This is a genomic window from Mesorhizobium sp. B3-1-7 (assembly GCF_006439385.1).
Lineage (GTDB): Bacteria > Pseudomonadota > Alphaproteobacteria > Rhizobiales > Rhizobiaceae > Mesorhizobium.
This window is the reverse complement of record NZ_VFTL01000004.1, coordinates 1-115,343: the sequence shown is the minus strand read 5'-3', so window position 1 is coordinate 115,343 and position 115,343 is coordinate 1. Positions and strand designations below refer to the sequence as shown.

Annotated in this window: 96 protein-coding genes and 3 pseudogenes (1 of these 99 running past the window's edge); 48 read left to right on the top strand and 51 right to left on the bottom strand. The window is 63.4% G+C overall.

Features of this window, described 5'->3' with window-relative positions:
• The 6 genes from FJ417_RS04880 to FJ417_RS04855 form a co-directional block, all read right to left on the bottom strand.
• Nucleotides 1–1,277, bottom strand: the 5' portion of a protein-coding gene (locus FJ417_RS04880; protein WP_140782677.1) for an aldehyde dehydrogenase family protein. It extends 220 nt beyond the left edge of the window; the window shows 1,277 of its 1,497 coding nt (coding positions 1–1,277); the start codon lies at nt 1,275–1,277; its stop codon lies off the left edge, out of view.
• Nucleotides 1,278–1,343: 66 nt separating this feature from the next.
• Nucleotides 1,344–2,375 carry an alcohol dehydrogenase catalytic domain-containing protein gene (locus FJ417_RS04875; RefSeq protein ID WP_140643806.1) on the bottom strand — a complete coding sequence of 344 codons (1,032 nt, stop codon included), beginning with the start codon at nt 2,373–2,375 and terminating at the stop codon, nt 1,344–1,346.
• A gap of 8 nt (nt 2,376–2,383) precedes the next feature.
• Complete coding sequence (locus tag FJ417_RS04870) at nt 2,384–3,325, bottom strand: ABC transporter permease (RefSeq protein ID WP_140643808.1); 942 nt, start codon at nt 3,323–3,325, stop codon at nt 2,384–2,386.
• Between the two features lie 8 nt (nt 3,326–3,333).
• Nucleotides 3,334–4,839, bottom strand: coding sequence for a sugar ABC transporter ATP-binding protein (locus tag FJ417_RS04865; protein ID WP_140782676.1), 1,506 nt, complete (start codon nt 4,837–4,839; stop codon nt 3,334–3,336).
• Between the two features lie 7 nt (nt 4,840–4,846).
• Nucleotides 4,847–5,812, bottom strand: a complete 966-nt coding sequence (locus FJ417_RS04860; RefSeq protein WP_140653956.1) for an ABC transporter permease — start codon at nt 5,810–5,812, stop codon at nt 4,847–4,849.
• A gap of 73 nt (nt 5,813–5,885) precedes the next feature.
• Nucleotides 5,886–6,998 carry a sugar ABC transporter substrate-binding protein gene (locus FJ417_RS04855; RefSeq protein ID WP_140782675.1) on the bottom strand — a complete coding sequence of 371 codons (1,113 nt, stop codon included), beginning with the start codon at nt 6,996–6,998 and terminating at the stop codon, nt 5,886–5,888.
• A gap of 189 nt (nt 6,999–7,187) precedes the next feature.
• Between FJ417_RS04855 and FJ417_RS04850 the strand changes: the two genes are divergently transcribed.
• Entirely contained in the window at nt 7,188–7,898 is a 711-nt protein-coding gene (locus FJ417_RS04850) for a TetR/AcrR family transcriptional regulator (protein WP_140653959.1), read from the top strand.
• Between the two features lie 115 nt (nt 7,899–8,013).
• Here the strand turns inward: FJ417_RS04850 and otnC are convergent, their stop codons facing one another.
• Genes otnC through nanR form a run of 3 tightly spaced genes read right to left on the bottom strand, consistent with a single transcriptional unit; the run spans nt 8,014 to nt 10,621 of the window.
• Nucleotides 8,014–8,652 (bottom strand): 3-oxo-tetronate 4-phosphate decarboxylase, encoded by a 639-nt coding sequence (gene otnC / locus FJ417_RS04845; RefSeq protein ID WP_140782674.1) that lies wholly within the window; start codon nt 8,650–8,652, stop codon nt 8,014–8,016.
• The gene (gene otnK, locus FJ417_RS04840) at nt 8,649–9,902 is read right to left on the bottom strand and encodes a 3-oxo-tetronate kinase (protein ID WP_140782673.1); all 1,254 of its coding nucleotides are present in this window, start codon (nt 9,900–9,902) and stop codon (nt 8,649–8,651) included. Before otnK ends, otnC begins: the two co-directional genes overlap by 4 nt.
• A 5-nt stretch (nt 9,903–9,907) precedes the next feature.
• Complete coding sequence (gene nanR / locus FJ417_RS04835; protein ID WP_140653964.1) at nt 9,908–10,621, bottom strand: transcriptional regulator NanR; 714 nt, start codon at nt 10,619–10,621, stop codon at nt 9,908–9,910.
• A 185-nt stretch (nt 10,622–10,806) separates the two neighbouring features.
• Between nanR and FJ417_RS04830 the strand changes: the two genes are divergently transcribed.
• The 12 genes from FJ417_RS04830 to FJ417_RS04775 all read left to right on the top strand — a co-directional run bounded on the left by FJ417_RS04830 (nt 10,807) and on the right by FJ417_RS04775 (nt 23,089).
• Nucleotides 10,807–11,742, top strand: a complete 936-nt coding sequence (locus FJ417_RS04830) for a 2-dehydropantoate 2-reductase (RefSeq protein ID WP_140782672.1) — start codon at nt 10,807–10,809, stop codon at nt 11,740–11,742.
• 37 nt (nt 11,743–11,779) lie between these two features.
• Nucleotides 11,780–13,306, top strand: coding sequence for a sugar ABC transporter ATP-binding protein (locus tag FJ417_RS04825; RefSeq protein ID WP_140782671.1), 1,527 nt, complete (start codon nt 11,780–11,782; stop codon nt 13,304–13,306).
• Complete coding sequence (locus FJ417_RS04820) at nt 13,303–14,322, top strand: ABC transporter permease (RefSeq protein ID WP_140782670.1); 1,020 nt, start codon at nt 13,303–13,305, stop codon at nt 14,320–14,322. The genes FJ417_RS04825 and FJ417_RS04820 overlap by 4 nt, the downstream gene beginning before the upstream one ends.
• Nucleotides 14,323–14,405: 83 nt before the next feature.
• Entirely contained in the window at nt 14,406–15,425 is a 1,020-nt protein-coding gene (locus tag FJ417_RS04815; protein WP_140709047.1) for a substrate-binding domain-containing protein, read from the top strand.
• A gap of 96 nt (nt 15,426–15,521) precedes the next feature.
• Entirely contained in the window at nt 15,522–16,730 is a 1,209-nt protein-coding gene (locus FJ417_RS04810) for a cytochrome P450 (RefSeq protein WP_140782669.1), read from the top strand.
• 4 nt (nt 16,731–16,734) lie between these two features.
• Entirely contained in the window at nt 16,735–17,550 is an 816-nt protein-coding gene (locus tag FJ417_RS04805; RefSeq protein WP_140782668.1) for an MBL fold metallo-hydrolase, read from the top strand.
• Nucleotides 17,547–18,569 (top strand): zinc-binding alcohol dehydrogenase family protein, encoded by a 1,023-nt coding sequence (locus tag FJ417_RS04800; RefSeq protein ID WP_246687395.1) that lies wholly within the window; start codon nt 17,547–17,549, stop codon nt 18,567–18,569. The genes FJ417_RS04805 and FJ417_RS04800 overlap by 4 nt, the downstream gene beginning before the upstream one ends.
• Complete coding sequence (locus FJ417_RS04795; RefSeq protein ID WP_140782666.1) at nt 18,566–19,420, top strand: fumarylacetoacetate hydrolase family protein; 855 nt, start codon at nt 18,566–18,568, stop codon at nt 19,418–19,420. The genes FJ417_RS04800 and FJ417_RS04795 overlap by 4 nt, the downstream gene beginning before the upstream one ends.
• Nucleotides 19,421–19,424: 4 nt before the next feature.
• Nucleotides 19,425–20,486, top strand: coding sequence for a Gfo/Idh/MocA family oxidoreductase (locus FJ417_RS04790; protein ID WP_140782665.1), 1,062 nt, complete (start codon nt 19,425–19,427; stop codon nt 20,484–20,486).
• The gene (locus FJ417_RS04785; protein WP_246687394.1) at nt 20,483–20,818 is read left to right on the top strand and encodes an antibiotic biosynthesis monooxygenase; all 336 of its coding nucleotides are present in this window, start codon (nt 20,483–20,485) and stop codon (nt 20,816–20,818) included. Before FJ417_RS04790 ends, FJ417_RS04785 begins: the two co-directional genes overlap by 4 nt.
• Nucleotides 20,815–22,695, top strand: a complete 1,881-nt coding sequence (locus FJ417_RS04780) for a hypothetical protein (RefSeq protein ID WP_140782663.1) — start codon at nt 20,815–20,817, stop codon at nt 22,693–22,695. Before FJ417_RS04785 ends, FJ417_RS04780 begins: the two co-directional genes overlap by 4 nt.
• Entirely contained in the window at nt 22,661–23,089 is a 429-nt protein-coding gene (locus FJ417_RS04775; RefSeq protein WP_140782662.1) for a hypothetical protein, read from the top strand. Before FJ417_RS04780 ends, FJ417_RS04775 begins: the two co-directional genes overlap by 35 nt.
• A 14-nt stretch (nt 23,090–23,103) precedes the next feature.
• Here FJ417_RS04775 and FJ417_RS04770 read toward each other — a convergent pair whose 3' ends face one another.
• The 11 genes from FJ417_RS04770 to FJ417_RS04715 form a co-directional block, all read right to left on the bottom strand.
• Nucleotides 23,104–24,639 carry an SRPBCC family protein gene (locus FJ417_RS04770; RefSeq protein ID WP_140782661.1) on the bottom strand — a complete coding sequence of 512 codons (1,536 nt, stop codon included), beginning with the start codon at nt 24,637–24,639 and terminating at the stop codon, nt 23,104–23,106.
• A gap of 10 nt (nt 24,640–24,649) precedes the next feature.
• Nucleotides 24,650–25,087, bottom strand: a complete 438-nt coding sequence (locus tag FJ417_RS04765; RefSeq protein WP_140782660.1) for an SRPBCC family protein — start codon at nt 25,085–25,087, stop codon at nt 24,650–24,652.
• Nucleotides 25,088–25,324: 237 nt separating this feature from the next.
• Nucleotides 25,325–27,511 (bottom strand): flotillin family protein, encoded by a 2,187-nt coding sequence (locus FJ417_RS04755; RefSeq protein WP_140782658.1) that lies wholly within the window; start codon nt 27,509–27,511, stop codon nt 25,325–25,327.
• Nucleotides 27,512–27,600: 89 nt separating this feature from the next.
• Nucleotides 27,601–29,820, bottom strand: coding sequence for an ABC transporter permease (locus FJ417_RS04750; RefSeq protein ID WP_140782657.1), 2,220 nt, complete (start codon nt 29,818–29,820; stop codon nt 27,601–27,603).
• Nucleotides 29,813–30,598, bottom strand: coding sequence for an ABC transporter ATP-binding protein (locus tag FJ417_RS04745; protein ID WP_140782656.1), 786 nt, complete (start codon nt 30,596–30,598; stop codon nt 29,813–29,815). Before FJ417_RS04745 ends, FJ417_RS04750 begins: the two co-directional genes overlap by 8 nt.
• A gap of 24 nt (nt 30,599–30,622) precedes the next feature.
• The gene (locus tag FJ417_RS04740) at nt 30,623–31,864 is read right to left on the bottom strand and encodes an ABC transporter substrate-binding protein (RefSeq protein WP_140653990.1); all 1,242 of its coding nucleotides are present in this window, start codon (nt 31,862–31,864) and stop codon (nt 30,623–30,625) included.
• A 51-nt stretch (nt 31,865–31,915) separates the two neighbouring features.
• On the bottom strand, nt 31,916–32,944 hold the full coding sequence (locus tag FJ417_RS04735; protein WP_140782655.1) for a branched-chain amino acid ABC transporter permease: 1,029 nt from the start codon (nt 32,942–32,944) through the stop codon (nt 31,916–31,918).
• A complete protein-coding gene (locus FJ417_RS04730; RefSeq protein ID WP_181182041.1) occupies nt 32,941–33,942 on the bottom strand; it encodes a branched-chain amino acid ABC transporter permease in 1,002 nt (333 codons plus the stop codon). The genes FJ417_RS04735 and FJ417_RS04730 overlap by 4 nt, the downstream gene beginning before the upstream one ends.
• 44 nt (nt 33,943–33,986) lie before the next feature.
• Nucleotides 33,987–35,327: an amidohydrolase family protein gene (locus tag FJ417_RS04725; RefSeq protein ID WP_140643868.1), complete on the bottom strand. Its 1,341-nt coding sequence runs from the start codon at nt 35,325–35,327 to the stop codon at nt 33,987–33,989.
• Nucleotides 35,328–35,379: 52 nt separating this feature from the next.
• Entirely contained in the window at nt 35,380–36,159 is a 780-nt protein-coding gene (locus tag FJ417_RS04720; RefSeq protein WP_140782653.1) for an alpha/beta fold hydrolase, read from the bottom strand.
• Nucleotides 36,156–37,034, bottom strand: a complete 879-nt coding sequence (locus FJ417_RS04715; protein ID WP_140653997.1) for a fumarylacetoacetate hydrolase family protein — start codon at nt 37,032–37,034, stop codon at nt 36,156–36,158. The genes FJ417_RS04720 and FJ417_RS04715 overlap by 4 nt, the downstream gene beginning before the upstream one ends.
• 224 nt (nt 37,035–37,258) lie before the next feature.
• Between FJ417_RS04715 and FJ417_RS04710 the strand changes: the two genes are divergently transcribed.
• Nucleotides 37,259–37,930 carry an FCD domain-containing protein gene (locus FJ417_RS04710; RefSeq protein ID WP_140643873.1) on the top strand — a complete coding sequence of 224 codons (672 nt, stop codon included), beginning with the start codon at nt 37,259–37,261 and terminating at the stop codon, nt 37,928–37,930.
• Nucleotides 37,931–38,292: 362 nt separating this feature from the next.
• A complete protein-coding gene (locus FJ417_RS04705) occupies nt 38,293–38,544 on the top strand; it encodes a DUF768 domain-containing protein (protein ID WP_140643874.1) in 252 nt (83 codons plus the stop codon).
• Between the two features lie 112 nt (nt 38,545–38,656).
• Here the strand turns inward: FJ417_RS04705 and FJ417_RS04700 are convergent.
• Both FJ417_RS04700 and xseA read right to left on the bottom strand, forming a co-directional pair.
• Nucleotides 38,657–38,851: pseudogene (locus tag FJ417_RS04700) on the bottom strand (P1 family peptidase); the annotation flags it as partial.
• Between the two features lie 90 nt (nt 38,852–38,941).
• Nucleotides 38,942–40,507, bottom strand: a complete 1,566-nt coding sequence (xseA, locus tag FJ417_RS04695) for an exodeoxyribonuclease VII large subunit (protein WP_140782652.1) — start codon at nt 40,505–40,507, stop codon at nt 38,942–38,944.
• A gap of 119 nt (nt 40,508–40,626) precedes the next feature.
• Between xseA and FJ417_RS04690 the strand changes: the two genes are divergently transcribed.
• Nucleotides 40,627–42,837, top strand: a complete 2,211-nt coding sequence (locus tag FJ417_RS04690) for an EAL domain-containing protein (protein ID WP_140782651.1) — start codon at nt 40,627–40,629, stop codon at nt 42,835–42,837.
• A 2-nt stretch (nt 42,838–42,839) separates the two neighbouring features.
• Here FJ417_RS04690 and FJ417_RS04685 read toward each other — a convergent pair whose 3' ends face one another.
• The gene (locus tag FJ417_RS04685) at nt 42,840–43,796 is read right to left on the bottom strand and encodes a LysR substrate-binding domain-containing protein (RefSeq protein WP_140643877.1); all 957 of its coding nucleotides are present in this window, start codon (nt 43,794–43,796) and stop codon (nt 42,840–42,842) included.
• A 238-nt stretch (nt 43,797–44,034) separates the two neighbouring features.
• On the opposite strand from FJ417_RS04685, the gene FJ417_RS04680 reads away from it, so the two are divergent.
• On the top strand, nt 44,035–44,325 hold the full coding sequence (locus FJ417_RS04680; protein ID WP_140643878.1) for a DUF1127 domain-containing protein: 291 nt from the start codon (nt 44,035–44,037) through the stop codon (nt 44,323–44,325).
• 348 nt (nt 44,326–44,673) lie between these two features.
• On the opposite strand, the gene FJ417_RS04675 is transcribed toward FJ417_RS04680, so the two are convergent.
• The 3 genes from FJ417_RS04675 to FJ417_RS04665 form a co-directional block, all read right to left on the bottom strand.
• The gene (locus tag FJ417_RS04675; protein ID WP_140782650.1) at nt 44,674–45,693 is read right to left on the bottom strand and encodes a DUF937 domain-containing protein; all 1,020 of its coding nucleotides are present in this window, start codon (nt 45,691–45,693) and stop codon (nt 44,674–44,676) included.
• Nucleotides 45,694–45,795: 102 nt separating this feature from the next.
• On the bottom strand, nt 45,796–47,169 hold the full coding sequence (locus FJ417_RS04670; protein WP_140782649.1) for a glutamate--cysteine ligase: 1,374 nt from the start codon (nt 47,167–47,169) through the stop codon (nt 45,796–45,798).
• A 206-nt stretch (nt 47,170–47,375) separates the two neighbouring features.
• Nucleotides 47,376–48,110: a 16S rRNA (uracil(1498)-N(3))-methyltransferase gene (locus tag FJ417_RS04665; RefSeq protein WP_140782648.1), complete on the bottom strand. Its 735-nt coding sequence runs from the start codon at nt 48,108–48,110 to the stop codon at nt 47,376–47,378.
• Nucleotides 48,111–48,247: 137 nt separating this feature from the next.
• Between FJ417_RS04665 and FJ417_RS04660 the strand changes: the two genes are divergently transcribed.
• Nucleotides 48,248–48,643, top strand: a complete 396-nt coding sequence (locus FJ417_RS04660) for a GFA family protein (RefSeq protein ID WP_140782647.1) — start codon at nt 48,248–48,250, stop codon at nt 48,641–48,643.
• A 6-nt stretch (nt 48,644–48,649) separates the two neighbouring features.
• On the opposite strand, the gene FJ417_RS04655 is transcribed toward FJ417_RS04660, so the two are convergent.
• Nucleotides 48,650–49,285, bottom strand: coding sequence for a hypothetical protein (locus FJ417_RS04655; protein ID WP_140654011.1), 636 nt, complete (start codon nt 49,283–49,285; stop codon nt 48,650–48,652).
• Between the two features lie 85 nt (nt 49,286–49,370).
• On the opposite strand from FJ417_RS04655, the gene FJ417_RS04650 reads away from it, so the two are divergent.
• Together FJ417_RS04650 and FJ417_RS33775 are read left to right on the top strand one after the other, a co-directional pair.
• On the top strand, nt 49,371–50,069 hold the full coding sequence (locus tag FJ417_RS04650) for a type 1 glutamine amidotransferase (RefSeq protein ID WP_140654012.1): 699 nt from the start codon (nt 49,371–49,373) through the stop codon (nt 50,067–50,069).
• A 292-nt stretch (nt 50,070–50,361) separates the two neighbouring features.
• Nucleotides 50,362–50,493 carry a hypothetical protein gene (locus tag FJ417_RS33775; RefSeq protein WP_263481599.1) on the top strand — a complete coding sequence of 44 codons (132 nt, stop codon included), beginning with the start codon at nt 50,362–50,364 and terminating at the stop codon, nt 50,491–50,493.
• A 43-nt stretch (nt 50,494–50,536) separates the two neighbouring features.
• Here the strand turns inward: FJ417_RS33775 and FJ417_RS04640 are convergent, their stop codons facing one another.
• From FJ417_RS04640 to FJ417_RS04630, 3 genes are all read right to left on the bottom strand, one after another.
• The gene (locus FJ417_RS04640) at nt 50,537–51,304 is read right to left on the bottom strand and encodes a metallophosphoesterase (protein ID WP_140782646.1); all 768 of its coding nucleotides are present in this window, start codon (nt 51,302–51,304) and stop codon (nt 50,537–50,539) included.
• A gap of 113 nt (nt 51,305–51,417) precedes the next feature.
• On the bottom strand, nt 51,418–52,554 hold the full coding sequence (locus FJ417_RS04635; protein WP_140782645.1) for an alpha-hydroxy acid oxidase: 1,137 nt from the start codon (nt 52,552–52,554) through the stop codon (nt 51,418–51,420).
• 21 nt (nt 52,555–52,575) lie between these two features.
• Entirely contained in the window at nt 52,576–53,379 is an 804-nt protein-coding gene (locus FJ417_RS04630) for an FCD domain-containing protein (RefSeq protein WP_140782644.1), read from the bottom strand.
• A 207-nt stretch (nt 53,380–53,586) separates the two neighbouring features.
• On the opposite strand from FJ417_RS04630, the gene FJ417_RS04625 reads away from it, so the two are divergent.
• The 4 genes from FJ417_RS04625 (at nt 53,587) to glcF (ending at nt 59,395) form a co-directional block, all read left to right on the top strand.
• Complete coding sequence (locus FJ417_RS04625; protein WP_140782643.1) at nt 53,587–54,909, top strand: DUF3422 family protein; 1,323 nt, start codon at nt 53,587–53,589, stop codon at nt 54,907–54,909.
• A gap of 162 nt (nt 54,910–55,071) precedes the next feature.
• Nucleotides 55,072–56,568, top strand: coding sequence for an FAD-linked oxidase C-terminal domain-containing protein (locus FJ417_RS04620; RefSeq protein WP_140782642.1), 1,497 nt, complete (start codon nt 55,072–55,074; stop codon nt 56,566–56,568).
• A 274-nt stretch (nt 56,569–56,842) separates the two neighbouring features.
• The gene (locus FJ417_RS04610) at nt 56,843–58,060 is read left to right on the top strand and encodes an FAD-binding protein (protein ID WP_140782641.1); all 1,218 of its coding nucleotides are present in this window, start codon (nt 56,843–56,845) and stop codon (nt 58,058–58,060) included.
• Nucleotides 58,061–58,069: 9 nt separating this feature from the next.
• Nucleotides 58,070–59,395: a glycolate oxidase subunit GlcF gene (glcF, locus tag FJ417_RS04605; protein WP_140782640.1), complete on the top strand. Its 1,326-nt coding sequence runs from the start codon at nt 58,070–58,072 to the stop codon at nt 59,393–59,395.
• Here the strand turns inward: glcF and FJ417_RS04600 are convergent, their stop codons facing one another.
• Nucleotides 59,396–60,316 (bottom strand): bifunctional 5,10-methylenetetrahydrofolate dehydrogenase/5,10-methenyltetrahydrofolate cyclohydrolase, encoded by a 921-nt coding sequence (locus FJ417_RS04600; RefSeq protein WP_140782639.1) that lies wholly within the window; start codon nt 60,314–60,316, stop codon nt 59,396–59,398. It lies immediately after the preceding gene.
• 373 nt (nt 60,317–60,689) lie between these two features.
• On the bottom strand, nt 60,690–61,430 hold the full coding sequence (locus tag FJ417_RS04595; RefSeq protein ID WP_140782638.1) for a L,D-transpeptidase: 741 nt from the start codon (nt 61,428–61,430) through the stop codon (nt 60,690–60,692).
• A 211-nt stretch (nt 61,431–61,641) separates the two neighbouring features.
• Between FJ417_RS04595 and FJ417_RS04590 the strand changes: the two genes are divergently transcribed.
• Nucleotides 61,642–62,280, top strand: coding sequence for a DNA-3-methyladenine glycosylase I (locus FJ417_RS04590; protein WP_140782637.1), 639 nt, complete (start codon nt 61,642–61,644; stop codon nt 62,278–62,280).
• Between the two features lie 40 nt (nt 62,281–62,320).
• On the opposite strand, the gene FJ417_RS04585 is transcribed toward FJ417_RS04590, so the two are convergent.
• A complete protein-coding gene (locus tag FJ417_RS04585; protein WP_140709118.1) occupies nt 62,321–62,704 on the bottom strand; it encodes a hypothetical protein in 384 nt (127 codons plus the stop codon).
• Nucleotides 62,705–62,731: 27 nt separating this feature from the next.
• Nucleotides 62,732–62,959, bottom strand: coding sequence for a hypothetical protein (locus FJ417_RS04580; protein WP_140654032.1), 228 nt, complete (start codon nt 62,957–62,959; stop codon nt 62,732–62,734).
• Between the two features lie 215 nt (nt 62,960–63,174).
• Between FJ417_RS04580 and hisS the strand changes: the two genes are divergently transcribed.
• The 6 genes from hisS to FJ417_RS04545 all read left to right on the top strand — a co-directional run bounded on the left by hisS (nt 63,175) and on the right by FJ417_RS04545 (nt 70,404).
• Nucleotides 63,175–64,680: a histidine--tRNA ligase gene (gene hisS / locus FJ417_RS04575; RefSeq protein ID WP_140782636.1), complete on the top strand. Its 1,506-nt coding sequence runs from the start codon at nt 63,175–63,177 to the stop codon at nt 64,678–64,680.
• A 178-nt stretch (nt 64,681–64,858) separates the two neighbouring features.
• Nucleotides 64,859–65,977, top strand: a complete 1,119-nt coding sequence (locus FJ417_RS04565) for an ATP phosphoribosyltransferase regulatory subunit (RefSeq protein ID WP_140782634.1) — start codon at nt 64,859–64,861, stop codon at nt 65,975–65,977.
• Nucleotides 65,974–66,672, top strand: coding sequence for an ATP phosphoribosyltransferase (hisG, locus tag FJ417_RS04560; protein WP_140782633.1), 699 nt, complete (start codon nt 65,974–65,976; stop codon nt 66,670–66,672). Before FJ417_RS04565 ends, hisG begins: the two co-directional genes overlap by 4 nt.
• Before the next feature lie 133 nt (nt 66,673–66,805).
• On the top strand, nt 66,806–68,572 hold the full coding sequence (locus FJ417_RS04555; RefSeq protein ID WP_140782632.1) for an AMP-binding protein: 1,767 nt from the start codon (nt 66,806–66,808) through the stop codon (nt 68,570–68,572).
• A gap of 10 nt (nt 68,573–68,582) precedes the next feature.
• On the top strand, nt 68,583–69,206 hold the full coding sequence (locus FJ417_RS04550) for a poly-gamma-glutamate hydrolase family protein (protein ID WP_140782631.1): 624 nt from the start codon (nt 68,583–68,585) through the stop codon (nt 69,204–69,206).
• Nucleotides 69,207–69,336: 130 nt separating this feature from the next.
• Nucleotides 69,337–70,404, top strand: coding sequence for a calcium:proton antiporter (locus FJ417_RS04545; RefSeq protein WP_246687398.1), 1,068 nt, complete (start codon nt 69,337–69,339; stop codon nt 70,402–70,404).
• A gap of 54 nt (nt 70,405–70,458) precedes the next feature.
• On the opposite strand, the gene FJ417_RS04540 is transcribed toward FJ417_RS04545, so the two are convergent.
• A complete protein-coding gene (locus FJ417_RS04540) occupies nt 70,459–71,367 on the bottom strand; it encodes a hydrogen peroxide-inducible genes activator (RefSeq protein WP_140782629.1) in 909 nt (302 codons plus the stop codon).
• Nucleotides 71,368–71,541: 174 nt separating this feature from the next.
• Between FJ417_RS04540 and katG the strand changes: the two genes are divergently transcribed.
• Nucleotides 71,542–73,755, top strand: coding sequence for a catalase/peroxidase HPI (gene katG / locus FJ417_RS04535; RefSeq protein ID WP_140782628.1), 2,214 nt, complete (start codon nt 71,542–71,544; stop codon nt 73,753–73,755).
• Between the two features lie 67 nt (nt 73,756–73,822).
• On the opposite strand, the gene FJ417_RS04530 is transcribed toward katG, so the two are convergent.
• The gene (locus tag FJ417_RS04530; RefSeq protein WP_140643940.1) at nt 73,823–74,500 is read right to left on the bottom strand and encodes an MIP family channel protein; all 678 of its coding nucleotides are present in this window, start codon (nt 74,498–74,500) and stop codon (nt 73,823–73,825) included.
• A gap of 331 nt (nt 74,501–74,831) precedes the next feature.
• On the opposite strand from FJ417_RS04530, the gene FJ417_RS04525 reads away from it, so the two are divergent.
• The 4 genes from FJ417_RS04525 (at nt 74,832) to guaA (ending at nt 78,953) form a co-directional block, all read left to right on the top strand.
• Nucleotides 74,832–76,121 (top strand): RsmB/NOP family class I SAM-dependent RNA methyltransferase, encoded by a 1,290-nt coding sequence (locus FJ417_RS04525; RefSeq protein ID WP_140782627.1) that lies wholly within the window; start codon nt 74,832–74,834, stop codon nt 76,119–76,121.
• Between the two features lie 92 nt (nt 76,122–76,213).
• Nucleotides 76,214–76,675 (top strand): PaaI family thioesterase, encoded by a 462-nt coding sequence (locus FJ417_RS04520; RefSeq protein WP_140643944.1) that lies wholly within the window; start codon nt 76,214–76,216, stop codon nt 76,673–76,675.
• Nucleotides 76,676–76,678: 3 nt separating this feature from the next.
• Complete coding sequence (locus FJ417_RS04515; RefSeq protein ID WP_140782626.1) at nt 76,679–77,317, top strand: 5'-methylthioadenosine/S-adenosylhomocysteine nucleosidase; 639 nt, start codon at nt 76,679–76,681, stop codon at nt 77,315–77,317.
• 70 nt (nt 77,318–77,387) lie between these two features.
• Nucleotides 77,388–78,953, top strand: coding sequence for a glutamine-hydrolyzing GMP synthase (gene guaA / locus FJ417_RS04510; RefSeq protein WP_140782625.1), 1,566 nt, complete (start codon nt 77,388–77,390; stop codon nt 78,951–78,953).
• Between the two features lie 282 nt (nt 78,954–79,235).
• Here guaA and FJ417_RS04505 read toward each other — a convergent pair.
• Nucleotides 79,236–79,622: pseudogene (locus FJ417_RS04505) on the bottom strand (amino acid synthesis family protein); the annotation flags it as partial.
• Between the two features lie 4 nt (nt 79,623–79,626).
• Between FJ417_RS04505 and glnQ the strand changes: the two are divergent.
• Nucleotides 79,627–79,854, top strand: a pseudogene (gene glnQ / locus FJ417_RS04500) (glutamine ABC transporter ATP-binding protein GlnQ); the annotation flags it as partial.
• Nucleotides 79,855–80,023: 169 nt separating this feature from the next.
• On the opposite strand, the gene FJ417_RS04495 reads toward glnQ, so the two are convergent.
• The 6 genes from FJ417_RS04495 to FJ417_RS04470 all read right to left on the bottom strand — a co-directional run bounded on the left by FJ417_RS04495 (nt 80,024) and on the right by FJ417_RS04470 (nt 90,289).
• The gene (locus tag FJ417_RS04495) at nt 80,024–81,544 is read right to left on the bottom strand and encodes an ABC transporter permease subunit (protein WP_210240637.1); all 1,521 of its coding nucleotides are present in this window, start codon (nt 81,542–81,544) and stop codon (nt 80,024–80,026) included.
• Entirely contained in the window at nt 81,541–82,575 is a 1,035-nt protein-coding gene (locus FJ417_RS04490) for a betaine/proline/choline family ABC transporter ATP-binding protein (protein WP_140782742.1), read from the bottom strand. The genes FJ417_RS04495 and FJ417_RS04490 overlap by 4 nt, the downstream gene beginning before the upstream one ends.
• A 106-nt stretch (nt 82,576–82,681) precedes the next feature.
• The gene (locus tag FJ417_RS04485; protein ID WP_181183152.1) at nt 82,682–83,647 is read right to left on the bottom strand and encodes a glycine betaine ABC transporter substrate-binding protein; all 966 of its coding nucleotides are present in this window, start codon (nt 83,645–83,647) and stop codon (nt 82,682–82,684) included.
• A 155-nt stretch (nt 83,648–83,802) separates the two neighbouring features.
• The gene (locus FJ417_RS04480; protein WP_140782623.1) at nt 83,803–85,365 is read right to left on the bottom strand and encodes a trimethylamine methyltransferase family protein; all 1,563 of its coding nucleotides are present in this window, start codon (nt 85,363–85,365) and stop codon (nt 83,803–83,805) included.
• 14 nt (nt 85,366–85,379) lie between these two features.
• Entirely contained in the window at nt 85,380–87,845 is a 2,466-nt protein-coding gene (locus FJ417_RS04475; protein WP_140782622.1) for an FAD-dependent oxidoreductase, read from the bottom strand.
• A complete protein-coding gene (locus tag FJ417_RS04470; protein ID WP_140782621.1) occupies nt 87,842–90,289 on the bottom strand; it encodes an FAD-dependent oxidoreductase in 2,448 nt (815 codons plus the stop codon). The genes FJ417_RS04475 and FJ417_RS04470 overlap by 4 nt, the downstream gene beginning before the upstream one ends.
• 116 nt (nt 90,290–90,405) lie before the next feature.
• Here FJ417_RS04470 and FJ417_RS04465 point away from each other — a divergent pair, with 116 nt between their 5' ends.
• Together FJ417_RS04465 and FJ417_RS04460 are read left to right on the top strand one after the other, a co-directional pair.
• Nucleotides 90,406–91,383: a LysR family transcriptional regulator gene (locus tag FJ417_RS04465; protein WP_181182602.1), complete on the top strand. Its 978-nt coding sequence runs from the start codon at nt 90,406–90,408 to the stop codon at nt 91,381–91,383.
• Nucleotides 91,384–91,481: 98 nt separating this feature from the next.
• On the top strand, nt 91,482–92,813 hold the full coding sequence (locus tag FJ417_RS04460) for an aspartate aminotransferase family protein (RefSeq protein ID WP_140782619.1): 1,332 nt from the start codon (nt 91,482–91,484) through the stop codon (nt 92,811–92,813).
• Between the two features lie 175 nt (nt 92,814–92,988).
• Here the strand turns inward: FJ417_RS04460 and FJ417_RS04455 are convergent, their stop codons facing one another.
• From FJ417_RS04455 to FJ417_RS04435, 5 genes are all read right to left on the bottom strand, one after another.
• Nucleotides 92,989–93,909 carry an ABC transporter permease gene (locus tag FJ417_RS04455; RefSeq protein ID WP_140654072.1) on the bottom strand — a complete coding sequence of 307 codons (921 nt, stop codon included), beginning with the start codon at nt 93,907–93,909 and terminating at the stop codon, nt 92,989–92,991.
• A gap of 13 nt (nt 93,910–93,922) precedes the next feature.
• Complete coding sequence (locus FJ417_RS04450; RefSeq protein WP_140782618.1) at nt 93,923–95,017, bottom strand: ABC transporter permease; 1,095 nt, start codon at nt 95,015–95,017, stop codon at nt 93,923–93,925.
• Nucleotides 95,001–96,542 carry an ABC transporter ATP-binding protein gene (locus FJ417_RS04445; protein ID WP_140782617.1) on the bottom strand — a complete coding sequence of 514 codons (1,542 nt, stop codon included), beginning with the start codon at nt 96,540–96,542 and terminating at the stop codon, nt 95,001–95,003. Before FJ417_RS04445 ends, FJ417_RS04450 begins: the two co-directional genes overlap by 17 nt.
• 95 nt (nt 96,543–96,637) lie before the next feature.
• Nucleotides 96,638–97,732: a BMP family ABC transporter substrate-binding protein gene (locus FJ417_RS04440; protein WP_140782616.1), complete on the bottom strand. Its 1,095-nt coding sequence runs from the start codon at nt 97,730–97,732 to the stop codon at nt 96,638–96,640.
• A complete protein-coding gene (locus FJ417_RS04435; RefSeq protein WP_140782615.1) occupies nt 97,729–98,565 on the bottom strand; it encodes a GntR family transcriptional regulator in 837 nt (278 codons plus the stop codon). Before FJ417_RS04435 ends, FJ417_RS04440 begins: the two co-directional genes overlap by 4 nt.
• A 251-nt stretch (nt 98,566–98,816) precedes the next feature.
• Here FJ417_RS04435 and FJ417_RS04430 point away from each other — a divergent pair, with 251 nt between their 5' ends.
• The 5 genes from FJ417_RS04430 to FJ417_RS04410 are packed head-to-tail and all read left to right on the top strand — an operon-like array spanning nt 98,817 to nt 104,231.
• The gene (locus FJ417_RS04430; RefSeq protein ID WP_140782614.1) at nt 98,817–99,674 is read left to right on the top strand and encodes an aromatic ring-hydroxylating dioxygenase subunit alpha; all 858 of its coding nucleotides are present in this window, start codon (nt 98,817–98,819) and stop codon (nt 99,672–99,674) included.
• Nucleotides 99,675–99,708: 34 nt separating this feature from the next.
• Nucleotides 99,709–100,599, top strand: coding sequence for an aromatic ring-hydroxylating dioxygenase subunit alpha (locus tag FJ417_RS04425; RefSeq protein ID WP_246687393.1), 891 nt, complete (start codon nt 99,709–99,711; stop codon nt 100,597–100,599).
• Nucleotides 100,600–100,623: 24 nt separating this feature from the next.
• A complete protein-coding gene (locus tag FJ417_RS04420; RefSeq protein WP_140782612.1) occupies nt 100,624–102,390 on the top strand; it encodes a Rieske 2Fe-2S domain-containing protein in 1,767 nt (588 codons plus the stop codon).
• Between the two features lie 9 nt (nt 102,391–102,399).
• Nucleotides 102,400–103,050: a glutathione S-transferase gene (locus FJ417_RS04415; protein WP_140709168.1), complete on the top strand. Its 651-nt coding sequence runs from the start codon at nt 102,400–102,402 to the stop codon at nt 103,048–103,050.
• A 53-nt stretch (nt 103,051–103,103) separates the two neighbouring features.
• The gene (locus tag FJ417_RS04410; RefSeq protein WP_140782611.1) at nt 103,104–104,231 is read left to right on the top strand and encodes an S-(hydroxymethyl)glutathione dehydrogenase/class III alcohol dehydrogenase; all 1,128 of its coding nucleotides are present in this window, start codon (nt 103,104–103,106) and stop codon (nt 104,229–104,231) included.
• Nucleotides 104,232–104,602: 371 nt separating this feature from the next.
• Here FJ417_RS04410 and FJ417_RS04405 read toward each other — a convergent pair whose 3' ends face one another.
• Nucleotides 104,603–105,424: a hypothetical protein gene (locus FJ417_RS04405; protein ID WP_226891952.1), complete on the bottom strand. Its 822-nt coding sequence runs from the start codon at nt 105,422–105,424 to the stop codon at nt 104,603–104,605.
• Between the two features lie 177 nt (nt 105,425–105,601).
• Nucleotides 105,602–106,792 (bottom strand): FkbM family methyltransferase, encoded by a 1,191-nt coding sequence (locus FJ417_RS04400; RefSeq protein WP_140782610.1) that lies wholly within the window; start codon nt 106,790–106,792, stop codon nt 105,602–105,604.
• Nucleotides 106,793–107,209: 417 nt separating this feature from the next.
• Between FJ417_RS04400 and FJ417_RS04395 the strand changes: the two genes are divergently transcribed.
• Both FJ417_RS04395 and FJ417_RS04390 read left to right on the top strand, forming a co-directional pair.
• Complete coding sequence (locus FJ417_RS04395) at nt 107,210–107,998, top strand: TylF/MycF family methyltransferase (protein ID WP_246672545.1); 789 nt, start codon at nt 107,210–107,212, stop codon at nt 107,996–107,998.
• A 73-nt stretch (nt 107,999–108,071) separates the two neighbouring features.
• Nucleotides 108,072–109,538 (top strand): hypothetical protein, encoded by a 1,467-nt coding sequence (locus FJ417_RS04390; RefSeq protein ID WP_140782609.1) that lies wholly within the window; start codon nt 108,072–108,074, stop codon nt 109,536–109,538.
• Nucleotides 109,539–109,575: 37 nt separating this feature from the next.
• Here FJ417_RS04390 and FJ417_RS04385 read toward each other — a convergent pair whose 3' ends face one another.
• The gene (locus FJ417_RS04385; RefSeq protein ID WP_140782608.1) at nt 109,576–112,365 is read right to left on the bottom strand and encodes a glycosyltransferase family 25 protein; all 2,790 of its coding nucleotides are present in this window, start codon (nt 112,363–112,365) and stop codon (nt 109,576–109,578) included.
• A gap of 844 nt (nt 112,366–113,209) precedes the next feature.
• On the opposite strand from FJ417_RS04385, the gene FJ417_RS04380 reads away from it, so the two are divergent.
• Nucleotides 113,210–113,524, top strand: coding sequence for a hypothetical protein (locus tag FJ417_RS04380; protein WP_140782607.1), 315 nt, complete (start codon nt 113,210–113,212; stop codon nt 113,522–113,524).
• A gap of 92 nt (nt 113,525–113,616) precedes the next feature.
• The coding region (locus FJ417_RS04375; RefSeq protein ID WP_140782606.1) for a DUF4347 domain-containing protein at nt 113,617–115,343 on the top strand (1,727 nt) is incomplete at its 3' end.

The following is a 115,343-nucleotide window of genomic DNA, read 5'->3' as shown; positions in this document are numbered from 1 at the left end:
ACGCTGGCAGCCAGGCCATACACCGTATCGTTCGCGAGACTGATGGCCTCCTCGACCGTGTCGAAATGGAAGGACGACAGGACGGGCCCGAAGATTTCATCGCGAGCAATCGACATCCCGGGTGTGACCCCCGAAAACAACGTTGGCGCGATATACTGGCCGCCGCCAAGATCCAGGGCCTGCCCGCCGGCGACAAGCGTCGCCCCTTCGGCCTTGCCCTTGTCGATATAGCTCAGGATGGTTGAATTCTGCGCATCGGTGGTGATGGCTCCGACCTGCGTCTTCGTCTGCAGCGGATCGCCAACGACTATCTTGGCCATCTTGGCGGCAAGGATTTCCTCAAACTCGCGGGCGACCGAGCGCTCCACGATGACGCGGCTCGACGACACGCAGCACTGGCCCGTGTTGAAGCTTATGCCGAAAGCCGCGCCGTCCGCCGCATCCTCGAGGTCGCTGTCCGCAAAGACGATGATCGGATTCTTGCCGCCCAGCTCCAGGCCGAGCTTCTTGAAGTTCGAGTCGGCAGCCGCATGGACGCATGAGCGTCCGACGGATGTCGATCCGGTAAAAGACAGCATGTCGACATCGGGATGCTCGCTCAAAGCCTGACCAATCGTCCGGCCCGATCCGGTGACGACGTTATAGACGCCGTCCGGCGCGCCGGCTTCGGAAAGGATTTCGCCAAGCAAAAGCGTCGTCGCGGACGTGACCTCGGAAGGCTTGACCACCACGGTGCAGCCGCTGGCGAGGATGAACGGAACGCGTTCGCAAAGGATCAGGAACGGGAAGTTCCATGGTGTGATGAGCCCGACCACGCCGACTGGCTCGCGCAGCACCATGCCGAAAAGGCCGTCGCCGAGACTGTTGAAGCTGTCGCCGTGCAACAGCCTCGCGGCGCCCGCGCCGACCTCGAAACAGGCGATGCAGTGATCGATCTCGCCGCGCGCCTGGGAGATCGGCTTGCCGTTCTCGAGGACTTCCCAATAGGCGATTTCATCACGGCGGCGGCGCAGAATGTCGGCCGTCCTTAGCAGCACGCCGGCCCGGTCGGCCCCCGGCAGTCCGGCCCACCGGCGATCCTCGAATGCGCGGCGCGCCGCGGCGACGGCGGCATTGAGGTCGTCCACCGTGCATCTGGGCGTAAGCGTCACCGGCACGCCGTGGCCCGGCGACCGGCGCTCGAACATGGCGCCGCCTTTGCGCCAGCATCCGTCCGACCAGAAACCAAATTCGCGCGGTGCATCCGGGAGGGCTGCGCGGTCAGTGAAATCGAGCATGGAATGCCTCCGTTCTGGCTGTGCGCCGGCCGTCCGCGATCCGTTGCGGGCGGAACGCGCCGGCGCCTAGTTCAATACGATTTGCGTCTTGAGATCCTGGGGCCGCTCGGCCAGGGTCTCGAAGGCGCGCTGGATGTCATCGAGCGGGAAAGTCGCGCGTGTGAACGCCTCGGTCCGAAAGCGGCCGTGCGACAAAAGTGTCAGCGCGTCGTGCATGTCTTCTCCCATGCCGGCCACCGAGCCCTTCAGACTGTTCTCCTCGAGGATGGTGCGCAGGATATCGACCGGCACCGTGTCGTGCGGCCCGGTAAGGCCAAAGAAAGCGACATGGCCGCCCTTGCGGATGAGCTCGAAGGCGAGCGCGTAGAGCCGTGCGGAGCCGACGCTCTCGATCACCAGGTCCGCCCCCCGTCCACCGGTCCTTTTCAAGACCTCTGCCTTAAGCAGGGCAGGATTGGCAACGGCTGCATCCGCACCGGCTTCAAGGGCAAGGCGGCAACGGTCTTCCGACAGGTCCGCGACAATGATTGGGGCGGCGCCGCACAAGCGCATCATCTGGACATGCAGATTGCCGATCGGTCCTGCTCCGAGGATCACGACTGACTGGCCGAAACTCGCGCGCGCCTTGCGCGCGGCGCGCACCACGCAGGACACCGGCTCGGTCAGGGCAAGCACCTGAACCGGCACATCGTCCGGCGCCTCTATGACGAGCCGCGCCGGCACGCAGACATATTCGGCGAACGCGCCGTCGCGCCCGATGCCCACCTGCGTCATCGAGGGGCAGTTGAGGACCTCGTTGCGGCGGCACCAATAGCACTCGCCACAGCCGATATTGACGTCCGCGACGCAGGTCGTGCCTGGCTTGATATGCTTCACACGCTCGCCCGTCGCGGCGACGGTCCCGGCAAACTCGTGGCCAGGCACGAGCGGCAGCCGGTCGGCGGCATAGTGACCGTTGAACATATGGATGTCGGTGCCGCATATGCCGGTCCGCGAGACGCGGATCAAGGCGTCGTCGGGGCCAACCTCCGGTACGGCGACCTCAAGCAGATCGAAACGGTGCGGAGCTGTCAGAACGGCCGCGCGCATTGTTGCCATGGCGTGTCTCACTTCACGGTGCGAAGTTTGGAGCGGTCGATGGTCAAAGCGATCGCGACGATCAGCACTAGACCAAAGACCATTTGCTGCTGCGTCGCGGCGATGCCGAAGTAGAGCATCGAGGCGCGGATGACCGCCACGATCAGCGTGCCGATCGCGGTGTTGAGCACACCGCCGACGCCGCCCGTCAGCGGCGTCCCGCCGACAAGCACCGCGACGATGGCCGGCAGAAGGAAGCCGTTGGCAATCGTCGGCGCGCCGCCCGACAGCTTGACGGAAAAGAGTAGCCCGGCCACTGCGGCCAGCGCTCCCGATATGGCAAAGGCGAGGATCTTGTAGCGGGCGACGTTGAGGCCGGACGCGGCCGCGGCCAGTTCGCCGGCGCCCACGGCCTTCAGCGCCCTGCCGAGGATGGTGCGCCGTTCTATGATCAGGCAGATTGCCAGCAGGCCGAGCGCGATGAAGAGCTCGTGCGGCACGATGCCGGTTCGACCGATCATCCAGCCGAAGGTTTCGTTGCGCTGTGTTGCGTCCATGTTCAGGGCTCGATTGCCAGACAGCCATTGCGCCACCGAGAAGCACACGCCGCCGACGGCCAGCGTCGAGATGAAGGAGGGAACGTACATGCGGGTGGTCAGGTAGCCGGAGAGGGTGCCCAGCGCGAAGCCTGCAAGGATGCACAGCGCGGCAACCCATATGCCCAGCGACGCCAGATAGACCGAGGCAACCACGGTGATCATGTTCGCCATCGACTGAGCCGACAGGTCGATGCCGCCGATGTAGATCGCGAAGGTCAGTCCCAGCGCCATGATGAACAGCGGCACGATGTCGCCTGCAAGGCTCAGCAGATTGGCCGGCTTCAGGAAGCTCGGATCGGCGATGCCGACGATCGTGACCAGGACCAAAAGGGTGATCCAGGGGAAGTGTGGCTTGAGGCGTTGGATGTCCATGTGGCCTCTCAGATCATGTAGTGCAGAAGGTCGTAGAGCGTCGGCTTGGAGCCGGGAACGCAGTCGAAGCGCTTCTGGATCTCACCGTCCTTTATGACGACGATGGTGTGGGAAAGGCCGATCGCCTCCTCGAGCGTGTCGGCGACGAGGATGACGCCGACCCCATCGTCGCACATCTCCCTGATCATATCGTACACATCCTCTTTGGCGCCGATATCCAGGCCTCGGGTCGGATGGTCGAGAAGCATGATATCGGAGCCGCCCGACCGCCATTTGGCGAGCACGACCTTCTGCTGGTTGCCTCCGGAGAGGTTGCCGCAATCGGCGTATTCTGAACTTGCCTTGATGGAGAGCTTTCTGATCCACGTCCTGGCAAGGGCACGCTCGTCAGCCACGTCGAGCCAACCCATCCGAGCGTAGCGCGGCATTTGCGAGAGCGTCATATTCTCGTAGACATTCATGCCGGCCACGATCCCTTCGACCTTGCGCTCGCGCGGTACATAGCCGACGCCCCGTTCCACCGCGCCGCGAGCCGTCAGCCCGGGGATGATCTCGCCTTTGACCTTCAGAGTGCCCTTGATGGGCGCGCGCATGCCGTAAATGGTTCGAAGGATCGCTTCGCGGCCGGAGCCCTCGGTGCCGACCAGGCACAGCACCTCGCCGGCATGCAGCGTCAGCGAGATGTCGCGGACCCGTCCGGGCAGGCTGACATCCGACAGCTCGACCAGAGGCTTCGTTGCGTCGTAGGGCTTTTGCCGCTGCTCACGATAATATTCCTTGTCGACGTGGCGGCCGACCATCTTGTGCTGAATCGCCTCCGGCGTCGCCGCGCCGCGCGAGACGACATCGACCACCTGACCGTCCTTCATCACGTAGATGCGGTCCGAGAGCTCCATCACCTCGTCCATGCGATGGGACACGAAGATGAATGAAGCGCGCGCCGTCAGCTCCCGCACGAGCTTGAACAACAGCTTTACCTCTTCCTCCGCCAGCACCGAGGTCGGCTCGTCGAGCAGGACGACCAGATGACCCTGCACCCGTTCCTCCAGGGTCAGCACCTTGGCCAGTTCCACAAGCTGGCGCTGCGCGAAGGAAAGACTTGAGGTGACCGCGCGCGGGTCGATATCGAGCTTGACCTTGGCGAGCTGCTTCCTGGCGGCTTTGGCCATTGCCTTCCAGTTGACCACGCCCAAGCGCGAAAACTGGTCCTCATAGCCCAGGAAGATGTTCTCCATCACCGACAGATTGGTGACCAGCGATTGCTCCTGGAACACCATGCCGATGCCCCTTTCCATCGCATCGCGGGGGCCGCTGAACCGCACAGGCTTGCCATCGATGAGGATTTCGCCGCCATCGGGCTGATAGGCGCCGTAAATCACCTTCATGAGCGTGGATTTGCCGGCGCCATTTTCGCCAACCAGCCCGACGATCTCACCGCGACTGATGGAGAAGTCGACGGATTTCAGCGCCCTGACGCCGGGAAACTTCTTTTCGACGGCTCTCAATTCGTACATGGCGCCCTCACTTGACGAACGCGACCGAGCGCCGGTCCGTCGACAGGATGACCGCGATGATGACGAGCAGTCCGAGAACGGCGGCCTGCAGGAAGTCGGGCAGGCCGATGACCACCATGCCGTTGTTGATCACCGCGACAATAAGGACGCCGACAAGCGTGTTCCACACTCCACCTACGCCGCCCCACAGCGCCACGCCGCCAACCACGACCGAAGTGATGGACATGAACATGAAATTGGATCCGGTGACCGACTCGGCCTGGCCGAGCTTCGCCACCTGCAGGATCGCGGCTATCGCATAGAAGAAGCCGGCAAGCGAAAACCCCGCCATCCTCACCTGCCGCACCCGCACGCCCGAGGCGTGAGCGAGTTCCTCGCCGCCGCCGACCGCGTAGAAATAGCGTCCAAGGCGGGTATGGGCCTGGATGAACCAGGCAAGAACGAGGCACAGGCCCGCGACATAAACCATCAGCGGGAAACCGAGAATGCGCCAGGTCAGCAGGGCGCGGAACGTCGGATCGTTGAATTTGACGATGTCGCCGCCAGTCAGCAGGATCGCGGCGCCCGTGCCGACGAATCCAAGCGCGAGGCTCGCCATGAAGGATGGTATTTTCAGCTTGACGTGAATGAGGCCGTTGACCAGGCCGACCGCGGCCCCGACGGCAAGAATGACCGGGATTGCGATCCAGCCGCCCGACGCGAGCGTTCCGCCGAGCGCCAGCATCAGGAAGCAGAACAGGACCGCTGTCAGGGAAACGACACCCTCCATGGAGAGGTCGATGGAACCCATCACGATGATGAAGGTCACGCCGACCGCCACCATGAGCGCGGGCGTAGCCGCGATCGCGATGCGCGCGAAGTTGCGCTGCGACAGGAACGACGGGTTTATCGCCGTGAACAGCACTATGAGCGCGAGAAGCACTAGCAAAGGTGCCCAGCGGATCGCGTTCTCCCGCGTAAGGATGCGTGGCAACTTCGGCCTCCCGTCCAGACGTGCCGTTGTGGAGGGGGCGGCCCTGAAAAAGGCCGCCCGATCGAGCTTCGTATTACTTGTACTTGATCTGCCCGTTGCCCGGACCCCAGAAGTCCTTCCAGTTGTAGGACGGAACGGTATCGAGATATTTGGCCTTGAAGTCCGCGGCATCCTTGTTGGAGATCAGGATCGTCGGGCCGTAGAATTCGCGGTGCTCCTTCGGCTCTTCGGAGGGTTTGAAGGCGCCGGTCGCTGCATAGTAAGCGAGCGCCGCCGTGATGCCGCCGCCCCAGTGCGGATTGGTGAAGACGGTTGCCAGGAGCTTGCCGTCCATGACGAGCTTCACCGCCTCCGGATTTCCGTCATAGGCCACTATCGGCATACCCTCGATGCCTTCGGCGCGTAGGGCCTCGATCACGCCATACGCGATATTGTCATTTGCGCAGTGAACGCCGGTGATCTTGTCGCCGAAACGGGTCAGGAAAGACGCCATCAGTTCCGTACCCTTGGTCGTGTCCCAATCGGCCGGCTGGGCGTCGAGAAGCTCGATGTTGGGAAAATCTTTCAACGCGTTCTTCAAGCCATTGAGGCGTTCGATGGCCGGATTGTTGGCGGCAATGCCGCCCAGATGCACGACGCCACCCTTGCCTCCCATGGCCTCGAACAGGATACGCGCTGTCTGCTCGGCCGGCTTCTCGTCCGACCAAGTCATATGCGAGACGTAATTGTCGCCGATGTCCCAGGGATGCAGGTCGTCGGTCTTGTTCCAGATAGTGGAAATGTAGGCGCCGGCATCCCGCACCGCCTCGACCACGGGACGTGCGTTCGGGCTGTCGTTGGCGTCGCAGGCGATTGCGCATTTGCCGTTGGTTTTGGCAAGAAACGCCTTGATGTCGGCCAGCGATTTTTCGGAGGAGCCCTCGTTGATCAGCGAGACGAGGGAATCCTTCGGTTTGCCGAGCGATTCCACGAAAGCCTCTCCACCCGACACGATCGAGTTCCAGTAAGCCGAGGCGCGGTCGCGGTAGGACCAGGCGATCGCCGGGTCAGTGAGAGCCGCCTGAGCGCCGCCGCCGCCCAAGCCGAATGGCACGGCCATGGCTCCCATGCCGGCAGCCGTGGCGAGCAGGAAATTGCGCCGGTTGATGGTCTCGCGCTCGATGAAATCCTTGATGAAAGTCGACATGCTACCTCCCATTTGGCAACGACCCGCAGGCGCGGGCACCTATTGAGCAACGTCGAGAGTCTGGCCGTCCAAACCGCTCCCCTGGTCGCTTAATGCACCATCTAGTTACTTCCTTAACGAGCGAGAGTCAAGCGCCGGCGCAATGCGCGGCCTGTTGACTTCTCGAACAATTGAAATGACTTTCAGCGTATGATCGATCGTCGCCTACACGCTGGAACTGGAATCAAGGGAGCGACCAAAGTGGACGCAACGTCCGACAAATCAGGCAATGTCGCCAAGAAGAAGCGGCTTCGGGATGCCGAGGCGACCAAGCTTCGCATCCTGGAAGCGGCAAAGAGCGATTTCGCCAAGAACGGGCTCGGCGGCGCCCGCGTCGATGTCATTGCGGCAAAGGCCAATGCCAACAAGCGCATGATCTATCATTATTTCGGCAGCAAGGACGGTCTCTTTCAGACGGTTGTGGAAAACGCCTATATGGACATCCGCACAGCCGAGCAGAAACTTCATCTCGACGACCTCGAACCGAGGGATGCCCTTGAACGCCTCGTGCGGTTTACATGGCAATATTATCTGAAGAATCCTGAGTTTATCACCTTGGTCAACAGCGAGAACCTTCACCGCGCAAAGCATGTGAAGAAGTCCGAGCTGATCAAGACCGCCAGCCGCAAGTTCGTCGCCATGGTGTCAAGCATCCTCGAGAGGGGCGTGAGCAGCGGGGATTTTCGTGCGGGGATCGATCCCGTGCAGCTGAATATTACGATCGCCGCCATCGGATATTATTATCTGACGAACCGCTTCACGGGCTCAATTATTTTCGAGCGCGACCTGATGGACAAGGGCGCCCTAGATCAGCGCTTGGAGTTTAATATCGATACCATTATGCGGCTTGTGCGCGCGTGACACTGCCTGTGGACGCTGACGGCGTCGAGATGTTCCGCCCTCCAGCTTGACGATGAAAGAGGCGGCATGAGGCTGATCGGGCCAGTGCGTGCGACGGCTAAGCGCAGTCGGGCATTCACGATTTTCGGCGTTGATTGAGTTCGGCAACCAGATCGTCGGATAAGCGACGCACGGACATGTTTCTTGTCAGCAGAACCAGCTTTGCGGTCTCCTCAAGCTCTTCGGCCGCGAAAACCGCATCGCGAAAACTGCGGCCCGAGACAACCGGGCCGTGATTGGCCAAAAGAACTGCGGCATGGCCGGGCGCGCGTGCTCGTATCAAGGCACCGGTGTCTGCCGATCCAGGATGTGTGTAGGGTATGAGAGGCACACGCCCCACCCGCATCACGACATAGGGGGTTATGGGCGGGATCGTATCCTCGGGATCGGTGTCCTCGAGGCAAGATAGCGCTGTGGCATAGGTCGAGTGCAGGTGCACGACGCCGGCGGCCTGTGATCGCGACTCATAGAATGCCATATGCAGCGGAATTTCCTTGGTCGGCGCGTCCCCCGAAACGGCGACGCCATTCCAATCGAGTTTTGTGAGCTTGGAAGCTTCAAGATATCCCAGGCAGGAATTGGTCGGCGTCACAAGAAAACCGTCGGAGAGCCTCGCCGACAGATTGCCTGAGGAACCGGCGGTATAGCCGCGCTTGAAGAGCGACCGGCCCCAGCGGCAGATTTCGTCGCGAAGCTGCTGTTCTTCCAGTGTCATCGGCTGCTGCCTTTCAGCATGTTCAGGGCGCGTTGAAAGAAATCATCGGCGCCGAAATTGCCCGACTTCAACGCCAGCGCGAGACGCGGCGGCCCGTCGAGAACCAGCACGGGCACGCCGATGTCGATCTCGGAGCCGATGCGCATCGGTCCTTGCCCCAGCGCTGAGGCAACCGCGCCGGACGTCTCCCCGCCAGCCACGATCATGCGGCGAAAGCCGGCTGCCGCCGCTTGCGTGGCCAGCGAGGCGAAAAAATACTCGAACCGGCCAGCAAGCTCCGAGCCGCCATATCGAGCCTGCGCCGCCGACACAACCGCCGGATCCGCGGAGGAGAAGACCAGCGGGGCAACGTCCTTGTGCTTTTCGATGAAAGCAAACGCCTGCTTTGCGACCGCGTCGCCGTCGTTGCTCAAAGCCTCGGCACCCAGTTCCATGGAAGGGTGCGTTTGCCGGTAGAGCGAAACCTGGCGTCGTGTCGCCGCCGAGCAACTGCCGGACAGAACCAGCGCCGGACCATGCGCGCCCTGGAAGCCCTTGGAGGCGCGGCTGGCGCGAATGCCGAAATTTCCCGGTAGCGCGAGAGCGATGCCTGATCCACCAGTGACCAGCTTGTGACCGGCGGCGGCGCGGCCGAGCTTGACAAGGTCGTCGTTGAGGATCGTGTCGGCGACAACCAGCCGCTCGCCGGCGGCTTCGGCGTCGGTAAGCGCCTTGCCCAGCATCTGTGATCGGACGGCGTGCAACGGAAGATGTCCAACCTTCAGGTTTGTCTGGCGCGCCAGCCAGCGCCGGATATCGGCGTCCGTCATCGGCGTCAGCGGATGGCTTTCCATGCCGGATTCACTAAGCAGCTTGTCCCAGACGAAGAGATGGCCCTGATAGACCGTGCGCCCATTCGCCGGAAAGGCGGGGCAGACGAGTGCCAGCGGCGCCTCCAGTTCATCGAGCAGCGCCGCAGCGACCGGCCCGATATTGCCTTGCGGAGTCGAATCGAATGTCGAGCAATATTTGAAAACGATCTGCTCGGCGCCATTTGCAACGAGCCAACGGCAAGCGGCGATGGATTGCGCGACCGCCTCGTCGGCAGCGATCGAGCGAGTCTTCAGCGAGATGACGGCCGCATCGATGTCCGGTTGTGCCGGATGTGCGGGCGTGCCGATATACTGCAGCGTCCGTGCCCCGGCCTTGGCCAGCGTATTCGCGATATCGCCCGAGCCGGTGAAGTCATCACCGATGACGCCGATCCGCATGGCCGTCAGTCGTGCGTGCGCTGCTGCCAGAAGGTCACGGCAAGCTGCTCCAGATGCGTGCGCATGGCTTGCTCGGCGCGGTCGGGATCGCGCGCGGCGATGCCTTCATAGATCGCCTTGTGCGCCTCGAAAGCCGTCTTTTCCTGCCCCTTGGCGGCAAGCGTGACGGTGCGCTGTTCCTTCAGCCATTCCGAAATCTGGTCGTGCAGCGCGATGAAGACCGGATTGCGCGCCATCTTCGCCAGTTCGAAATGGAAGGCGATGTCGGTCGAGGTAAACCGCTCGCGGTTGCCTATCGCTTTGCGATTGGCTTCGAGCGCAGCCGCCAGCGCCTCAAGGTCCGTGGCCGTCGCGTGGCGGGCTGCCTCGCGCGCCAACCCGACTTCGAAGAACAGGCGAGCGCCCTGGAAGTAGCGATGCCCCTCCTCGGTCGAGAGCATCTGGCGCACCGCCGGGGCCATGCCGGTGAAGATATGCGAGGCCGTCGGCATCAGTACCTTGGCGCGCGCGCCGTTGGTGAGTTCGACGAGCCCGGCTTTCTGCAGCGAGATCAGAGCCTCGCGGATTGCCGGCCGGCCGACGCCGAAGCGCATCTGCAGGTCGCGCTCGGGCGGCAGTTGATCGCCGGGCTTCAGTTTGCCGGACAGGATTTGCGCCTCGAGATGCGAGGCTACGTGCTCGAAGAGCTTCTTGCGTTCTATGACGAGAGGGTCGACCATAGACCTTTCATACCATCATACTTGACAACCATGCAACTGCTTGCAAGGATGACGGCAAGATAAACCAAAACAAGGCCGGATCGGCGAACGGCTTCGTTCGCCGAGAGCGCGTTTCCGACAGCGATCGGAAGCGAAGGCACGGCCTTGCCAAAAACACCCCTCGGCGGGTCAGGGAGCGAGAAGACATGCGGATCGCCATTTTGGGCGGCGGCGGCGCGATGGGCGGCATTTTTGGCGGATACCTAGCCCGCGCCGGCAATGACGTCACGCTGATCGATGTGTCGAAGCCTGCCGTGGCGGCAATCAACGACAACGGCCTGACGATCGAGGAGAAGGACGGCACTCAGCCGATCATCCGCGTTCCCGCAAGCACGGAGCCTTCCAAGGTCGGGCCCGTCGACCTCATCATCAATTTCGTCAAATGCTACCACACCGATGCCGCGGTCCGCGCCGCGGCGCCGATGATCTCGGGCGATACCGCGGTGCTCAGCCTGCAAAATGGCTGGGGAAACGCGCCGCGCATCGCCGGCATTGTCGGCGAAGACAAGGTGCTTGTCGGCCTGACCTATCACGGCGGCACGCTGCTTGGTCCCGGCAGGGTGAAGCATCCTGGTGTGGGGATGACCTATATCGGCGAGCTGAGCGGCAAGACGACGCCGCGTCTGGACAAGGTGATCGAAACCTTCCGCGCCGCGCAGATCGAAACCACGAAATCGGAACGCATCCTGGACGAGGTCTGGAAGAAACTTGCCTTGAACGCCTGCACGCTGCCGGTCGCCGGCCTGCTGCATTTCATGTCGCACGAACTGGTCGCTTTTGACGCGACCAAGTCGCTGATGGCCGCGATCCTCCAGGAGGTCGTGGCCGTTGCCGATGCGCAAGGCATTTCGCTCGATTACGACGAACGTTGGGCGGCCATCACCGGATTGCTCGAGAAGGCGGTTGGCGGCAAGGCCTCGATGCTGCAGGACGTCGAGGCCAGGCGCCAGACGGAGATCGAGGTGATCAACGGCGCCATCGTCGATGCCGGCAAGCGCATCGGTGTGGCGACGCCGGTCAACGACGCGATGGTCTGGATGATCCAGGCCAAACAAGCCCACTATCTTCAGGCAAAGGCATAACGATGCCGGCCTTGTCGTTCAGCGTTTGAGGCTTGAGATGGCGGCGCGCCTCGAAGTCTCGCAGCTCTCGAAATCGTTCCCCGGCGTGAGGGCGCTCGACGACGTATCGATGACGGTTGAGCCCGGCGAAATCCGGGCTCTGCTGGGCGAGAATGGCGCCGGAAAGTCGACGCTCGGCAGGATCGTCGCCGGTGTCTATGCCCGCACCAGCGGCGAGGTGCGCCTCGATGGCGTCGCTCTCGGCGAACTCGATGAGAAAGCGGCCGGCGAACTCGGCATCGGCATCGTCCATCAGGAAGGCTCGCTGGTGCCGCAGCTCTCGGTCGCGGAGAACATCTTTGCCGGCCGGCAGCCGACGAAATGGCTCGGCCAGGTCGATGTGAGACTGATGCGTGAACGAGCCCATGCTCTCATCGCCCAACTCGGCGTTGCCATCGATCCAGCGATGAAGGTGGCGTTCTTGTCGCCGGCCCAGGCGCAGATCGTCGAGATCGCCAAGGCGCTGTCGCGCGAGTTGAAGCTTTTGATCCTTGACGAGCCGACGGCGGCCCTGACCCTGACCGAAACCGAAAAGCTGTTCGAGATCGTGCGTCAGCTGGCCAGGGACGGCGTTTCGGTCATCTATGTATCCCACCGCCTCGCCGAAATCTTCTCGCTCTGCAATTCGGTCACTGTGCTGAAGGATGGGCGGCTGGCGGGCACCCGAAAGGTCGCCGAGACCACGACGGACGAATTGATCCGGCTCATGGTCGGGCGCGAGGTCCATCTCGCGCGCTCGGCTTCGCCACGGCAAGTGGGGCCGATCGTTCTTGAGGCCAATGAGATCTCCGCGCCGCCGCTTGTGCGATCGGCTTCGATCACCGTGCGTGCGGGCGAGGTCGTCTGCCTGGCCGGATTGATCGGCTCAGGGCGGAGCGAATTCTGCGAGGCCATCTTCGGTGCCAGGGCCCGCAGGGCCGGTGAAATCCGCATCGCAGGCGCGCCGATCAACCCGCAGGGACCATGGGACGCCAAGCACGCCGGCATCGGCATGGTGCCGGAAGATCGCAAGACCTCGGGCCTCTTCCTGGGAATGGATCTCGTCAACAACATCGCCGCAACGGTCCTGTCGAAGGTCTCGTCGGGCGCCAATTTCTCCAACAGGAAGGCCGAGGCGCTGGCCGGCAACTTCATCGGCGAGCTGCGCATCTCGACGCCGAGCGTGCACAAGATCGTCGGCGAGCTCTCCGGGGGCAACCAGCAGAAGGTGCTGCTGGCAAAATGGCTAGCCATGGAGCCCCGCCTGCTCATCGTCGACGAGCCGACGCGCGGCGTCGATGTTGGCGCCCGCTCCGAAATCTATCGTCTCCTGCGCGGCCTCGCTGAGCGGGGCGTGGCGCTATTGGTCGTCTCTTCGGATCTGCCCGAAGTGCTCGCGCTCGCGGACCGCATCGTCGTGATGGCCGAAGGCCGAACAGTCGGAGAACTCGCCGGCGAAGGCGCGACCGAAGAGCAGGTTCTGCGGCTGGCGACCCGGTTCACATCGTCCGTGGCGGACGTACGCAAGGAAGCGGTTGGAGCATGAGCTTGGCACAGATTTCCCGCAACGAAGCGCAGGCGCCGGTGGAGCAGCGCGAGGCCTTGCCGCTGCGCATCGTGCGCCGGCTGGCCAATTCGCGCGAGCTGACATTGTTCGTTCTGGTCGCGCTGCTGGCGCTGGCGATGACCATCGTCTATCCGCACAATTTCCCGACCGGACCGAATATGCGGGCCGTGCTTTTGAACCTCGCGCCCGTCGGCATCCTCGTCTGCGGCATGATGCTGCTGATGATTGCGGGCACGTTCGATCTTTCGGTCGGCTCGACGCTGGCGCTGGCCGGCGTATGGGCCGGCGTTGTCGCGGGCTGGTGGGGCTGGCCCGCCGAGGCGGCTCTCCTCATCGGTGTCGTGGTTGGGGCTGTGGCGGGGCTGATAAACGGGCTGATCGTCACCCGCATCGGCATCAACGCGCTGATCGCGACGCTCGGCACGCTGACCATCTACCGCAGCCTCACCTATGTGACGGCCGGAACGGGCGTCACCCCGATCTCGGACAGCTTCGCCGAGTATGGCCGCGCCGCCGATCCTATCTTGCGCATCCAGTCGCCGTTCTGGGCAATGCTGGTTCTTGTCCTGATCGGCGGCTGGCTGATCGCCCGCACCCGCTTCTTCCGCCAGTTCTATTTCGTCGGCGGTAATCCTCGTGCGGCGCAATTGTCGGGCATCCGCGTCGACAGGCTGATTCTCATCGGCTTCGTGATCATGGGTGCGCTGGCGGGTATTGCCGGCGTGCTTGGGGCGGCGCGGCTGAACAGCGCGGTCGTCAATGCCGGCGTCGGCATCGAACTCAAGGTCATTACGGCGACGGTGCTCGGCGGTGCCAGCCTCAAGGGCGGCGAGGGCACGGTTCTGGGCGGCATTCTTGGTGTGCTTTTCATCGCCCTGATCGAGAACGCCATGATCATCAATGCGGTCGGCGTGTTCTGGCAGGGACTGGTCGTCGGTCTCGTCCTGCTGTTCGCCGTCTCGCTCGACCGCTTCAAGACCGCGGGCCGCGCCTGATCGGGCAGCAAGCGGGGGAAATCCGGCCAGAGCCGGGGGAACTGCAAAAACTGGGATCAGAACCCAATCAGGAGGAAACAGGAATGGGCTCTATGCTGAAATCGACATTGATCGCCTTGGGCATGACGGCGCTTGCATCGGCCGTGACGGCACCTGCGCGCGCGCAGGAATCATCGTTTGGCCCCGCCGACGCCAAGGAGACCTACTACTGGATTTCCAACAAGGCCAACCTTCCGCTCTTCGTGCAGTACGACTATGTCGGCATGAAGAAGATCGCCGAGGAACTCGGCGTGAAAGTGGTCGTTGCCGGGCCGACCGATTTTGACCTGCCGGGCTTTATCGCTGCAGTCGACCAGGTCTGCGCGCAGAAGCCAAATGGCGTGTCCGTGGTGGGTGGCTGGGATCCGTCTCTGACGGAATCGGTCAAGAAGTGCCTGGAACAGGGTGTGCCCACCGTTGTCGACGACGGCGATCTGCCGGACTCGGGCCGCTTGGCTTACATCGGCACGAACTGGACACAGGTCGGCGTCGCGCAGGCCAAGAAGATAATGGAGAAGCTGCCCAGCGGCGGCAAGCTGGCCATGATGTCGATCATCAATGCCGGCAACATGCGTGAGGCGGTCGCTGGCTTCAAGGCCTATATCGAGGCCAATGGCGGCGGTAAGTACAACATCGTTTCCAACGAAGACGACGGCGGCGACGCGCAGAAGGCCGCGCAGGTGACGGCCGCGATCCTGGCCGCCAATCCGGACATCGCCGGCATCGCCGGCTTCGACTCGGAATCCGGCGCCGGCATCGTCACCGCATTGCGCGAGGCCGGCAAGAATCCAGGCGACATCAAGGTGACCGCGATGGAGCAGACGCCCGACTTCTTCAAGACAGCCAAGCAAGGCTGGGTCGACGGCATCGTGGTGCAGAACCGCGAGCTCTTCATCTACTACGCCGTCAAGATCCTGCACGACTACAATCACAACGGTCTGAAGTCCGCCGGCCTTGGCGCCGCCGATGGCGGTCGTCCGGTCCCGGATACGCTCGACACTGGTGTCCTGCTCGTCACCAAGGACAATGTCGACAAGGTGACGGCCGCGCTCGGCGTCAAGTAGTCGATCTCCACGAGGGCTGTCGCCCCCTTCCTCCGGCGGTTCACCCCTGCCGCCGGAGGCACCTTTGAAGCGAACCAACCCGATCAAGTCGCGACCATGGCCGCAACAGTGACACCACAGACGATACCGGACGACGTGGACATCCACGATCCTGCGTTCGTCGCCGATCCATTCTCGGCCTTCGACAGGCTGCGGCGCGAATGTCCGGTGGCCCGGTCGAACAGGCACGGGGGTTTTTGGCTGCTGAGCCGCTATGACGACGTGCGGTCGGCGGCAATCAATTGGCGCGACTATACATCCAGCGTTCCCGGCGTGACGGCCATTCCCGTGATCACGCCGCGCACCGAACCCCAGTTGCCGATCGAAGTCGATCCGCCGCGGCACTCGCGCTACCGCGCGCTGGTCAACCCGGTCTTTGCCCCACAACGTGTCGCCGCCATCACGCCGCGCGTCAGGGCGCTGGCCCGGTCCCTCTTCGAGAAGATGGCTGCGAAGGGACAGGCCGAGATCGTTGCCGAATTCTGCGTGCCGGTTGCCGTCGCCTCGCTGGCGGCCTTCACCGACGTGCCGCTGGAAGATTCGGACAGGTGGATCGGCTGGATCACCAGCATGTTCAACATGAGCGACCCTGCAGCCGGCGCGGCTTCGAGCCGTGAACTCAACGCCTATATCGAGAAGCTGATCGCGGCGCGGCGCTCCAAGCCGACCGACGACTTCATCAGCATGCTGATTGCGGCCGAGATCGATGGCGAACGGCTGGACGACGATCAGATACGCTCATTCATGACCGTCGTCTTCGGCGCAGGTTTCGAGACCACGGCGGATGGTCTTTCGGTAATGCTGCACTGGCTCGCCGAACACCCGAAGGCCCTGGAGCGGCTTGCCGAGGAGCCAGCGCTCGTTCCCACCGCGGTGGAGGAGTTCCTGCGCTATTCCTCGCCAATCGAGATTTTCGGCCGCAACGCCTCGCACGACCTGTGCCTGCACGGTCGCAATATACGCGAGGGCGATATTGTGGCGCTCGGTTTCGGCTCGGCCAACCGAGATCCATCGGTATTCGAAGCGCCGAACGAGCTGCGCCTCGATCGCAATCCGAACAAGCATCTCACTTTCGGGGCCGGCCCACATTTGTGCGCCGGTGCGGGTGTAGCGCGCATGGAAATGGCGGTGACACTTGAGACGCTGATCGAAGCCCGCTTGAGCCTTGCGCCTGACACGACGAAAGAGCTTCGCTGGAAGACACGCGGCGATCGGCACGGACTTTCCTGCCTGCCGCTCAAGATCGACACGAGAAAGACGAGTTGAACCGATGACGCTTCGACCCACGACCCGCATCCGCTTCCACGGCGTCGCCGCCTATGAGATTCTGACCGAGAACGGCATGCGCATATTGTGCGATCCCTTTCTCGATCAGAACCCCGGCGCCGCAACCAAATCCACCGAATTCGACCACGTGGATCTGGTGATCGTTAGCCATGCGGCCTTCGATCATCTGGGCGACACCGACAAAATCGCTGCCAAATATGGATGCCCGGTCGTCTGCGGCGGCGAGGTGAAGGCCTGGCTGATGGACCGCGGCATCCCCGCAAACCAGATTCGTGCAACCACCTGGGGCATCCGTGTCAAGGTGGCGGGCATCGAGATACAGCCGCTCGAATGTCACCACTGGTCGCAGATCAGGTTGAAGGACAATTCCTTCATATCCGGCGTGCCGATGGCCTTCATCGTCTATGCCGACGGGCTGCGTTTCTACCACTATGGCGACACAGCCATCTTCTCCGACCTGAAGCTGCAGGGCGAACTCTACAAGCCGAATGTCGGATGCATCGGCATCGCCAATCCGCAGGAGGTCCTGCATCTCAATCCGATGCCTGGCGAAATGCTGACGGGCGAGATGAGCCCCTACGAGGGGGTCCTTGCGACCCAATGGCTCGGGCTCGAGACCGTGCTGCCATGCCACTACATCACCCTCGACGGCGACAAGGATGTCGCCGACTACATGAAGCATCACGGCGCGGCGAGGGCGCGCGGCGAGCCTATCGCCGACCCCTATCTGCTTCGGGCCGGCGACTGGATCGAATTCGACGCCGAAGGCAGGGTGGTGCGCCCCGCAAAGGCGGCATGATGCAGGCCGCCATTTTCGATCAGCCGCGGTCGATCCGCATCGCCGATGTGCCGAAGCCGCTCCCTGGACCGGGCGAGGTGCTGGTGCGCGTCAGGGCAGCGGGCCTGTGCGCCGGCGATCTCTACATCTACACCGGCAAAAATCCTTACGTGATCTACCCGCGCATCGGCTGTCACGAGATCGCCGGCACGGTCGAGGCTTACGGTCAAGGGACCGCCGGTCCGAAGGTCGGGACGCGTGTCGTCGTCGACCCGTTCATAGGCTGCGGCCATTGCTATCCTTGCCGGGTCGGCAAGCGCAATTGCTGCGCCAACCTCACCATTATCGGTGTACATCGCGAGGGCGGCTTCGCCGATTTCGTCACCGCGCCCGCGACCAATTTGAACCCTGTGCCGGACGGGCTGACCGATTTCGAGGCGGCATTCGCCGAGCCGGTCGCCATCGGCGTCCAGGGTTGCCGGCGTGGAATGGTCACCGCCGACGACACGGTCCTCGTTCTTGGCGCCGGTCCGATCGGTCTGGCGATCGTCGAGGTCGCGCGGGCGCTCGGCGCCAAAGTCTACGCAACCGACCTTTCGGCGGAGCGGCTGTCCACCGCCGCGGACATGGGTGCAACTCCGATCGCCGGCGGCGCGGGCCTGCTCGAGCGCGTGCTTGAGATCACGAACGGCGAGGGCATGCCGGTCGTCATGGAGGCGACGGGTGCGGCACCAGCGATGGAACAGACCATCGACCTCGTCGCCGCCGGCGGCCGTATCGTCATCCTCGGCCTCGTCAAGAAAGGGCAGGGCGTCACGTTTCCCGGCCTGGATTTCACCCGCAAGGAAGTCACGATCCTCGGGTCGCGCGCGTCCGTCGATTGCTTTCCCGAGGCGCTCGATCTGCTTGCGTCGGGCAAGATCCGCTATCCCAAGATCGCCAGCAGCTTCTCGCTGTCCGAGGCACCCACCGTTTTCAAAACACTCGCTGACAATCCGATGGCCTTGCACAAGGCTGTCTTCGTTTCGGAGGCCGTATGAAATTCGTGACTTTCTCCCATAAGAAGGCGGGGCATCACCACCACGCGGGCGTCCTCGACGGCAAAGAGGTGGCGTGCCTCACCGAAGCCGGGCTAGCGGCGTCGGTGCTCGACATCGTGCAGGGCGGCAAGTCGGCGCTCGACAAAATTCGCGGCGGACTTACCCAGGCGCCGCGCTATGCGCTTGTCGATGTCATGCTCGAAGCCCCCATCCGCCCCGGCAAGGTTCTTTGCTCCGGCATCAACTACAAAGGGCATGCCGAGGAAAATCCTAACGCCAAGATGCCAACCGAGCCGTTCTTCTTCGCAAAGCTGCCGTCATCGGTCGTCGGGCCGGACGTGCCGGTCGAGAAGCCGGTTCGAACCGAACAGATGGACTACGAGGTTGAATTCACCGCCGTGATCGGCAAGCGCCTGCACAAGGCCGCGGAGGCCGATGTGATGTCGGCGGTCTTCGGCTACACGCTGCTCAACGATATCTCCGCCCGCGACGTTCAATTCAAGGACAACCAGATTACCATCGGCAAGAATTTCGCCGGCTTCGCGCCCATCGGCCCCTGCATCGTCACTGCCGATGAACTGACCAGGCCGGATGATGTGGCGCTGAAGACCCGGCTCAACGGCAAGCTGCTGCAGAATGGCAGCACGTCCGACTGGCTCTTCTCGCTGCCGCGGCTGATATCCTTCCTCTCACACTATGTGCCGCTTGAGCCCGGCGATCTCGTCTCGACCGGAACGCCGGCTGGCGTAGGCGCCTTCCAGAAGCCGCAGATCTTCATGAAGGCGGGCGATATCGTCGAGATCGAGGCGACTGGCATCGGCGTGCTCAGAACGCCGATCGTGGCCGGATAGAGGTATGGCCCGCCCTTTGCGCATTGGTGTGATCGGCTGCGGCTTCTTCGCGCAGAACCATTTGCATTCCTGGCGCGACCTCGCCGAAACGGGAGCGCAACTCGCTGCCGTTTGCGATGTCGATGCCGGCAAGGCGCGCGCGGCTGGGGAGCAGTTCGGCGTGCCGTTTTACCGGGACGCCGAAAGCATGCTCGAGGCCGAGCGCCTCGACGTGGTCGATATCGTCACACGCCATGACACGCACAGGCCGTTGGCGGAAATCGCCATCGCGCATCGCGTTGCCGCGATCGTCCAGAAGCCGTTCGCGTCGACCTGGCAAGACTGCGTTGCGATCGTCGAATCGGCCCGCAAGGCAAATGTATGGCTTGCAGTGCACGAGAACTTCCGGTTCCAGGCGCCGATGCGCGTGGTCCGCAAGGTGATCGACAGCGGCGCGATCGGAACGCCGAGTTGGGCGAGGATTCGCTTCAGGACCGGCTTCGATGTCTACAAGACCCAGCCCTATTTCTATGACGAGGAGCGGCTGGCGATTGCTGATGTCGGCATCCACATGCTGGACCTTGCGCGCTTCTTCCTCGGCGAGGTCGAGCACATCTCCAGTGAAACCCAGAAGCGCAATCCGCGCGTTCGCGCCGAGGATACGGCGACCATGCTGCTGCGCCATGCAAGTGGCGCGGTGTCGGTTGTGGAATGCACTTACGAGTCGCGACGTCTGCCCGATCATTTTCCTGAAACGCTGCTGGTCATTGAAGGTCCCAAGGGCGCGATTTCGCTTGGAGCCGGCTGCAGGATAACGGTGACGAGCGATGGCAAGACCTGGACGCAAGATGCTGGCGCGCCGCTCCTGACCTGGACCGGTCATCCCTGGCATGTCGCCCAGCAAGGCGTGATCGGCGCATGCGGCCATTTTCTCGACTGTCTGCAGCGTGGCGTCCCGGCCGAAACCAGCGGTGAGGACAATCTCAAGACATACGCGCTGGTAGACGCCGCCTATCGCGCCGCGGACGAACGGCGCGCCATTCAACCCATGCAATGGAATCCCATTCACAACGGAGAGCCTGGATGAGCATGCTTTCCGAAGCGGCCTTTGCGCTGACCGTTGTTTTCGAGCTCGTCGAGGGGACCTTTCCCGAGTTCTACCGGCTCGTTTCGGAGAATGCGACGTCATCCGTCGAGCTTGAGCCGGGATGCTTGCGCTTCGATGTGCTGACACCGCTGGGACCCCAGAAACCGTCGCAGATCTTCCTCTACGAGATCTATCGTGACCGCGCAGCCTTCGACCTGCATCTTGCTTCCGAGCACTATCGCAGCTTCGATGCCAGCACACGCGACATGGTGAGCAACAAGACGGTCGTGACATACAAAGTCGATGAGAACTTCAAGCAGGCGAAGCTGTGACAGCCGATCCGGATCCTGTGGCGCTCTACGGCACCGACGAGCCCCTGCCGGAACGACGGCTTCTGACTGCCGGATCGCTGACCGCTATCCTTGAGGACGGCAATCTGCGGACGATTTCCTTTGCCGGCGTCGAGGTGGTTCGAGCGATAAACTATCTCGCGCGCGATTCATCCTGGGGGACTTACAAGGCCGAGCTCTCCAATGTCTCCGTGGCGACGGAAGGGGACTCCTTCAAAGTAGGCTACGATGGACTCTGCAGCGGTCCGCAAGGCCGCTTTGCTTATCGAATGACGATTACCGGCGACGCTTCGGGCGAACTCAGCCTGGAGGCCGAAGGTGTTGCACTCACCGATTTTCCGACAAACCGCACAGGCTTCGTCGTGCTTCACCCTGCCGAGGCAGCGGGCGGAAAGCTTTCCATCCGGCACAGCAACGGAATGATCGAAGATACGATTTTTCCCTCTCTGATCAGTCCGGATCAGCCTGCATTCGACATTTCGGCGCTGACGCATTACCCGGCACCCGGCATGACCTGCACCGTCGCCATGGAAGGCGATGCCTTCGAGATGGAGGACCAGCGCAACTGGACGGACGCCTCTTTCAAGACCTATATCCGGCCACTTTCAAAACCCCGTCCATATATCATTCGCAAAGATACGCAGGACCGTCAGTGCATCACTGTTTCCGTGCGCGCCGATGCGTCGGCAACCCAAAAGACAACCGGCGGCGTTGTAACTCTGACTCTTGGCGGACCGGCTGGACGCATGCCGTCTATTGCCTTGTTCCTCGATCCAGACGATTTGCCTGACGCGACGGCCAGCGCATCTTTGCTTGGGCCGGTTCCGGAGATCATTGTTCGCTTCGACAGCGCGCGCGGGCATGACGCTCGGATGCTGCGCAAATCAGCCGACCTTGCGGGTGCGCTCGGCGCCCGATTGGCGGTCGAGGCGGTTGTTGAAACGGTCGATCCCTCAGCAGAAGCAGCGGCCATTGCCGATGCGATTCGTTTGTCCAAAGTCAAACCCAGCGCGCTGCTGGTTTCGCCCCGGCGCGAATTCAAGACGCGGCCCTCGAACCATTTGCCTACAGGCGAGCGGCCCGTCGGCGAACTGGTCGATGCGCTCAAGGCAAATGGCATCGATTGCCTGATAGGCGCGGGAACTTCCTCCCTGTTCACCGAATTCAACCGCAATCCGCCGAGCGGAGATGCGGATTTTGTCTTCTTCGGCAACAGCGCGATCGTGCATGCCGCCGACGAGCAGTCGGTCATGGAAACCCTGACGGCTTATTCAGCCGTGATGGAGACGGCGCGGCATTTATGTCCTGGCAAGTCGATCTGGCTTGGACCGTGCACGATCGGTATGCGACATAATCCTTACGGACAGTCAGTTGCGGCCAATCCTGACCTTATCCGGATACCTGCCGCCCGCATCGACCCGCGCCAGCAAGCATTGTTCGGTGCCGCCTTTGCCGTCGGCGTGGCGACCCAGGCAGCCGCGACAGCCGCCGATCGATTGATATTGGCAGCGCCCACCGGACCTTTCGGGCTTTTGAATGAGGATGGCACCCCGCGACCGTTACTGGCCATCCATGCCCAACTCGTGGCTGCAGCAGGAACCCAGCGCTACAACGTCTCGGTCAATCATTCGGCAGTGGCGGCCGTCGCTTTTCAGCTCGCCGACGAAATCCGCATCCTGGCGGCAAATCTAACGTCGGCGCCGATCGAGATTGCGTTGGCCCCGACGGCAAAACTTCAAGGCGTCACTTGCGACAGTCCGGAACTGGTGAATTCTCATCGGGCCAGCCACTCAGTAGGACCATACGGCTCTATCGCTTTTCAGGTTGCCCGACACCGGAGACGAGGGAGGGAGCCTTGACGAGCCCTACAAATTCGGCCCGGCGACCGATATCGTCGAGCTTCCCGTCACCGGGGGGCTGGACGATTATCTGGCCTTCGAGGTCGTTGCCGGCTGGAACCAGGGCTATTCGAATCCGTGCGACATCGAGGAAATCTGGCGGGATGACTTCCAGTATGCGCTCGAGAACTGCAAGGGCGGCATCTACACGCTCACCATGCATCCCGAATTCATCGGCCGCGGCCACCGCATCATGATGCTCGACCGGCTGATCCAGCGCATGAAAGCCTGCGTGGGCGTGCATTTCACCACGCTCGGCCCTTATGCCGCCGAATGGAAATCGCAGAACCCGCTCGAAAAATGGAAGTCGGAAAACCTGATGCGCACCGGCGTCAACAGCTTCCCATCGCTCTGACCGGCCGTGGGTGGCTACGGCAACAGAACGAGCGCCCCGCTGGTCTTGCGGGTTTCCAGGTCTCGATGGGCGTCCGCGGCTTTGGCCAGATCGTAGGACGCAGGCTGCCCGATCCTGACGGCGCGCTGGCGAAATGCCGTAAAGAAGCGGTCGACATGCGGCGCGAGCTTCTCGGGCGTGTCGGTGTAATGAGCATAATTGGGCCGCGAAACGGTGATCGACTTCGAGGCCAGGCGGTCGATGTCCCAGGTGCCGACCGGCCCCGATGCCTGGCCGAAGCTGACGAGATGACCGCGTGTGGCAAGGGCCGCGAGCGAGCCGGCGAAAGTATCGACACCGACGGCATCGTAAATGACGTTGGCGCCTGCGCCGGCGGTCAGCCGCATCACCGCCTCGCTGAAATCCTCCCGGGAATAGACGATGACATGGTGCGCGCCAAGACGCTCGACGATGCGCGCCTTGTCATCGCTCGACACGGTTGCGATCACGGTTGCGCCGAGATGGCGTGCCCATTGCACCAGCAATTGGCCGATGCCACCGGCGGCGGCGTGGATGAGCACGACCTCGCTTGGCCGAACGGCATGGACGTCGTGCAGGAGAAAACTGGCTGCCACGCCCTTGAGCAGGCTCGCGGCGGCGACCTCGTCAGAAATGTCGTCCGACAGCCGCACCAACAGGTCGGCCGTCATGTTGCGGCGCTCGGCATAGGCGCCGACCGGCGGGCAGGCATAGGCGACACGGTCGCCGATCGACAGGCCGGATATTGCCGCGCCGACAGCCTCGATGACACCTGCCGCTTCCATGCCGGGAACGCCAGGCGGCCGCAGCAGATCGAAGAAGCCGGTGCGGCAATAGACGTCGATGAAGTTGACGCCGATCGCCGTGTGGCGGATCCGCACCTCGTCGGGCGCGGGCGGCGGCAATGCGATTTCCTTCAGCTGCAGAACCTCCGGTCCGCCATAGCGCTCGACAAGGATCGCGCGCGTTGTTTCTCGTGTGTCCCGGGGCGGTGCTAGGATCGACGGCGCGGGGATCGAACGGGGTGCCACGCCTGTCGGCCTCGACGGCATGATTGCCGGCGACGGCCTTGCCTCGGCCGGCATGGCGGCATCGCGGCGTCCGAGGAGATTGCGGATCGCGGCAAAGCCGGCACGATAGATATCTTCGGCGACCAGCTTCACCAGTTCGTCGCGGCGATGCGCCGGTGGATCGAATTCGGAGCGCCATTCCCAGAAGGTGGCGTTGCCGTCGGTCACCGGCTTCAGCCGTATCGACGCGACATAGCCCATCAATGGCAGCGGCGCCTCGAGCAGGCAGTAGCTCAGCCGGCGCTCCTTGTCGGACAGCGCCAGAAGCTGCTCGCGCAGTTCGCCGCCGCCGGCCAGACGGAAATGGCGCACGGCGCCGACCGCGTCGGCCGGCTCGCCGCCATCGATCTCGCTCGACGCGATGGCCGGGTGCCAGCGGTCGTGGCCGTTGAAATCGCGCAGGATGGCCCAGACCTCCTCGATCGGGGCATCGATGATCGTGCTTTGGCGGACCTGGACCATTCGCGGCGGGTCAGCGTCCGAAGCGCTGCTTCAGCGCGGTGAGCGCGGCTTGGAACACGCCGCTGCCTATCTGCTGCGTCAGCGCTGCCTCGCGCTCGGGGGCGCAATCGAACTCGGCCTGCCATTCGGCCAACGTCAAATTGCCGTCGGTTATCGGCGTCAGCGACAAGGTGGCGACATAGATCTCCACCTGCATCGGGCTCTCCAGGATCGCATAACTGCAGGAGAGGTCGTAGTCCGACAGCGCCAGCAGTCGTTCGCGGATCCGTCCGCCGTCCTTGAGCGTGAAACTGCGGATGCAGCCGATCCGGTCGGCATGCGCATTCTGCTCAATGCGGCTCTCGGCCACGAAAGGCGCCCAGTCCGGCAAGCCGTTGAAGTCGCGCACGACCTTCCAGACGTCCGCGGCCGGGGCCGAGATGACCGAGGAGACATAGACCTTGGTCATGCTTGAGAGCCGGCTGTGGGCATGGCGGTCCGAGCATTTATTGTCTCGCGCCGCGCCAGATCGACACCCACCCCGTCGAGCTTCGCTCGACACCTCTCCCCCGATCGACGGGGGAGAGGAAAGGCGCGAGGCGATTCCAACTGGCTCCTTTCCTCTCCCTGCGGAGGGGGGAGAGGTGGCGCTGCCAAGCAGCGACGGAGTGGGGGAACCACTTGGCAAGAAAATACCGCCGTCACCTCAATGATCGCGGTCGTCATCATCGTCCTTGGCGGCCTTGCCCTTGCCCTTTTTATCGCGGGCGAGGTTGGAAATGTCCTTGGCATCGCGCAGCACGTCGGTCATCCGTCCGAGCGAGCCGCCCTCGATGCCGATCTCCTTCATCAGATTGTCGATCATTGGCGCCTGCACCCGGTAGCGCAGCGCCGAATCGATCACCTCGTCAGTGACGTTGCGGTTGCCGCCAGATCCGCCGTTGATACCGTCGACATGCAGGATCTTGATGCCGTCGATCTTCTCCATCGGCTTGACGCTCTCGCGGATGATGCCTTCCATGTGATCCAGCAATTTGCCGCGCAGGCGGCCGGCGCGCGCCTCGCTGGAGAGAAGGTTCTCCGCTTCGTTGATCTGCCGATGGCCGGTCGCGTCGACCTCGTAGCGCTGGGCGGCGGCAAGGGCGTGGATCTTTTCCGCTTCCGCGGCGGCGACGGCCGCGATCTTCTGTGCCTCCGCCAGGCTCTTTGCGGCCTTCATCTCGGCGTCGGCGGCGGCCGTCACGCGAAGGGCCTCGCGCTCCGCCTCGCGCTGGGCGCCGATCAGGTCGGTCAGCTTGCGGCGCTCGGCGATCTCGCGCTCGCGGGCGGTCAGGGCTTGTTCCTCGGCCTGGATGGCCTTGGCGCGAACGGCTTCCGACGCGGCGATCGCCGAGGAGCGTTCCTGCGTCTTCTTGGCGATGTCGATAGCCTTCTGGATCTCGGCGATCTCGATCTTCTGGTCGCGGTCGACGCTGAGCTGACGAAGATCGCGCTCCTTGATAAGGCGCGCCTCCTCGATGCCGCGCTCGGTGGTGATGCGGGCTCGCTCCACCTCTTCTCCAGCCGAGATCTCGGCTTCCTCGAAGGCCTGGCGCTTGGCGATCTGCAAGGCTTCGAGATGGCGTTCCCTGGCGATCCGCACCTCGTCGACGGCACGTTCCTGCTCGATCCGCGCGGTCTCGGTTGCCTGGTTCTCGACGATCTCGGCGCGGCGCTTCTCCGCCTCCGCCCTGGTTACTTCGAGCGCCTTTTCCGCTAGCGCGATCTGGCGTTCGAGCTCGGCTATTTCGAGCGACTTCTTGCGTTCGATCTCGAGCCCGCTCTGCGCGCCTTCGCGCTCGATGCGCGCCTTCTCCAGCGCAAGCCCGAGAGCGATCTGCTCGCGCTCGGTCAATTCGCGCATCTTCATCTCGGCCTCGTCGAGCGCGCGGCGGCGCGCGATCTCGCGGCGCTGCGTGTCTTCCTCGCTGCGGATGCGTTCCTCGGTGATGCTGCGCTCCTGGGCAAGACGAGATTTCTCCACAGCCTCGCGTGCGGAAAGCTGCGCCTGTTCGGCTTCCTGGTCGCGTACGGCCCGTTCCCTGGCGAGCTCGGAGCGCTGCGCCGCGCGGCGGATCTCGACTTCGCGCTCCTGCTCCAGGCGCGCATATTCGGTGTCGCGCTCGATCTCCAGCACCTTGCGCTGGGTGTCGAGGTTCTGGTTGCGGATGTCGACCAAAGTGCGCTGCTCGATCTCGTTGCGCATGCGGCGCCTGGTCTCGATGGACTCCGTCAGCTGCGTCAGGCCTTCGGCATCGAAGGCGTTGGACGGATCGAAATATTCGAGGCTGGTCTGGTCGAGGTCGACGATGGCGACGCTTTCCAGCTCAAGTCCGTTGGCGGCCAGCGAGTCCGAAGCAAGCGCGCGGACCTTGTCGGCGTAGTCGCCGCGCAGCTCATGCATCTCTTCCAGCGTCATCTGCGCGGCGACGGTGCGCATGGCGCCGGCGAACTTGCCTTCCAGCAATTCGCGCAGGCTCTCGGGCTGCAGCGTGCGGCGGCCGAGCGTCTGCGCCGCGGCGGTCACGAATTCGCGGCTCGCGCCGACGCGGACGAAGAACTCTGCGATGAGGTCGACGCGCATGCGGTTCCTGGTGATCAGCGCCAGCGCGTCCTCGCGGCGAACCTCGATGCGCAGCACACCCATGTTGACCGGGGTGATCTCGTGCAGCACCGGAATGACGAAGGCGCCGCCATTGACCACCACCTTCTCGCCCAGGAAGCCGGTGCGCACGAACGCCGTCTCCTTGGTCGAGCGGCGATAGAGCCACCGCAGGATGTAGACGGCGATTACCACGACGACCGCGGCAACGATCAGCCACAACAGGAAAGCGCCAAAGCTCTGCGCGTCCATGATTTATTCTCCCCTACACAATCCGGTCAGTGCCAGGCGCCCGGCACCAATTTCGAAGATCCGTCCGCCGTCCGGTAAAGTCCAACTGTTCATGCCCGCCTCTGCAGCTTCGGGGTGATCGCGTGGAACGCGCTAATCACCGCATCGACAAAGGGCGTGTCGTTGATGTTGGCGCGCACCCGCTCGACATGGCGCTGGGGCGTCCGGCGAACGGTCTTTTCGATCGCTTCGAACAGAGCGTTGTCTGCTTCCGGATCGTGAAAGGGCTGGCCAGGCGCATCGAGCAGCGACACGCCGCCCTCGGGCAGCAGGAAGCGCACCGGTCCGTCCATGGCGTTGAGCCGCCCGCCGATCCATTCGCCGAAGGCCCGGTTCTCGTCGCGGGTCGTGCGCATCAGCGTGACATTTGGATTGTGAATGACGAATTTGCGGCCGCGGAACTTTTCCGGCACGGTCTCGCGCGGCCCGAAATTGACCATGTCGAGCGCGCCGGCCGAGCCGACATAGGGCAGCCTTGTGCGGATCGCCGCTCCGAAACGATCCTCGGTCGCCGGGAAGACGCCGCCGACGATCATGTCGGCCACTTCGGTCGTGGTGAGATCGAGGAAGGCCGATAGCAGCCGGGAGTCGGCGAGATTCTCCATGGCGCGCCCGCCGATGCCGGTGGCGTGGAAGACGAGGCAGTCATAGTCGGCTTCGAGCCGTTTCGTCACTGCCTGCACCGCCGGCGTGGTGACACCGAACATGGTGATGCCGAGGGCAGGGCGCGCCAGCTTGCGCCTGGCGTCCCACGCCTCGGCATTGGGCAGTTGCGCGACCATGCCGGCCATGGCGTGGGCGGCGTTGGACAGCACCTGCTCGGTGATCGAGTTCAGCCCCTGAACATCGGCGACCGAATGGAACATCATGATGTCGGCGCCGCCGACATATTTGGCGACGTCGCCCGCAGCCACCGTCGAGACCATCAGCTTGGGGATGCCGACCGGCAAGACCCGCATGCCGGACGTCGCCAGCGTCGTGCCGCCGGAGCCGCCCGCCGAGATGATGCCGCCGATGCGCGGTTCCCGCTCGATCCAGCGCGCGAAAGCCTCCGCCATGGCGCCGACCGAGCCGCCGCGATCGTCGGTGAAGACGGCCGAGGATCCGCGCGGGTGCATGCCGGCCACCTGCATGGCGGGCACGTCCGCGCTCGACGGCTTTCCCGACGTCGACAGATCGACGGTGCGCACAGGCAGTCCGAGCGACTTCAGCCGGTCGGCGACGAAGCGCAATTCCTTGCCCTTGGTGTCGAACGTGCCGACGACCAGCACGGTTTTGCCGATGCGCTCGGCAAAGGGGATGGCGAAGACCTTCCTCGGGTCGTCCTGGGGCGCCGTCTTGTCGACGGCCGCCTGCCTCAATTCGGTGACCGGCACGTTCCAGCGGTTGGGCAATTGGGTGACGGGCCGATAGACGCCGTCGCCCCCCGCCGGCTCGAGCGATCCGGCGGACGCCCGGTCGACGCGATAGACGGCCGCCAGTTGCTCCTTTGCCTGTGCCGCTTCCGTCGGCGTGACAGGCGCTTCCTCGGCATGGCGTCCGACGCCGAGCAGCCGCTGCTGCAGGTCGCGGTCGACGGTGAGCGCGGCCGCGTCCATCAGCCGGTTGATCCGGCCATTGACCATGATCGCGACCTGGCTGGAGACAGCGGTCGCGACGCCGATGTTCTGTTCGATCACGAGCACCGCCATCTCGCCTTCGGCGGCAAGGTCGACCAGCATCTTTTCGACCTGGTCGACGATGATGGGCGCCAGCCCCTCGGTCGGCTCATCCATCACCAGAAGCTTCGGGTCGCTGAGGAGCGCGCGCGAGATGGCGAGCATCTGCTGCTCGCCCCCCGACAGCTGCGATCCGCCATTGTGCCGGCGCTCCGCCAGGCGCGGAAAGGTCTGGTAGACACGCTCGACCGTCCAACTCGCGTCACGCCGATTGCCGCCGGCAAGGCGCAGATGCTCGTCGACCGTCAGGCTCGGCCAGACGCGCCGCCCCTGCGGCACATAGCCGACGCCGAGGCGGTGGATCTCGTGCGGTTCGAGCGCGGTGGTCTCGCGGCCGTCGAAGCGGATCGAGCCGGAGCGCGCGCGCTTCAGTCCGACGATGGTATTGCACAGCGTCGACTTGCCCATGCCGTTGCGGCCGACCACGGAAAGCACGCCGCTCTCCAGCGTCAGCGAAATCCCCTGCAAGGCATGGCTCTCGCCATAGAAGACCTGCAGGTCTTCTATCTTCAGCACCGCCCTGGGGCTTTTGCCGGCGGGGCGTTCAGCCATGCTTGCCTCCGAGATAGATCTGTTGGACCTCCGGATCGGCCTCGATTTCCTGCGGCGTGCCTTCCTTGAACAGGTACCCATTGTGCATCATCGACACGTAGTCCGCCACGCGCAGGGCGACGTCGAGATCATGCTCGATGATGATGAAACCGATATGCTTCGGCAACGCGTTGAGGATGGCGACGAGGTCGCGCCGCTCGGTCGGCGAAAGACCCGCCGCCGGTTCGTCGAACAGGATGAAGCGCGGCGCGCCGGCGAGCGCCAGCGCGATTTCCAACTGGCGTTGCTGGCCGTGGCTCAGCGTCGCCACCAGTGCGTCGCGATGGGCTTCGAGATGAACCGCCTCGAGGATCGATCGCGCCTGCACCATGTTGACGTCGGCGGCGGTGGGCCTCAGCAGCGAAAACCGCTGGCGCGAGACGCCTCGGCAGGCGAGAAAGATGGAATCGAGGACCGACAGCCCCTTGAACAGCTGCGAGATCTGATAGGTGCGGCGCACGCCGCGGCGGATACGCTCGTGCGGCGGCAGGTCGGTGATGTCCTCGCCGAAGAAACGGATGCGTCCGGCAGTCGGCAGGAAGTCGCCGGTCACGGCGTTGAACAGGGTGGTCTTGCCGGCGCCGTTGGAGCCGAGGACCGCGCGCCGCTCGCCGGCCGCGATCCTCATATCGATGCCCGAGAGCGCCACCAGCGCTCCGAAATGCCGCGCCACGCCATCGAGCTCCAGCGCGTAGGCACTGGTGCTTTGCAGACGGTTCGCGGCCAGGTTTTCGGTCACTGACGATGCTCTTGGCGCGTGCCGTTAGGGGCAGCTCGGATTGTCGCGGTTGACCGCCCCGAGCTTCATGAACTCGTCCTCGGGAATGCCCAGCGTCTGATTGACCTGCGGCACGACCTTGACCAGCTTGTTGAGAAGAGTGCCGTCCGAGCCTTCGGTAACCTCGGTCAAGAAGATGTCGGCGACGGCGTTGCGGTTCTTGTCGAGCGACACTTTGCCGGTCGGCGTGTCGAAGGAAAGCTTCGACAAGGCCTCACGCAACTTCTTGCCGCCGTCGGAGACGTCGCCGCCAACCTGGTCGAGCGCCAGCAGCGTCGCCTTCATGTTCACATAGTAGCCATGGGCGAAGAGCGAGGGGGACGGGAACGCTCCCGGCTGCTTCTCGTAGGCGTCGACAAACGTCTTCCAGGCGGGCGCGTCATTGGTGTCGGCGGTCGGTCCGGCAGACGGCGTGCCTTTCAGCACATCCTTCAGCTTGCCTTTCGAAGTCAGCACGGTCTGGTCGACGGTGATCGAGCCGCCGATGAGCGGAGCCGAGCCCCCGGCCTGCTGGTATTGGGTCAGGAAGTTGACGGCGTCGGCGCCGCCGAGCGCCACATAGATGGCGTCGACATCCTCGGGAATCGCCGCGATGACGGAGGAGAAGTCCTTGTTGCCGATCGGCACCCAGGATTTCGACGGCACGTGCCCGCCGGCCTTGCAGAACTCGGCCATGAAGCCGAACACCTGCGTGTAGGGGAAGGAGTAATCCTCGGCGACGGTGGCGACCTTCTTGTAGCCCTTGTCGTTGAAGGCATAGGTGCCGAGGCCGGCCATCCACTGCGCCCCGTCGGTGGAAAAGCGGAAGAAGTTCTCGGCCGGATTGCGCAGCGTCGTGTCCTGCGCTGCCGAGGTGCCGTTGATGAACGTCACGTCCGGCTTGGTCTTGGCATAGTCCTTGACGGCGAGGCCTTCATCGCCCGAAAGCGGGCCGACCAGCACCTTCACGCCGTCCTGCTCGACAAGCTTGCGCGCGGCGCGCACGGCGCTGTCGGGCGAGGCGTCGGACGAGCCCTTGACGATCTCGATCTTCTTGCCGGCGACGGTGCCGTTGGTCTCGGCGACCGCCGTCATGGCGCCGCGTTCGCCGTCCTCGCCGAGCACCGTGAACGGCCCCTCGAAAGTGGCGAGCAGGCCGATCTTGATCGTGTCGTCGGCGGCGAGCGCCATCGAAGGCGCGGTCAGCCCGGTGAACAGCGCCAGGGCCAGCAGTGTACGTCTGTGCATTTTCGGTTCCTCCCGTTTGATTGGTCAGCAGTGCTTCATCCGCGCCAGCCGCTAGGGGCCGGCGCGCAAGGATCCCTGGGCAAGATGTGGCTTGATCCTCCCCCACAACCCAAGAATTCCATCCGGCGAGACGAAGACGATCGCCAGGAACACCAGGCCGATCAGCGTGTTGAAACGCTCGGCACCGACGATGTCGATAGCGAAGGTCTGCATCAGTATGACGACGATCGCGCCGACGAACGGCCCGATCGGATGGCGCAGGCCGCCGATGACGGCGATGATCAGGATGTCGATCGCCACGTCGACACCGATAGTGCCGGGCGAGACGCGCCCGTTGAACCACACCAGAAGCACGCCCGCCAGCCCGGCGAGGATGCCTGCCAGGAACCAGGCGAAGACCTTGTGCGCGGTGACATGATAGCCCAGCGCCCGCATCCTTCGCGGATTGTCGCGGATCGCCTGCAAGGTCATGCCGAAGGTGGAGCGGGAGCCGTAGAGCACTGCCGCGTAGGACAGCGCCGCAAGGCCGAGGCAGAGGTAATAGAAGGGTTTCGGGTCACGCCAGTCGATGCCCCAGAACACCGGCGCGTGGATGCCGGCGTAGCCGGAATGGCCATTGAAGATCGCGTAGTTCTGCTGGGCGAAGTAGAAGGTCGCCGTCGCGATCGCCAGTGTGATCATGAGCGTGTAGATGCCTTCCGTGCGCACCGAGATCCAGCCGATCAGCGCCGACGACACCGCGGCCGCGGCAACCGCGAAGGGGACGACGATCCACCAGGGCCACCCGAAGCCCAGCACGTTGGAATTGTTGCTGCCGAGGATGGCGACGGCGTAGGCGGCAATCCCGGCTACCGTGATCTGCGCCAGGCTGAGCATTCCGCCATAGCCGGCCAGCAGCATCAGCGACAGCGCCAGGACGCCGAAGATCATCGAGTAGCCGGCGATCTGCGTCAGGAAGAAATCCGATGCCACCAGCGGATAGAGAACGAGCGCGACGGCAAGGATGACGTGACCCGCGCCGATCTTGTCCAGCCAGTTCTGTTGCGGCACCGCGCCGTCGGCGACCGTGGTCAGGCTCATCTCGCCTTCCCCATGATGCCTTGCGGCCGCACCGCCAGCGTCACCACCATGATGACGAAGGTGAGCACCACGCCGTAGGTCGGGAAATAGACCAGGCCGATCTGCTCGGCCAGCCCGATGAGCAGCGCTCCGATCGCCGCGCCGGTAATGGAGCCCATGCCGCCGACGATCACCACGACCAGCGAGGCAAGCAAATAGCGCACGTCCTCGCCGGGTGCGACCGAGAGGGCCGATCCGCCGACCACGCCGGCGAAACCGGCAAGCCCGGCGCCGACCGCAAAGACGATGGCGAACACCGCATGCACGTTGACGCCCGAGGCCGACAGCATGGCGCGGTCGTCGACGCCGGCGCGGATCATCATGCCGACGCGGGTCCTGTTGAGCATCAGCCAGAGCCCGACTCCGATGACGATCGCCGCCGCCAGCACGACCACGCGGTAGAGCGGATAGGTCAGGAAAACCGAAGCGCCGTTCGAGCGCACTGCTGTGATGACTGGCAGGGTCAAGGCGCCGTCGAGCCATTCCGGCGTGGCGATCTGGTAGGTCCCGCCGGCCCACACCGCCAGCATCAGGTCGGCGGCGACGATCGAGATGCCGATGGTGACCAGGGTCTGCCTGAGGTCGTCGCCCTCCAGGCGGCGGAAGACGAAAACCTGCATGACGACGCCGATTATGGCCAGCACGGCAAAGCCGGCGGCGACGCCGAGCAGCCAGTAGCCGGTGCGGCTGGTGACCTCGTAGCCGATATAGGCGCCGAGCAGATAAAGCGAGCCGTGCGCCAGGTTGATGTTGCGCATCAGGCCGAAGATCAGGGTGAACCCGCTGGCGACCAGGAAATAGAGGCCGGCGAGCGTCAGGCCGTTGAGGATGGCGCTGACGAAGGCCTTCTTGGAGATCAGGATCGCGTTCAGCCAGGCAGGCCAGACGGCGAAGACCAGCCAGGCGACGATCGCCGCGGCCAGCAGGCCGACCAGGCCCCAGGCCTGGCGGCGTGTCATGCCGCCGCCCGACAGCTGCGAGGACGATGGCTGGTCGAGTATGCTCATGCGGTCAGCCGCCGGCGCTGCTCGTTCATGCGCGGCGCCTTGTGGAACTTACCGTCCTTCATGATGGCGAGGATGCGGTTCTTGTCCTGCAGGATGCGCACGTCCGAAATCGGGTCGCCGTCGATCAGCAGGATATCGGCGAGGTAGCCTTCCTTGATCAGGCCAAGCTCGTCGCCCATGCCCATGATCTGGCCGCCATATTTGGTGCCGGCCTGGATCGCCTCCATCGGCGAGAAGCCGAGCATCTCGACGAAGGTCTGGATGTCCTTGGCGTTGGTGCCTTGCGGCGTCCAGGCAAAGCCGTAGTCGCCGCCGATGCACACGCGAATGCCGCGCCGGTGCATCTTCTTCATCGTGTCGACGCACATTTCAAGCTCTCGCTCATATTCGAGCGACAGCGGCGAGCCGGGCTTGATGCCCCATTGCTCGGCGTACCGCGCGGTGTTGATCAGCCATGCGATGCCCGGCGCCACGAAATGCTTGTCCTTGACCGCCTCGAGCATGTCGAGCGCTTCCTCGTCGGCGAAGGAGGCGTGGTAGATGTTCTGGATGCCGTGGCGCACGCACTGCTTGACCGAGCCGGAAGAGCGTGCGTGCGCCGACAGGACCTTGTTGCGGCAACGCGCCTCGGAGGCGGCCATGGCGACCTCCTCTTCCGACATCGGCGTCTCCTCGGCGCCCATGCCGGTGATGCTCTCGCCGGATAGGTTGAGCTTGATCGAATCGACGCCGTATTTGATCAGCTGGCGCACCGTGCGGCGGATTTCCTCCGGACCGGAGACGACGATGCCGAGATTGAGGCCCTCATGTGGAATATGCGAGGGCGCGGAATCGCCGAGGCCGCCGACCGTGGTGATCTCCGGTCCCGCCGCGAGGTAACGCGGTCCGGGAAACCGGCCCTGGTTGATGAACTTCTTGGCGACGACGTCGAGCCGCGGCTTGGCGGCGGCCGCGCCCCGGCCGGCGGTGAAGCCGGCATCGAGCACCAGCTTGGCCATCTCCATGGTGACCAGCATGTGCTCCTCGATCTCCATCATCTGGATGGGATCGATGCCGGGCGCGTTGTTCCAGGACAGATGCAGATGCGCGTCGATCATGCCGGGCATCAGCGTCGCGCCCATGCCGTCGATCACGGTGACGCCCCCTGGCGCGCCGCCATTGTAGGAAGACGACGCGGAGGAGCCGAAGCGGGACGAGCCCTTGGTGATCTGCTTGATGCGGTTGCCCTGCACCAGCACCTCGCCGGTGTAGGGATATTCACCTGATGCGTCGAGCACGCGCACATTGGTGAAGAGCGTGCTTCCCGACCCGTTTCCGGCCCAGTTTTCGTCTGCCATAACAAGCCTCCCAACTTGCCGAGCGCGTAAGTCTACGCCCGATCCGAAATCCTCACCTATCAACCCGTCTCAAAAAATCGGCGAGCTTCGAGCTGCTCTCGCGCGGACTTTCCACCGTGGCCCAGTGTCCGCACCGATCGAGCGAGGAGAATACGGCTCCCTTGATCTTGTCGGCAAGCGCCTGGGCGACGCCTGGCGGATTGACCGTGTCGGCATCGCCGGTGACGAGCAGGGTCGGCGCCGAAATCCGGCGCGCATCGACAGCTGTCGCCTTGGCCAGGGCCTCACAGGTGCGGGCATAGGATTCGGGGTCCTGGCGGGTGATCGATTCCCGCACGAAGGCCGCTGCCGCGGGCGATGTCTCCCTGGTGTGCGCCGAGATCGCGTTGGCGACGATCTGATCGGCGATGTCGGCGATGCCGCCGGAGCGCGCCAGACGGGCTCGGTTGGCCAAGCCTTGCCGGGTCGCTTCCGCAGGTTCGGCCAAAGCGCCGAACAGCGCGAGCGAAGCTACCAAGGAGGGCCGTGTCGCCGCGATCTGCTGGCACACGATGGTGCCCATCGAATGGCCGACGAAATGCGCCGACGTTACACCCATGCCGGCCATGGCGCGGATCACGGCTTCGCTCATCCCTTCGATGGTGAGCGGTTCGATCGGCCGCGACGAACGGCCCGAGCCCGGCAGGTCGAGCCGGACGACGCGGTAGCCCGACAGCGCCGCCATCTGCGGCTGGAACATGTTCGAGGTGCCGCCGAGGCCGTGGATCATCACCACGGCCGCGCCTTCGCCTGTAACTTCCGCGACGACCTGGCCGACAGTCACGGTCGTCATTGCGGCCTCTCCACGAAGCGGTTCTCCAGCGTGCCGATGCCGTCGATCTCGATACGCACGACATCGCCGGGCTTGAGATATCTGGGCGGGTCGAAGCCGATGCCGACGCCGACGGGCGTGCCGGTGGCGATGATGTCGCCGGGCTTGAGCGTGATACCTTGCGACAGCGTGGCGATGATGGTCGGGATATCGAAGATGAGCAGCGATATCCTGGAGTCCTGGCGCAGGTCCTCGTTGACGAAACAGCGGATGCCGGCGCTGGCGAGATCGAACTCGTCCCTGGTGACGGCCCATGGACCCATCGGACAGAACGTGTCCTGCGATTTGCCGATCAGCCACTGGCTGTATTTGCCTTGCAGGTCGCGCGCCGTGACGTCGTTGACGATCGTGTAGCCCCAGACGTGGTCGAGAGCTTCCTCTTTCGAGATGCCGCGCCCGCCCTTGCCGATGATGACGGCGAGCTCCGCCTCATAGTCGATCGCTGTCGACACGGAGGAGTCGATCAACACGCTGGCGTGGTTGGGGACAACCGATTCCGGCACTTTGGAGAAGATGATCGGGTGTTTTGGCACCGCGCCGGCGCCGGCGCTGGAATCGAAGCCGCTGCGGGCGAATTCGTGCGCATGCTCGTAATAGTTCTTGCCGACGCAGAAGATGTTGCGGCGTGGTTGTGGAATCGGAGCTTCGATCTCTACGCCCGCCAGCGGGACCGGGGAGAGGGTGCGCGGCACGCCGGCTCCGTTGCGTTCGATCAGCGCCAGTAATCCGGTCTCGGCGCGCTCGACGGGGAAATCGAAGGGGGCGACGGTCTGGGCGGCAAGATCGACGAGGCCGACCCGCCTTTCGCCGGCGAGCGAGAAAGTCGCGACCCGCATGAATTTCCTCCCGTGAACCAATTTTGAGCCAATTTTCTGCTCTTTTGAAACACGCTAGCGCCAATTGGCTTAGGCCGCAAGCCGGATTCGGATTGGCTGCTTGAAATAGTTCCAACGCTCGCAGCCGTACAAATGTGGGCCTGTTTGCAGGCCTGCATGATGGACGGGCGCACGAAAAGCTGCTATGAATGGTTCATCATTGGATCAGATAAACGCTGCCAAACATGCCCAAGCTGGTTGCCAACGACATCGCCATCGCCTTGAAGAAACGGATTTCGCTGGGCGAATGGATGGAAAACGGCCGTATGCCGCCCGAGCGTGACCTGGCGAGCGAGTTCGGTGTGGCGCGCAACACCGTGCGCCGCGCCGTCGGCCTGCTCGAGGATGACGGCACGGTCGTACGGCATGTTGGTCGCGGAACTTTTTTGACGGCAGCCAATCCCGATTCCATGGCCGCGACCGTCGCGCGGATGGAAGGGACCAGCCCGGCCGACATGATGGAGATCAGGCAGTTGCTGGAGCCGGCGGCGGCATCCTTCGCCGCGACCAACGCAAGCGCCGGCGAATTGAACGCAGTGCGCGAGGCGCACAAGATCGCCTGCGCATCCCAGGATATGCCGACGTTCGAGCACTGGGACGCGGAATTTCATCACCGCATATTCGCGTGCTCGCGCAACGACTTCCTCAAGGAGATCCACAATCTCATGCGCGTCCTGCGCAATCAGCGGCCGTGGTTCGAGATGAAGAAGCGTTCCTTCTCGGAGGAACGCCGCGCCACCTATTGCAGCGAGCACCAGCTCGTCCTGGATGCCTTGCTGACGCGCGACTCCGAAGGCGCCAGCAACGCGATGCTGACGCATCTGAGGACCGTCGAGCGCAATCTTCTGGGGAGGTAGTCGCCCCGATGAAGGACCCCGAGTCGACATCGCATGAGGATGCCACTATATAGCGCCTGCTCCAGCTAAAGCCGGGGCAACGTTGACCGGAAAGCTGTGACACAGTCTGTGCTACCCATCGTGATACAAATGCGCTGTCGAACATAGAAAAAAACCAGCAAAAACAACAACGGCGGCCTTCTGTCGATCCCGGCCAACAATCCCATCATTCTCAACGATCTGAACGTGCACCTTCAACCCTTCCATTCCTTCGGTTTCGCGAACCACGGGCAAGATGTCTTGCCGGTCGAGGCCGACTCGGCTCGAATGGGGGGCGGACGTTCATGGCTACCAACCGGCTTAGCCGCTAGGGAAGAAGCAGTATGAGTGAACATGCGATCGAGTTCTTGCGCGGATGGATTGGCGAGAAAGTCCAATGCCAGCATTCGCCGATCAAGATCGAGCAGGCCGAGACCCTTGCCAAGGAGTGCTGCGCCAAGGCCGCCGAGGCAGGCATTCTCCTGGAGGACATCCAGGAAGAGGTCGGCGACATCCAGGAACTGATCGCGTCGCGCCTCGAGGAAGCCGCCGAAGAGGGCACCAGCGAAGCGAAGCCCGACAAGCCGGCGGAATAAACAGCCGCCTGCCACAGGCCGGCTCTTAGAGCAATTCCAAGAAAAGTGTGTAACGGTTTTCCGTCCGGAATTGCGTAAAAACAAAAAAGATAGAGCGTTTCCGTGAAACGCTCTATCCGAATTTTTCCTTCAGCCACGTCTTCGGCTGCGCCGGCACGAAATTGCCGTCGCGCCCCGCCATATCCTCATTGGCGACCAATGCGTTGAGGATCGCTTCCTCGACACCTTGCACGACCGCGTCGAAGAACGGGTCGATGTCGACGTCCGGGATGAACTCCGCGCGGGCGATGCGGCCGGAAGCCGCCTGGGTGGCCTCCGGAGCGCGATACTGAAGGAGCGCAGGCGCGGCTTGCCCGATGGCGTGCGAAGATGCGGGTCGTGGTTGCTCATGGAAACCTCAGAACAACGAGCCCTGATTGCCCGGCTCCCTGGCTTTCGCCGGCGATTTCGCGGCCAGCTTCGGCCGTGCGCCGCCGCTTGTGGCGATGGCTTCGGCATTGCCGTCGGCGAATTCCAGCTGCAGCGCCACGCCGGGCGCCACCTCCGCGACCCGCTTGATCACGGCGCCGTCAGCGTCCTTGACCAGCGCGAAGCCGCGCGCCAGCACGGCTTTGTGCGACAATGTCGAAAGCAGCCGGTCCGCCTGGGTGAGAGCCGCGCGCAGCCGGTCGAGCCGCCGCGCCGTCGCCTGGTCCTGCCTGCGCGACAGTCCGGCCAATGCGTCGGCCTGCAGCTTCTGCCGTCGGACGATCGGCGCCGGCGACAGCCGCGTAGAATTGCGCTGAAAGCGCGCGCGGCGCTCGCGCACGATGGCGAAGAACGCGGCTCGCGCCCGGGCAATGTCGCGGCCGGTCAGCGTGCGCGCTTCGTTGAGGCGCCGCGACAGGGTCGCCGGCGTCAGCCTTTGCCGCTCCAGCGTTGCTCGCTTGCGCTCGATATTCACCGTCAACCCGCGGCCGAGCCGGCTGGTCGCATCGTCGAAACGGCGGCGCGGCAGCGCCAGCAACTGGTCGGGCGAGGGGAGTGCCCGCGCCGCCGCGCGCACCGCCTGGCGCTTGCGCTCCAGATGCCGCGAGGCGCAGGCGTTGAGCCGCGCGCCGAGGCTGGCGAGCGTCGCCTCCAGGTCCGCCCTGACCGGTACGGCGATCTCGGCCGCACCCGTCGGCGTCGGCGCGCGCATGTCGGCGACGAAGTCGATCAGAGTCGTATCGGTCTCGTGCCCGACGGCCGAGATCACCGGGATGCCGGACGCCGCAACGGCGCGCGCCAGCCCTTCGTCGTTGAAGCCCCAGAGGTCTTCGAGGCTGCCGCCGCCGCGCGCCACGATCAACAGATCGGGCTGGCGGATGGGTCCCTCCCATGTCAACGCGTTGAAGCCGTTGACCGCAGCCGTGACTTCCCTGGCGGTCGTGTCGCCCTGAACCCTCACCGGCCAGACCAGCACATGGAGCGGAAACCGGTCCTTGATGCGATGGATGATGTCGCGGATCACCGAGCCGGTCGGCGAGGTGACGACGCCGATGACGCGCGGCATGAAAGGCAGCCGGCGCTTGCGGCCGGCATCGAACAGGCCTTCGGCCTGCAGCCGTCGTTTGCGCTCTTCGAGCAGCGCCATCAGCGCGCCGGCGCCCGCCGGCTCCAGATTGTCGATGACGATCTGGTAGTTGGATTTGCCGGGATAGGTCGTCAGCTTGCCGCTGGCGATCACCTCCATGCCTTCCTCGGGGCGGAACTTCAGCCGCGCCATGGTGGTCTTCCAGACCACGGCATCGATCCGAGCCCGGTCGTCCTTCAACGCGAAGTAGGCGTGGCCGGACGAATGCGGGCCGCGATAGCCGGAAATCTCGCCACGCACCCGCACATTGCCGAAGGCGTCCTCGACAGTGCGCTTCAGCGCGCCGGAAATCTCGCTCACCGTGTATTCGGTGGCGTTGCTGCGTGATTCGGTTGCTGTTTCACTCATTTGGCGATTGGGGAACGCTTATCGGCCCGCGTCAAGCGCGGAGAAACCGCGCTAATATAATAACGCGATCTTAAGCCCGATTTGCTTTGACAGGCCCAGAAGAGCCGGCCGGGGACCTGATGAGCGTACGCCAAAACAGCAGCCCGTTGACCCGTCAGGTCACCCTGACCGTGCTGACGCTCGCCGCTTTCGCTTTGGTCATCGTCGTAGGCTTCGGCTTCTACGCGGCCAGCCAGGCCGATGATGCCTCGCTCGTACGACAAAAGATGTTCATCGCCGATGGTTTGAAGGACCAGATTGCGTCTGTTCAGCGGGAGCAGGAAAGCGTTTCGGTCTGGGATGACGCGATCATCAATGTGAGGGCAGGTAATCAGACCTGGATCGAAGAGAATCTCAGTGTCTGGATGTACACCTATTACGGTCACAACCGGGTCTATATTCTCGACGCCGCCAATCATGCGATCCACGCCATGCGCGAGGGCAAGGTGGTCGACGCTTCCGCCTATGGCGAGGACCAGCCCACGCTTCTTCCCATCATCGAAAAACTGCGTCGCATGCTGGCTGGGCCGCCGCAGACCGATGCGTACGGCCAGCCTGCGAAGATGATGGCCGGGGATCTGGTGTCGCTGGACGGCAAGCCGGCGATCCTGAGTGTGATGCCGCTGGTGCCGAGCTCGGACAGGATCACCCAGGCGCGCGGCACCGAGTGCCTGCATGTGTCGGTCGAATTCATCAACGACGCGGTGATCGGCAAGATCGCCGGGAAGTACCTGCTTGATGGCGCGCGGTTGGTGCCTTTGTCACAGCCGGCTGGCCCAGCAGCCGTGCCGCTGGTCGATTCGCGCGGCGTCATCCTCGGCTATATCGGCTGGGACCAGCTGCGGCCCGGCCTTGCCTTGGTGCGCGAGATCGCTCCTGCCTTGGCGATCGCGCTGCTCCTGGCGGGCGGTGTGCTGGTCTTCCTGTTGCGCAGGTTGCGTCGCGCCTCGGCCGCGCTGCAGACCAGCCAGGACCAGGCGCAGTATCTCGCCTTCCACGACACGCTCACCGGCCTCCCCAACCGGGCGCTGTTCGAGGACCGCTTGCGGCGCACGCTGCTGTTCGCCAGCCAGGACAGGACGCGCGTGGCGCTGCTTTACCTCGACCTCGACCGCTTCAAGCATATCAACGACACGCTCGGCCATCCGGCCGGCGACGAGCTCGTGCGTCAGACGGCGGCGCGGCTCAAGCACACGATCCGCGAAGTCGATACCGTTGCGCGACTCGGCGGCGACGAATTCGCCGTCATCCTGCTTGACGTTCCCGACGCCGGAAGCGCCGAGGACATCGCCGAAAGGCTGCTCTTGAAGCTGCGCGAGCCGTTCCGGCTGATCGACGACCAGGTCTTCGTCAGCGCGAGCGTCGGCATCGCGCTGTCGTCCGGATCGGACACCGACGCGGACGACCTGTTGCGCAAGGCCGACATCGCGCTTTACGAGGCCAAGAAGAACGGTCGTGGCCGCTACGAGCTGTTTGCCGGCGACATGGACGATCTCCTGTTGCGCAAGCGCAAGGTCGAATCCGAACTCCGCAAGGCGCTCGACGGCGAAGGTGGCATCAAGCTCGCCTATCAGCCGGTATTCGCGGCCGACGGCCGCGGCATACTGGGGGCCGAAGCGCTGATCCGCTGGGGGCATGAAGTGCATGGTGCCTTGCCGGCCGCGCAATTCATCGCGATTGCCGAAGAGCGCGGCCTTATCGGTGAGCTCGGCAAATGGGCGCTGGGCGAAGCCTGCCGCTTCGCCGTCACGACCGAATTGCCGTGGATCGCCGTCAACATCTCTCCGATGCAGCTGCGTAACATCGGCTTTGCCGAAGAGGTCGCCGAGATCCTGAGCGAAACCGGGCTCGACCCGTCCCGCCTGCAGCTAGAGACCACCGAAAGCGTGTTGCTCGAGCACGATGACGCGATCGGCACGGTGATTGCCGCGCTGCGCCAGTCCGGCGTGCGCATCGTGCTCGACGATTTCGGCACCGGCTATTCCTCGCTGAGCTATCTGCGCCGCCAGGCGATCGACAAGCTGAAGATCGACCGCTCTTTTGTGCGTCTGCTCGACGAGGACGAAAGCGCCCGCGCAATCGTCAAGACGCTGATCGAGCTGGCGCTGGCGCTCAAGGTCGAGGTGACCGCTGAAGGCGTCGAGACCGACGTGCAAAAAGTCTTGCTGGTCGGCATGGGCTGCCACCAGTTGCAGGGCTATCTGCTGTCGCCGCCGCTGGAGCCCGGCCAATTGCTTGCGCTGCCGGGTGTTTCGTCCGTCGACCGGGAACTTTCGGCAGCTCGCGCCTGACTTTACCAGCCAGGCATGATCTGGTTCGCCTTGACCCGCTTCATCTTGGCGAAGGCGAGCGCGGCGAAATCGAAGCTTCCCGCCTCCTCGCTGACCGGCACGGAAATGTTGTCGAGGCTCTCGGCGATATGGCGGGCCAAGGCGTCGACGATTTCCGGCTGCGAGGTCTGGCCGCGCATGATGCCGATGCGGCAGTCCGGCAACTGGCCGAAGCCGTCGGCCTCGCCGAGCACGCGCATGCCGGGCCGGAGCGCGCATTCCGGCAGCACCGAGACCGCCAGGCCGGAAAGCACGGCCGCGGTGATCACCGTGGCCGAGAAGCTGGAGAACAGCACGCGGTATTCGCGGCTCTGCCGGTCGAGCACGTCGACCGCGGCGCGCCGCCAGATGCAGTTCGGCCGCCCGAACGCCATCGGCAGGGTTTCCTGCTCATGCGTGGCGTGGTTGGCCGAGGTGACCCACAACAGCGGCTCGCGCCGCACCACCTCCGACTGGCCGCGCGTGTCGTTGTGCGTCACCAGCGCCAGGTCGAGATTGCCGCGCTTGATGTGCTCGACCAGCCCCGGCGTCGGCTCGCAGACGACCGTCAGCTCGACGCGCGGGTTGGAGCGCGAGAAGCGCGCCATGATCTCGGGCAGGAAGCGGTCGGCATAGTCGTCGGGTGTGCCGATGCGGATCGTGCCTTCCAGCCGCTGGTCGTCGAAGGCGGCCAAGGTCTCTCGGTTGAGGTGGATCAGCCGCCGCGCATAGGAAAGCAACCGGTCGCCTTCCTCGGTCAGCTTGTTGGTGCGGCCGTCCTTTTCGAACAGCGGCTTGCCGATCCGCTCCTCCAGCCGCCGCATCTGCATCGACACCGCCGACTGCGTGCGGTGGACCTCCTCGGCCGCGCGGGTGAAGCTTCCCGTGTCGGCGATCGAGATGAAGGTCTGCAACTGATCGAGGTCGAGCGGCGCTTTCATCGGTCCAACCTATCATTGATGTTGATGCTACAGATTAAAAACATTCGTTGGATTAATCAATCGCGCGATGGCAAATTGGCATCGTCCACATGAAAGCAGTGCGTGTCGCCCAAAAGTGGCCCCCGGTTTTGGCGGCAACGACATGCATCACGTCAATGAATGGAAACCGGAACGGCGCTTCTCCCAAGGCGCCGCTTGCCTGGTTTCGTCCGCTCGACTCCTGGAAGGAGAGACTGACATGACCACGATTGAATTCGCTTCCGAGACCCCGCGCATTACCACGCGTCCGGCCGTTGCGACGCGTGCGCTCAATGCTCTCGCCAACGCCTATGTCGCCTGGAAAAATCGCCGCGCATTCTATCGCCTGGGCGAGATGTCGGACGCCGAGCTTGCCGATATCGGCCTGACCCGCGCCGACCTTCATGTCGCCGTCGCCGTGCCCTTCGGCCGCGACCCGACGGTGAAGCTGCGCGCCATCGCCAGCGAGCGCGCCGACACCATCGAGGATCTCGCTCGTCAGGTAGCCTGAACGGCCGCGTTGCCTGGATTTCCGGTCGCGTTGAACCTTTTCACGGCTCGGCGCGACCAAGTCTCATGCAGGCTCCCACACTCCCTGCCGGTTCCCCGCCGGCCAGCCTGCACATTGCCCGGTTCCTCCTCCAGGACCGGGCATTTTTCTTTAGTTCGTCATTCTAGGGCGGAGCAAGGAGCGAAGCGACGCGCGCAGACCCTAGAATCCATGCCGTGACGTTGATGTACTGTGCAGAATTCTGCTCCGCTGCACCCTTCGGCGAAGGTAACGGCATGGATCCTCGGGTCTACGCTCCGCTTCGCGTCGCTGCGCCCGTGGATGACGACCTCGCCGTCGACGCGCTACCTACCGCCGGTCCATGTCGCGCTTGAACTGATCGAAGATCGTCCCGACGCTCTTCTCATATTCGTCGCGCTGCTGAGCACCGGTCTCGAACATCTTGCCGAAGATGTCGTCGAACGGGTTTCGCGGCCGGCCGCTCGGGTTGGTCTGCGGCTGTTGCGGCGCGCTTTGCTGCGGCTGCGGCTGTGGCGCCGGCTGCCCACCCGGCAGGCCGAAACCGCCGCCACCCTGGCGCAGCATCTCCTCGAAGATCTTGCCGAGCGGGTTGTCGCCATAGGGGCTTTGCGTCGGCTGTGTCTGCTGCGGCGCGCCACCGCCGAACATGTCCTGCAGCACTTTGCCGAGCGGGTTCTCGCCATAGGGATTGGGCGCTTGCTGGGGCTGGCTTTGCGGCTGCTGCGGCGCGCCACCGCCGAACATGTCCTGCAGCACTTTGCCGAGCGGGTTTTCGCCATAGGGATTGGGCGCGGGCTGCGGCGCCTGGCGTTGCTGCGGCGCCGGCGCAACGCCGCTCTGCCGCATCATCTCCTCGATGATCTCGCCGAGCGGATTGTTGCCGCCACCGAAACCGCCGGCGGCCTGCATCTGCCCCCCACTCAATTGATTGTTGGTCTGCTTGAACAGCCCGCCCATCATCATCGAGGCCAAGGCCGGCAGCATCTGCTGCAGCACCTGCTGGCTGAGGCCAGTCGCCTGCGCGGCCTGGCTCGCCACGGCGCGCGATAAATCCTTCGAGCCGAACAGATGGCCGAGAATGCCGTTGCCCTCATCGATGCCTTGCGGCGAAAAGGCCCTCGTGGCGTCCTCGAAATACTTGGCGTGCTGGCCGCTTGCCATCGCCGTCATGAAGGCGCCCATCCCGTAAGGGTCGGCGGTGTTGCGCTGCAGCCCTTGCGAGAAGGCGGGCAGAAGCGCCTGCACCGCGGCCTGCGTCTGCTGCATCGAAAGCCCGTATTGCTGGGCCAGCGCCTGCATGCCGGCTCCGTTCTGGGCTTGAGCGAATATGTCGAACAAGGAAGGCATTGGCATCTCCTCCGAGAACATCCTCGTGGAAGAAACCTAGTTCGTTTCCATTCCTGATTGAAGCGGCTTTCGTCGCGCCACCGTCACGCGGAACCCGGACGGTTAATAGGCATACTCCATGAACACGGGCTCGATCGAGCCGCCCCAGCGCGTGTGATAGGCCGACAGCATCTCCTCGGCGCTGGTCGTACCGCGCGCGACCACTTCGTCGAGTGTGTTGAGAAACGAGGTCTCGTCATAGCCGTCGCGATTTTTCTTGCCGCGGTTCTTGAGTCCCATGCGCGAGATGGCGAGCACGTCGCGGGCGACGTCGCGCAAGGTGGCATTGCGGAATGGCGCCGCAATGCCTTGCTCCGGCACGGCGTTGCGCATCGCCAGGGCTTCTTCGTAGGTCCAGCTCGCCGTCAGCGCCTCGGCGACATCCAGTGCCTGCTCGTCATAGAGCAGCCCGACCCAGAAGGCGGGGAGGGCGCAGATGCGCCGCCACGGGCCGCCGTCGGCGCCGCGCATTTCGAGGAAACGCTTCAGGCGCACGTCGGGAAACAGGGTCGAGAGATGGTTTGCCCAATCGCCCATCGTCGGCAGCCCGTCGGGAATCTCGTTGCGCGCGGCGCCTTCCATGAACTGGCGGAACGTGTAGCGCGTCATGTCGTGATAATGGCCGTCGCGGATGACGAAATACATCGGCACGTCGAGCGCCCATTCGACGTAGTCGGCGAAGCCGAAATCGGGCGAGAAGCAGAATTCGAGCATGCCGGAGCGCTGGTTGTCGGTATCGCGCCAGATGTCGCCGCGCCAGCTCTGCAGGCCGTTCGGCCGGCTCTCGGTGAAGGGCGAGTTGGCAAACAGCGCCGTCGACAGCGGCTGCAGCTTCAGCGACACCTGCATCTTGCGGCGCATGTCCGTCTCGCTCTCGAAGTCGAGATTCACCTGGATCGTGCACGTACGGTACATCATGTCGAGGCCCTTGGTGCCGACCTTCGGCATGTAGCGGGTCATGATCTCGTAGCGCGACTTCGGCATTTTCGGCGTGTCGGCAAGCGACCATTTCGGGCTGCCGCCGAGGCCGAGGAAGCGGATACCCATCGGTTCGGCGATCTCGCGCACCTGCGCCAGATGCGCATTGCCCTCGCGACAGGTCTGGTGGATCGATTCCAGCGGCGCGCCGGAAAGTTCGAACTGGCCGCCGGGCTCCAGCGAGATTGCGCCCTGGCCGGTCGGCTCGACCAGGCCGATGATGCGGCCGGCATCCATTATCGGATCCCAGCCGAGCTTCTCCTGCATGCCTTCGAGGATGGCGCGGATGCCGCGCTCGCCGCCATAGGGCACAGGCGCGTTGCCATCGACATAGAAGGGGAATTTTTCATGCTCCGTGCCGATGCGCCATTTGTCGCGCGGCTTGTTGCCGGCGGCCAGATAGCCAACCAGTTCGTCGATGCCTTCGATGGGCTGGGTATCGGTTGTGTCGCGCGCCATCTAGCCCCTCCGTGCGCATGATATCCGAAAACCGGCACCGATTTCCGCTGGACGTCCTGCGCAAGACTTCAAATGCTACAGCGCCCTCTGCTCCTCGAAAAGGAGGCGCGGTGCTGCAGGGGCCGGACGGCCGCCGGCGCTAGATGGACGAAATGCCGGCAGCCGATCAAGCAAAAAATCCTGAGCCAGGCCTCAACAGGATTTGATCACCAGTCGCCGATCGTCGCCTGGATCGCGGCAAGCGCTGCCACCGCCGCCGTATCGGCGCGCAGGATGCGCGGTCCGAGCGGAATGGCGGTGACGAAAGGCAAGGCCCTCAGCATCTTGCGCTCGTCGTCGGAAAATCCGCCCTCGGGTCCGACCAGAAGCGCAAGTTTCTTCTCACTTACCGCTTGCAAGGCCGGCAGCGGATTGTTGGTCGAGGCATCCTCGTCGCAGAAGATCAGACGCCTCTCCTTGTCCCAATTGGCAAGCAGCCGTTCCAGCTTTTCCGCTTCGCGCACCTCCGGCACCGCAAGGATCCCGCATTGCTCGGCCGCCTCGACGACATTGGCGCGCAGCCGATCGATGCCGGGCTTTGCCACCTGCGTGTGCTGGGTGATGACCGGCTGCAACTCACCGGCCCCCATCTCGACGGCTTTTTGCACCAGGTAGTCGAGCCGGCCCTGCTTCAGCGGTGCAAAGCAATAGACGAGATCGGGCAGCGGCGGCTGCGGCCGCTGCAGCTCGAGCACATTCAGCCGGACCGCCTTCTTGGACTTCGCGGCGATCGAAGCCGACCATTCGCCATCGCGGCCGTTGAAAAGCAGGACCTCGGCGCCTTCGCCGAGCCGCAGCACATGAGCGAGATAGTGGCTCTGCTGCTGTCCGGCGTCGAATTCGAGGCCGGGCCCAAGATCGTCCGGCACGAACAGGCGTTGCATCTTGTAATTGGCGCGCATGGCCGAGCAATGAGCGAGGCTCTCCCCGGCGTCAAGTCGTAGGGAAAGACGACACGCGAAGGTCGGAACACCAATGCCGGTTTGTCTTGCGATCATAGAAGCTGCGAGCCAGGAAATTGCGAGGGATCGAGGGATCAATGAGCAAGATTACACGTGGCAGTTGCCTATGCGGCGCCATTCAGTACGAGTTGCGTGGCGAATTGCGTCCGATCGTTGCCTGTCACTGCAACCAATGCACGAAGGCCAGCGGTCATTTCGCGGCCGCCACCCAGGTCGAACAAGCGCAGGCGGCCATCGCGGGCGATACATTGCGTTGGTTCAAATCGTCGGAGCATGCCGAGCGGGGCTTCTGTTCCGTATGCGGCGGCAACCTGTTCTGGCGCCGATTCGGCAGTCCTTTCATATCTGTCTGGGCCGGGACCATCGACGGCAAGACAGGTCTTAAGATGGAACGCCAGCTCTATCCGGAATCGGCCGGTGACTATTACGATCTGCCGGCGGTGCCGATGGTGTCGCAATCGGATCTGAAATAACCGCGGTTAGCCCGCCCAGACGGGGCGATATCCGGCGCGGAGCACGGCGACGGTTGTCGGTGGCGTGATCATGATCGGATTGGCCAGTTCCGGCGCGTCCAGCCGGATCGGCGGTTGATAGCCGCCGAAGCTCCAGGGCAGGGCTGAACCATCAAGCAGCGCGTAGGATTTGTTGCCCACGGCGATCATGGTGCCGCCTGGCAGGCTGGCGAGCGATGCGGGATCGAGCCTTGCCCCTTGTCCGCCCGAGGCCAGCCGTTCCTTGTGCAGCCGCTTGTCGACCATCGGCGCGCGGGGGAGTTCAATGCCGAACGCTTCGCCGAAGCGGCTCACGAAATCGGTCGCCCGTTCGCGCCGGCAGAAGAAGCAGGGCCGATGGCCGGCGGCCAAAGCCGTCACCTCGTCGAGGAAGAAGAGCTCGGTCCAGCCGGCCTTGCCGCCAGGCCGATTGCGGCCCATCGGCTCGCGCCGGACATTGCGGAACTGGCAGACGCAGATGATCCAGGCCGGCAGGGCCCAGCGCTTCTTCAGAAGCGTCCTGGTCTCGGGGTCATGGATGATGCCGCGATTGCCGGTGAACAGGCCACGTTCCGGCACGGCGTGGATAGCGCCGAAGGGATCGACCCGGTTCTGCAGTGGCATAGCTTTCTCTCCGCTGCGCATCTTGGCTGAAACACGGGCCGCATGATATCGCTCGCCCCAGCATTTTCATGTCAGCAGGTTTTCGATGCGGGTTTTGGTCGTCCAGAATTTCGACAATGAGGGCCTTGGCCAGATCGGCGCGGCCCTTGTGGAAGCCGGCGCCGACATCGATCTGCGCAAGCCTTACCACGGCGAAGCGCTGCCGCAGGACAGCAGCGAGCATGACGCCATGGTGATGTTGGGCGGCGCCCAGAACGCGCTCGACGACGAGATCTGCCCCTACTTCCCTGCATTGCTCGACCTGACCCGCGATTTCGCCGACAAGGATCGTTCGGTGCTCGGCATCTGCCTTGGCAGCCAGCTTGTGGCGCGCGCCTTTGGCGGCGCCAACCAGATCGGCGGCGCCACCGAGTTCGGCTGGCATAAGGTGTCGCTGACGCCGGCCGCCAAATCGGACCCGGTCCTGGCGGCGCTGCCCGAGAAATTTCCGATCTTCGAATGGCATGACGACACGTTCGGCCTGCCGGAAAACGCCGTGCGGCTGGCCGGCAGCTCAGTCGCCGAAAACCAGGCCTTCCGCCTCGGCCGCGCCGTCTATGGCTTCCAGTTCCACTTCGAGGCGGATACGCCGATGGTGCGCGACTGGAGCACGTCCTTCGCTGCAATGATCGCCGAGCGCCATCCCGACTGGAACGACCGGCTCGACGACGAGCTCGCCCGCAATGGCGCCGACGCCGACGCTGCCGGGCTGGCAATTGCCCGCGCCTGGGTGGCCACGATCTGATCCAAGCCCATCCTTGGACGAGGCGTGGCATAATTGGCACGCTTGCTGGTTTCCGCCTGGGGACAACATTCTTCTTTCTTGGTTTGTGTCCGGCCGCTCGCCTAAGAGGGCGCGCTTTGTATCGTCGGTGCAACCGCCATGAACCTTTTGTGTGATCCAGCCGACACACCGGCGATACAGAATCTGCTTAGAAGCGCGAAATCGTCGAAACATTGAGACGCATTTTATCGTTTCAACGCATTGGTAACCGCCTCGTGCCCAGATGCAGAAAGCTTAACCAGAGATGACGTCCGTGAAAGCAGCTCTCCTGTCTTTTGTCATGCTGTCTGCCATCGTGCTCTGCGGCCTGGGCATTTATGCCGCCGACGCAGCGACCAACCACCGGGCCGTCGACGGCTACGGCGTCACCGCCTCGCTGAACTAGATCCGGACAAAATCTGAGGCACGTCCGCGCCGGGGGGTAGCGCCTAAAGCGCTTTTCCCTGCACGGCGATGATGCGTTTGTCGCCGCCATCGATGGCGAGCGCGCTCAGCGTTCCGGATTTCCAGGCAAGCGTGTCGACATTGACGCGGTTGGCCCTGACCTCGGCCTCGGGTACCGGCGTGTGCCCATGCACGATCACCTTGGGAAAGAGACCGGGGTGGTCATGGAAGGCATCACGGATCCAGATCAGGTCCTGCTGGCTCTGACGGTCGAGCGGCACGCCCGGCCTTATCCCTGCATGGCAGAAGAAGAAGTCGCCGAAACTCACCGAAAAAGCCAGCGATTGCAGGAAGTCGACATGGCTGCGCGGCACCGCTTTCACCAGGGCCATATGTCCCCGCGCGATCGCTTCCGCCTTGCCGAACCAATGGCCGTCGCGCAGCAGATCCACGCCATAGGACTGCGCCGTCTGCACGCCGCCGTAATTCATGAACAGGCCGTCCGGCTCGGCATCGGCAAGGAATTCGAGCATGCCGATGTCGTGGTTGCCGGCGAGCATGATGTTGCGCGGATCGCGTTTCTGCGCCTCGATCAGGAAATCGATGACGCTTCTGGAATCCGGCCCGCGGTCGACATAGTCGCCGAGATGGATGATGCGCCAGTCGGACGCGGGCGCATATTCCAGTTCGCTCTCGATGCGCCGGTGCATGGCGGCGAGCAGGTCGTGCCGCCCATGCACATCGCCGATGGCGTAAAGCCGAATGCCTTCCGGCCCGCTTGCGTCGAGGTAGTGGATGCCGGTTTCGGTCAAGGAACCTATCTTTTCGTGTTGGTCGCCGCGCGCAAGCTAGGACCAATCGATGAACAACGCCCTAGCGCTGCAGCTTATCCTTGCCATGTCCGCGATGAGGCGCTCGCCGCGCGCTAGCGCCGAAGCTGATCCTTGCCCATGTCGGTCACCAGCCGCTTGCCGCAGAGCGCCAGCGTGATGTCCATTTCCTTGCGGATGATTTCGAGCGCCTTGGTGACGCCATCCTTGCCCATCGCGCCGAGGCCGTAGAGGAAGGGACGGCCGATATAGGTGCCCTTGGCGCCGAGGCAGAGCGCCTTGAGCACATCCTGGCCGGAGCGGATGCCGCCGTCCATATGGACTTCGATCTTGTCGCCGACCGCATCGGCGATTTCTTCCAGCACCGAGATCGAGGAGGCGGCGCCGTCGAGCTGACGCCCGCCATGGTTGGAGACCACGATCGCGTCCGCTCCGGTCTCGGCCGCCATCAGCGCGTCCTCCTTGTCGAGAATGCCCTTCAGGATCAGCTTGCCGCCCCAGCGCTCCTTGATCCAGGCGACATCCTTCCACGACAGCTGCGGGTCGAACTGCTCATTCGTCCAGGACGACAGCGAAGAGACGTCCCCGACGCCCTTGGCGTGGCCGACGATGTTGCGGAAGGTGCGGCGCGATGTGCCGGCGATCCCCAGGCACCAGCGCGGCTTCAGCGCAAGGTCGATGATGTTGGCAAGCGTCATCTTGGGCGGTGCCGAAAGCCCGTTGCGGATATCCTTGTGGCGCTGTCCCAGGATTTGCAGGTCGAGCGTCAGCACCAGCGCCGAGCATTTCGCCGCCTTGGCCCTGTCGATCAGATTGAGCACGAAATCCTTGTCGCGCAGCACGTAGAGCTGGAACCAGAACGGCTTTTTGGTCACCGAGGCGACATCCTCGATCGAGCAGATGCTCATGGTCGATAGCGTGAACGGAACGCCGAACGCTTCCGCCGCCTGCGCCGCCAGCATCTCGCCATCGGCATGCTGCATGCCGGTAAGCCCGGTCGGGGCGAGCGCCACCGGCATCGCCACCTTCTCGCCGATCATGGTCGATTCCAGCGAGCGGTTGCTCATGTCGACCAGCACGCGCTGGCGGAACTTTATCTTGCCGAAATCCTCTTCGTTGGCCCGGTAGGTGCTCTCCGTCCATGCGCCGGAATCGGCGTAATCGAAGAACATCTTCGGCACCCTGCGGCGTGCCAGGTCCTTGAGGTCGGCGATGGTGAGGATTTCGCTCATGGTTGTCCCGCTAATCTGTGCTTAGGAGCGTTTTCGTGTGGGTTCGATGTCGCCGGCGTCCGAGCGCTGTCTGAGGCGCAGCCTGGACACGCGCTGCCAGTCGCCGCTGCGCTCGGCTTCCGCCATCGAGCGTTCGACATAGGTGATGTGGTCCATCGCCGCCTTGCGCGCCGCGATCGGATCGCCGGTCTTGATCGCGGTATGGATCGCACGGTGCTGCTCGAGCAGTGCCTCGCGCGCGCCGGGCACGCCGAACACCAGAAGCCTGTTCTGGAACACGCCCTCGGAGAGCAGCCGGTAACAGGAGCGCAGCGTGTGCAGCAGGATGATGTTGTGCGCGCATTCGCACACCGCATGGTGGAACTCGACGTCGATTTCCGCCTCGTCGTCGAAATCGCCGGTCCGGTGCGCCTCGTCCATGCGCGCCATGATGCCGTCGAGCAGGGCCAGATCCTCCGGCGTTGCCCGTCGCGCCGCATATTCGGCCGCCACCGCCTCGATCTCGCGCCGGTATTCCAGATAGTCGGTCACCGCCTTGCGGTGCGTGGAGATAAGGTCCGTCACCGGCTTGGTAAAGAGCTGGCCGATGACGTCGGCGACATGCGTGCCGCCGCCGGCCTTGGTCGTCAGCAGCCCGCGGCCTTCCAGCGCCTTCAGCGCATCGCGCAGGATTGGCCGCGACACCTCGAACTGTCGCGCCAGCTCGCGCTCGCCGGGCAGCCGGTCGCCGGTGCGCAGCACGCCTTCGAGGATCAGGCTCTCGATCTGCTGCACCACCTCGTCGGCGGTGCGCGAATGTTCGATCCTGGAAAAAATGTCGCTCAAAGGGACGCCTGGAGAACGGGACGGAGATGATCCAGATTAAAGCCTCTGTCGCCAACTGGTCAAATTATTTATCCAATTCGTCCCGTCTGGTCGCAGAGTTCGCCGCGCGTCAGCCTCCCCGGACGCCAATATTTGCTGTTTACGCGTCCCGCCGATTGCCGCAAGACGACCGGATTGCACGATGGGTCGAAACCAGGGGGACCAGCCGTGTCGGACGAGACGTCCAAACTCGAATTCCAGCCGCGCGCCCAAGGCAGCGTGATGGGCTTCCCGGCGCATGAGGGGCGGCCTGGCGCGCTGGGCGAAGTCCATGCGCGTCCGCACCCGCTGATCGAAAAACCGCGCGTGCTGATCCAGCTTTCCTTCATGACCGAGGGCGGCGCCGCTGTCGACCATGCCGTGCTTTCGGAGCTGTCGCGGCGGCTGGGTATCGCCGCGCCCGAGCGCAATGCGCGCCACCATGCCATGAAATGGGGCAAGGGCACGCTGCGCTGGGAGCGGCATACGGAATTCTCGACCTATCTTTGGGAAGGGCCGCTGGCCGAAAACGGCCGGGCGCAGGAGGATTCGCCCTTCGGCAACGGTTTTTCGCCACCGGGCACCGTGATTTCGGGCATCCGCCTCGAAATCCGCAAATGGACGCAGACGAGCGAAAGACTGGCTGCCGGCTTCGACCCGACCAGCCTGTGCTATTCGCTGGTCGAGCGGGGCGCCGCCGCCATCGTCACTGATTTCCGCCAGGACGGCGACGGCTTGACGCGCATGCTGGTGCTCGATCGCGGCCTGACGCCGGCCAGCACCGGCGCCTTGTCGCAGCGCCTGATCGACATCGAGACCTATCGCACGCTCGCCATGCTTGGCCTGCCGATGGCCTTGACGCTGTCCGGCCGCGCCCGCCGCATCGAGGACCGCCTGGCGCAGACCACGCTGGAAATGAAGGCGGTCGAAACCCGCGACAGCCAGACGCTGCTCGCCGATCTTACCGAACTTGCCGCGGAGCTCGAGGCCGACGCAGCATCCAGCCTCTATCGTTTCGGCGCCAGCCGCGCCTATGACGGCATCGTCACCGAAAGGCTCAAAGCGCTGGATGAAGAGCCGGTGCAAGGCTACGACACCTGGGCGGGCTTCCTCTTGCGGCGCATGGCGCCGGCCATGCGCACCTGCCGCTCGGTGGAGGAGCGCCAGGCGAACCTGTCGCGAAAACTCACCCGCGCCACCACACTGCTGCGCACCTGGGTCGACGTCGAAGTGGAGAAGCAGAACCGCGACCTGCTCGCCTCGATGAACAACCGCGCCCGGCTGCAACTGCGCCTGCAGCAGACGGTCGAAGGCCTCTCGGTCGCCGCCGTCTCATACTATGTCGTCGGCCTTATCGGCTATGTCGCCAAGGGCGCCTCGATCTTCGGGCACGCTTTCGCGCCCGAAGTCGTCACTGCCGCCTCCGTGCCGGTCGCCATCCTGCTTGTATGGTGGGGCGTGCGCCGCGTACGCAAGATGCATTCGGAGCCGGCGAAGCATCCAGGCGAATAAGCGGCCAGGCTTCATCTAGCGCGACCCAGGCCGCAGCGGCAGATTGCCGCTGCGGAAGCTTGCGGTTACGCTTGGCGTGGAGCGCGACCAAAGCAGCGTTTGCAACGGATGCGTCAGGCTGGTAAAAGATTTTGACCAGTCAAAGCCAGATGAGGCTGCCCGATGTCCGGCCTAGCCATGCCCAAGCCAGATGCCGAAACGATGCGCCGCCGCGCCGAGATCGTCGCCGACATGCGCATCATCGTGCCGGGCGAGGGGGTTGTCGACGCAGCCAATGAAATGCGCGCCTTCGAAAGCGACGGCCTCACTGCCTATCGGCAACTGCCGCTGGTCGTGGTGCTGCCGGAGACGGTGGCGCAGGTCTCCCGCGTCCTCAAATACTGCAACGAGCGCAACATTCGCGTCGTGCCGCGCGGCTCCGGCACCTCGCTATCGGGCGGCGCGCTGCCGCTCGAAGATGCCGTGCTGCTGGTGATGAGCCGCTTCAACCGCATCCTGGCGATCGACTATCCAAACCGCGTCGTGGTCGCCCAGCCCGGCGTCACCAATCTCGGTATCACCACCGCCGTCGAGCAGGAGGGCTTTTACTATGCCCCCGATCCATCCTCCCAGATCGCCTGCTCGATCGGCGGCAACGTCGCGGAAAATTCCGGCGGCGTGCACTGCCTGAAATACGGGCTCACCGCCAACAATGTTCTGGGCATCGAGATGGTGCTGATGAATGGCGAGGTGGTGCGCCTCGGCGGCAGCCATCTCGACCAGGAAGGCTATGACTTGCTCGGCGTGATGACCGGCTCCGAAGGCCTGCTCGGCGTCGTCACCGAGGTGACGGTGCGCATCCTGAAGAAGCCGGAGACGGCGCGCGCGCTGCTGATCGGCTTTCCGAACAGCGAAGAGGGCGGCCAGTGCGTCGCCGATATCATCGGCGCCGGCATCATCCCGGGCGGCATGGAGATGATGGACCGCCCGGCGATCCACGCGGCGGAGGATTTCGTCCATGCCGGCTATCCGCTCGATGTCGAGGCGCTGCTGATCGTCGAGCTCGATGGCCCGAGTGTCGAGGTCGATCACCTGATCGGACTGGTCGAGGCGATCGCCTATCGCAATGGCTCGACCACCTGCCGCATCTCGCAGTCGGAACAGGAACGGCTGAGCTTCTGGGCCGGCCGCAAGGCGGCCTTCCCGGCGGTCGGCCGCATCTCGCCCGACTATTACTGCATGGACGGCACCATCCCGCGCAAGGAACTGCCGAGGGTGCTTGCCGGCATGCGCGACCTTTCCGAGAAATACGGGTTGGGCGTCGCCAATGTCTTCCACGCCGGCGACGGCAATCTGCACCCGCTGATCCTCTACGACGCCAACGTCCCGGGCGAGCTCGACAAGGCCGAAAGCTTTGGCGCCGACATCTTACGGCTCTGCGTCGAGGTCGGAGGCGTGCTGACCGGCGAACACGGCGTCGGCGTCGAGAAGCGCGACCTGATGCCGGAAATGTTCAACCAGGTCGACCTCGACCAGCAGATGCGGGTGAAATGCGCTTTCGATCCCAATCATCTGCTCAACCCCGGCAAGGTTTTTCCGCAACTGCGCCGGTGTGCGGAGCTGGGAAGGATGCATGTGCATCGCGGACAGGTGGCGTTTCCGGATATTCCGAGGTTTTGATGGGCGGTCAATTTCGGATGACTGCGTTCCTTCGCGCCCCCCTCTGTCCTGCCGGACATCTCCCCCACTTGGGGGGAGATCAGCTGTCATCGCAGCCTTCGCCAATCTTCGACGTTGCAAGGGAGGCGCGGCGGCAAAAATTGCCAATCTCCCCCCAAGTGGGGGAGATGTCCGGCAGGACAGAGGGGGGCGCGAAGGAACGCGGCCTGTCGCCGTCTCGGGCTTCGCCCGAGTCACCTCTCCCCCGCTTTGCGGGGCGCGAGGAACTGGAGCGATGACCACCTTCACTCCATCCACTTCCGCCGAAATCCTCTCCACGGTCCAATGGGCAGCGGCGGAAGAAACGCCGCTGGAAATCCTCGGGCACGGCTCGAAGCACGGCATCGGTCGTCCGCTGCAGACCGAGCATACACTCGACCTCTCCAAGCTCACCGGCGTCACCCTCTACGAGCCGGCCGAACTGGTGCTGTCGGCCCTCGCCGGCACGTCGCTCGCCGAACTCGAAAAACTGCTTGCCGAAAACGGCCAGCAATTTGCGTTTGAGCCGATGGACTACGGCCCGTTGCTCGGCGGCGAGCCGGGCCAAAGGGGCAAGAACGGCACGATCGGCGGCGTGCTGGCTTCGAACCTCTCCGGTCCCCGCCGTCTCAAGTCGGGCGCGGCGCGCGACCATATCCTTGGCGTTGCCGCTGTTTCGGGGCGCGGCGAGGCGTTCAAATCGGGCGGCCGCGTGGTCAAGAACGTCACCGGCTACGACCTGTCGAAGCTGATGGCGGGAAGCTGGGGCACGCTCGCCGTGCTGACCGACGTGACTTTCAAGGTCCTGCCGGCGGCCGAAACAGAAGTGACCTTGGCCATCCGCGGTCTGCTCGACGATGCGGCCGTCGCGGCCATGGCGCTGGCGCTCGGCTTCAGCGCCGAAGTGTCGAGCGCTGCGCATCTGCCGGAGCGCATCGCCGCGAAGGTCGCCAGCGGCAAGCACGGCAGCGATGCCGCCACGCTGCTGCGGGTCGAGGGGTTTGGGCCTTCGGTCGTCTACCGCATCGAGGCGTTGAAGCAGTTGCTCGGCAAGGCGGGTCCGCTCGAAGAGATCGCGGGCGAGGCGTCGAAGACGATCTGGCGCGATATCCGCGACTGCGCACCCTTCGCCGATGGCGGCGCGCGGCCGGTCTGGCGCGTGTCGATGGCGCCGTCTGAGGCGCATCACATGGTGATGGCTCTGCGCATGCAGGCGGCGGTCGATGCCTTCTACGACTGGCAGGGCGGCTTGGTGTGGCTGTCGATGCGCGAGGGCGATCCGGAGGCCGAGCTACTGCGCGGCTTGATCCGCAAGCATGGCGGCGGCCACGCGACGCTGGTGCGGGCGTCCGCCCCGCACCGTGCGGCGCTGCCGGCGTTCGAGCCGCAGCCGCCGCATCTCGCGGCATTGTCGGCGCGGCTCAAGGCTGAGTTCGACCCGAAGAATATCTTCAATCCCGGCCGCATGGGTTAGGACCGCGACATGCAGACCAATTTCTCAGCAGCGCAGCTCGCCGATCCACATGTCGCGGAATCGGAGAAGATCCTGCGTAAATGCGTGCATTGCGGCTTCTGCACCGCCACTTGTCCGACCTATGTGACGCTTGGTAACGAGCTGGATTCACCGCGCGGCCGCATCTACCTCATCAAGGATATGCTGGAGAACGGCCGGCCGGCGGACAAGGAGATCGTCACCCATATCGACCGTTGCCTGTCCTGTCTTGCCTGCATGACGACCTGCCCTTCTGGCGTGAACTACATGCATCTGGTCGACCATGCCCGCGCGCATATCCAGGAGACTTACAAACGGCCGCTGCTCGACGGGCTGACGCGCGCCATGCTGGCTTTCGTGCTGCCTTACCCGACCCGCTTCCGCGCCGCGTTGAAGCTTGCCGGGCTCGGCCGGCCGTTCATCGGCTTGTTCGAAAAGCTGCCGGCGCTGAAACCGGTCGCGGCGATGCTGAAGCTTGCACCCGCGTCGATCCCGCCGGCATCGCCGATGGCGAAACCGGGCACGCATGCCGGGCAAGGCATACGGCGTGGTCGCGTGGCGATCCTGACCGGCTGCGCGCAATCCGTGCTCGATCCGGCGATCAACGATACGACCATCTCCCTGCTGACAAGATTGGGCGTCGAGGTCGTGGTGCCGGAAGGCGAGGGCTGCTGTGGCGCGCTGGTCCACCACATGGGCCGCGAGGATCAGGCCCTTGCCTCGGCGAGGCGGAATGTCGATGCCTGGACGCGCGCCATCGACCAGGGTGGCCTCGACGCCATCATCATCACCGCGTCGGGCTGCGGCACCACCATCAAGGACTATGGCTTCATGCTGCGCCTCGATCCCGCCTATGCCGAAAAGGCCGCGCGCGTCTCGGCTCTCGCAAAAGACGTCACCGAATATCTTGCCGCGCTCGACCTGCCGGAGCCGGTGCGCAAGCCGGGCACGGTCGTCGCCTATCACTCTGCCTGCTCGATGCAGCATGGACAGAAGATCACGCGCCAGCCGAAGGAGCTTCTCACCAAGGCGGGCTTCGTCGTGCGCGAGCCGCGCGAGGGGCATTTGTGCTGCGGCTCGGCCGGCACCTACAACATCCTGCAGCCCGAGATTTCCGCCAAGCTGCGCGACCGCAAGGTGAAAAACATCGAGGCGACAGGCGCGGAAATCGTCGCCACCGGCAATATCGGCTGCATCACCCAGATCGCCTCCGCCGCGAAGCTGCCGGTGGTGCACACGGTCAAATTGCTCGACTGGGCTTATGGCGGTCCGAAGCCGGAAGGCGTTTCCGACAGCGGTTTGATCGCCGCGGAATAACTATTCCGCCGCGAGTTGATCCGGCACGCCGTAGGTCGCGCGGTAGAGCGCGCGCTGGCGGTTGAGCGCCACCATGGTGTTGCGCAAGAGGATCGCGACGGTGAGTGGGCCGACGCCGCCCGGCACCGGCGTGATCCAGGAGGCCACTTCCTTGACGCTGTCGGTATCGACGTCGCCGACGATACGGGTTTCGCCATCAGGTCCGACCTCGGAGTTGATGCCGATGTCGATGACGGCAGCGCCCGGCTTCACCATGTCGGCCTTGATCAGCCTGGGCTTGCCGACGGCGACGAACAGCGCATCGGCGCGGCGCGCATGGGCCGCCAGCGAGCGCGTCATGTGGTGGCACACCGTCACCGTCGCGCCCTCGCTCATCAACAGAAAGGCGATCGGCTTGCCGACGATCTCGGAATGGCCGACGACGACCACTTCGAGCCCCTTGAGCTCGAGGCCGGTCTCCTTCAGCAGTTCGACCGAGGCCGCCGCGGTGCAGGGCGCCAGGTCGAGCTGGTTGTAGACGATGTTGCCGATCGAGGCCGGATGCATGCCCTCGACGTCCTTCAGTGGATGCACCGCCGCCTGCAGCGTCTTGATCGGGATATGCGCCGGCACCGGCCGCTGGATGATGATGCCGGTGACGCGCGGGTCGGCGTTGAGGCCATGGATCGCGGCCTCCAGCTCGCCGGCGGTGATGTCGGCGGCGAAGCGCCGCTCCTCGAAGCCGATGCCGGCAAGGGCTGCCTTGGCGCGCTGGTTGCGCACATAGACATCGACCGCCGCGATATCGCCGACGGTGATCGAAACCAGCTTAGGCGGAAAACCTTCGGCCGTGGCGATCGCCGCGTCCTCGCGAACGGAAGCGATGATGCGCTGGGCGACCGGGCCGCCTTTCAGGTAGCGGCTGTCGTCGGTCCGGGTCATGGCTGGCACCTTTTGCCTTCTCTGAGCAATTCAGGGGACAGGCGCGGGAGCGGCTTTCTGTCTGGAATTGCGTAACAACTAAGATTTTGTGCGCTGCAATAGCAGAGGAGCGCCGGGAAATCAGCCCCGAAAGCGAAACCGCCTGCTTTCGGGGCGACTTGCCGCGCCCTGCATCAGAAGAAAAACTCAAAAAATGAAAAGGGCAGCGCGATTGCCCGCGCTGCCCCTTCGCGACCGGCCGTATCCCCACACGGCCCGTCCCCCGTAAACTCTGTCATCGGTTTAAGCACATCCCGCGGGATCGTACTATGACTTGGCGGCAACAGCAGGAGACTAAAAGCGCTGCGCCGTCTAACCGGCTGATTCGCTGCGACTATATCACCTCGACCGTGGTTCCGACATTGACGCGCTCGTAAAGGTCGACGACGTCCTCGTTGCGCATGCGGATACAGCCGGAAGACACCGCGCCGCCGATCGTCCAGGGCTGGTTGGTGCCATGGATGCGGTATTCGGTGGTGCCGAGATAGAGCGCGCGCGCGCCGAGCGGGTTCTCGATGCCGCCGGCCAGGTAGGTCGGCAGGTAACGGCCCTTGGCCGCCTCGCGCTTGATCATCTCCGCCGGGGGGCGCCAGTCCGGCCACATCTTCTTGTCGGTGATCTTGTGCGTGCCCGACCATTCGAAGCCCGGTTTGCCGGTGCCGACGCCGTAGCGCCGCGCCTTGCCGTTCTTCTCGACCAGGAAAAGGAAGTTCTGATGCGTATCGATGATGATGGTACCCGGCTTCGCCGGCCCGTCATAGGCGACTTCCTGCGGCAGGTAGATCGGGTTGATCTGTGGCCGCATCACCATGCGTTTGGCCGGCTGCTGCACTGCCGCCGTGCGCTGCCGGTCGGGCTGCGCCTCGAACAGGCGGCGCAGCGGCTGCTGCGTTGCCTGCCGGGCCGGGCGCACGATGCCCGGCGCACGGCCAAGCTGCAGCACCCAGGGCGCCGAAAGGTCGGGGCTCACCATGACCGGCGGCATGTCGGCATAGCGGTCATTGGCAAGGGAGGTCGTGGCGCCGGCGGCAAGAATGGCCACCGCGCCAAGCAGGGAACAAAACGCTGTCTTCATCGGAACGCACCTTGATCGTCGAACTCGTCCGGGCGGGGAGGGCCTCGGCTTCGCGATCCTGGCGCGCAGCGGCAAGCAAAGCATGAATCGGAATGCGTAAAATGCCGCTTTGTCAGTAAACCTTTTGGTGTGGTTACCGGCCGGTTCAGGAATCTGGTAAAGCCACCGTAAACTTGGCGCCGAGGCGCGTTAACGAACGGATTTGGTAGCGATGGCGACTGAACATGCCGGTATTCTCGACGGCCCCGACGGCAAGGCGCGCTGCTTCTGGCACGGCAATCTGCCGGACTATCTCCACTATCACGACCACGAATGGGGCCGGCCGGTAACGGATGATCGCCGGCTGTTCGAAAAGATCTGCCTGGAAGGCTTCCAGTCGGGCCTGTCGTGGCTGACCATCCTGCGCAAGCGCGAGAATTTCCGCGAGGCCTTCGCCGGTTTCGACTTCGACAAGGTGGCGGCGTTCACCGACACGGATGTCGAACGCCTGCTCGGGAATGCCGGCATCATCCGCCATCGCGGCAAGATCGTCTCGACCATCAACAACGCAAAACGCGCCCGCGAGATGGTGGACGAGTTCGGCTCCCTGGCCGCGTGGTTCTGGAAGTTCGAGCCGGATCCGCAGGAGCGGCCCGAAATCGTCGACCTCGCACATCTGCGCGCCAATCCGACGACGGCCGTGTCGGTCAGGATATCGAAGGAGTTGAAGAAGCGCGGCTGGAGCTTTGTCGGTCCCACCACCGTCTACGCCTTCATGCAGGCCATGGGCCTGGTCAACGACCATCTCGAAGGCTGCTACTGCCGGGCGGAGGTGGAGAAAGAGCGCAAGAGGCTCAAGAGGCCGAAGTAGGGCGCTTTTGCCTTCTCCCACAAGGGTAGAAGGAGAAGGCTCACTTCTCGAACCTGCCCTTATGGCCGCTGCCGTTGATGTCCCAGACAAGGCTCGAGCCGGACACCGTCAGCACCAGTCCGCTGAAGCCGCTGTCGTCGGGCGTGTGATGCGTGGAGGCGGAGCTGCGGCCGGCCGGGATGACCTCGACGGTCGAGCCCTTCCTCACCCAGCAGCCCTTGCCGTACTGGTCGTTGGCGCCATAGGCGAGCGCGAATTCGAAGCTGCCGTCTTTCTTCAAAAGCAGCTCGGAACCGACTTCCATGACGCCGTTCAGGTAATAATGGCCGGCAAGACGGGCATCGCCCGGCTGGCACGCGTTGGCGGCAACGGGCATGCCACAGAAAAGCGCGCCTGCAAGCGCGCCTGCAAATCGCAACTGCATGATGATCCCCCGATCGTTGAATGAAAGTCAGACGCTGCCGGCGCCGGCCAGGAACAGCCCGGCGATGATAGCCGCCACGGCCGCGAAGGCCGGATAGATCACCAGCAGGCCAGTCACCAGCGCGTCGCGGGCGCTCGGCTTGGCCGCCGCAGCCTCGAACGGTCCGGCCGGCTGCTGTGCCGGCTTCAGCGTGCTGCCGGCGGGCCGCAGCCTGGCCGACCTGCCGCTCTCGATCATGTCTTCAGCCGTCGTCATGGCCCCGAACCCCTTGTTTCGACGCGCTTTATGGTCGTCGATTGTGTCGGCAGCATGCCGCGCCGGTGGCGGAATTGTTTCGTTTTTGGCGGGATATGTTTCAGTTCTTCCTTCTCCCGCAAGGGGAGAAGGGAAGGCGCTAACCCTTGCCGCTCCAAGCCGCATCGTTTAGGAAACGCGCGCTCGAAGTAAGTCACCACTGACTGGAAACCTCCATGGCCGACAAATCGGAAAAGACGAAAGCGCGGCTGCCGCGCGGTTTTGCCGACCGCAGCGCCGAAGACATCCGCGCCGTCGAGAAGATGATGGCGACCATCCGCTCGGTCTATGAGCTCTATGGCTTCGAGCCGGTCGACCAGCCGATGATCGAATACACCGATGCTCTCGGCAAGTTCCTGCCCGACCAGGACCGGCCGAACGAAGGCGTCTTTTCCTTCCAGGATGACGACGACCAGTGGCTGTCGCTGCGCTACGACCTGACCGCGCCGACAGCGCGTTTCGTCGCCGAGAATTTTGAAAAGCTGCCAAAACCCTATCGCAGCTATCGCTCCGGCTGGGTGTTCCGCAACGAGAAGCCCGGCCCCGGCCGCTTCCGCCAGTTCATGCAGTTCGACGCCGATACGATCGGCACGCCCGGTGTGGCGGCGGATGCCGAGATGGCGATGATGATGGCCGATGTCATGGAAGCGCTCGGCATCAAGCGCGGCGACTACGTCATCCGTGTCAACAACAGAAAAGTGCTCGACGGCGTGCTGGAGGCGATCGGCCTTGGCGGCGACCAGAATGCCGGCCGCCGCCTGACGGTGCTGCGCGCCATCGACAAACTGGACAAGCTTGGGCCGGAAGGCGTGAGGTTGCTGCTCGGTCCAGGGCGCTGGGATGGCGGCAAGGAAGGCGAGGGCGATTTCGCCAAGGGCGCCGGGTTGAATGACAAACAGGCCGAAGCGGTGCTTCTTGCAACCGCGAGGAACGGCCAGACGGCCCAGGATTCAAACGTCAATGCCAACGCTGTCTATCAGGAAGGCGTCGGCGAGCTCGCAACGATCGAGGCTTTGGTCAGGGCCGCAGGCTATGGCGAAGACCGCGTCGTGATGGATCGGTCCGTCGTGCGCGGCCTCGAATACTACACCGGCCCGGTCTTCGAGGCCGAGCTGCTGGCGGAGATCCCCAACGACGAAGGCCAGATTGTGCGCTTCGGCTCGGTCGGCGGCGGCGGCCGCTATGACGGGCTGGTCTCGCGCTTTCGCGGCGAGCCGGTGCCGGCGACAGGCTTCTCCATCGGCGTCTCACGCCTGATGACGGCGCTGAAGAACCTCGGCAAGCTCGACGTCTCCGATGTCATCGCGCCCGTCGTGGTGCTGGTCATGGACAAGGATACGGAAAGCCTCGGCCGCTACCAGAAGATGGTCGCCGACCTCCGCGCCGCCGGCATCCGCTCCGAAATGTATCTCGGCGGCGCTGGCATGAAGGCGCAGCTCAAATATGCCGACCGCCGCGGCAGCCCGGTCGCCATCATCCAGGGTGGCGACGAGCGCGCCAAGGCCGAAGTGCAGATCAAGGACCTGATCGAAGGCGCCCGCATGTCGGCGGAGATCACCGACAATGCCGAATGGCGGGCGGCACGGCCGGCGCAGGTGACGGTGGCGGAAGGCGAACTGGTTGGCGAGGTGAAGAAGATACTCGCGGGGCAGGCTGCTGATCGCGCGAAGGGTGGCGCTTGAACACCCCCCTCTGTCCTGCCGGACATCTCCCCCGCAAGGGGGGAGATTGGATGTCGCGTATGCTTTCGCCAATCTCCAGCGTTGGAGAATGGGAGCCGAGCCCAAAACTGCTGATCTCCCCCCTTGCGGGGGAGATGGCCGGCAGGCCAGAGGGGGGTGCCTCGCGCCCTACCTATCAATGACCACCCGTCCCGTCATCGCCGCCGACATCGTCAAACTCTTCGCCATCCGCGACACCCACGCCGTGGAAGTCGCCGTGCTGCAGCCGGCCGATCCGTTCCTCGACATGGCGGGCGAGGACCTGCGCCGGCGCATCTTCCTGACCGAAAGCGAGACCGGCAAGACGCTGTGCCTGCGGCCCGAATTCACCATTCCGGTCTGCCTCGACCACATCGCCAGCCAGGCCGGAACGCCGCGCCGCTACTCCTATCTGGGCGAGGTGTTCCGCCAGCGCCGCGAGGGCGGCAACGAATTCTTCCAGGCCGGCATCGAGGACCTCGGCGATCGCGACACGGCCGCCGCCGATGCCCGCTCGCTGGCCGATGCGCATGCGCTGCTTTCGCTGGTGCTGCCCGGCCAGACACTTGCCGTCACGCTCGGCGACCAGACTTTGTTCGAAGCGGTGCTCGCCGCGCTCGGCTTGCCGCGCGGCTGGCGCATGCGCCTTGCGCGCGCCTTCGGCTCGGCGCCGATGCTGGAAGCAGCGCTCGCCGATCTCGCCAATCCGCCGCGCAACAGCCAACTCTCCGGTCCGGTCGCCTTGCTGGCGCTCGACGGCGACGCGGAAGGCCTCGCCGCGCATATCTCTGCCGGCATCGAGGAGGCCGGGCTGTCGGCATCGTCCGGCCGCGCGCCTGCCGACATCGCGCGGCGCCTGATCGAGAAAGCGCAACTGCGCAGCGTGCGGTTGTCCGACGAGGCGTTTTCGGCGCTGAAAGGTTTTCTCGAGATCGACGTCGCGCTCAGCGGCGCGACCGCGGCGCTCGAGAAATTCGCCGCCGATGCCGGCCTGTCGCTGGGACCGGCGCTGGAGAATTTCGCCGCCCGCGCCGAGGCGATCGAGGCGCATGGCCTGTCCTCGGCGCAAATCCGCTACGACGCCGCCTTCGGCCGTCCGCTCGATTACTATACCGGCCTGGTCTTCGAGATTGCCGCCGGTGACGGCGACCGCCCGCTGGCCGGCGGCGGCCGCTACGACCGGCTGCTGACGCTGCTCGGCGCCAAGAAGCCGATCCCCGGCGTCGGCTTTTCGGTTTGGCTCGACCGTATCGAAGCCTTGCGGGAGAGCGCGAAATGATCACGCTGGCGATCCCCTCGAAGGGCCGTCTCAAGGAACAGTCGCTCGAAGTGCTGGCCAAGGCCGGCCTGGCCGTCACGCTACCTGAGGACGACCGCAAATACCGTGCCCGCATCGACGGCCTCCACGATGTCGAGGTGGCCTTCCTGTCCGCGTCCGAGATCGCCGGCGAGATCGGCCAGGGCGCGGTCGATCTCGGCATCACCGGCGAGGACCTTTTGCGCGAGAACCTCGCCGATTGGGAAGCGCGCGCCGAGATCGTCGCCCGTCTCGCCTTCGGCCATGCCGATGTCGTGGTCGCCGTGCCCGACATCTGGCTCGATGTCGATACCATGGCCGACCTCGACGATGTCGCCGCCGATTTCCGCCAGCGCCACGGCCGGCGCTTGCGGATAGCTACAAAGTACTGGCGGCTGACGCAGCAGTTCTTTTCGCTCAAGCACGGCATCCAGGTCTACCGCATCGTCGAAAGCCTCGGCGCCACCGAAGGCGCGCCGGCGGCGGGACTGGCCGACGTCATCGTCGACATCACCACCACCGGCTCGACGCTGCGCGCCAACCACCTCAAGGTGCTGGGCGACGGCACGATCCTGAAGTCGCAGGCCTGCCTGGTGGCATCGAAAAAGTCTCGAGATGCAGCCGACGAGGCGCAGTTGCGCGACATTGCCGCAAAAATGGGCGCGCTGGTCGCCTAGAGCAATTTCAGGAAAAGTGTGAAGCGGTTTTCCGTCCGGAATTGCGTCAAAGAGCTTTAGCCACCTCTACCTTCGGCGGGTTTCCACCGCCTTTGCGGGCTGATAGGCTCGATCATCTCGGGAGGAGACGGCGATGGCGATCAAACTCGACGAGCTCATGAACGCCACCAATCTGCGCGGGCGCGGCGCCGGCGGCACCTTCATTGCCCCGCTGGGCGGCAAGGCGCATGTATCGGGCGATCGCTTGGTGCCCCTGCTCGACAAGACCATTCCCGAACTGTTTTCCGAAACGGTGAGCAAATACGCCACGCTCGACGCCGCCGTTTTCGTCGGCCAGGACAAGCGCTTCACCTGGAGCGAGCTCTCGGACGCGGTCGACGCCTTGGCCGCCGGCTTTCTGGCGCTGGGTCTGGAAAAAGGCGACCGCGTCGGCATCTGGTCGCCGAACCGTTGGGAATGGCTGGTGACGCAGTTCGCCACCGCGCGCATCGGCCTGATCCTCGTCAACATCAACCCGGCCTACCGGCTGACCGAGCTCGAATATGCCCTCAACAAGGTTGGGTGCAAGGCGCTCGTCACCGCCGCCCAATTCAAGACATCCGACTATCTCGGCATGATCGGAACGCTTGCGCCCGAGCTCGCCGCCGCCGAGCCCGGCAAGCTCAAGGCTAAGAAACTGCCAGCGCTGAAGATCGTCATCCGGATGGGCGACGACAATTCGCCCGGCATGTTCAATTTCGGCGATGTGCTGGCCATGGCCGGGCGTGACGAACATGACAGCCTCGACCGCATCTCCGAAGGCCTGAAGCCCGGCGACGCCATTAACATCCAGTTCACCAGCGGCACGACGGGTGCGCCGAAGGGCGCGGCGCTGACCCACTCCAACATCGTCAACAACGGCAATTTCGTCACTTCGGCGATCAGGCTCACCGTCGACGATCGGCTCTGCATCCCGGTGCCGCTTTACCATTGCTTCGGCATGTCGATGGGCACGATGGGCTGCGTCTCCAAGGGCGCCACCATGGTTTTCCCGGGCGAGGGCTTCGATGCCGGCGCGACGCTGAAAGCGGTCGTGCAGGAGCGCTGCACCGGCCTCTATGGCGGGCCGACCATGTTCGTCGCCATGCTCGACCATGTCGATTTTTCCAGCTTCGATCTCTCCAGCCTGCGCACCGGCATCATGGCCGGTTCGCCATGCCCGATCGAGGTGATGAAGAAGGTCGTCTCGCTCATGCACATGGCGCAAGTGACCATCGCCTATGGCATGACGGAGACCAGTCCCGTCTCCTTCCAGAGCAGCGTCGACGATCCGCTGGAAAAGCGCGTCTCCACCGTCGGTCGCATCCACCCGCATGTCGAGGTCAAGGCGATCGGCACCGACGGCGCCACCGCCGCGGTCGGCGAGCCTGGCGAGCTCTGCACGCGCGGCTATTCGGTGATGAAGGGCTATTGGGACGACGCCGACAAGACCCGCGAGGCGATCGACGCCGACGGCTGGATGCACACGGGCGACCTCGCCACGATCGACGCCGAGGGCTACTGCAACATCGTCGGCCGGGTGAAGGACATGGTCATCCGCGGCGGCGAGAACGTTTATCCGCGCGAGGTCGAGGAATTCCTCTATCGCCATCCCAAGATCAAGGAAGTTCAGGTCTTCGGCATTCCCGACGACAAATATGGCGAGGAGCTCTGCGCCTGGATCGTGCTGAAGCCCGGCCAGATCGCCACCGCCGAGGAGATCAAGGCTTTCTGCGCCGGCCAGATCGCGCATTACAAGGTGCCGCGCTACATCCGCTTCCGCACCGAGCTGCCGATGACGGTGACCGGCAAGCCACAGAAATTCCTGATGCGCGAGGCGATGGCGGAGGAATTGGGATTGGTGGCGCAGAAGACGACGTGAAACGGCATTTATGGACAACGAGTTTCCAAATTTTGCGGCGCTGAAAGCCGCCAAAATCGAAAACATAGATTATCGCATAGTCGTCCGGCGCGGCGCGCGAACCGGCAGTGCCATCGTCATCGCCCCGCATGGCGGCAAGATCGAGCCCCGCACCTCCCTGATCACCGAGACGATAGCAGGGGGCGATCTCGATATGTATTGCTTTGAAGGGCTCATGCCGGAAAGCAACCGGGAGCTGCACATAACATCCAGGAACTTTGACGAGGCAACCGCGCTGGAACTGTTGCGGACGAAGTCCACTGTCGTTGCTATCCACGGTCGCCAGGATCGGGATGATCTCGCGACAGTCTACATGGGCGGCAAGGACGCCGCGTTGGTTTCAGAGATAGCCTGGCGTCTGCAGGAGGCCGGCTTCCAGACAAAAAAGGATAACCATCCGTTTCCGGGTATCCAGGATTCGAACATCGTCAACCGAGGACTGACGGGCAAAGGCGCACAGCTGGAAGTGCCCTTCTCGCTGCGCCGTCGAATGGGGAACGAGTCGGAACTTCTGGAAAGATTCTGTGGGGCGGTTCGCAAGTCCATCGAGGCATTCGACGCCAGAAATGATGCCCGGTCCTCAATCGTGTTTTGAACGGTGCGCTTGGCGGGCAAAGATGCCCATGAGAGGTGCTCCCCACGCGCTTTTCCGCTAAGTTCGCGCAAACGCGTGGCGTTCGGGGGCTTGAATGACTGGTTACGGGCGGTCGGTGACTTCCTACACGATGCCGTTGGCCGCGCTGGTGATGGCTCTCGCGGTCAGGGCCGGCGGCCTTTCGGTCGACGAAGGGTCGCTGAACGCCAGGATACTGGTTGGAGCGCTGTCGAGCGCCATCATGTTCACCACCATTTTCGTGGTGCTCGACCACGCCGAGGCGCTCGCCCGGCGCATAGGGGAGCCCTACGGAACGCTGGTGCTGACTTTTGCGGTGACGGCAATCGAAGTGTCGATCATCGTCTCGATGATGCTGCATGGAGCAAACAACCCCACGCTGGCGCGCGAATCCGTTTTCTCGACGGTGATGATCACCTCCACTGGCGTTGTCGGGATATGTCTCACGCTTGGCGGCTGGCGCTATCGCAAGCAGGCGATCCTCCGGCAAGGGACAAGCGCCTACCTGTCGGTTCTGATCGCGTTGACCGTGATGACGCTTATTCTTCCGACCTACACCCAGGCCACGGGTCCCGGCACGTTTTCGGCGGCTCAGCTTGGTTTCGTCAGCGTCCTTTCGGTGCTTCTCTATGCGAGCTTCGTGTTTGCCCAGACCGTCCGGCACCGGGAGGACTTCGTCCAGGGACAGGCGCACGACGTTCCGATGCGAACCGCCTCCCACGACAGCATTTTCGTCAGCGCCCTGCTGCTGCTGAGCGGGCTCATCGGCATTGTCCTGCTCGCAGAGCAGGTCGCCGCGAGCGTGGAGGATGCGCTCGCGGCCTATAAGGTGACCCAGGCCGACAGCATCGTGGGAGCAATGATCGCGGCACTGGTTTTGATGCCGGAGGCGATCTCGGCGATCCGCGCCTCGTTCAAGAATGAGCTACAGCGCAGCCTGAACGTCGCGATGGGCTCGGCCTGCGCCACGATCGGCTTGACGATACCGGCGGTCGCGGCCGCCAGCCTGCTGACGGGCAGGGGGCTGACCCTGGGGCTTCCGGCCTCCGATGCCGTGCTTCTGGTGCTGGCGCTTTTCATATGCAGCGTCAGCTTCAGCACCGAAAGAACGACGTTCCTGACCGGCATGGTGCATGTCGTGGTGTTTTTTACCTATGTGTTCCTGATCTTTGTGCCGTGAAATGGTTGCAGCCTGCCATCAGGCGCAGGGATAGAAAGCGCCTCGAAAGGCGCCTCACATCCTCAGCACCGCCCGATCCAGCCCGCGTATGATCCGCGCCAGTTCCGCGCACTCGTCCTGGCGCACCTTGTTCTTGCGCCAGGCCATGCAGATCATGCGCTGCGGCATCGGCTCCTGGAACGGCACGATCCTCAGATCCGGCATGACCCCGGCGGCACTTGCCGCCATTTCCGGCACCAGCGTGACGCCGAGCCCATGCGCCACCATCTGCAGGAGCGTCGTCAGGCTGGTCGCGCCGTAGCTTGCCATCGCCACCGGCCGCACATTGCCGCAGACGGCCAGGGCCTGCTCGCGCAGGCAGTGGCCTTCCTCCAGAAGCATCAGCCGCTCAAGCGCCGGGCTCTCGGGCGGCACCGGCGGCGAGGCGAAGGCCGGATCGCCGGCGGGAACCGCGAGGAAGAAGCGGTCGGGAAACAGTTCTTCGGTGACGATTTTCGGCTGCTCAAGCGGCAAGGCCGCGATGAAGGCGTCGAGCCGGCCGGACGTCGCGTCCTCGACCAGCGACGCGGTCACCGCTTCGCGCAGTTCGAGCTGGAGGGAAGGGTAGTGCTTTCTCAACTCCGGCAGCACATGCGGCAGGAGGTAGGGCGCGACCGTCGGGATGATGCCCAGCCGGAAGCGTCCCTCCATGGTAGGGCGGCCGCGCCGGGCAGTCGTCTCGACGTCACGTATTTCGGCCAGAATGCGCTCGATACGCGGCTGCAGGGCAAGCGCCTCGTCGGTCATGCGCACCGTCTTGCCGCCGCGCTCGAACAACAGGCAGTTCAGCCGCTCTTCCATCTCGGCGATCTGCGCGGAAAGGGCCGGCTGGCTGACGCCGGCAAGCTTCGCTGCGCGGCCGAAATGCAGCGTCTGCGCCAGCGCGTCGAAATACTGCATCTGTCGGACGGTAAGGCCAATCATAAGAAAATCCTATCAAATGAAACAGGAAAGGCAATTTGTCTTTATCGGCTGGCCGGCCTAGTCTGGAATCATTCCAGGTTGGCGCGGCCAGCGGCCGCCCCCGAGAATTTCGGGAAAAATCAACCTCGGCAAAATTCAACCTCGGCAAAAACCTCTGCAGAATCGGAGACTAAGATGGACGCCAAAACCGACGATAACAGCGCTGGCAAATGCCCAGTGGCGCATGGATCCGCCGGCCGGACCAACCGTGACTGGTGGCCGAACCAGCTCGACCTTGCCGTCCTGCATCAGCAGTCGAACCTGTCGGACCCGATGGGCGAAGATTTCGACTACGCCAAGGAGTTCGCGAGCCTCGACCTCGATGCGGTGGTCAAGGACCTCACCAAGGTCATGACAGATTCGCAGGATTGGTGGCCGGCCGACTTCGGCCATTACGGGCCGCTCTTCATCCGCATGGCCTGGCACAGCGCCGGCACCTATCGCATCGGCGACGGCCGCGGCGGCGCCGGTGCCGGCCAGCAGCGCTTCGCGCCGCTGAACAGCTGGCCGGACAACGCCAATCTCGACAAGGCGCGCCGGCTGCTGTGGCCGGTCAAGCAGAAATACGGCCGCAAGATTTCGTGGGCCGACCTTCTGATCCTCACCGGCAACGTCGCGCTGGAATCGATGGGCTTCAAGACCTTCGGCTTCGCTGGCGGCCGCGCCGACGTGTGGGAGCCGGAGCAGGACGTGGACTGGGGCTCCGAAACCAAGTGGCTCGGCGATGAGCGCTATTCGGGCGACCGCGAACTGAGCGGCCACCTCGGCGCCGTGCAGATGGGCCTCATCTACGTCAACCCGGAAGGCCCGAACGGCAAGCCGGATCCGATCGCCGCCGCGCGCGACATCCGCGAGACCTTCGGCCGCATGGCGATGAACGACGAGGAAACCGTGGCGCTGATCGCCGGCGGCCATACCTTCGGCAAGACCCATGGCGCCGGTGACGCCTCGCTGGTGGGCGCCGAGCCCGAAGGCGCGGGCATCGAGGCGCAAGGCCTCGGCTGGTCGAGCAAATACGCCTCCGGCATCGCCGGCGACGCCATCACCTCGGGCCTCGAGGTCATCTGGACGACGACGCCGACCAAATGGAGCAACAACTTCTTCGACAACCTGTTCAATTACGAATGGGAGCTGACGAAGAGCCCGGCCGGCGCCCATCAATGGACGCCGAAGGCCGGCGCCGGAGCCGGCACCGTTCCGGACGCGCACAACCCCTCCAAGCGTCACGCGCCGGCGATGCTCACCACCGACCTCGCGCTGCGTTTCGACCCGGCCTACGAGAAGATCTCGCGCCGCTTCCACCAGCATCCGGAACAGTTTGCCGATGCCTTCGCCCGCGCCTGGTTCAAGCTCACCCACCGCGACATGGGCCCGGTCGTGCGCTATCTGGGTCCGCTCGTGCCGAAGGAAGAGCTGATCTGGCAGGATCCGATCCCGGCGATCGACCATGAGCTGGTGAGCGAGGCCGACATCGCTTCGCTCAAGGCCAAGATCCTGGCCTCCGGCCTCTCGGTCTCGGAGCTGGTCTCGACCGCCTGGGCTTCGGCCTCGACCTTCCGCGGCTCGGACAAGCGCGGCGGCGCCAATGGCGGCCGTATCCGGCTTGAGCCCCAGAAGGACTGGGAGGTCAACCAGCCGGCCCAGCTCGCAAAGGTGCTGGCCAAGCTGAAAGCTCTCCAGAAGGAGTTCAACGCCGCGCAGGCCGGCGGCAAGAAGGTCTCGCTCGCCGACCTCATCGTGCTCGGCGGCGCCGCCGCGATCGAGAAGGCGGCGAAGGACGGTGGCACCGAGGTGACGGTGCCCTTCACGCCGGGCCGCATGGACGCTTCGCAGGAGCAGACGGATGTCGCCTCCTTCGCTGCCCTGGAGCCGAAGGTCGATGGCTTCCGCAATTATGCTCGCGGTCGGTTGCCGATGTCGGTCGAAGCGATGCTGGTCGACCGCGCCCAACTCCTCACGCTGACGGCGCCCGAACTGACCGTACTGGTCGGCGGCCTGCGCGTGCTCGGCGCCAATGCCGGCGGCTCCAAGCATGGCGTCTTCACCGACAGGCCGGGCACGCTGACCAATGACTTCTTCGTCAATCTGCTCTCGATGGCGACGGTGTGGGATCCGGCGGCCGGCTCAGAGCCGGGCTCGGACGAGGTCTACGAAGCGCGCGACCGCAAGACCAAGCAAGTGAAGTGGACCGGCACCCGTGCCGACCTGATCTTTGGCTCGCACGCGCAGTTGCGCGCGCTCTCCGAGGTCTACGGCTCGGCCGACGCCAAGGCGAAGTTCGTCAAGGATTTCGTCAAGGCCTGGACCAAGGTGATGAACGCCGACCGCTTCGACATCGCCACGAAGTAAGATCGCATCCTCCCAACGAAAAAGGCGCGGGTCATGCCCGCGCCTTTTTTGCATTTATCCAGAGCTATCAGTCTTTCTCGAAGATGCCGGCCTTGGCGACCACGCCGGCAATCGCTCCACCGATCAGCGGCGCGACGATGAACAGCCAGAGCTGGCTGAGCGCAGCACCGCCCGAAAACAGCGCCGGGCCGATCGAGCGCGCCGGATTGACCGAGGTGCCGGTCACCGGGATCATGGCGAAGTGGATCCCCGCCAGCGTCAGGCCGATGACCAGGCCGGCAAAGGCGGTGGTGTGCTTGGCGTTGGTGACGCCGAGGATCACCGTGACGAAGGTGAAGGTGCCGATCAGCTCCCACAGGAAGGCCGAGCTCATGCCCCATTTCGTCTCGTCCCAGCCATTGGCGCCGAAGCCGCCGGTGTGGCCGCCAGCCTGGCCCGATACGATGATCCACAGCGCCAGCGAGGCGATGATGGCGCCGATGACCTGCGCGATCCAGTAGGGGACGACATCCTTGGCCGGCATCCGCCCCGCCAGGAACACGCCCAGCGTCACCGCCGGATTGAGATGCGCGCCCGAGATCGGGCCGATCGCATAGGCCGCGGCGATCAGACCGATGCCGAACGCCAGGCCGATGCCTTCCTGTCCGAGCGGCAGCGCGCCGCCGAAACCGCCCGTGACCACGGAGGCGGTGCCGATGAACACCAACAAAAATGTGCCGAGAACTTCTGCCAGATAAGTCTTCATTGCCCTCTCCTTGTCGGACCCGCCAAACCGCGTTTCCCGCGCCGCGAATCACTGGTGGAAGAGTATTCCTGTGGACAACACTTGCAAAGCTGGGAGGTTAAGCAGGTCGGCTTTCTTGCAGGCGTCAATCAAAACATTAGAAGTCTTTCATGTTCTGATCGATTGTTCTTGTTTCCCGGCCGCACCTCTCGCCATGGAAAAACCGTTCGGCCAAATCGTCCGGTCTTGAAACGTCATTTCATCGGCAAACCGAATGGAACTGTTTCAATCCTGGCCTGAAAGGCTTTAAGAGCGGGCTGGACCCGATTTGTAAACAGCTACGGAAAACAGGATGCGACTGGGCGGAAGGCTGGCGGCGGCGATAGAGATTCTGGAAGACATCGGCCGGCGTCACCGGCCGGTGGCCGACGCCCTGCGCGACTGGGGCCTGTCGCATCGCTTCGCCGGTGGCGGCGATCGCGCGGCGATCGGCAACATCGTCTATGACGCGTTGCGCCGCAAACGCTCGGCCGGCTGGCTGTTCGGCGAGGACACGCCGCGCGCCATCGGCTTTGGCGCGCTTCTGTTGGAATGGGGCCAGACGGCGCAGTCGCTCAACGACGCGCTCGATGGCGACAAATTCGCGCCGCCGCTGCTCGACGCCGGCGAGCTGAAGGCAGCCGCCGGCCGCAGGCTGGCCGACGCGCCCGACGTGGTGCGCGCCGATATCCCGGACTGGTGCGCGCCGCTGCTCAAGCGAGCCTATGGCGAGGCCTGGGTCGAGGAAGGCGCCGCCCTGGCGCAGCGCCCGCCGCTGGATCTGAGGGTCAACACGCTCCAGGCCGATCGTGCCAAGGTGCTGGCCGAGCTCCAGGGCACGGGTGCCGCGCCGGCGGCGATCGCGCCGCACGGCATCCGCATCCCGCCGATCGATGGCGATGGCCGGCACCCCAACGTGCAGGCCGAGCCGGCCTTCCAGAAAGGCTGGTTCGAAGTGCAGGACGAGGGTTCGCAGCTTGCCGCGGCACTTGCCGGCGCCGCGCCCGGCATGCAGGTGCTCGACTATTGCGCCGGCGCCGGCGGCAAGACGCTGGCGCTGTCGGCCGAGATGGACAATCGGGGCCAGCTCTTCGCCCATGATGCGGAGAAGGTGCGGCTGGCGCCGATCTTCGAGCGCATCCGCCGTTCGCACAACCGCAACGTCCAGGTCGTCAGCAAGCCCGCCGAGCTTGCGCCGCTCGCCAACCACATGGATATCGTGCTGATCGACGCGCCCTGCACCGGCAGCGGTACCTGGCGGCGACGGCCCGACGCCAAATGGCGGCTGACGGAAAGGCAGCTCGATGCCCGCAAGGGAGAGCAGCAGGCGATCCTCGACACGGCGCAGGCCTTCGTCAAGCCGGGCGGCTTGCTGGTCTACATCACCTGTTCGGTGTTCGATGCCGAGAACGGCGAGCAGGTCGCGGCCTTCCGCGAGCGCCATGAAGGCTTTGCGCCGGTCGATCATCGTCAGCTCTGGGATGGCCGCTTCCTTGGTCATGAAGGGGCCGCGCGTATCGGCGAAGGCGGCGGCATCTCGCTGTCACCGGCGTTGAGCGGCACCGACGGGTTCTATTTCCACGCCGTGCGCCGGGCTGCTTGAAGACAGCCGCTTTTGCTGCGCTGCAGCATAAAAGATTGCCTGTTTTGCCGGGCTCTGCAATAAACTTCGCCAGCAATATGAGGCAAAGCGCCATGGCGGCAGCCAAGATCGTACCCGCTCCCGACTTCGAGGAACGCGTCAGGGCGTCCTTTGCCCGGCAGGAGGCGATGGCCACGATCGGCGCCGAGCTGACGCTGGTGACGCCCGGCATCATCGAGATCGAGATGCCTTATTCCGCCTCGCTTACCCAGCAGCATGGCTTCCTGCATGCCGGCGTCATTTCGACCGCGCTGGATTCGGCCTGCGGCTATGCCGCGTTTTCACTGATGCCACAGAATTCCAGCGTGCTGACCATCGAGTTCAAGGTGAATCTCCTGGCTCCGGGCAGGGGCGAGCGGTTCCTGTTCCGCGGTTCCGTGACCAAACCCGGGCGCACCATCATCGTCGCCGACGGCCAGGCCTATGCCTTCGCCGCCGATGGCGAGGCCAAGCTGATCGCCACCATGACCGGCACGATGATGACGGTGGTCGGCCGCGACGGAATAGAAGGCTGATCCATGGCGGGTGCAGTTCAGATTGCCGGCAAGGCGGTTCTCTTCGTCATGGCGGTCGAGGCCGAATACGGCCCGCACCTGAAAAACCTGTTCACGCCGCTGATGACCGGCGTCGGCCCGGTCGAGGCCGGTGTCAGGCTGGGCGCCGAGCTTGCGGCGTTGAAAGCCGAGAGAGCGCTCCCGGACCTGGTTGTTTCGCTGGGCTCGGCCGGCAGCCGCAAGCTGGAACAGGCCGAGATCTACCAGGTCGTGTCGGTGAGCTATCGCGACATGGACGCTTCGCCGCTCGGCTTCGAGAAGGGCGCGACGCCTTTCCTCGACCTGCCGGTGACGGTGCCGCTGCCTTTCGTCATCCCGGGTGTCAAGGCCGCCTCGCTCTCGACCGGCGGCGCGATCATTTCCGGCGCCGCCTATGACGTCATCGATGCCGACATGGTCGACATGGAGACCTTCGCCTGTTTGCGCGCTTGCCAGTTGTTCGGCGTGCCGCTGGTCGGCCTGCGCGGCATTTCCGACGGCGCGGCCGATCTCAGGCACGTCAACGACTGGACGGAATATCTGCACGTGATCGACGAGAAGCTGGCCGCTGCCATCGACTTGCTGGAGCAGGCGGTCGTCTCCGGCGCAATCCGGCTGGGATAGGCCAAAAAGGACGGAAAGCCGCAGCGCTGAGCCCATTGCGCCGACTCGTTTCTTTCTCTAAAGGCTCGCCATGACGACGACAGCCAATCACACCGACACCGTACTGATTGTCGATTTCGGCAGCCAGTTCACCCAGCTTATCGCCCGCCGCATCCGCGAGGCCGGCGTCTTTTCCGAGATCGTGCCGTTCCAATCGGCCGAAGCGGCCTTCAAGCGCATCAAGCCGAAAGCGGTGATCCTGTCGGGCGGTCCGGCCTCGACCACCGATATCGGCAGCCCGCGCGCGCCGCAGGTCGTCTTCGACGCCGGCGTGCCGGTGCTCGGCATATGCTATGGCCAGATGGCGCTCTGCGTGCAGATGGGCGGCGTCGCCGAAAGCTCCAACCATCGCGAGTTCGGCCGCGCCTTCGTCGAGATCGAGAAGGAGAGCCCGCTGTTCGAAGGCCTGTGGGCGCCCGGCCAGCGCCACCAGGTGTGGATGAGCCATGGCGACCGCGTCATCGAACTGCCGCCGGGCTTCAAGGTGCTCGGCAAGTCGGAAAGCTCGCCCTTCGCCATCTTCGGCGATATCGAGCGCAAGATGTACGGCATCATGTTCCATCCGGAAGTGGTGCACACGCCGGACGGCGCCAGGCTGCTCCGGAACTTCGTCCACAACATCGCCGGCATCGAAGGCGACTGGACGATGCGCGCCTATCGCGAGCACGCGGTCGAAACGATCCGCAAGCAGATCGGCAAGGGCAAGGTCATCTGCGCGCTCTCGGGCGGCGTAGACTCTTCGGTCGCCGCACTTCTGATCCACGAAGCGGTCGGCGACCAGCTGACCTGCATCCTCGTCGACCATGGCTTGATGCGCAAGGACGAGGCGGCAAGCGTGGTGGAGATGTTCCGCCAGCACTACAACCTGCCGCTGATCCTGGTCGACGCCTCCGACCGCTTCATCTCGGCGCTGGAAGGCGAGGCCGATCCCGAAAAGAAGCGCAAGACCATCGGCCGCCTGTTCATCGAAGTGTTCGAGGACGAGGCGAAGAAGCTCGGCGGCGCCGATTTCCTGGCGCAGGGCACGCTCTATCCCGATGTCATCGAAAGCGTCTCCTTCTCCGGCGGCCCGTCGGTGACGATCAAGTCGCACCATAATGTCGGCGGTCTGCCCGAGCGCATGAACATGAAGCTGGCCGAGCCGCTGCGCGAACTGTTCAAGGACGAGGTGAGGGCGCTCGGCAAGGAGCTCGGCCTGCCCGAAAGCTTCATCGGCCGCCATCCGTTCCCCGGTCCCGGCCTCGCCATACGCTGCCCTGGCGGCATCACGCGCGAGAAGCTGGAGATCCTGCGCGAGGCCGACGCCATCTATCTCGACGAGATACGCAAGGCCGGACTCTACGACGCGATCTGGCAGGCCTTCGCGGTGCTGCTTCCGGTGCAGACGGTCGGGGTCATGGGCGACGGCCGCACCTACGAATTCGTCTGCGCTTTGCGTGCCGTGACCTCCGTCGACGGGATGACGGCCGACTTCTACCACTACGACATGAACTTCCTGGGTGCGGCCGCCACCCGCATCATCAACGAGGTCAAGGGTATCAACCGCGTCGTCTACGACGTGACCTCGAAGCCGCCCGGCACAATCGAGTGGGAGTAGAGGGAGAACGGCGGCAATAGCGTAGTTTCGGCGGTGGTTTTCGCTGCCCTATGAATTGCCTTCATGTCTCACTCTTGCTCGGCTGGGGATCTCAATCTCGAGATGGCAGGCCGATCTGGGCCCGCATCCCGTAAAGTGCTTTCGAATGGTGCGAGCGGTGTAGCGTAGAATTGCCTGCGTAAAGGCGTGTCCGCTTTGCTCCTCGTCTCGGCCGTTTAAGCGGGCCTTGCTCGTTCCTGAAGCGGACTATCAACAACAACGCCAGCGTATTGCGCACAAGCGCTATCCAGCGGCCTGCTCCATCTCTTTCATGTCCTGAAAGCGATCCGCAATCCGCGGATGGAGCCGGCCACCGTCCGCCGCGCCGATGGCCATGACGATCTCGTCCTCGGCCGGGCCGTCGGCGATCTGAAAGTTGGCGGTGATGAAATGCGAGCGCCGGCCGTTCTCGCTCTTGTCCATCATCGGCAGCGACAGCAGCGCGCCTGGCGCGTTGCGGGTGTTGCAGAATTCGAGGTAGGTCGTGCCGCCGACAGCGTCGCGGAACACGTTGCCGAAGCGCAGCGTGTGGATCATGGCCGAGGCGTGCTCGATCTCGCCTGCGACCCCGACGGCCGCGGCCTTGCCATAGCTTTCGATACGTTCCGCCGGCATAAGCGCGAGCAGGCGATACGACCCCGAAATGGTCTCGGAGGTGCTGGAGACGATGACCGGACTGGCCCGCGACGGCATGACCATGGTGTGCGTGACGCATGAGATGGGCTTTGTCCGGGCAGTGGCCGACCGCGTCCTCTTCATGGATGCCGGACAGATCATCGAGGAGGGCACGCCAGGCGCATTTTTCGGCCGCCCGCGTCATGACCGGACGAAGCTGTTTCTCAGCCAGATATTGAAGCACTAATGCATGTCGCGTAAAAGTGTGCAGCGGTTTTGCGATAACGACATGCATGAAAACACAGGCTTAAAGCGCGTCGCCTGAATCCGCTTCAGCGCGACGCGCTTTAGCCTTCCTGGGAAGGCAGAAGACAGAATCCAGTCGAATAGCGACGCGGCACCGTTGATGGTGGACTTTACCTGGCTCGTCCCTGCACGATGCGGTCGATCACCATGGCACAGAGCAGAATGGCGAAGCCCGCGAGCAAACCCTGGCCGACAGCGGCGTATTGCAGGGCATTGAGTACGTCTTCTCCGAGCCCCTTGGCGCCAATCAGCGACGCGATGACCACCATCGAAAGACACATCAGGATGGTCTGGTTGATGCCGGCCATGATCGACGGCATGGCGAGAGGAAGGTCGACCCGCGTCAGCAGGAACCATCGCGTGGCGCCATAGGCTTGTGCGGCTTCGCGGATTGCCGGCGGAACGCCTTGCAGGCCAAGCGCCGTCAACCGCACGACGGGCGGCGTGCCGAAGATCAGCGTGGCGATCACACCAGGCGGCTTGCCGATGCCGAACAGCGCGATCACCGGGATGAGATAGACGAAGGCCGGCATGGTCTGCATAAAGTCTAGCACCGGCCGCAAGGCGGTGTAGACGCGCGGCCTGCGGCCACACCAGATGCCAAGTGGGATTCCGATCACCAGGCAAAGCACCGCCGAGGTTCCAAGCAGCGCCACCGTTTCGAGACTTTTTTCCCAGAAGCCGAGCAGGGCGAGATAAGCGAGCGCAGCGGCGGTGAAGATGGTGACCCGCGACCCGGCCAACTGCCAGGCGAGGATCAGGATGACCGCCATCGTCACCGGCCATGGCATGCCGGTCAGCGCGTAGGACAGACCGTCGAGTACCAGCGATATGCCGCCGGTGACTGCGCCGAAGAAGCCTTCGCCCGCATGCGATATCCCTTCCATCAGCCCGTCCAGCCCCGACGACAGGCCAACCTGCCAATCGCGATTGGAAGGCGCCGCCATGACCCAGCCGGCCGGGTTTGCCCAGGCGAAACGGTAAATTGAGAGGCCATAGGCCAAGATGCAGAAGATAAACGCGCACAGCGCAAGCGGATAGTTGAGCCCATGCCCCAAAGCCTGGTTCGATCGCCAGCGGGCGAAGCGGCGCTCGAGCAGCCGGTTGGCAAGGAACCCGCTTATGATCCGCGCGAAAAGCAGCGTCAAAAGGCCCGTTCCGATCAGCAAAGGCGCTTTCTGCCCGGCCGCCTGTGCTTGTTCGCTTGCCTTGTCCGCGGCTCTCTGCAACGCCGCGGCCGACGATTTCAAACCCTCGGCATTGTCCGCGCCTGAAGCTTGCGCCGCCTGTGCCTGTTCGGCCCGCGCCGTAGCTTGCTTGGTCAGCCGCTCGGCGCGCGCCTGCTCGGCCGCGCCGAGATTGCCGACCGCGCCGATGCCGACCTGAACGACCGCGAGCATTTCGAGAAAGAAGACGATCCAGAACACCACCGCGATGCCACGCGCCGCCGCCCAGACCGGACCGAGCACCGCGGCTGCGACGTTGAAGGGCCAGACAGAATTTTGCGCCCGCCGGATGCGGGAAAAGCGGTCGACATAATAATGCGGGTTCTGAACGGCGAACTCTTCGACCAGGCGGTCTTCAGTCGGCGGTTCGAGCCGCCCAGTGGCGTGCGGATCATGGGCGCTCACGATTGTCCGCCCTTTCGCAATCCATCCAGGAGAAGCTGCCTGTCGACGACGCCGACAATTGTTCCCTCTGCGTCCGTCACGGCCAGCGGCGCCTCATCCTGGGCCGCGAGTTCCACCAGTTCCCCGAGCGGCTGCTGCGCGACCACCCGGCGCAAAGATCTCACGTCCGACTGCGGGTTCTTTGCGCTGAAACCGCTGACGGGCTCCATGATGCGACCGGCGGTGATCACCTTCAGCCGCGAAATGTCGGCGACGAATTTAGCCACGTAGTCGTGCCTGGGAGCCGTCACGATGTCTTCGGGCGTGTCGATCTGGATGATGATCCCGTCCTTCATGATGGCGATGCGGTCGCCGATACGGATCGCTTCATCCAGGTCGTGGGTGATGAACACCACTGTCTTGCCCATCGACCGCGAGAGTTCCAGGAATTCATCCTGAAGCTGACGCCGGATCAGCGGGTCGAGTGCGCTGAACGGCTCGTCCATCAGAAGGATAGCCGAATCCGCCGCCAGCGCGCGGGCCAAGCCGACGCGCTGCTGCATGCCGCCCGAAAGCTCGTGGCAGTAGCGGTCGCCCCATCCCGAGAGATTGACCTTGGCGAGCGCTGCCTCGGCGACGTCGAAGCGTTTCTGCTTGCTCGCCGCCTGGATTTCCAGCGGCAGCGCGACGTTGTCGCGCACTGTGCGGTGCGGCAGCAGCCCGAAGCTCTGAAACACCATGCTGACCTTGCGCGACCTGATCGTCCTCAACTCGGCAGGCGTCTTCGTCATGATGTTCTCGCCGTCGACGAAAATCTCGCCGGCGGAGGGTTCGAGCAGTCGGTTGATATGGCGGATCAAGGTCGATTTGCCGCTGCCCGACAGACCCATCACGCAGAAGATTTCGCCGGGTGCGACCGAGATACTGACATCGGCCACGCCGACGACGCAGCCGAACCGCTTGACCACGTCCTCCTTGTCCAGCCTGTCGCGCAGGATGGATGCCATGGCCTCGGGCGCGCGCGGACCGAACACCTTCCAGACGCCGTTCATGACGATAGCGGGCGGAGCGGCCGAGCCGCTCCGCTTAGGGTTCAGGTTGGCCGACACGGCGTCCACGCCTACGCTTCCCGGCCATGGTCGCCGTGCGCCACTCCGCTCAGTGGCCGAACCACTTTGCCACGTCGCCCGGATGGACCTTGATCCACTCCTTGGCCAGCTCGTCGGCCGGCTTCTTGTCGACGATGATAGCGTATGCCCATTTCGAGATGTCGTCCGGGTTGAAGCTCATACGCTCCAGCGCCGCCGTCAGGTCCGGCTGGCGCTGCGCCAGCGTGGCAGCATAGGCAACATGCACGGTGGTGTCAGCATAGGCCGACGACACCTTCGATTTTTCGAACCATTGCGGATCGTCGTTGGGCTGCACGACGACGAATTTCGCCGGGTCGTTCTTCGGCTCGGTCAGGAAGGCGAGCTTGTAGCGGGCGAAATTCTGGTGTGGGCTGTAGCAATAGCCGACCCATGGTTTGTCGGCTTTCGCCGCGCGGTCGAGCGAGGCCGCCGCCACCGCTTCGTCGGTGACCTGCAGGTCGAAGAAATCGGCAAAACCGTAATCACGCGCCCTGACCTTCTCGATGTTGGTCGACTGCCAGCCAGACGCGCCGATCCACATCTCGCCTTTGCCGTCGCCATTGGTGTCGAACAGCTTGGCGTTGTCCGGGTTGGCGAGATCGGAGACATCCTTGATGTGATATTTGTCGACCGTGACCTGGGTGACGCAATAGCCCTGCTTGGCTTCGTAGCCGTTTTGGGCGAGCTTCACGGTGCCAGCGCCCTTGACGTACTTGTCGACAAGGCCTTGCTGGTTGGGCAACCAGACGTCCGGCCAGATATCGACCTCGCCCTTGCCGCGATTCATCGCTTCCCAGATCACCGGAACGGCGGTGGTCGTCACCGTCGAAACATCCAGCCCCAGTTCCTGCTCGGCCGCGTTCTTGATGACGTTCATGACCGCCGTCGCGGTGGCGTAATTCGGGTCTGGCATCGTCACGTCGGCAGCATAAGAAGAAGCCGCGGGCGTCAGCATAAGGACGCCGAGTGCGGTCTTGAGCAGGTAGCCTTTCATGGTGTTCCCCAACTTGGTTGCGCTGATTTCATTCAGTCTACCCATCAGGTTAGCGGAACATGCAGGCAATCCATCCCAAATTTCATCACATAAGGAAAATCGATGGAGTGCATAAGGTCGCTGGCGTTCCGCAACGTGCTCTGAGCCAGGTCGCTCTAGAAATAGGCTTGATCGGGCTCACTGGCCTTTCGGTTGGCAATGAAGGCCTGCAGCGCCTCGTCGATCGCCGGATCGAGGCCGGGGTCGTGGTAGTCCTCGAGCAGCCGCTTCCATTGCCGGTTGGCGCGCTGCGCGGCATCCAGCCGTCCTTCCTCGTTCCACTGCTCGAAGGAATTGTTGTCGCTGATGGAGGATCGGTAGAAGGCGGAAAGGAAGTTGGCTTGCGTATGCTCGCTGCCGAGGAAATGCGAGCCCGGCCCGACTGCCTCGATGGCCTCCATCGCTTGCGCGTTGACGGAAAGATCGATGCCCTCGAACAGGCTGGCGAGCTTGCCGCAGAGGTCGGCGTCGATGACCGTCTTCTCGAAGCCGGTCACTAGCCCACCCTCGAGCCAGCCGGTGGCGTGGTTGATGACATTGGCGCCGGCAAACATCGACATCAATATACCCCAGGTCGCCTCCTGCTCGGCCTGGGCATCGGGAAGCTTGGAAGCCGACAGCGAACCGACGGTGTGGAACGGCACGCCCACGCGCCGCGCCAATTGCCCACAGGCAAGCACCATCTTGCCGGCCTCCGGCGTGCCGAAGGTCGGCGCGCCGCTCTGCATCGAGATGGTGCTGGCGAAGCTCCCCATCAGGCAGGGCGCGCCGGGATTGATCAACTGCACGAGGCTGAGGCAGGCAAGCGCTTCGGCCAGCACTTGCGCCAGCGTGCCGGCGACGGTGCAAGGACTCATCGCGCCAGCCAGTGTCCAGGGCGTGCAGGCGACCGGCTGGTTGTTGCGCGCATAGACCTTCAGCGAGCCGGACATGTTGGCGTCGAGCACCAGCGGCGCATTGGTGTTGGAGACGTTATAAAGCACGGCGTTGTTGGCGACGAATTCTTCGCCGAAGACGATCTTGGCCATGTCGACCGCGTCCTGCGCCCGCTTCGAGCCGATGAACGCGCCCATGAAGGCGCGGTCCGAATGACGGATGTGGGTATAGAGCATGTCGAGATGGCGCTTGTTGGCCGGCAGGTCGACCGGCTCGCAGACGACGCCGCCCGAATGATGCAGATGCGGGATCATCTGGTGCATCTTCACCAGATCGCGAAAATCCGCGATCGTCGCATAGCGGCGGCCGCGATCGAGGTCATGCACGAAGGGCGGTCCCCAGGATGGGCAGAGCACCGTATTGTCGCCGCCGATCATCACCGTGTTCTCGGGATTTCGCGCATGCTGCTTGAATTGCGAAGGCGCGGTGGCGCGGATGATCTTGCGGCACATGCCGGGCTCGAAGCGTACCCTCGTCCCCTGCACGTCGGCGCCGGCGTTGCGGAAGATATCGAGGATCTCGGGATCGTCATGGAATTCCATGCCGACTTCCTTGAGCAACTGGTCGGCATTGGCTTCGATCAGGCTCAGCCCCCCCTCATCGAGGATGTTGAAGGTGCCGATCATGCGGCGGATATAGGGGCGCCGCGGCGCCTGCCGCGCGCTGCGCTGGCCGAGCCTTCCTGCGCGGCCGCCGGTTCTCGGAGCATGCGTTTCGGTGGTGATCGTCGCTTCCTTGTCCATGGTCTGCTCCGATATCAAGCGGGCGTTAAGGCAGACTGCTCGGCGGGCTGAAGTCCGCGAAGCCGCATATTGGCTGGGTCGTAAGGCGCCTCGCGAAGCTCACGCGCGGAGAACTCCCGGCCGAGGATGGAAACCGTCAATTGCTGCGGCGAGATACCGGGCCGCAGATAGGCGAGGGCAAGCGTCTTGCCGGTCCGGAAACCACGCGCGCCGGAGGTGACGATCCCGACGGGGCGGCCTGCCTGCATCACCGCGTGGGCGTAGAAAGGCAGACGTTCACCGTCATCGTCGATCTCGAGCAACGCCATTGTCCAAGAGTTGTCGCCGACGCGTGCCAGCATCGCCTCGCGGCCGACGAATGTCCGCCCCTCGGTTTTGACCAAAGCGCTCAATCCAGCCTCCAGCGGCGTCCGCTCGGTGGTCAGGTCCGCGCCCCAGCCGCGATAGCTTTTTTCCAGCCGCATCGCGTTCAGCGCATAGATGCCAAACGGACGTAGGTCGAACTGCGCGCCGGCCTTGGCGACCGCTTCGTAAAGCTTACCGAATTGCGCGAGTTGCACATGCAATTCCCACCCGAGCTCACCTGCATAGGAGACCCGAAGTGCAGCCGCCTTGATGCCCGCCACCCGGATGATCTGCGCGGAAAGCCAGGGAAATGCCGTATTCGACAGATCCGCTTCGCAGATCTTTGCCAGCAGGTCGCGGGCGCGCGGCCCCATCACCCCCAGCACCCCCCGTCTTTCCGTGACGTTGTCGATCGTCACGCCAGGAAATTCCGCGGCGCGCGAGCGCAGCAGATCCTCGTCATGCCTTTCCGCGAGGGCGGCGCTGGTGAGATAGAACCCGTCATCGCCGAAGCGCGTCACGGTAAATTCCGACGCCACGCCGCCATTCGCGGTCAGCATGTGAATGAGGCCGATGCGGCCGAGGCGTTCGGGTGGCCGGTTGGCGCCGAGCGACGCCATGAACGCGCTGGCGCCGGGCCCGCCGATCTCGAATTTGGAAAAGGCGGAGAGGTCGATGGCGCCGACGCTGTCCTGCACGGCAAGGCACTCGCCACGCACGGCGTCGAACCAGCCGGGCTTGCGGAAGGTCAGCGGCGGATCGCGGACGGCGCCTTTGACGGCGAACCAGTTTGGCCGCTCCCAGCCATAGGCGACGCCCAGCACGGCGCCCTGGCTTTTTTGAAGGTCCAGCGCCGGCGTCGTGCGACGCGGCCGGCCGGCGTCGCGTTCTTCGTTGGGATAGTGGATCCCGAATTGCAGGCCGAACCCTTCGACCGCCTTGTCGATGCGATAGTCGCGGTCGGCATAGTTGCCGAAGCGGCGCGGATCGATGGCGAGCGCATCGCTGCGCGGCGCCCCGTCGATGATCCAGTCGGCAAGGAAACGGCCGGCGCCGCCGCCTTCCATCACGCCCATGCTGGAGCCGGTGAGCAGCCATGCATTGCCGAGGCCAAAGGCAGGGCCGATCAGCGGGTTGGCGTCGGGCGTGAAAGTGATCGGGCCGTTGACCACTGTCTTGATGCCGGCATTGGCGAGCGCTGGCACCCGGTCCATGGCCAGCGCGATGATGTGCTCGACGCGGTCGAGATCGGGCGGCAGCAATTCCATGCCGAACTCCGGCGGCACCCCGTCGATCGCCCACGGATGGGCCGACTTCTCATAAGGGCCGACGATGTAGCCGTCGCGCTCCTGGCGCAGGTACCAGCTTTCTTCCGGATCGCGGATGATCGGCAGTTCCTTGGCGCCGGCGGCGATGCGCTCGGCGATTTCCGGAACGGTGTCGGTCACGACATATTGGTGCAGCATCGGCACGACAGGCAGGTCGATGCCCATCATTGCGCCGATCTCTCGGCACCATGTGCCGGCGGCGTTGACGATATGCTCGGCAACGATGTCGCCCTGCTCCGTGCGCACCAGCCATTCGCCGGACGGCTTGCGCTCGATCCCCAGTACCGGATTGTGCCGCACGATCTCGGCGCCACGCGAGCGCGCGCCAGCGGCCATGGCATTGGTGGCCAGTGTCGGATCGACATGGCCGTCATTAGGCTCGTAGATTGCGCCGATGACCTCGTCCGTGTGGCAGAGCGGATAGATATCCTTGAGCTCGGCTGGACTCAGGATGTGGAAGTCATGACCGACGAACCGGCCGAGCCCTTGCACATGGCGGAACTCATCCATGCGCGCTTTCGAGCGGGTGATGCGCAGCGCGCCGCTGGCATGAAAGCCGGTTGGCAGTCCGGTCTCGGCGGTCAGTATCTCGCGATAGAGCCGCACCGAATGGGCGCGCATCTCCATGATCGTTGCATTGTGGGCGAAATGCGTGCAGAGCCCCGCCGCATGCCAGGTTGAGCCTGCCGTCAGCTCCTGTCTCTCGACAAGCATGACATCGCTCCAGCCTCGCTTGGCAAGGTGATAGAGCAGCGACACGCCCATGGCGCCACCGCCGATAATGACCACGCGGGCATGTTGTCTCATAGCGTCTCCTCCGCATGTCGGCGCATGCGCATTCCGGTTGGGTCGTAAGGCGGTTTGTCGAGCGTACGCATTTTGTAGCGTGTGCCGGCGACCGCGATTTCGTAGTCAGACTGAAAGAGCTGCGTTTTCGGCTCGCCCGGATCGCTGGCGACGTAGCCAAGGCAAAGGCTGAGGCCCGTGCGCGCGCCGAGCCCGCCCGAGGTCGTCAATCCGGCCAGCTTGCCGTTTCGATAGATCGGCTCGTCATGCAGCAGAAGGGGGTTAGCTCCTTCAACGGCGAAATGCATCAGCCGGCGCTGTACGCCCTCGGCCTTCTGCCTAAGCAGCGCCTCGCGGCCGATGAAATCGCTCTTCTTCCAGGATACCGCAAAAGAGAGGCCCGCCTCCAATGGCGTGTCCTTCGGACCGATATCGTGTCCCCAATGGCGGTAGCCCTTTTCCAAGCGGCAGCCATCGAGTGCGTAGTGCCCGCAAAGCGCCAAGCCATAGCCGCTGCCAGCCGAGATGATCGTGGCAAACACGCTTTCGGCATGCTCTACCGGCACGTAAAGTTCGAAGCCGAGCTCGCCGACAAAACTGACTCGGATGGCGCGGACGTTGGCGGTGCCGATATCTATGCGTTGTGAGGTGGAAAATGGAAATGCCGCATCGGAAAGATCGGCGTCGGTCAGGCCTTGCAGCAGGTCGCGCGAGCGCGGCCCCATGATGCCGAGAACGGCCTCAGCGGATGTGGCGTCGAAGACCGAAACATTGAGGCCAAGATCTTCGGCATGGCGGCTAATCCAAGCGAGGTCTTTCTGCCTTGTCGCTGCACCCGAGATCACACGGAAAGCATCCGCTCCGACCCGCGCGACCGTCACGTCGGCCTCGATGCCGCCGCGCGCATTGAGCATCTGTGTATACACGGCGCGGCCTTCGGACCGGTCGACATCGGCCGTGCACAGCCTCTGCATCAGCTTGGCCGCGTCGCGTCCGCGCACGTCGATCTTGGTGAAGGGCGAAAGCTCGAACAGTCCGACGCCTTGCGTCATCCGCTCGGCTTCGGCCTTGGCTGCGCCCCACCATTTCTGGGTACCCACGGAGTAGCCGCGCGTCTCCTCTCCGCCGAACCACAGCGGCCGCTCCCAGCCGGTCGGTGCGCCGAACACGGCGCCGGCTTCTGCGAAGGTCCTATGAAAGGCGGAACGCCTCACATCGCGACCGGCGGTTGCCTGCTTGTAGGGCCAGTGCATGCGGAAGAGATCGGCAACTGATTCTTCCATCCTGGCGCCGACAAAGGAACGCGCCGCAGCCGAGCGGTCGAAACGGGCGATATCGAGCGCCCAGAGATCAAGCCCGGGCTCGCCGTCGACGATCCACTCGGCCATCGCCTTGCCGGCACCGGCCGACGACATCATACCGGTCGAGTTGAAGCCGGCGGCGACATAGAAGCCGCGCAGATAGGGCGACTCGCCCATCAGCGGACGTGTATCCGGCGTAAAGCTCTCCGGCCCGTTCATGAAATGCCGTATGCCGGTTTGCGAAAGCGCCGGCAGAAGCTTCAGCCCGGCAGACATGAACGGTTCGAACTGCTCCCAATCCTCCGGCAGTTCGAGGAAAGGCCTGTCACCCGCCGGTCCGCGGACGTCGAAGATCTTGGCATTCGGCTCGAACCCGCCCAGCACCAGCTTGCCGGAATCGCCCTTGATGTAGATGCCTTCGTCGAGGTCGCGCAGGATCGGGAACGGATCCTGCAGGCCGGTGATCGGCTCGGTCACCACATACATGTGCTCGACCGCCTGCAGCGGCACCGGAACGCCCGCCAGCGCGCCGATATCGCGTGCCCAGGCGCCCGCGCAGTTGACGACGATCTCGCAATCGATGGTGACGCCCGCAGCCAACGTGACGCCGGCGACCCGGCCATTACGGATTACTATGCCTGAACAAGAAACCCCTTCCAGGATACGGATGCCAGCCGCGCGGACGCGCTTGGCGTAGGCGGCGCAGATGTCGACCGGATTGGCCTGACCGTCTTCCTCGACCCAGAGCGCGCCTTCAACCCCGTCGGCGACGATGCCGCGCACGCGTTCCGCCACGCCGGCCTGATCGACGATCCCCACCGTCAGGCCGCAGACATCGCCCATATGCGCGATGCGCTTCAACTCGTCCATGCGCTCCGGACCCCGCGCCAGCCAGAGGCCGCCGGTGCGCCTGTAGCCGGACGCCTGGCCGGTCAGCTCCTCGAGGCGTGGAAACAGCTCGGTCGCATATTGCGCCAGCCTTGTCAGGTTGAGGCTGGCGCGCAACGGACCGACGATTCCGGCTGCATGCCAGGAAGTGCCGCTGGTCAGCTGGTGGCGTTCCAGGAGGACGACATCGCTCACACCCAATTCAGCCAGGTGATAGGCTATGCCGAGGCCAATGACTCCGCCGCCAATGATCACGATGCGTGCGCTGTCATTCACCTTGTAAGCTACCTTTGCTGGATCGAACCGGGCGATCTTTTCCGCCAAGCCTCTTGCGCTCAACCTAAATTTCGCAACATTAGGAAAACTTATGGAGCCTTGAGGCGGAGTTGCGGGTGAAGAGCGGCAGTTTCGATTTCAATCTGTTCCGGTCGATCGAGGTGTTCGTCGCCATCGTAGAGACCAGGCATGTAACGCAGGCGGCGCAGATGCTGGGCATGACGCAATCGGCCGCTTCCCAGCATCTGAAGAATCTGGAAAGCGCGCTCGGCGTCAGTCTGATCGACCGCAATCTGCGACCGATCGAGCTCACCAAGGCCGGCATCGCCTTGCATCGCCGCGCGGTCGCCATACTGAGCGAGGTCGAGGGCTTGCGCACGGATGCGCGGCGCGTCAACGCGGCGCCGCTGCCGCTTTTGCGCATCGCGCTTCTGGCGTCGATCGCGACCACGCTGGCACCGGCGCTTTCGGTGCTGGCCCGCAAGAACTTCGGCATTCCCGAGCTCAGCCTGTTCGCGGGGCTCGCTACCGACCACGTCGCCTTGCTACGCGCTCGCCGCGCCGACCTTGCGGTTACGTCGGGAGAGTTGTTCGAGATCGAGGGGCTGACGCGTTATCCGGTGATGACCGAGAAATTCCTGCTGGTGACGCCGAAAGGTTTTGCCGGCGATGTCGGCGACATCGTCAAGCTGTCCAAGAAGCTCGCCTTCGTGCGCTTCTCGCGCGAGACGCCGGTCGGCCTGCGCGTCGATCAGCATCTCAGCCGGCTGCGCATCGAGATTGCGCGCGCCATGGAAGGCGATCGTTCCAGCGTGGTGATGGCGCCGGTGGCCGCTGGCATGGGCTTCGCCATCCTGACGCCGACCTTGCTCATCGATGGCCTGGCGGAAGGCATGGAGATCGACGTCCATCCTCTGCCCTTCACCAGCCTGTCACGCAACATCCTGCTGGTGGCGCGCGAGCGCGAGCTCGGAAATATCCCCGAGGCTTTCGCCGACCGCACCGCGGAAGTGCTGACCCACGCGATCAGCACGCGCCTGCCCGGCCTTCCGGCCGACTGCTACACGCTCGACCGCCCCTCGCGAAGCGACTAATCAGCTTCATCAGTTATCCTGATGACGAGCTTTGCCGGTGTGCGCGCCACGCATTCCGTGTTTTCAATCTCCGGAATTCGCAACACTGGAGATACGGCATGAACGCTCCGCACGTCCATTCAAGTCTGGACATCGACTGGTCGACCGAGGCGATTGTCGATCGGCGGAACCGCTTCTATTCGGCCTCGCAGCGCAAATTCGTTCCCTATAAGGAACCGCTGATCCTCAAGCGCGGCAGGGGCCAATATGTCTGGGACGAGAAGGACCGCAAATACATCGACCTGCTCGGCATGAACCTGTGCATCTCGGTCGGCCACGCCCATCCGCAGGTGGTCAAGGCCGCCACCGAGCAGGTGAGCGAGCTGACGCATTGCACGACGATGTTCTACCATCCGGTTCCCGCCCAATACGCCGAGGAACTGGTGGCGACGATGCCGGCCGGTCACGATTGGGTCGTGCATTTCACCAACAGCGGCGCCGAAGCGATCGACCTTGCCTTGCTGATGGCGCGCTCGCACACCGGCAGCATCGACATGCTGGCGCTCGGCTCAAGCTATCACGGCGCCACATTCGGCGCCCAGTCGGTAACAGGCATAGCCGGTTTTCGTCATCAGGTGCCGCAACTCGGCGGGGTGACGTTCGTAGCCGAGCCCAATCAGTATCGCGGCGTCCACGGCGAAGGCGTGCAGCCATATCTGAACGAGGTCGAGCGCGCCATATCCAGCTCGACCAGCGGCCGGCTGGCCGGCATGATCATCGAGCCGGTGCAGGGTTATGGCGGCATCGTGCCGATGCCTGCCGGCTACATCGCCGGCGCTTTCGAACGCGTGCGGGCGGCGGGCGGCGTCTGCATCATCGATGAGGTGCAGTCCGGCGTCGGACGCACTGGCGATGCCTTCTGGGCGTTCGAATCGCATGGCGTCGTTCCCGACATCGTCGTCGTCGCCAAGGGTGTCGGTAACGGCATTCCGCTCGGCGCCGTCATTGCCAGGCGCGCCGTCGCGGAGTCCATGGCCGACAAGTTCCTGTTCCACACTTACGGCGCCAATCCCGTCGCCTGCGCGGCAGGCCGCGCGGTGCTCAAGGTGATGCGCGACGAGCGGCTGCAGGAGAATGCCGCCAAGGTCGGCGGCGCGTTGAAGGAAAGACTTCAGGAGCTAAAGAAAGATTTCCCGCTGATCGGCGACGTAAGGGGACAAGGCCTGATGCTCGCCATCGAGCTGGTGAAGGACCGCGCAACGAAGGAGCCGGCGCCCGAAGCAACCTTGCAGGTCTTCGAGGAAACCCGGCGTCAGGGCCTCGTCGCCAGCCGCTCGGGTCCGTACCGCAACGTCATCAGAATGTGCCCGCCGCTCTGCCTGTCGATGGCCGACCTCGACAATGTGGTGGACAGCTTCGTGCGCAGCTTCCGCATGGCGACATCTTGCTGACCCGCTATTGGCGTCAATAGCGAGATTTGGATGAAATGATTTGGGTCCCGTTTGGTCAATTTTCTCGATCTTGTTGATGTGACCTGCTGAACATAGCGCGGGACCCCGGATGACGAAAAAAGCTCACCGACATTGCGTGCGGCAATCGCTGGCAACAACGTGCGAAAGGCGGGCCTCAACCGGCCGGTCGAAACGGTTTTGCCAGCGAGGCTGGAAAATGCAGCGCCAATATCTGGCGGTTACGCGAGATCAGCACCAGCACCACGATCGTCGCCAGATAAGGCAGGGCCGACAGCAGTTCGGATGGGACCTGAAGGCCTAGAGCCTGTCCTTGGAGTTGCAGGATCGTCATGCCGCCGAATAGCCAGGCGCCGAGCAGAACGCGCAGCGGCCGCCATGTCGCGAAGACCACCAGCGCCAAGGCGATCCAGCCTTTGCCCGCGGTCATGTTCTCGACCCAGAGCGGCGTGTAGGCGACCGACAGATAGGCGCCGGCGAGGCCTGCCATCAGCCCGCCGAACAGCACCGCCATGTAGCGGATCCGGATCACTGGATAGCCGATGGCGTGGGAGGTCTGCGGCGATTCCCCGATCGTGCGCAGGATGAGGCCTGCCTTGGTGCGATAAAGGAACCAACTGATCGCCACGAACATCAAGAGTGCCAGGTATACAAGTGGATCGAAGCGGAAGAGCAGCGGGCCGAGCACCGGCAGGTCGGAGAGGATGGGCATGCTGACACCGTGCAGCGCTTCGATCGGATCGCTGCCGAAACCGCGACCGATGAATGCCGACACGCCGGAACCGAAGATCGCCAGCGCCAAGCCGGCGGCATACTGGTTGGTGAGGAAGGTTAGCGCCAGCACGCCGAAGAGCAGTGAGGCGGCAGCGCCGGCCAGCGCGCCGGCGAGGATTGCAACGGGCATCGGATAGCCGGCGGTGACCGCCCAGAAAGCAAGCGCCGCACCCATCAGCATCATGCCTTCGATGCCGAGATTGAGTACGCCGGATTTCTCGACCACGAGCTCGCCAAGTGCTGCAAAGATCAGCGGCGTGGCGGCGATGATGGTGCCGGTGAAGATGGCGATGAAGAGTTCCATCCGATGTCTCCCGCTATCGCGCCGTCTCGGGCGCATGCGCATCAGGAGCCGGCCGCACCAGGCGAATGCGATAGAAAATGAAGAAGTCGGCTGCGAGCAGGAATAACAGCAGGATGCCCTGGAAGATGCGCGTCAGGGCCGAGGGCAGGGCAAGCGTCATCTGCACGCCTTCGCCGCCGAGGAAAAGCAGCGACATCAACAGCCCGCCGAGCACGATGCCGAAGGCATTCAGACGTCCGATGAAGGCGACGATGATGGCGGCAAAGCCGTAGCCGGGCGAAATCTGCGGCGAAAGCTGTCCGAGCGGTCCGGCAGCTTCCGCCATGCCGGCAATGCCTGCCGCGGCGCCGCCAGCCAGCAATCCGATCCACACCGCAGCCGACTCGCGAAAGCCGGCATAGCGAGCGGCGAGCGGGGCCGCGCCGCTGACCGACATCTTGTAGCCGAGGAAGCTGCGGTCGGCGAACAGCCACATCAAAAGCACGGCGACGACAGTGATGAAGATCGAGGAGTTCACCCGGTAGGCCGGATCGAAGGGCTGAAACATCGCGGCCGCCGGCAGAAGCGCCGTCTGCGGATAGTTGAAGCCGGCGGGATCGCGCCATGGCCCATGCACCAGATAGGACAGGAACAGCGTCGCGATATAGGTCATCATCAGCGTGACCAGGATCTCGTTGGTGTTCATGCGCGAGCGCAGGAAGGCGGGGATCGCCGCCCAGGCCATCCCGGCGGCCATCCCGGCCAGGAACATCAGCGGCAAGAGCAGGGCGCTGTCCGGGTTCGGCCAGAACAGGCCGACGCCACTCGCGGCAATCGCGCCCATCGTGAATTGCCCCTCGGCACCGATGTTCCAGACATTGGCGCGAAAGCCGATCGCCAGTCCGCAGGCAATCAGGATCAGCGGTGAGGCTTTCAGCAACCATTCCGAGAGGCCATTCATCGAGCTCAGCGGCTCGATGAAGAAGGCATAGAGCGTCGGCACCGGATCATGCCCGAGCGAGGCGAAGAAGACCGAGCCGACGATCAGCGTCAGGACGGACGCCAGCACCGGCGCGGCGATGCGCATCGTGGCGGAAGGCTCCGGCCTTTGTTCAATCCTGATGCGCAACGCTGCTGCTCCCTGTCTTGTCCTGGCCCATGGTCCGGCCGGTCATCAGCAACCCGATCTCCTCGCGGTCGGTGCTGGTGCGCGCCACCGGCGGCGACACGCGACCCTGGCAGATGACGAACAGCCGGTCGCAGATCTCGAACAGTTCGTCGAGTTCTTCCGAAACGACGAACACCGCGGCGCCGGCGCGGCTCAGGTCGACGATGGTCTGGCGGATGAAGGCGCTTGCCCCGACATCAACCCCCCAGGTCGGCTGCGAGACGAGCAGCAATTTCGGCGCCAGCGCGATCTCGCGGCCGACGATGAATTTCTGCAAATTGCCGCCGGACAGGCTCTGCGCCGTCGAGCCCGGTCCGTTGGCCTTGACCTTGAACCTGTCGATGATGCCGGCGGCGAAGGCGGCGGCCTTGCGGCGGTCGACGAGACCCTTGCGGACCGTGCCGAAGCGATGGGCGGTCAGCACGGCGTTTTCCCACAACGTATGCGACGGCACGGCGCCGCGCCCGAGCCGTTCCTCGGGAACGAAGGCGAGGCCGAGCTTGCGGCGCTCGTCGGGCCGCAAGGTGGCGGCCGGCGCTCCGTTGATTTTGATCGCGTCGCCTTGGCCATGCCGGCGCTCGCCGCTGAGCAGCGCGATCAACTCGGCCTGGCCGTTGCCGGAGACTCCCGCCAGGCCGACGATCTCGCCGCCATGCACGTTGAAGGAGACATCCTTAAGGTCGACCCCGAAATGGTCGCGTGCGTCGGCTGAAAGATTTCTGACCTCGAGCACCGGCCTGTCGCTGGGAATGGCGGGGCTGACATGCATTTCCGGCAGCCTGGAACCCACCATCATGCGGGCCAGCTCCAGCGAGGTCGTTTCCTTCGGCCGCGCGGTGCCGGTGACCTTGCCGTTGCGCAGCACGGTCGCGGTGTCGCAGAGTTCCTGCACCTCGTCGAGCTTGTGGCTGATATAGACGATCGAACAGCCTTCGGCCGAGAGCTGCCGTAGCGTGTCGAACAGCTTGACCACGGCCTGCGGCGTCAGCACCGAGGTCGGCTCGTCGAGGATCAGGAGTTTTGGCGCCTGTAAGAGGCAGCGCACGATCTCGACGCGCTGCCGCTCGCCGACCGACAGGTCATGCACCTGGCGATACGGGTCGATGGGCATGCCGTAGCGCAGAGAAAGCTCGCGGATCTTTTCGGCAAGCGAAGGCAAGTGGAAGGCGCTGCTCGCCGACAGCGCGATGTTCTCGACCACCGAGACCGACTCGAACAATGCGAAATGCTGATAGACCATCTCGATGCCGAGCGCGCGCGACGTCGCCGGATTATGCGCCGCGATAAGCTTGCCGTCGCAATAGATGTCACCGGAATCGGCTTGCGCCGCCCCGTAGATGATCTTCATCAGCGTCGATTTGCCGGCGCCGTTTTCGCCGAGCACCGCGTGGATTTCGCCGGGTTGAATCGACAGCGAGACGTCGTCATTGGCGACGACGCCGGGATAGCGCTTTGAGATGTTGCGCAATTCTAGTCGCGGATGCATGGCGGATCCTGCCGGGCTTGCAGCGGGGTTGGACGGGAACCAGACGGGGGACGCCGGAAATTGCCGTTCGACGCCCCCCGTTTCTTCGAATGCGATCAGCTCAATTTGCCGATCATTCCCTTGACGAACCAGTTCATGCCGCGGATGCTGTCGTCGTCGAGCACCGATCCGGCCGCGACCTTGACGGCGCCGTCCTGATCCTTCAGCTCGCCGCCATAAGGATGCACCTTGCCGCTGCCGATATCGGCTTCGAGCTGCTTCAGCTTGGTCTTGGTGTCGGCCGGTATGCCTTCATTGTAGGGCGCCATCTTGACCACGCCCGCTGCCAGTCCGTCCCAGCGCACTTCCGGTTTCCAGCTGCCCGCCGCCACAGCCTTGGCGGCGCCGACATAGTCGCTGGTCCAGTCGAGCACGAAGGAGGTGAGCTGCTTGCCGGAAGCGAATTTCGACATGTCGCTGGCGTAGCCGATCGACCACGCGCCGCCTTCGCCGGCGACCTGCACGCCGGTCGCCGTGTCGGTCATCGAGCAGATGACGTCGCAGCCCTGGGAAAGCAGTGTCTTGGCGGCTTCCTTCTCCTTGCCCGGATCGAACCAGGAATTGAGGAAGATGGCGTTGCAGGTGGCGTTCGGGTTGACGCTCTGCGCGCCGAGCAACAGCGCGTTGGCCGGGCCGACGATGTCGGGGATCGGGAAGCCGCCGATGAAGCCGATCTTGCCCGACTTCGACATGTAGCCGCCCGCCGCGCCGGCGACGAAGGTGCCTTCGTAATACTTGGCTTCGAAGGTGCCGAGATTGGCGAGATGGACGATGCCCGAGCAATGCTCGAAAGCGATCTTGGGGAAGCGCGGTGCCACCTTCTGCATCGGCGTGCCATGCGAGAAACTGGTGCCGAAGATCAACTGATTGCCGGCGCTGGCAAGCTCGCGGAAGACGCGCTCCGCATCCTGCGGCATGAAGATATTGTCGATGACGGTGAGTTTCGCCTTGTTGCCGAATTCGGACTTGATCGCCTCGACGCCGAGGCTGTGCTGCTTGGTCCAGCCGATCTCGGCGATCGGCGAGACATAGACGACGCCGATCTTGAGCACGTCATCGGCCCTGGCGATGGTGCTCAGTCCGCCGGTGCCAAGTGCCGCACCCAGCGCGCCACTGTATTTCAGGAATCCACGTCTTGTCAGCTCGTTCATGATTGTAACCCTCTGTTGGCTTTTTTGGTTGAGGCCCGGCTTTTCGGTGCCGGATCTTGCTTGGGGAGATGGACATGCACGTGTGCCGTGCCGTTGCCGTTCCCGGATTGGTGTGTCGGCGCTCGCGGCGCGATCGGAGCCGCGCCGTCGACCCTGCCGTCGAGATAGGGCGCCAGAGCCTCGGCCGGCGTCATTTCCGCATAGACTTCGCGATCCATGATGTAGCCGCGCACCACCGCGCGGTGATGGGTGTCGATCAGGTCCATGGCCTGTTTCAGCCGGCCCTTTTCGAGAAGATCGACGACGCGTGAGTGGTCGTCGAGCAGATTGCAATAATCGAAATCGGCCGTGATCAGCGATCGCAGCAGCGTCGTGCGGCGCACGAGCTGGGCATGGATTTCCTGCATGACCTTGTTGCGGCTCAGACGCACGAAGACGGAGTGAAACTCCTGGCCGAGCACGTCGGCCAACGCATCGTTGCCGGCGGCGACAGCCTGGCGCTGGCGTTCGACATGCTGGCGCAGCTCAGCCCATCCGGCAGGACCAAGACGGTCGCTGAGCTGGGCGGCGACGCCTTGTTCGACGAGCGTCAGCGCGTCGTAGATCTCCATCGCTTCCTGCATGCTCGGCTTGGCGACGAAGGCGCCGCGATTGCGCTCGATCTGGGCGAGCCCATCGTCGGCAAGCCGGATCAGGGCCTGGCGCACGACGATGCGGCTGACGTCGAAAATCTCGGAAAGCTCGCGCTCGCCGAGCTTGCAGCCGGGTACCAGCCGATGGTCGATGATGGCGCGCGTCAGGATATCCGCTATCGTCTGGGAACGGCTGCTCAAGGCGCGGTTCTCCGCGAGTTCGAGGACATGATCAGCAGGCTTTCCGTAGTGAAGACATGCTCCGTCGCGATGCGACATATCTCAAATTCAGAATTCCATACATCGGAAGTCAATCATCGAAATCTGTCAACACAAAAATACGCTTTGGCTGACAAAAAATCGTTGATTGATATCCAATCTTGTGTTTTCGTTATGTCGAAACGCCGGGCTAGGTTCATGGTGAAGGGCTAGCCGAGTTGGAAGGGATGCCGATGGCTACCCACTGCGTCGACCGGGAGCTTCTGAACGACTGGCATATCGTTGCCGACCAGGAATCGCTCTCCGCGGATATGCCATTTCCGACAAGGCTGCTCGGCGTCGACCTGGTCGTCCGTAAGCGCGTGGACAAGGCCGAGGTCATCCGTGCCGATAATGGCGCCGTCGTCAACTCGGCTGAACGTTACGGCTTCATCTGGGCATGCCTCGACAAGCCCTGGCGCGAGATCGTCTACATCCCCGAGGCCAATGAAGGGGATCGTCACCTCGTCAGTGGTGGATCGATCGCGGTCAAGGTGTCCGGCCTGCGTGCCGTCGAGAACTTCCTCGACATGGGCCACTTCCCTTTCGTTCACACCGGATGGCTGGGCGAGGAGCCGCACACCGAAGTGGCGCCTTACAATGTCGAGATCACCGCGCAGGACGAGGTTCTGGCGACCGAGTGCAAATTCTATCAGCCCGTTGCTTCGCCCACCGCCAAGGAAGGTTTCGTCGTCGATTACATCTACAAGGTAATCCGGCCCTATACGGTGGCGCTCTACAAGAGCAACCCGATCCAGAAGCGCCGGCTCGACGTCATCACGCTCTTCGTGCAGCCGGTGGACGAAGAGAACTGCATCGCGCATCCATATCTTTGCTATCTCAAGGAAGGCATGGAGGCGGCGGCCGTGCGTAGCTTCATGCAATTGATTTTCGCGCAGGACAAGCCGATCCTCGAGAACCAGGTTCCCAGGCGCCTGCCGCTCGATCCGCGCGCCGAGACACCGATCCGCGCCGATGCCGTCTCGGTCTCCTACCGGCGGTGGCTGCGCGATCGCTCCGTCACTTACGGCGCCATACCGGCGCGAGCCTGATCACGATGTCCGCTGCATGCAAAGGAAAGACATTATGACGAAATGCACGGACCCTGTGGTGCTCAATCTCTGGCATCCGATTGGTGCGATCGCCGAGGCTGTCCCCGGCTCCGTCCAGCAGACGGTACTGCTTGAGGAGCGCCTCAGCTTTTCGGTCGACGTGAGTGGTGAGCCGGTGGTCCGGCGCTCGCGGCCAGACCTGCGCCGGGCCGACCGCGTAGCGGCGCCCGATAGGCTGCCGGCGAAAAGCGCCTATGGCTATGTCTGGACCTCGTTGGGTGAGCCTTCGGCCGAGCTCTTCCCGATTCCCGAATATGCCGAGCCCGACCGGCGCCGGCTCAACGCCGCGACCTTCGGCGTCAACGTCTCGGCGCCGCGCGCCATCGAGAACTTTCTCGACATGGGCCATTTTCCATATGTCCACACCGATATCCTCGGCGCCGAACCGCATACCGAAGTCAAGGAATACGATGTCGAGATTTCGGTCGACCGCGACGAGATTCTGGCGACCCGCTGCCGCTTCTTCCAGCCGATGGCCTCGACCGCCTCGGACGGCGGCGCCGATGTCGACTATGTCTACCGCGTGCCGCATCCCTATTGCTCGGTGCTCTATAAATCGAGCCCGGTCGACGAGAGCCGGCGCGATGTGATCGCCATCTTCCTGCAGCCAGTCGACCAGGAGCATGTACGCGCCCACATGCTGCTTTGCGTGCTGGACGAGAACAGCGAAGACAAGGTGATCAAGCGCTTCCAGCAGACGATCTTCGGCCAGGACAAGCCGATCCTGGAAAACCAGGTGCCGAAGCGTCTGCCGCTCGATCCGCGCGCCGAAACCCCGATCCGCGCCGACAAGTCGGCGATCGCCTACCGGCGCTGGCTCAGCCAGAAGGGAGTGACCTACGGGGTCATACCCGCGGCGGCCTGACTAGCATATTTTTGGAGACGACGAATGCTGGAAGTAGCCAAAAGCCAGTGGCATCCGATCGCCGCTGCCCATGACCTGCCGTTCCGCCATGTGTTCCATGGCCAGTTGCTCGGTCGCGAGTTCGCGGTCTGGCGGGCCGATGACGGCTATGTCAACATCTGGGAGAACCGTTGCCTGCATCGCGGCGTCAGGCTGTCGATCGGCATCAATGACGGTCGCGAGCTGAAGTGCCAGTATCATGGGTGGCGCTATTCCAACCGTACCGCCGGCTGCACCTACATCCCTGCGCACCCTGCCGATGCGCCGGCCCGCACCATCATCAACCGCACCTATCCGGCGGTCGAACGCTACGGGCTGATCTGGTCGTCGGAAGAGGCGCTGGGCGAGGTGCCGGATGTCGCGGGCCTCGCCGAGGGCAAGCTGCTCGCGTTGCGTGGCATTCCGGTCAATGCGCCGGCCGGCAAGATCGCGCAGGCGCTGAAGGCCTATCGCTTCCAGCCCAGTGGGGCCATCGATGGCGATGGCGCCGAAACCACCGTCGAGGCCAGCCAGGATTTTGCCGTGGCGCTTCGTTCGCGCGACGGCAGCACCGAGACGCTCGGCGTCTTCTTCGTCCAGCCGGTCGATTCCAACCGTTCCGTCATTCGCGGCGTGCTCGACCGGGACGCTGAAGGGGCCGCGCGCGTCGCCGTGCTGCGGCATCACAATGAACGGCTTTCAAAACTGCGCGACGAGGTCGAGCGCGAGGTGGCGAATACACCGGCGCCGGCGCCGATCGAGCCGGTCTATGAGCGGGTGTCGGCCGAACTCGCCGAAATGCCGGAACTGACCGCGCATGGCCGCAAGGCAGCGCTGCGGGTCACGGTGGCTAGGAAGTGGCAGACGGCCGACGGCATTGCCGGTTTCGAGCTGCGGCCGATCAAGGGCATCCTGCCGACCTTCCAACCGGGCGCGCATATCGACATCCATATGCCCAATGGCGAGATCCGCCAGTATTCGATCACCAACGGACCCGGCGAAACCGACAGTTTCACCATCGGCGTCAAGCTGGAGCGGGATTCGAAGGGCGGCTCGAAATGCATGCACGAGACGGTGCGTGAAGGCGATATCCTGGCGATCTCCGAGCCGCGCAACAATTTCCCGCTGCGCCGCGATGCCATCAAGACGATATTTGTTGCCGGCGGCATCGGCATCACACCGCTGCTGGCCATGGCGCAGGCGCTCAAGAACCAAGAGCTGGCGCATGAGCTGCACTATTTCGCGCAAGGCCAAGAGCACCTCGCCTTCGCCGATCGCCTGAAGCTGCTCGGCGAGTCACTGAGGCCGCATCTTGGCCTGTCGCCGGATGCGACCGGCGCCGAACTCCGCCGCGTGCTGGCCGATTACCGGAACGGCATGCACGTCTACATCTGCGGCCCCGGCCCGATGCTGGAGGCCGCGCGCAAGATGGCGGCCGAACAGGGCTGGCCCGACAGCGCCGTGCATTTCGAGTATTTCAAGAACACCAACAAGATCGACAACAGTTCGAGCTTCGAAGTGGCGCTCGCACGCTCCTGCGTCACGCTGCAGGTGCCAGCCGGCAAGACGATCCTGCAAGTCATGCGCGAGAGCGGCATCGACGTGCCCTCCTCTTGCGAGCAGGGCGCCTGCGGCACCTGCGTGGCGACGGTGATCGAAGGCGAGCCCGACCATCAGGACGTCTATCTCAACGACGCCGAGCGCAAAGCCGGAACGAAGATCATGACCTGCGTCTCCCGCGCCAAGTCGGCCCGCCTCGTGCTCGACATCTAGAGGCTAATTATGATCACGCTTTACGACTACGAGCTGTCGGGCAATTGCTACAAATTGCGGCTCTTGATGAGCTTCCTCGGCATGACCCATAAGACGGTGCCCGTCGACTTCTACCCCGGCCGCGAGCACAAGTCGGAATGGTTCCTGAAGCTCAACCCGCTCGGACAACTGCCGGTCATCGACGATGATGGCCTGATCCTGCGCGATGCTCAGGCGATCCTGGTCTACCTCGCATCGAAATACGATCCGTCCGGCACGTGGTACCCGAGGGACAATCCGGCGCTGGTCGGCGAGATCAGCCAGTGGCTGGCTTTTGCCGACGGCATCACCGGGACTGCATCGGCCGCGCGCCTCCACGATGCGCTGTTTTACGATTTCGACGTCGATGCCGCGCGCGCCGGCGCGCACCGGCTGTTCCGTATCCTCGACGAACATCTCTGGTTCGGCGAGCAGGAAGGCCGCCAGTGGATCTGCTCGGCCGCGCATCCGACGATCGCCGACATCGCCTGCTTCCCCTACATCATGCTGTCGGAAGAGGGCGGTATTCCGCGCCAGGATTATCCGGCGATCCGCCGCTGGTGCGATCGCGTGAAGCGCATCAAGGGTTTTATCGTCATGTCGGGCGTGTTCCCGGCCGGGCCAGCCAGGGCCGCGGCCTAAGTTTCAGTCACAGGCCGGGCACTCGCCTCGGCAAGCAAATCGGGAGGGAAGAAATGAAAACGCGTGCCGCCGTTGCCGTTGCCGCCGGAAAGCCGCTTGAGATCATGGAGGTGGACCTCGAAGGCCCGCGCGACGGCGAGGTCCTGGTCGAGGTCAAGGCGACCGGCATCTGCCATACCGATGAGTTCACGCTGTCGGGCGCCGATCCGGAAGGGCTGTTTCCGGCCATCCTCGGCCATGAGGGCGCCGGCATCGTGGTCGATGTTGGCAAGGGCGTGACCTCGGTCAGGAAGGGCGACCATGTCATCCCGCTCTATACGCCCGAATGCCGGCAGTGCCCGTCCTGCCTGTCGCGCAAGACCAATCTGTGCACCGCCATCCGCGCCACGCAAGGGCAGGGCCTGATGCCCGACGGCACCTCGCGCTTCTCGATGGGCAAGGACAAGCTGTTCCACTATATGGGCTGCTCGACCTTTTCCAACTTCACCGTGCTGCCCGAGATCGCGGTGGCCAAGGTCAATCCCGACGCCCCCTTCGACAAGATCTGCTACATCGGCTGCGGCGTGACCACCGGCATCGGCGCCGTCATCAACACCGCCAAGGTCGAACAGGGCGCGACGGCGGTCGTCTTCGGCCTCGGCGGCATCGGCTTGAACGTCATCCAGGGGCTTCGCCTTGCCGGCGCCGACATGATCATCGGCGTCGATCTGAACAACGACAAGAAGGCCTGGGGCGAGAAGTTCGGCATGACGCATTTCGTCAATCCGAAGGAGATCGACGGCGACGTCGTGCCTTACCTGGTCAACCTGACCAAGCGCGGCGCCGACCAGATCGGCGGCGCCGACTACACCTTCGACTGCACCGGCAACACCAAGGTGATGCGCCAGGCGCTGGAGGCCTCGCATCGCGGCTGGGGCAAGTCGGTCATCATCGGCGTCGCCGGCGCCGGCCAGGAGATCTCGACCAGGCCGTTCCAACTGGTCACCGGGCGCAGCTGGATGGGCACCGCCTTCGGCGGCGCGCGCGGCCGCACCGACGTGCCAAAAATCGTCGACTGGTACATGGAAGGCAAGATCCAGATCGATCCGATGATCACCCATACGCTGAAGCTGGAAGACATCAACAAGGGCTTCGCCCTCATGCATGAGGGCAAGTCGATCCGCAGCGTCGTGGTTTATTGACGAAAGCCACCGGGCCGCAGGCTGCGGTTCGACGCAACAAATACGCCAAGCCCACGGTTCTGTGTTCCCAAATACTGTGCCTCGGGCAACGGCGTAAACCGGCGGCGTGGTTAGGTATGAGTACCTCGATCACGCCGCCGGTGCAGTTCAAAAAAAGGGTTGTGTGCGTCAAGTTCTGCAAAAAGGGGCGTGGATGCCAGCGGTGTCGCGCCTCTCATGACGAGTGCACTCCAGTTTTGCGACAACGACATGCATCAAGCAACGACCTAAAAGCGCGTCGCGTGAATCCGTTTCGACGCCACGCGCTTTAGATTCGGCTATTGAATGTGGTCCTCGGTGTCTACCAGCGAGCACAGCTGATCGGCCAGGTATCACTTGAGGCCAGGCAGAATTCCCAAAATCTCGCTCAAGTGGATCGGCAACTGAGGTGACGCGTGTAAATCGGCGCAGCTGTCTTTCCAGCGTTGCAGATATTCGCCGATTGGAATGCTGCTCCGGCCAGGCCAGCGATTGAGTGCGCCAAGGGCCTCGATACATTCTGAAGCCCCCTCGTATTGAGCGAGAATGTTCAAGGACATTGCTTGTGCGAACGAGTTGAGGTTCGGAACTTCGATCTCGCTTCGGTGCTTGGCAAACCACTTTGCCGGGTCGCTAGTGAGACCCTGAGAGTCGGCAAGCGCCTTGTAGCCGTTGATGATGTTCTGGCGATACTCGGCGATGGCGTCGCCGAAGGCGTTGTCGCCGGGAAAGGGCGGGTTTTGTTTCCAGTCCTTCGCCAAGCGCCCCAGGCCACGCAGCGAAAAGGCCTCCACCATGGCTTCCTCGAGCCATTGACAGGGAGGCGCGGGCTTGGCGTCGGCCTGCCAGCTGTTGGCAAAGACATGGCCGAGCTCATGCCCGAATTGGTAGGCGAGCTTCGACCAGTCCCGCTCGCCGATATCGACAATTGTCCAGGCCATGCTGCTGCCGTCGGGGTGCAGCCAGACGGCTGGCGAACCGGAGGTATGTTCCTCGACGCGCAGTCTCGTCGGCTGGCGATCTGAAACGAGGCGGACACCGTCGAGGCAAGCATGGCGCATGCGCTCGACGACCTGAAGGGCGGCACCCGGCAGCATGCGACCCCAGTCGCCGGCAAGCTCGATGGGGGCGTGAAGCAACCCGGCTGGGGTCGCAGCTTGAGCAATCACGGGCATAGCAGCCGCCACACTCCGGTCCAGACTCCATCGCGATGGGCAAACCAGGCCAAAAGATGTGACCGTTAACGCCGTAAACTCTCGTCGGTTCATCGAAACCACTTCCGACCCGATGGTCGAACCTTCGAAACAGAGATCGTGGGGTTGAGCAATTGGCTGTAGTCCCTCGGTAGCAGTTTACCGGCGCAGGACCACAAATTGATGCGCGGAATGGCCAAGATGAAGGGAAAACCCTTCAACGATAAGCTTTCGCATCATCGCATCCGTGGCTGCCTCGCCGGAGACCGCATAGTGCGTCTCCATGATGATCAGTCGAATACCGGACAGATCGGCCGCCTCCAGCAACTCGACCTCTCCACCTTCTATGTCGCAAATGAGGACATTTGCGGAATGGTCACGTACCTCGTCTTCAAGACAGTAGACAGGAATTCGAACCTTGTCGACGATACTCGGTTCCGTCGATGTCGCATCGAGCCTGGAAGCCCAAAAAGATTTGTCGATATAGAACTCGACGGTTTCACCCGCGCCGAGGATCTTCTGTCGATTTTTCAGAACCCCGTTGCGCGACTTGATCTTGGAAAGGCCGTTTCGCCTGAAGTTTTGCCGAGCATCATCAAGAATTTTAGGGTTCGCGTCGAATGTCAGAACGTTTTCAGCGCGCACGATCAATGCGGCTGTCATCGCCACCAGCCCTATCGCGGTTCCCACTTCGATAACACGGTCTGACGGGTGAACCAGATCGGCAGTCAACTGCCGCTCACGCCCCTCGTAGTAATTTCTGCGAAGTGCATCGATGATTGTCTCTGAGTAATTTTCAGTGTCCACGAATATGTCAAAGCCGCCAACGCCCATGAAATAGCCATCCCGTCCAATTGGGATACGGTTATTTTCGCGTTCTTCATCGGTTAGTCGAGCGCGTGTAGCTTGATCGAGAGGATCACCAAATATCTGACATTCACTGAAGTGCAAGCATTCATAGCCGTCAAGCCTAACCCTTACGAACCGGGCAATATGATCTCCAGAAATATTCGCAACGTAAGGCAGTCCGTCTGAATCGCCAAAGACCCCGCTATCAATTTTTCTATAGAAGATCCTCCAATGCTCTTCGTCAATTGATCCAAGAAGGCTAAAGTGCCTTAGCCTGTGCGCTTGATGCTGCCGATTGTATATAACAACTTGCCGAATTAGAAACTCGCTGCCAAGGTCGACCTGCCACCAGGGATCCGTTTCCGTTTTGGTATGAAATCCCATTTCGCCAGAAATCTTGCCGTCGTTTCCTCCCCGAGCGTCCTGCTCCGGGTGCGGGCTGAATGACCATTCTGAGGTCGAACTTTGAGTTGCAGGTTTGTTGATCGCGAGGTTTATCACGGCAATTCAGAGCCCTTCCGCTTCGCTATTGGTGCACCTTCACCCGCGGTTCAATGCCACGAGTCAAAATGTAGATCTCCGCAAGAGCGGCCGTCCCACCGATGCGGCAGGGAGCAAGCTTGCGGACGCCGCGCGCCACAAGGATATGGCAAAATCTCGTGTTGCACTTCGATTTCTAATGTCCGACTGCCTGAAACTAAATTAGCATGATGTCTGTTTTTGGCGAAGGATCGTAAAGCGGACGGGGCGTCCGGAACGAGCGGGGCTGCATTTCGAAGGCGTATTGTGGAGAAGAGCTTTTCGCAGGTGGCTGACGAAGTTACGGCGACAGCGCAGTTCGATCAATCGCGCTCGTATCCATCCAAAAGCCCGCGCGGAAGCAGCGGTTCCGGTCACGCTCTCAGAAGGAGACCAGCATTGAATGACAGTCATGACTTCCTGACCGCCGCCGTGAAGATGCGGAATAGGTATCTCAATCTTCTCGAAGCATCGTTGACCGGAACCTTGTACGGCGACGCGCCCATTGATCCGTGGACCGGTGGGCAATACGACCCGAACAAGCGTGCCCTCGGGCGGGATTGGCCAGGACTGGCGCAAACCATGATTGGCTCGGCGAGGATGCGCAATTTGCGGCATCTGTGCGAAACCGTGATCCTGAACGATGTTCCTGGCGACTTTATAGAGACCGGGGTCTGGCGCGGTGGAGCGTGCATTTTCATGAGAGGCATTCTTGCCTCATACGCCGAAACGCGACGTCGGATCTTTGTCGCTGACAGTTTCGCCGGCCTTCCTCCTCCAAGTCCGGAGAAGTATGCGGCGGACGTTGGCGACACCCACCACGTGCATGGAGAACTGGCGATCTCCCGGAAGGACGTGGAAGAAAATTTCCGCAGATATGACTTGCTTGACGAGCAGGTTGTCTTCCTTGAAGGCTGGTTCAAGGACACGCTCCCAAATGCGCCGATACAAAAATTGGCGGTTCTTAGACTGGATGGCGACATGTATGAGTCGACCATTCAAGCTCTCGATGCGCTCTATCACAAGGTATCGTATGGGGGATTTGTAATCGTCGACGACTACTTCCTGGCCCCGTGCGCTCAGGCTGTGGATGAGTTCCGCGCTAGAGGCAACATCACTTCGCCCTTAATTCCGATCGACGGCTGTGCCGTGTGGTGGAGGGTTTCCGAGCCCGCAAATCACCAATGACAAACCCCCATCGGGTGACGTGAGCAATACTATTCGAAGGCGACCACCGCAGCATCGAACGAGGCGATCGTTCATGGCGGGAATGCCAGGGGATGGGGATGACGTGAGCACAAGAACACACATCACACTTCTCATTCATCCGGGGATCGTGCAGGTGCTCGCAAGCATGGTCAGGATGCTCGCCGATGGTTTGAGCGAGATCTCGATCGGGACGGACATCATTCATGATTTGCCTGCGGATTTCGACGGGCGGGCGATCGTACTAGGCGCCAATCTTTATCAAACGTCGGCTTTGGATCGTCTGCCTGGAAATTCTATTATATTCAACGTCGAAAACTATACATCAAATTGGATCACGGATGATTATTGCAATCTCTTGCGGAGGTTTCATGTATGGGATTTTAGCGAGAGTAATGCCATCTTTCTATCCAGGAAGATAGGTCGCCCGGTCCATTATTTCCGGATGTTCTACGTTGATGGTCTTGCGCGAATCGGCGATGCTGAACAGGATATTGACGTTTTATTCTATGGATCATTCAATGAGAGAAGGTCAGCAATAATAGACGAAATGCGCGCTCGTGGGCTGCGCGTTGAGGCATTGTTCAATGTTTTTGCCGGACAGCTCGATCAATTTATTGCTAGATCCAAGGTTATTATCAATATACATTTCTACGGTAGTGGGCAGCTCGAAATAATCCGCGTATTCGATCTTCTGGCCAACGGGCGCGCGGTGGTAAGCGAGATAAATCCGGGCGAACTTGTGGACGCCGATTTGACGGACGCCTTCGTTGCGGCGTCATACGAGAACCTTGTCGCCGCGGCCGAGGCGCTGGTGCACGACACGGATAGACGTCACAAGGTAGCGACGGCCGGGTTCGAGGCATTCAGTCGACGCAGAGCAACAAATATACTTCCGGAAGCGCTTGCCTGGAGCGATTTGCCGAACCTACCCGGCGACGTTGTACTCGGTCGGGGAAAGATACGCGATCCAAGGGTGCTGAATATCGATATCAGCAACCGATGGCATCCCGACATCGTGGCCGACATATCGGATCCTGGCCTGTTCGAGCGTGAATTTATGTCCGAGCGCTTCGGACCGGTTCGGATGGATCGGGGACTATTTGCCAGCATAACGGCCTCGCACGTGCTCGAGCACGTTGCGGATCTTGTGACGGCTATGACGAACTGCCTGACTTTGCTTGCGGATGGAGGGCTGTTCAATATTGTGGTGCCATACGACCTGTCATACGGTGCCTGGCAGGATCCTACCCACGTACACGCCTTCAACGAGCGGAGTTGGCTCTACTATTGCGAATGGTACTGGTATCTCGGATGGACCGAATCCAGGTTCGAGTTGGTGGAGCAAACCTTCGGCTATAGTTCGATCGGGGATGCGCTCGCGGCGCGAGGTGTCTTGGAGGACGAGATCTTGCGCAGCCCGCGGGCGGTAGACGAGATGCGCGTGGTGCTGCGCAAACGGCAACTGACCGAGGCTGAACGTGATTACGGGCGCCAAATGCGTGGCGATAGCCGCGCGTGAAGTCGCGGGCTCTGCCACTCCGTGAAAGCTGGGGCGCTTAGCCCGAGCTTTGCTGCCGATCCATTGACATCCGCTCTGACGATTGCCCGTCGTCTGGGATGACGAGTGGCGCAATGCAAAGGAAAGCTTGCATCGAGCCGTACGCCCCGCACATGGCGCAATCGATGCCCGTGTCCTCGATCACGACGCCCGTTCCAGGAAACGGGATAAGCCGGCGTTGCAGAGGAAGGCACTTTTGAAGGAGTTTGCGTGCACCTGACGGCGAGACTGTGTAGGCCTGCGTTCCAAACGAATGTACCAGCCCGACGAGCGATCTCGAGAATTTCTCAGCCTGAAACGAGATCCCGTTTCTATTTCGGAGGTCGTAGAATTCCAGCTTTGCTTTGGAGAAGCCGAAATCCAGCCAGGCGAACAATGGGTCAAATACGTAGCCCCACTGGATGATATCCCAATCCCTCGGAGCTCGAGCCATGAGATCGGCCGATTCCTCCAGGAACCGAAACGATGCACGGACGTCGTCTTCAAAGACGGTTATCGGCTTGTTCTCCGAAACCGCCAGCTTCCACAGGTTGATATGGGATAGAGCACACCCGAGCGTTCCTGCCGGATACGCGCAATCGCTGGTGATCAGGCCTTCCTCTATGAGCGCATTCCGGTCCAGAGAGGCGCCGTCGGCGGCCGATACCCGAAGCGTATTCTGCGTCAGATGCCAATTGTCGCTCTGATACTTGTTCCAGCGGTCGACGCTCCGGTCGAGATTTATCAGGTGAATTTTCGGCGAATCCCGTGGCTCGGCGGGCGCCGACGCGACGGCAGCGACCTCCGCCAATACCGGGACGTCACCCGCGCTGCGCAAAAGCTCGCCTGCGCGCTCGATTCCATCACTTACATGATATTCGCCATCGCCGAAGGTGATGTAGCCGTAGACCTGCCGGTTATCGATGTATTGAACGATCCCGGCCTTGCGGGCGCTGTCGGCAAAGATGACGTACTCGTATCGCGTGGTGCCGTCGTCATATGTCAGCTCGGTCAGCACGTCGGCGCGGACAAGGTAGGTGCAATGCACGAGCGGTATTTCAAGGATGCCGCGGACATGGCGGTTGAGCACCCAGAGATACTGATCGCAGTGCTGATAATATCCGCTCGCGTCGACCTCGGCGTGGTAGTTCGAATAATACTGACCGGGTGCGATGGAGCGTAGCAGCGGCGCAACGATAGGCACGTCGAGCGCGACGAGTTCCCGCAGCGTGGCCGGTCGCACGAAATTGTCGACGTCGACGACGAAATAGAATTCGCAATTGTGCTCGAGGGTTTTCCGCAGGCTGATGTTGCGGATTCGGCCGAGCACCTTGAAACGCGTCTCGTTCCATTCGTGCTCGCGAAACTGCTCGACCCGGTCGGACACGTCCGACGTGTCGATCTCGACCGCGGCATAGAGGTGGCCGACGCGTTCCAGCCACTCGCGCAATATGTGCTCGGTCCTATCAGTGTTGTTGTTTGTTCGTATGTAGAGGACGATCGATTCTTTAGGATAGTCGAGCGCTTCGATGCAAGTCAGGTAGAGCGGCAGCGCGGGCTCCTTCTGCTTTGCCAATATCGCGACAAGGACGCGCGGCGTGCCTTTGAGCCGCGAGCGTAACGGGCGCTGCGCAACAAGCGCGTGCTGCTCGACAAGGCTCTCTGCGCCGAGGCTTCCCAATACCGGCGGCTCGCGGACCTCGAGTTTGTCCGCGGCGAAACGGGCATTGGCCACAACCCGCTTCAGCATGTCCGCCGGTAATTTGTCGGAAGCCAGCAGTTTCAGGCAGGCATCGAGCGATTCCCGATGGGCGCCCGCCCAGTATGCGTTGACTGACAACTCGTCGAGCAGTCCGTAGTCGTAGACCCAAGGCTGGACGAACAGACCCGCCGGCTCGGTGAGGCCTACACCGCGACGCGCATAGTCCAGCCCTTCCGCGTTGCGCCCCTGGTTGCGGCAGTAGAGGCTCGCTGCGTGCAGCGCCTCCACGCGCGTGGGCACTGTCGCGGTCGCGCGCTCATAGACCGCGACGACTTCTTCGAAGGGCCGGGCAAGTGCTGCCATCAGGTTCCCGGCCTCGAGCAGGCTTACATAGACCTCCTCGTTCCAGAAACCCAGTTCAGCTCGCTTCAAATACTGTTCGAGCGCCTTCTCGCGCTCGCCAAAATCCCGGTAACTCTGCGCCAGATAGAAGGTGTAGCGCGATATCAGGAACGGGTCGGTTTCGGTTGCGAGCACGTTCTCCAGCACCGCCGCGTCGTCCTGGTATTTTCGCGGGTTCTGGCTGCGCGCTCCGCCGCGCCCCGTTGCGATGCGAAAACCCTCGGCGTTCTGCCTTGAGATGGGGCCGGGGGGGCCTTCCAGATATTCGTGCAACACGCCCTTGAAGGAAAAGGCCAGCCGGTTGCTGCAGATCTGCGGGCGGTAGAACGCGATATTTCCATGCAGTACCTCGACATCGTAGAGATCTTTGTCCATCCGCGACTTGAAGAAGGCTGGCTCGAAGTCGCGATCGCAGATCAGCATGTCGTCCGCGTCGATGATCATCGCATAGTCGACGCTCTCGATCTCGCGCAGTCGCTCGAGGGCGAAGCTGCGGTTGTAGGCGAAGTCCCGCCACGGCTCGTCGATAACTGCTCCCTTGACATCGTTTTGCGCGAGAAAGCCTCGGATCAGGTCTTGTGTGCCGTCGGTGGACCCAGTGTCGACGACGAGCACATAGTCGACAAGAGGAAGCGCGCTGGCGAGGCATTGCAGGATGACCTTCGCCTCGTTCTTGACGATCATGCACAGGCCGATGGTGCTCACGCCGGACCCTCGTTGAGGCGGCCATATTTGCATCGCAGTGTCATGTCGCACAGCAATCCTTTTTGATGAGGATTCGATCGTCTCTCACGCTCGTCTCACAGCCGCCGCAGCCTAAGCCATTTTGATGAAGGCTCTCAATTTTCGCGATTGAAATGGCCCTTAGCTAACTCTTGGATTTTTAAAGTGTTCACGCCCTGGCATGTCATTTCGATGACAGTCTCTGATGGGTGACCCAGCGGTTCTGAATTAATAAATTGTAAACCAAACCATTTACAAGTTTAGAAATTTCGAATTTACTAATATCTAATGCAATGGAGGGTAGCTGCGGATTTGGCGAAAGAGCGCCGGTCCGCGGTTGTCTGCGAAGCCAGGAGAGTATCCGGGAGGAACGCCACTCACCCGTGAGGGCGCGGTGTATGTGGTGGTGGGCGAACGTTTCGCCGATTGGTCCTGAATCCGTAATCTAGGCTACCGATCTCCCAATGATGGTCCCTCGCAAGTAGCCGGCTCCTTGCAAGTCGTGAACAATCGCGACCCGCGTGATGGAGTTGGCAGTGGTCCGTGTAACATCACCCACCAGACGGCGCCGCGTTGACGTGGCCTTCGGCCTCGGCCTGTGTCCAGCTCCTCTCAATCTTGCCACCTGCGGTAGTCGCCTTGCGACTGGTAACGACGTCCGCCTGACTGTGTATCTCGGGCGGCGCATTCCTGGGATTGGACAATTTTCGGCTCTCGCCGTCGTGGCTTCACCCGCCCGGCTGCGGAAGCTCGGCACCGACTGAAACCTGAAGCTGAGAAACGACAATAACGGCGGCGTCGGCCGCAGCGGATCGAGGAGGACACTATGAGCTTCACTGCGGGCTTTGCGGTCATGGAAGTCACCGTTCGAGGCGCTTTGCCTATCGGCGACGGGACCGAGAACGTCACCTATTTCATTCTGGACTCGGCCAAGAACACGATCGTCGGCCAGGTCATCCTTCCCAAGGCCGTGCCGCGCAGCCTCGCTGTAGCCCTCACCGTCAAGGTCCCGAGCGCAGCCGGCTCGCTTGCGATCGGCACGTTCGACGAAGGCGGGGCTTTCCAGGCTGCCAGCTTCCTTCGCGTGGAGACCCCCACAGTTCAACGCCCCGACGGTGCCGTCGGGGCGGCGGGGCGATGACCGCTGCCAAATGTCTGGTTCGTGCCGCTCGCCGGTCAAGCCGGTTGAGCGGTTTTCCCTTGAATTGAATTCCAAGCCAACAGGAGCCAGTTATGGCCCGCGCCTCTGAAATTCTGTTTGTGGATCCTTCAGTCTCCGACCTCGAGACGGTTCTTGGCAATCTGAGGCCCGAGGTCGAGGCTGTCGTGCTCGACAGCCGGCGGCCGGTGGCGCAGCAGATGGCGGACGTTCTCGCTGGGCACGAGGGGCTCGACGCGGTTCACGTCATCGCGCACGGCTCGCCAGGCCGGGTTCAATTCACGGCTGGAAACTGGTCCGTTGCCACTGTGAGGGACGAGGCTGAGGATTTCGCCGCGATAGGCAAGGCGCTTGCCGAAGACGGCGAGATGCGGCTGTGGAGCTGCGAAACGGCCTTGGGGAATACTGGCGAGACGTTCGTGGCCGCACTGGAACGCGCCGTCGGCGCGGAAGTTTGCGCATCGAGGTCGCTGGTTGGTGCGGCCAAGCTGGGCGGCTCATGGGAAATGCCCGAACATGCGACTAAACCGCTGCCGCCCCTGACCCGGCAGGGAGCTATGTACTTCAGAGGTGTCCTTCCCACCTCAGGTGATTTGACGCTAGCTGGAACAATAGATGGAAATGGTAAGAGTATCAATACGTTCTACTTGGTCGATACCGGAAATACTCCAAGTACATCTGACGATGTCATAGTTGGAAGTTTTGTTTTGCCGGCGACACCGGATGTAGCTTCACATTTTTCTGTCACAATAACTGTGCCAGATATTACACATACTTATCTTATTTACGATTCTGGCTTCCGTTTATACGGTACTCTTACTCGCGTAGACACTGATCCTGTCACGCCAGGTATCCAAGATCCTATAACGGGGCCGGCTTATCATTTTGACACCACGCCTATTAATAGTGTTGGTGGTTCGGGCAACAACGGCGATCATTTCAATGGAGGCGATATAAGCGTCGCGAGCGCGGGTACCCCAGGTGCAACGGGCCCCGCGGGTGCGACCGGCGCCACTGGTGCGACCGGAGCCACGGGCGCGACGGGAGCCACTGGCGCGACCGGCGGCACGGGTGCGACCGGTGGCACTGGCGCGACGGGCGGTACTGGCGCGACCGGTGGCACTGGCGCGACCGGTGGCACCGGCGCGACGGGCGGTACTGGCGCGACCGGCGGTACTGGCGCGACGGGCGGTACCGGCGCGACGGGCGGTACTGGCGCGACGGGCGGTACTGGCGCGACCGGCGGCACAGGTGCGACGGGAGCCACTGGCGCGACAGGCGGCACCGGCGCAACGGGTGAAACTGGTGCGACCGGCGCCACGGGTGCGACCGGCGGTACCGGCGCAACGGGTGAAACTGGCGCGACCGGCGCCACGGGTGCGACCGGCGGTACCGGCGCAACAGGCGAAACTGGCGCGACCGGCGCCACGGGTGCGACCGGCGGTACCGGCGCAACAGGCGAAACTGGCGCGACCGGAGCCACGGGTGAGACCGGAGCAACCGGTGCGACGGGTGAGACCGGAGCAACTGGAGCAACCGGCTCGACCGGAGCCACGGGTGAGACCGGAGCGACAGGCGCAACCGGCTCAACCGGGGCCACAGGTGCGACGGGTGAAACCGGAGCGACAGGCGCAACGGGGTCGACAGGTTCGACTGGAGCCACGGGCTCGACTGGAGCAACCGGAGCCACGGGTGAGACCGGAGCGACAGGCGCAACCGGCTCGACCGGGGCCACAGGTGCGACGGGTGAAACCGGAGCGACAGGCGCAACGGGGTCGACAGGTTCGACTGGAGCCACGGG

Bases quoted from the DNA above. Each gene is read 5' to 3' on its own strand.
- FJ417_RS04790 (WP_140782665.1), top strand. From the start codon at position 19,425: ATGGCCCGCCCTTTGCGCATTGGTGTGATCGGCTGCGGCTTCTTCGCG.
- FJ417_RS04875 (WP_140643806.1), bottom strand. From the start codon at position 2,375: ATGGCAACAATGCGCGCGGCCGTTCTGACAGCTCCGCACCGTTTCGAT.
- FJ417_RS04725 (WP_140643868.1), bottom strand. From the start codon at position 35,327: ATGGCAGACGAAAACTGGGCCGGAAACGGGTCGGGAAGCACGCTCTTC.
- otnK (WP_140782673.1), bottom strand. From the start codon at position 9,902: ATGCGGATCGGCGTCATCGGTGATGACTTCACCGGCTCGGGCGATATC.
- FJ417_RS04680 (WP_140643878.1), top strand. From the start codon at position 44,035: ATGACCACGATTGAATTCGCTTCCGAGACCCCGCGCATTACCACGCGT.
- FJ417_RS04655 (WP_140654011.1), bottom strand. From the start codon at position 49,285: ATGCCACTGCAGAACCGGGTCGATCCCTTCGGCGCTATCCACGCCGTG.
- FJ417_RS04440 (WP_140782616.1), bottom strand. From the start codon at position 97,732: ATGAACGAGCTGACAAGACGTGGATTCCTGAAATACAGTGGCGCGCTG.
- FJ417_RS04670 (WP_140782649.1), bottom strand. From the start codon at position 47,169: ATGGCGCGCGACACAACCGATACCCAGCCCATCGAAGGCATCGACGAA.
- FJ417_RS04545 (WP_246687398.1), top strand. From the start codon at position 69,337: ATGCCGTTGGCCGCGCTGGTGATGGCTCTCGCGGTCAGGGCCGGCGGC.
- FJ417_RS04580 (WP_140654032.1), bottom strand. From the start codon at position 62,959: ATGACGACGGCTGAAGACATGATCGAGAGCGGCAGGTCGGCCAGGCTG.
- FJ417_RS04380 (WP_140782607.1), top strand. From the start codon at position 113,210: ATGAGCTTCACTGCGGGCTTTGCGGTCATGGAAGTCACCGTTCGAGGC.
- xseA (WP_140782652.1), bottom strand. From the start codon at position 40,507: ATGAGTGAAACAGCAACCGAATCACGCAGCAACGCCACCGAATACACG.
- FJ417_RS04475 (WP_140782622.1), bottom strand. From the start codon at position 87,845: ATGAGACAACATGCCCGCGTGGTCATTATCGGCGGTGGCGCCATGGGC.
- FJ417_RS04565 (WP_140782634.1), top strand. From the start codon at position 64,859: ATGACCACCCGTCCCGTCATCGCCGCCGACATCGTCAAACTCTTCGCC.
- FJ417_RS04830 (WP_140782672.1), top strand. From the start codon at position 10,807: ATGCGGATCGCCATTTTGGGCGGCGGCGGCGCGATGGGCGGCATTTTT.
- FJ417_RS04415 (WP_140709168.1), top strand. From the start codon at position 102,400: ATGATCACGCTTTACGACTACGAGCTGTCGGGCAATTGCTACAAATTG.
- FJ417_RS04460 (WP_140782619.1), top strand. From the start codon at position 91,482: ATGAACGCTCCGCACGTCCATTCAAGTCTGGACATCGACTGGTCGACC.
- glcF (WP_140782640.1), top strand. From the start codon at position 58,070: ATGCAGACCAATTTCTCAGCAGCGCAGCTCGCCGATCCACATGTCGCG.
- FJ417_RS04820 (WP_140782670.1), top strand. From the start codon at position 13,303: ATGAGCTTGGCACAGATTTCCCGCAACGAAGCGCAGGCGCCGGTGGAG.
- FJ417_RS04530 (WP_140643940.1), bottom strand. From the start codon at position 74,500: ATGAAGACTTATCTGGCAGAAGTTCTCGGCACATTTTTGTTGGTGTTC.
- FJ417_RS04490 (WP_140782742.1), bottom strand. From the start codon at position 82,575: ATGAACGGCGTCTGGAAGGTGTTCGGTCCGCGCGCGCCCGAGGCCATG.
- FJ417_RS04870 (WP_140643808.1), bottom strand. From the start codon at position 3,325: ATGGACATCCAACGCCTCAAGCCACACTTCCCCTGGATCACCCTTTTG.
- katG (WP_140782628.1), top strand. From the start codon at position 71,542: ATGGACGCCAAAACCGACGATAACAGCGCTGGCAAATGCCCAGTGGCG.
- FJ417_RS04425 (WP_246687393.1), top strand. From the start codon at position 99,709: ATGACGAAATGCACGGACCCTGTGGTGCTCAATCTCTGGCATCCGATT.
- FJ417_RS04730 (WP_181182041.1), bottom strand. From the start codon at position 33,942: ATGACACGCCGCCAGGCCTGGGGCCTGGTCGGCCTGCTGGCCGCGGCG.
- hisS (WP_140782636.1), top strand. From the start codon at position 63,175: ATGGCCGACAAATCGGAAAAGACGAAAGCGCGGCTGCCGCGCGGTTTT.
- FJ417_RS04805 (WP_140782668.1), top strand. From the start codon at position 16,735: ATGACGCTTCGACCCACGACCCGCATCCGCTTCCACGGCGTCGCCGCC.
- FJ417_RS04515 (WP_140782626.1), top strand. From the start codon at position 76,679: ATGGCGGGTGCAGTTCAGATTGCCGGCAAGGCGGTTCTCTTCGTCATG.
- FJ417_RS04850 (WP_140653959.1), top strand. From the start codon at position 7,188: ATGATCGATCGTCGCCTACACGCTGGAACTGGAATCAAGGGAGCGACC.
- FJ417_RS04520 (WP_140643944.1), top strand. From the start codon at position 76,214: ATGGCGGCAGCCAAGATCGTACCCGCTCCCGACTTCGAGGAACGCGTC.
- FJ417_RS04600 (WP_140782639.1), bottom strand. From the start codon at position 60,316: ATGACCCGGACCGACGACAGCCGCTACCTGAAAGGCGGCCCGGTCGCC.
- FJ417_RS04675 (WP_140782650.1), bottom strand. From the start codon at position 45,693: ATGCCTTCCTTGTTCGACATATTCGCTCAAGCCCAGAACGGAGCCGGC.
- FJ417_RS04455 (WP_140654072.1), bottom strand. From the start codon at position 93,909: ATGGAACTCTTCATCGCCATCTTCACCGGCACCATCATCGCCGCCACG.
- FJ417_RS04665 (WP_140782648.1), bottom strand. From the start codon at position 48,110: ATGCGCGCCAATTACAAGATGCAACGCCTGTTCGTGCCGGACGATCTT.
- FJ417_RS04650 (WP_140654012.1), top strand. From the start codon at position 49,371: ATGCGGGTTTTGGTCGTCCAGAATTTCGACAATGAGGGCCTTGGCCAG.
- FJ417_RS04410 (WP_140782611.1), top strand. From the start codon at position 103,104: ATGAAAACGCGTGCCGCCGTTGCCGTTGCCGCCGGAAAGCCGCTTGAG.
- FJ417_RS04715 (WP_140653997.1), bottom strand. From the start codon at position 37,034: ATGCGGGTCGCGACTTTCTCGCTCGCCGGCGAAAGGCGGGTCGGCCTC.
- otnC (WP_140782674.1), bottom strand. From the start codon at position 8,652: ATGACACTGGAAGAACAGCAGCTTCGCGACGAAATCTGCCGCTGGGGC.
- FJ417_RS04555 (WP_140782632.1), top strand. From the start codon at position 66,806: ATGGCGATCAAACTCGACGAGCTCATGAACGCCACCAATCTGCGCGGG.
- FJ417_RS04785 (WP_246687394.1), top strand. From the start codon at position 20,483: ATGAGCATGCTTTCCGAAGCGGCCTTTGCGCTGACCGTTGTTTTCGAG.
- FJ417_RS04485 (WP_181183152.1), bottom strand. From the start codon at position 83,647: ATGAAAGGCTACCTGCTCAAGACCGCACTCGGCGTCCTTATGCTGACG.
- FJ417_RS04705 (WP_140643874.1), top strand. From the start codon at position 38,293: ATGAGTGAACATGCGATCGAGTTCTTGCGCGGATGGATTGGCGAGAAA.
- FJ417_RS04595 (WP_140782638.1), bottom strand. From the start codon at position 61,430: ATGAAGACAGCGTTTTGTTCCCTGCTTGGCGCGGTGGCCATTCTTGCC.
- FJ417_RS04585 (WP_140709118.1), bottom strand. From the start codon at position 62,704: ATGCAGTTGCGATTTGCAGGCGCGCTTGCAGGCGCGCTTTTCTGTGGC.
- FJ417_RS04765 (WP_140782660.1), bottom strand. From the start codon at position 25,087: ATGACCAAGGTCTATGTCTCCTCGGTCATCTCGGCCCCGGCCGCGGAC.
- FJ417_RS04865 (WP_140782676.1), bottom strand. From the start codon at position 4,839: ATGTACGAATTGAGAGCCGTCGAAAAGAAGTTTCCCGGCGTCAGGGCG.
- FJ417_RS04770 (WP_140782661.1), bottom strand. From the start codon at position 24,639: ATGGTCCAGGTCCGCCAAAGCACGATCATCGATGCCCCGATCGAGGAG.
- FJ417_RS04620 (WP_140782642.1), top strand. From the start codon at position 55,072: ATGTCCGGCCTAGCCATGCCCAAGCCAGATGCCGAAACGATGCGCCGC.
- FJ417_RS04445 (WP_140782617.1), bottom strand. From the start codon at position 96,542: ATGCATCCGCGACTAGAATTGCGCAACATCTCAAAGCGCTATCCCGGC.
- hisG (WP_140782633.1), top strand. From the start codon at position 65,974: ATGATCACGCTGGCGATCCCCTCGAAGGGCCGTCTCAAGGAACAGTCG.
- FJ417_RS04610 (WP_140782641.1), top strand. From the start codon at position 56,843: ATGACCACCTTCACTCCATCCACTTCCGCCGAAATCCTCTCCACGGTC.
- guaA (WP_140782625.1), top strand. From the start codon at position 77,388: ATGACGACGACAGCCAATCACACCGACACCGTACTGATTGTCGATTTC.
- FJ417_RS04710 (WP_140643873.1), top strand. From the start codon at position 37,259: ATGCCCAAGCTGGTTGCCAACGACATCGCCATCGCCTTGAAGAAACGG.
- FJ417_RS04590 (WP_140782637.1), top strand. From the start codon at position 61,642: ATGGCGACTGAACATGCCGGTATTCTCGACGGCCCCGACGGCAAGGCG.
- FJ417_RS04795 (WP_140782666.1), top strand. From the start codon at position 18,566: ATGAAATTCGTGACTTTCTCCCATAAGAAGGCGGGGCATCACCACCAC.
- FJ417_RS04430 (WP_140782614.1), top strand. From the start codon at position 98,817: ATGGCTACCCACTGCGTCGACCGGGAGCTTCTGAACGACTGGCATATC.
- FJ417_RS04855 (WP_140782675.1), bottom strand. From the start codon at position 6,998: ATGTCGACTTTCATCAAGGATTTCATCGAGCGCGAGACCATCAACCGG.
- FJ417_RS04750 (WP_140782657.1), bottom strand. From the start codon at position 29,820: ATGGCTGAACGCCCCGCCGGCAAAAGCCCCAGGGCGGTGCTGAAGATA.
- FJ417_RS04550 (WP_140782631.1), top strand. From the start codon at position 68,583: ATGGACAACGAGTTTCCAAATTTTGCGGCGCTGAAAGCCGCCAAAATC.
- FJ417_RS04740 (WP_140653990.1), bottom strand. From the start codon at position 31,864: ATGCACAGACGTACACTGCTGGCCCTGGCGCTGTTCACCGGGCTGACC.
- FJ417_RS04635 (WP_140782645.1), bottom strand. From the start codon at position 52,554: ATGAGCGAAATCCTCACCATCGCCGACCTCAAGGACCTGGCACGCCGC.
- FJ417_RS04735 (WP_140782655.1), bottom strand. From the start codon at position 32,944: ATGAGCCTGACCACGGTCGCCGACGGCGCGGTGCCGCAACAGAACTGG.
- FJ417_RS04660 (WP_140782647.1), top strand. From the start codon at position 48,248: ATGAGCAAGATTACACGTGGCAGTTGCCTATGCGGCGCCATTCAGTAC.
- FJ417_RS04540 (WP_140782629.1), bottom strand. From the start codon at position 71,367: ATGATTGGCCTTACCGTCCGACAGATGCAGTATTTCGACGCGCTGGCG.
- FJ417_RS04480 (WP_140782623.1), bottom strand. From the start codon at position 85,365: ATGGACAAGGAAGCGACGATCACCACCGAAACGCATGCTCCGAGAACC.
- FJ417_RS04720 (WP_140782653.1), bottom strand. From the start codon at position 36,159: ATGACGACCGTGACTGTCGGCCAGGTCGTCGCGGAAGTTACAGGCGAA.
- FJ417_RS04690 (WP_140782651.1), top strand. From the start codon at position 40,627: ATGAGCGTACGCCAAAACAGCAGCCCGTTGACCCGTCAGGTCACCCTG.
- FJ417_RS04420 (WP_140782612.1), top strand. From the start codon at position 100,624: ATGCTGGAAGTAGCCAAAAGCCAGTGGCATCCGATCGCCGCTGCCCAT.
- FJ417_RS04815 (WP_140709047.1), top strand. From the start codon at position 14,406: ATGGGCTCTATGCTGAAATCGACATTGATCGCCTTGGGCATGACGGCG.
- nanR (WP_140653964.1), bottom strand. From the start codon at position 10,621: ATGGTCGACCCTCTCGTCATAGAACGCAAGAAGCTCTTCGAGCACGTA.
- FJ417_RS04800 (WP_246687395.1), top strand. From the start codon at position 17,547: ATGATGCAGGCCGCCATTTTCGATCAGCCGCGGTCGATCCGCATCGCC.
- FJ417_RS04525 (WP_140782627.1), top strand. From the start codon at position 74,832: ATGCGACTGGGCGGAAGGCTGGCGGCGGCGATAGAGATTCTGGAAGAC.
- FJ417_RS04405 (WP_226891952.1), bottom strand. From the start codon at position 105,424: ATGCCCGTGATTGCTCAAGCTGCGACCCCAGCCGGGTTGCTTCACGCC.
- FJ417_RS04810 (WP_140782669.1), top strand. From the start codon at position 15,522: ATGGCCGCAACAGTGACACCACAGACGATACCGGACGACGTGGACATC.
- FJ417_RS04390 (WP_140782609.1), top strand. From the start codon at position 108,072: ATGGCGGGAATGCCAGGGGATGGGGATGACGTGAGCACAAGAACACAC.
- FJ417_RS04825 (WP_140782671.1), top strand. From the start codon at position 11,780: ATGGCGGCGCGCCTCGAAGTCTCGCAGCTCTCGAAATCGTTCCCCGGC.
- FJ417_RS04755 (WP_140782658.1), bottom strand. From the start codon at position 27,511: ATGGACGCGCAGAGCTTTGGCGCTTTCCTGTTGTGGCTGATCGTTGCC.
- FJ417_RS04685 (WP_140643877.1), bottom strand. From the start codon at position 43,796: ATGAAAGCGCCGCTCGACCTCGATCAGTTGCAGACCTTCATCTCGATC.